Raw genomic sequence first — 115,343 nt, forward strand, 5'->3', positions numbered from 1 at the left:
AGCATCGATTTGAAAATGGTATGGGGTTTCCGCCTTCTTATATAGATTATGTCAAAGCTCTTGGTTATGGGCGCCTATGCGGCTTATGGAACATTCATATTCCTCTTGGCGATCACCCGGATTCATGGCTTCCTCGTTATCATGACTGGCGGGCCTGGTTTGATGATTTACTGGAATCGGAAGAGGTTTTACAAGAAGCGGCGCTGGAGCCAGATGGTTTTTCGGAACTTTTGGAGCATGCGGTTCCCTTCGCTTCCAGTGAAGGGAATGACCTGCTGATTTGGGATATTCAATCGCCTGATGAACGGGGAGAATTCCCAATCTATGCTTTGAATCTACACACATGGGGCAATTTTCGGTATGCAGCCCCGGATTTGTATAGCCTCGTCGAAGCGTTGGTGGATGAAGAGCGCGTGAAGTCGGTATTGGGGACAGAGCGTACACCATTCTCTTATACGTTCGAGCCCTTTTAGCAGCGTAAATAACCACCTTGGTATCAAACTTCAAGGTGGTTATTTGCGCTGGTATTCTTCTGCTAGTGGTCTTCATATTGGGCTAAATATTGCTGTACCAACTCATATCCAGCCACGCCCATTACAGTATATTGATTATATTCTTCCAATTCCAGATTACGTATATATTCATCACCACAGTACAGATGGCCCGCACAATTAAAATATTTTAGCTGCTGTTGTTCCTCGGATAGAGGGCGCTGATCGATAATAGGCCATACTCCCTTCGTCAGATTTTGGGTGGCGGTGAAGATAACTTCAAATCGGCCGCGATAATTTGTAAACGGAAGATATGTCTTTTCACCCTCGTACGCTTGATTCTGGCCTATGGATAGAACCCCGAAGGAGAACGCTTTTTTGAATCTACCATACAGTGCGCAGATCACCTGACATACCGCAAATCGGCCGTCATGCAGGGGGATAACAAAAATATCGCCTTCCCGATGTTTGATTCTTTTGAACACCATCGTCACGCCAGCTCTTCCTGAATGATCTCTGTTTTTAGACCTTTAGCGCTGGTAATCGTAATGCTGATCGAGTCATAGCCGTTCCGCTTCGCATCTTCAAAATCGCATCGTTCGCCGTTGATCAGCTCTAACTGTCCATTCTCATCCACATCGTCTGCAAACTCGTCATCCCAATCCACATTATAAAAAGCGGTCAAGCTTACCTCGAAAGTATCTTCACCATCTTCGTCCAGATAGGGCAGCAGGGGAGTGCGATTGTTCTGCTGTTCCTTGGTATAAACTTCGCATAGTAGAGCATCGTAACCATGGCGGGTTCCGTCAAAAATCACGATCTGTTCACCTGTGACTGCCTCTTCTGCAATAATAAGCTGGGGTGCAAATTCAGTTCCAGTGATCAGCTCGTCCATAAGTTCTCCATAATAAAAAATGTGGAATTTCGTATGTCCTGCCTGTGAACGAAGCGTACCAGTCCACTCCTGCTCGACCCATGCCTCCGGGTTTTTGGGTACAACCCAACCTTCCAAATAAGCCGGTCCCCATTTAGGATTATGTATTTCTGTCATCAGTAGGCCTCCCTTTCTGCTCGTTGAGTCGTTCAATTACCTGATTAAAAAACGTTGTAAAGTCTGTTGCCACCAGATATAAATGTCCACATTCGTCCTGCTCTGCAATATTATAGTTCAGTTTGTCATCATAAGCATGAAGATGTGTGCGGTCCCAGTAGTACACATACGGGGTGTATTCATTACATATTAGAACGTAAAAATTGTCGCCCGCATCTGCACCAACCAACAAAGCGTTCTCGACATGATTGATTTCATTCAAAAATTCATCATTAATCGCTAGAAGGTCATGATTTTTGTTGGATACCTCATATCCGAAAAAACAAGTCAAATCAATGTCTCCGTTATCCACGCGATCGAAGGGCACATTACAATAAAAAGGGGCGGCTACATAAAAGCCGTTATATTGTGAAAGAAAACGTGTATAGCCAGCAGGTAATATACGCTGTATTTGCTCCTCCAATGCCGCGATCTGGGCAGGCGAAAGCCCTGATTCAATTGCGAATGACATCAACAACCAGCCTCCTTGATCCTAGTAAACCATAGATCTCTTTTTTGAAAATGAGAAGACGCAGCGGTGCATCGTTTGTGAGATCATGTCATGGATAGGGTGACGATTTTGTTGTCCTCATCCACATCTACCTTCACATTCACTCCCAGCTTGTCCTTAAACAGCTTACTGATATTGATATAGTCATCCTTTACCGCACTACTTGAATTACCAGAGGTGCGAGTCATCCCAGCGGTGATGATGGAGCGCACATAGGTTTTGTCGAGCCGGGCTTCAGGGTTGTAAGTATAAATAACCTGCTCCTGTTGATTGTAATAATGGGTTAAATCCGTATAGTCGTTGGCGTTCTTATACTGTTTTTCCTCACGTACATACTCAGGATGGTCCATGGTGTAGCGAATTCCCCCGTCCAGAAAAGGATTTTCCTTGGAGGGCTTGAGTTCATATTGTCCATAGGCTAGTTGAAACAGATACTCTATACCTGAGCCCTCTGCCTGATAGTAGAGCTGACGAGGGTCCCCTTTTTTATCTATCGCGGTATAGCTGCTGATTAAAGGCCAGGCATCATACTTTTTACCCTTTACCTCAATGGCAAGCTTGTAATGTACAAGCACCTTTTCATTTTGAAATAATCCAAAGCTACTCATAATAAAATAGGCAGGCACACAAATAATTCCGATAATCAATATGAATATAAATATTCTTACACGCATGAGTAGAGTAATTCTCCTTTGGTTGTCGATTATGTGGACAGCTCTCGTTGGGCAGATGCGCCGAATTCCTCATGTTGCAATAATAGTTTCAGCGCATGTTGTGCGAAAGGGTTGGCTTTATGTGCGCGGAGCAGTGCAAAAGCGGCCCCCTTGACTAAGATATATGTATCACTGCGGATTAAGTCCAAAGCTAAACGTAGCTCTGCTTCTGAACAAGGCATCCATGCCAAAGTTTGTAAAGCTGCGTTTCGTACATCATCATCTTCCTCAGGCTTGGACAGCAGCTCGCGAATTCCTCGCATGATCGTCGGCTGCTGGCTCTGATCTGCATATAGTCCGATGACCTTCAGCGCTTCTATACGAAGCAGATCATCCGCGGACGATTGCTGTACAAGCTGCAAAAGTAATGCGACGGTGTCCCCCACGGGCTGGGGGATTGCTGTTAATTCGCGTAATGATACCAATTGATCTTCATACGATAGTGTAGGGAAAACAGATAAAAATGTCTTTCCGTCATCATCAGTTTGTATGGACATATATCCCCCTCATTTCTTATCCAGATTACTTTTTGGGCATTGTATACTAGCTTTTCTCATGTCTGTAGTTCGATAAGGCTTCTTCCGGTCCGCCACCCTCCAGCAGCACCATAACCGCATAGGAGATCATATCAATCCAATCGTCGAGGGTGTTGATCTGCTCTACGGTCAGCAGGTTGTTTCGCTGCAGCATACTATCAGGATACAATGCCCATGCCCGTGTATATTGACATATCCCCCACAGAGCGGCAATCAGCTCCCGTTCTACGGATGGTTTCTCCAACTCATCTGCCAGAACTTCAATGATAGTCATCAGCTCATGGAAATTGTCCTCGATCAGTTCGCCTTGGAAGGGACGAAGCATCCCTAGAAATCCGTTTTGCATTTTGGGATGATCCAGATCATCGTGAATAAAAGAATGACAACGTAATAGCTCACGAGCCTCCTGTTTATTCATTCAGTTCCTTAATCTCTGCGCGGATACCTCTGCACAGAAAGCTACCTGACAGTCCCGATAAGGCATCGATATCAACGACCATGTCTGCTTCTTCATAGCGGAAATCAAGCTGCAAGATGATGTTTTCTGTTTCTACAGGAGTTAATACATGCTCTTTGGTTTCCAGAAATGTAAAAGTCACTGCATAGCGTGGGACGTCTTTTACTGGAGCTTCAGGGATTACAGGTGCCTCAGTTGAAGGCTCCAGATCCGGTGATTTAGGGACAAGCACGCTAGCGTAGGATAGCTCAATCGTCAGCGTAATCTGGTCTTTCGTCATATTAGCAGCTGTAATTCGGTCATAATGAAAGGGAGGAAAATAGCCGAGCTTTTCGACAATGCTGTCTGCACCTTGAATAGAAACGGTTGGAGAGAAAGCCAGTTCCAGTCCGATGGACCCTGTCAGTTGGTCTTCATATTCTGGATTGATACGTACAAGGGCTTGTTCCGGCTCTACTTTCAAAATCGTGCCTATAAAATACTGTTTGCTATGGATCAGAACAATATCATGCGGAACGAACGGCAACGCTCCCCCGGCTTGATAATGAATGAGATATTCGTTCTCTTTTTTTTCAACCTTTTGAACTTGAATTTGCATAAATTGCAGCCTCCTGGGGTTAATAGTATGACGGATTGTTTAAGTGTGTGGTAAAGGGAACGGAGTCCACGATTGAAAAACATACTTCATATCCGGAGTATCCTTTTCGAGCATAAATGGAAGAATATCCATAATGGCACGTGCTTTACTGCCAGCATAAAAGTTACGCGAGCTGTGTAGCAGCTTGTTTGCCTTTAACCACTGGCTCAGCTTCATCATAACGTCTTCGACGATTGTTTGGTCGATACGTTCATAAACGTCCTGACGGATCGAAACGAGTATGCCGCAATTATTGGATGATTGGGACATGGGGTCATTGGACAAAAGAATGTACACTTCCGGCGTTGTCCCTTTGTTATAGGATGATTTGATACTGGGAGCCTCGATAGCTAGCATCAGCGGAATCAATTCATCATCGGTTACAATATGAAGCAACTCCTGCTTGTCCCAGCGAATCTTACCGTGTTTGGCCTTTTTAGCTCCGGCTTGATAGACTGACACACGGGTATTGCGGATTCCTGATATATTCAGGAGCGTTTCAAAACAATCGAACAGGTTAGTAAAGCACTCTTCGGCAAACAAAGTGTGCTCCTCCGACAAAGAACCGGTCATTATGAAATTATAATGCAGGTTGTTAACCACAAGCATCCATCCTTTATTCATGAATTACCAATTCATATACCATAATATATGACATGAAGATCGAATTCACCTTTTACATTGACTGTGTACTGTTCATTAAAATCGTTTGGAAACCAGTTCAACTTCGCGTATACTAGGAAAGTCATAGATGGAACGGGCCTGAGCCGCATTGCGGCCGTATGTTGGTTACATGAACAGATTCAACGATAACGGATAAGCTCCCTTCCTGAAAAGGGTAGAATGAGAACCGATACAAAAATGGGAATTCTGAACTATGGAACGATAGATGTCATATGGCACATGAACCTATTTTACGTGACACATATTGAATACAGATAAGGGAAGTGAATACCACTTGAAGAACTTTGCAGCATTAGGCGTAGAGCAGCATTGGGTAGAAGCCTTGAAAGAACAGGGGATTTCATCCCCAACTCCTGTACAGCAGGAGTCGATTCCACTGTTGATGGAAGGCCAGGATGTTATCGCCGAGGCACATACGGGAACAGGGAAGACGCTTGCGTTTTTACTGCCGATTCTACAAAAGCTCAATTTGGATAAGCGACACCCGCAGGCGCTCGTGATTGCTCCAACTCGTGAGCTGGCGCTCCAGATTACACAGGAAGCGAACTTATTGGCGGCTACGGAGCCAGGCTTGTCGTTGCTGGCTGTCTACGGAGGACAGGATGTAGAGCGTCAGCTTCGCAAGCTGAAGGGCGGCGCACAGTTGATTATCGGTACAGCCGGACGACTGCTGGACCATCTGAGACGCGGCACACTGGATTTGAGCGGTGTTAAAATGGTGGTGCTGGATGAGGCCGACCAAATGCTGCACATGGGCTTCCTGAACGACGTAGAGACGATTCTTCAGGAAGTTCCGTACCGGAGGCAGACGATGCTGTTCTCTGCTACGATGCCAGCCGGTATTCGCAAGCTGGCTCGTGTATATATGAACGAACCCGTAGATGTCAAAGTGAAATCCGCTTCTTCCGTTCCGGTGAGCCAAATCCGTCAGGTCGTTGTGCAAACAACAGACCGTGGTAAGCAACAGGCATTGGTGGATATGCTGAATACGGATCGTCCGTACTTGGCTGTTATTTTCTGCCGTACGAAGCGCCGGGCTGCCAAACTGAACGAAGAACTGCAAGAGCTGGGCTTTGAGAGCGGTGAGCTTCACGGAGATTTGTCCCAGAACAAGCGGGAGCAAGTGATGAAGGCGTTCCGGGAAGCGAAACTCCAATTGCTCGTAGCGACTGATGTAGCTGCGCGCGGCCTGGATGTAGAAGGCGTCACGCATGTCTTTAACTATGACATGCCGCAGGATGCCGAAAGCTACATCCACCGCATCGGGCGTACCGGCCGTGCCGGAGGCAAAGGCGTGGCGGTGACGCTCGCTACACCAAGAGATGTTCCAGAGCTTCGGAACATCCAGAAAGTTGCTGGTGTCACATTCACCAGCAGTGAGGGCGGCGGACAGCGTAGACCTGCTTCCGATACGGCTGATCGACAGGGTCGAGAACGCCGTTCGGGCAGAAACGACCGCCGTTCCTACGGCGGCAACGACTCCGGCGGTGGACGCCGGGGCAGCGGCCGCGAACAGGCGGGCCGTCGTGATGCCATAGGCGGCGAACGTCGCTCTAGCCGCGACAGTAGCGAGCGCGGCGGATATGACCGCAGCAGCGGCGGTTCTGCACGCGGAGGTCAAGGCCGCTCGGCAGGACAAAGCAGCGAGCGCGGTGGATATGACCGCAGCAGCAGTGGTTCTGCACGCGGAGGCCAAGGCCGCTCGGCAGGGCAAAGCAGCGAGCGCGGCGGATATGACCGCAGCAGCGGCGGTTCTGCACGCGGAGGCCAAGGTCGCTCGGCAGGACAAAGCAGCGAGCGCGGTGGATATGACCGCAGCAGCAGTGGTTCTGCACGCGGAGGCCAAGGTGGCCGCGGTGGACAAGCCAAAGGCGGCCCGCGTGGTGGTCAAGGACAAGGAGGCCGTCGCGGACGGTCCAGATAGATAAAACTGGAGTATTCTCATAGAATACTCCAGTATGGTTATCATAATAGCCCCGGGGAGGCTCATCTTCCGGGGCTATTGTAATCTTCACCCATAACGCTTGAAGGAGCAGCACCATAAGATGACATGAGCAGCGGGGCTACCTTGAAATAAACGATTAGCGTTTAGGATACATTTTTCAAAAGATAAATTTGGAGGGGTTATACATCATGCAGGAACAGGATATGGGCAAGCGCGCCATGGTCTCAGCATGGATCAGCCTGATTAGCAACATCCTATTAACCGGCATTAAAATTATTACAGGACTTATGTTCAACAGCAAGGTGCTGGTGGCCGATGGTGTGCATAATGCAGGGGACGTGATTGCCTCTGCAACGGCACTGGGAGCGATGCGCATATCCAGCCAGCCGCCGGATGAGGATCATCCTTATGGTCACGGCAAAGCAGAAGTGATCGGTGCAAGCGTGGTGGCGGTCATATTGTTTGGAGCGGGCATATTTATCGGCTATCATTCGATTGCAGCACTGTTCGAACCGATGCCACAGGAGCATATACTGGCATTGGTGGCCGCCATTATTTCCTTGCTCTGGAAACAGTGGTTGTATATCTACACGATTCGTATCGGGAGAGCGGCCAATAGTCAGGGTCTTATTGCAACGGCAAAAGATCATCTCGCTGATGTGTACGCCTCTGGGGCTGCTGTACTGGGTATCGGTTTGGGGCTGATTGGGGAGCACTGGAGCATTTCAATCTTATCCTACGGCGACCCTATTGCGGGATTCGTAGTGGCATTGCTAGTTCTGAAATTGGCGTGGGAAATGGGCCGTGAATCCATAGATGTGCTTATGGAAAAAGCGATTGCAACGGAGGAAATTGAAAGCTACGCCGCAGCCGCACTGAGTGTAGCCGAGGTTCAACGTATTGACCGCATCCGTGCCCGTGAGCACGGCCATTATATTATCGTGGATATCCGCGCTTCAGTGGATGCCTCTTTGACGATTCAGCAGGGACACGATATTATCCGACTGATTAAGGGGGCTGTCATGAAGCGGGAACCGCGGGTTTATGAGGTGCTTGTCCATTTGAATCCATGGTATGCGGACGACCACTAGAACAGACGACGCGAATTGACAGATAACTTGCAGGGAGGGTATGCTTTTAAAAGCCGAACGATGATGAATAAAAGCGAGGTTACCCGAAAATATGCGAAAATTTTTAAAATGGTTAGGCATTTCTGTGACTGCGGCGGTTCTTTTAGTGGGCGGATATTATACGTATTCTATATATCATTTTACGAATCAAATTTCGGTTGCTTCCGGGCAAGATTCGAAATTCAAACCGCAGGCACAAACTCAAACCAATGTACAACCTGTAGAGGTATCGCTCCCACCGGAATGGGATGGGACAGAAAGAGTGAATATTCTGCTGCTAGGCGGCGACTCCCGTGGAGAGGATGCAGGGCGTTCTGACTCCGTTATGGTTGCTTCTATTGATCCGGTTACGAAAAAGGCTACACTTATGTCGATTCTTCGTGATACGTACGTCAATATCCCAGGTCATGGGCAAAGTCGATTGAATGCTGCTTTTTCCTACGGTGGACCGGATTTGACCAGACAGACCGTGAGCGATCTGTTGGGCATACCGATTCAATATTATGTGTATACTGATTTTAATGGCTTTATTGCGTTGGTTGATTCTGTGGGTGGTATTGACCTGGATGTCGAAAAAGATATGCACTATACCTCCAAGGCAGATAAACACCAGTTTGATATTGATTTGAAAAAGGGAATGCAGCACATGGACGGTAAAACAGCCTTGCAATATGTACGCTTCCGTCATGATGCGACTTCCGATTTTACGCGTACGGAGCGGCAACGCAAATTTATTACCGAGCTTGGCGGTAAAATTCAGTCAACCTCATCTCTAATTAAACTGCCAAGTATTTTAAATAGCATTTCTCCTTATATTGAAACGAATCTCAGTACTACGGAAATGCTGCAATTGGCTTCATTGGGCTTTAATATTGATGCAACAACAGTAGCGAAGCAGCAAATCCCGCCGAATGAATTGGTGCGCGGGGAAACCATTAAGGGTGCGCAGGTGTTGGGTGTGGACGAAAGAAAGCTCAAGCGCTTCATACAGAATCTTTTTGAACAGGAGAACAAACCTGTGACCACGACGGTGGATGCTGCAACTACAATTAATGATACTCCATAACCCTCGAAAGCAAGCGAAGTTCGTACGATGACGTACAACTTTGTTTGCTTTTGTGTTTATTTGGGTATAACCTTGTATATTTTGTTCCAAAAATATATCGTATCTATGAAGAACGTATACTCAATTGTGTAAAGAGAAGGGGAATGTGGTGTGGAAATAACTCCGGCATGGAAAGACCGATTCAAGAAGTTTTTTCTGAACAACAAGTTTGTGTTATTCCTGCTGGTACTGCTGCTGATCGGCTTGAATATCTTGGTGTTTACCAAAATTTCATACATATTCACACCTGTCATGGTGCTGCTGAAAACGATAATTCTCCCTGTCATTTTATCCGGCGTGTTGTACTATCTGTTCAATCCGTTGGTTGATGTGCTGGAGCGCAATAAGGTGAAACGAATATACTCCATTATTGTACTGTTTTTGCTGATTATAGGGGTTATTGCGATTGTGGTTACATCGGTGGTGCCTGTAATCCGCGATCAAATACAGGGGCTCATCCAAAATTTCCCTGACTATAGCGAACAAGTACAACGACAATTCGAGAAACTGATCGGCAGCGATTTTGTAAACCAGTTCCAGAACACCATTCAAATTAATCCATCTGAGCTGGCCTCCAAAGCATCTGAAAAGTTATCTAGCTTTATTAATAATGCATGGACGGGCGTGGGCAGCTTCTTGGGCGTGGTTACAGAAACGGTACTTGCGATTGCCACGGTTCCATTTATTCTGTTCTACTTGCTAAAAGATGGACACAAGCTGCCACCGTTTATCCTGAAAATGCTCCCGCCTATGTTTCGTAAAGAAACAGACCGCATTATGACCGAAATGAACCATCAGGTCAGTTCCTATATTCGTGGGCAGATTATTGTCAGCTTCTGTATTGGGGTGCTGTTGTATATTGGTTATCTAATCATTGGATTAGACTACTCTCTGACGCTTGCAGTCATTGCATCCTTTACGAGCGTTGTCCCCTACTTAGGTCCCGTTATTGCCATTACACCTGCGTTAATTGTAGCCTTGGTCACCTCACCGATTATGTTGCTCAAGATGGTTATCGTATGGACAGTCGTACAGCTCATTGAGGGTAAATTTATTTCTCCACAAATTATGGGTAAATCTCTTCGAGTACATCCGATCACGATTATCTTCGTTATTCTGACGGCAGGCAATTTGTTTGGTGTGGTGGGAATCGTACTGGCGGTTCCAGGTTACGCTGTCTTGAAAGTAATCGTTACACATCTGTACAGTTTCTTTAAAAAGCGTTCGCATCTCTATGAGGCGGATAAGGAGAACACAAGTCTTTACGAAAAATAAACTTTTTCACTATAAAATTGATATGGGCCCCTCTTGGGTAACTGTGGCTACGCGTGCTATAATTAGTGTCTATCCTTATTCCAAAATAGAAAGGTCAGACTTTTATGATAAAACTCAGCATTCTTGACCAATCTCCGGTATCGGAAGGCATGACGCATGCGCAGGCATTACAAAAGACCGCTGAGCTTGCTATAGAGGCGGAACGCTTGGGTTATCATCGCTTTTGGGTATCAGAGCATCATTCTGCCGCAAATCTAGCAGGCTCCAGTCCGGAGGTACTGATTTCGCATCTGGCTGCCCGTACCTCAACCATTCGAGTGGGGTCAGGTGGTGTGATGCTGCCCCATTACAGCGCTTATAAAGTAGCGGAAAACTTTCGTGTGCTGGAGGGATTGTATCCGGGTCGCATTGATCTGGGTCTGGGACGAGCGCCTGGAGGAATGCCCATTGCTACCAGAGCACTGCAAGAAGGCAAAATGCGAGGCGGTGTAGATCTATACCCTGAGCAGTTGGATGACCTGTTAGCTTATTTACATGACAGCACAGGCCATGATCACCGTTTCGGTTCGCTACAGGCGATGCCGCTCATAGAAACTGTACCGGAAATGTGGTTGCTCGGCTCCAGCGGTGATAGCGCAGGTCTCGCCGCCGAGCGTGGCGTGGGCTTTGCGTTTGCGCAGTTCATTAATGGTGAAGGCGGCACAGGGGCTATGAAGGAATACCGGGAAAGCTTCCAGCCTTCCCAGCATAGTGACCAACCGCGTTCACTTGTTGCTGTATTTGCGATCTGTGCGGATACCGAGGAGGAGGCGAATCGGTTGGCTTCCAGTATGGACTTGTCTCTTGTACTATTAGAGCAGGGAATGCGCTCCGCTGGAACACCTTCCGTCGAAAAGGCACTGGCGTATCCGTATACGCCGTTTGACCGGATGCGTATTCGTGAGAATCGCAAACGTATGGTGGTCGGTTCGCCCGAACAGGTGAAGCGTCAGATTGAGCAATTAAGTAAGGACTATAATGCCCAGGAGATCATGGTTGCGAGCATTATTCACGACTTTGATGCCAAAATGAAATCTATACGTCTCATGGCTGAAGCATTTGGACTGTCTTCTGTACAGTCATAATGCGATTCGCCGGATTTAAAAGATCACAGCTTCGAGGAGCTGTGATCTTTTTTTGAATTTTTTGAGGAAATATTGGATGATATGCACTGTATGATATAGGAAATAAACGAGTTAACACTTGATAATGATTATCAATATCTTTATTATATAAAGATAGAATGAAGTTTTGATGAAAGTCGTGCGTTAAGCCCGTGACTATATATTGGATAAGGGAAAGGGATGATTCCAAATGTTTCGTCTGAAAACGGCAAATCTGGATATTGCTTATGAAGATCGATTGATTGTAGAAGATCTGAACGTGGAAATACCGCAAGGGAAAATCACAGCCTTGGTGGGCGCAAATGGTTCTGGCAAGTCCACCATTCTGAAGACGATGGCTCGCATCATGAATCCTAAGGGCGGCAGTGTTCTGCTTGACGGTAAATCCATTCATAAGCAATCCACCCGGGAAGTAGCTAAACAGCTGGCTATTTTGCCACAAAATCCGACTGCACCGGAAGGATTAACCGTGACGGAACTGGTATCTTACGGACGTTTTCCCTATCAAAAAGGCTTTGGTTCCATGAAAGCGGAAGATCGCAAAATGGTAGAATGGGCCATTCAAGTAACGGGAATGAGCGAGTTCCACGATCGTCCGATTGATCAGCTTTCTGGCGGCCAGCGTCAGCGTGCCTGGATTGCTATGGCGCTTGCGCAGGATACGGATATTTTGTTTCTGGATGAGCCAACGACATTTTTAGATATGGCGCATCAACTGGAAGTGCTGCATTTGCTAGAGTATCTGAATACTTCGGAGGAGCGCACCATTGTTATGGTCGTGCATGATTTGAACCATGCCGCCCGGTATGCTCAGCATATGATTGCGATCAAAAAAGGGAAGGCTGAGGCGGTAGGAACTCCAACTGAGGTTATGTCCCCTGATGTGCTGCGTGAGGTGTTCGGGATTGAAGCAGATATTGTAATAGATCCTCGTACGGGTGTACCGCTCTGCCTTCCGTATGCTTTGGCTGGACAGCCTGCGGTGAGCCAAGCAGTAAAAGAAATGAATGTGGAAGATAAGCAACTCGTGGGTTCTGTTGCTGAGCGACGTGATGCCAGACCACAAGTAGCGGCAAGAGGCTAAAGAGGACATACCATGAAACCACTGGATTACGATCAGCTTGAGCAACTAGCGAAAATAGTGAGAGTCACGCCGGAGGATGCAGTATATTCTGGGCCAGTGGCTGAATGGCTTGAACCAGATAAAATCCGCTCTGTGATGGAGTATTACGGCGATCTTCTGCGTGCTGAAGACGATTTAACCGCAGCCGTTTATTTTGTGAACCAGTTGCGTGGTCTCGTGTTTGCGCAGCATTTTATGGTGTCTCTGTGTGAACGTCGTTTGGATCTGTCCGTTTCCAATCTCAGATTTCATATTTGTTATGAAGGTCAATATCCTTCTATTAGCCTCCAGGTCATCGACCTAACAGAGCTGGACAATACGCGGAACAATGGGGATGACCATTCTTCCGAACAGGCTCAGCAAGTGTTACGTGACTTTTATAGTTTGCAGATGCGGCCTATATTGGAGGCAATAGCTGCAGTGGGGAGCGCATCTATTGGGCAAATGTGGGGACAGTTTCCGTTGACATTGCTGTATTTTAAGGATAGAGTACAGCCATCGTTGACTGATCCTCAGGATGTGGAGCGCTTTGAACAAGATTATATGTATGTGACACGTGAACTGAAGGGAGAGGTATTCGGGCGTAAAAGAAATCCGTTTACGGTTCGTCTCATTGAATTGGACAATCCTTACCGTCCTGGTGAAAATACCTACATGAAACCGTCCTGTTGCCAATATTACAAGACAGGTGGAGGTCAGCGGTATTGTTATGCTTGCCCAAAAATGTCCGCTTCCGAACGCGAAGAACGCAGACTCGAAGTGATGGCATCACGGTAAAGTCACTGTGGATGTTGGCATGTCCGTCACGTTTTGGTTAAAATAGGTTATGTAACCTAAACCAAGCGACACGAAGGAGGATGCTGTATGTCTGTCTATTCACATAATGCCGTAACACCAGCGAATCAGGAGGTTTCTCTGAATACTTACACCGGTAAGGTGCTGGTTATTGCGAATACCGCCAGTAAATGTGGACTTACCCCGCAATATGGGGATTTGCAAAAGCTTTATGACGAATATAAGGATCGGGGATTAGTTGTATTAGGATTTCCTTGCAACCAATTTGGCGGTCAGGAGCCGGGCAGCAGCGAGGAAGCGGCTGAATTTTGCCAACTGAATTACGGGGTTAGTTTCCCGGTATTCGCCAAAGTGGACGTCAACGGACCGGATACAGCGCCTCTGTTTGAATATTTAAAAAAGCAACAGCCTGGAGAACAGGAAGATGGGACAATTCAGTGGAATTTCACGAAATTCATTGTGAATCGTGAAGGTGTACCTGTGGGTCGTTTTGAACCGAAGGAGTCACCAGAAGCGATGAAAGCAGCTATTGAGCAATTGCTATAGTAGCTTCGCTTTAATTCCAATGTATATGTTTAAAAAGGGTCTGATTTCCGGAATGTCTCCGGGAAACGGACCTTTTTTGTTCTCTACATATGCATTTGTCTGAGGTGTGTTGAATCATGTGAAGGTCGATTCCAAGGGCATAATCAGGGGGCTTACAGGGAAAACTGGATGGAGCAAAGAAACATTTCAGCAAACGACTGAACTCGGCTATCCTTTCTTTTTTAAATGTGGACAAATTGTGAATATCTTAAAAAGCTATTGTAATGTGAAAAATATCACACTATAATAAGCGCATGAAGTGAAATAAATCACAAACACTAACGAGCTGTTTACGTGAAACTATTCACAATTATTATACATTTTATGCCCACACACCAAGGAGGAATTTAACATGAAAGTAGCAGTTATCGGATGTACACACGCAGGCACGGCAGCTATCGTCAACACAGCTAAATGTTATCCAGATGCCGAAATTACCGTTTATGAGCGTAATGATAATATTTCATTCTTATCTTGTGGTATTGCTCTGTACGTAGGTGGTGTCGTCAAAGATCCGCACGGACTGTTTTATTCGTCTCCAGATCAACTGGCTGACTTGGGTGTAGAGACCAAGATGCTTCATGAGGTAACGAGTGTGGATACGGCAGGCAAGACGCTGCATGCACGTAATCTCCAAACAGGCGAAGAATTTACAGACACATTTGATAAATTAATTGTGACCACAGGATCATGGCCCATTATTCCGAAGCTGGAAGGCATTGAACTTGATCATATTTTGCTCTGTAAAAACTATAATCATTCGAATGATATCATTGAGAAAGCCCAGCACGTACAGAACATTACAGTCGTCGGAGCTGGATACATTGGTGTTGAACTGGTAGAAGCTTTCCAAATGAACGGTAAAAACGTAACACTGATCGACAGTGCTGATCGTATATTGAATAAGTATTTGGACCATGAGTATACAGACCGGATTGAAAGTTCCCTGAAGGAGCATGGCATTAAGCTGGTACTTGGCGAGACGGTGAGTCGTTTTGAGGGTACGAACGGTAAGGTGAGTAAAGTCGTGACCTCTAAAGGGGAATATGAAACAGAGCTTGTTATTCTCTGCATCGGTTTCCGACCTCAAACGGATCTGCTCAAAGGTCAGGTAGATATGTTGCCTAACGGTGCGATCATTGTGGATAACTATATGCAAAGTAGCTGCCCGGACGTGTTTGCAGCAGGTGACAGTTGTGCAATCCGCTATAATCCGACAGGCAAAACGGCTTATATCCCTTTGGCAACCAACGCAGTTCGTATGGGTACGCTGGTAGCACGTAATCTGGTACAACCAACCATTGCCTACATGGGAACCCAAGGAACTTCGGGTATCAAAATTTACGAAGACAATATCGCAGGAACAGGCATGACGGAAGCGGCGGCAAAGGACGAAGGCATGACTGTAGAAGCTGTAACCATTGAGGACAGCTACCGGCCTGAATTTATGCCAACCTCCGAAAAGGTATTACTGAAAGTGGTATATGAGCAGGAGACACGAAGAATTTTGGGTGCTCAAATTATGTCGAAGGTGGATTTGACGCAATCCATTAACACGCTATCTGTAGCCATTCAAAATCATATGACTATTGACCAGTTGGCCTTTGTCGATTTCTTCTTCCAGCCGCATTATAACAAGCCTTGGAATTTCCTGAACGCAGCAGGTTTACAAGCATTGCCTACAATATCCGAACGGAACCCAGTTACTGTATAATTCGGTTTGTCTGTGACATTGTTCATAAGTTTGTCAACAATCTGAGGCGTACGAATGAATCCTTATAGTACAATATAGAGTAGCATAAGGATCAGGGGGGAAGTAGCTTATGGGTTTGTTTTATATCCTTTTTCTTGTAGTCGTGGCGCTGGTAGGCCTCGGTGGAGTTATTTGGTTCTTGAGAGCAGTTGAAAAGGAAGAATACAATTAAATGTAAAGCGCGTAGTAGCGCAGTAGATGCAATAATACAGAAAGACAGTCCTTTTTCCAAGGGCTGTTTTTTTTATAGTTAATAAAGTGATTTTTTTCACAAACATAATCACTGATTTTAAATAAAATATGAGAGAAGAATATTCGAGTAAAAAGATGTTAAAGGAGCGGGAACATATGGCAAGCTATAAGCCGGGGCAAATTGCCGAAAAGACGGTAGAAACAGGAGTGGCTAAAGCGAACAACCCGTGGACTGTGTCGGTGGTATTGGGATTTTTGGCAGGTGCATTTATTGCACTCGGGTTTTTGCTGGATATACGTGTCATCGCAAGCGCACCTAAGGAATGGGGGAGTATTGCTACCTTTATTGGAGCTTCCGTGTTCCCTGTAGGTCTCGTGTTGGTATTGATCGCTGGCGGAGAATTGCTGACCGGTAATATGATGGCTGTCCCTTTGGCGAGATGGGCAGGACGGATTAAGACCGGCGCTATGTTCCGTAATTTGGCCATTATTACGCTCAGTAATTTTGCAGGTGCGTTATTTGTTGCATTTTTCTTTGGGCATGTGCTGGGTATGACAGAGACGGGCCCTTACTTGGACAAAGTGGTGGATATGGCAGGACATAAGCTGCATGAAAGCTTTTTGCAGTCGTTTATATCGGGTATAGGATGTAACTGGCTCGTAGCACTGGCTGTATGGCTGGCATATAGCACAGACTCAATCGGTGGCAAGATTATGGGGATTTGGTTCCCGACAATGGCCTTTGTCGCTATTGGATTTCAGCACGTTGTTGCCAATATGTTTCTCATTCCGGCGGCTATTTTTGCAGGCCACTTTTCATGGGCAGATTATGTTATGAACTTCATTCCGGTATGGCTGGGGAATTTGGTAGGAGGTAGCCTGTTTGTGGCTGGAGCCTACTGGTTGGCCTATTTGAAAAAGCCTCAAGCCAACGCACATCCAGTGAATGAATCTCCAACTACTTCTTCGGTTGCACATCAAATCCGTTGAGTGATCCTGCTTAATTATGGTACTTTAAACAGCAATGAACAAAGCAAATCCGCCATGACAGGCCCGGGGGAACGAAACCTGTCATGGCGGATTTTTTTGGGAGTGGTCCATGATTTGGCATGGAGGATGAGTGTGCTCTCGTCCATAATGCCTTGATCTCTTTTACCCTCGGTAAGAAATGATGAAACAGGGTGATAAAAAAATAATTATGATTTTTAAAAATCCGTTTTGCTGTATACAGCAGACGGATTTTTTAATATTTTGGAGAGCGGCTGTGTGGGAAAATCCTTCTCTTGCCATAGGTCAAAGCTGTAGATATGATAAGATCAGTGTAATTTTTGGAAACGGTAACGGAAAGGAGCATCAACACTATGGATCATCGCAATAGCGCGCCTCCTGAGGCCACGCTTCAACAAGACTTACAAAGGGGACAGCGGATGACGGAGCAGCAGGCCGGTATTTTTCCGGCTGTATGCCCGTTAGATTGCCCGGATACGTGTGGGCTCCTGCTTCACAAGGAAAATGGAAAGATAGTCAAGGTGACTGGGAACCCGGATCATCCTATTACCAAAGGGGCTATTTGTAACAAAGTTCGCAATATGACGGAGCGGGTATATGATCCTGATCGGGTGCTCTATCCGTTGAAACGTATAGGCCCCAAAGGAGAAGGGAAGTTTGAACGAATTAGCTGGGAGGAAGCGGTCGATACCATTACAGGTCGGTTCAAGGAGCTGATACGTACGGACGGATCGGAATCTATTCTCCCCTACAGCTTTTATGGCAATATGGGCGTATTGAGTGTGGATGGAATGGATCGCCGATTTTTTAATGCGCTGGGTTCAAGCCAACTGGATCAGACGATATGCAGTGTGGCAGGGAATGAAGGCTGGGCGTCCGTTATGGGTTTTAAGGGCGGCACCAGCCCGGAGGATACGGAGGATGCAGACCTCATTATTGTGTGGGGTGGAAATGTCATTAGTACCAACATGCATCAGGTCGTTTTGGCTGAGAAGGCACGTAAAAAAGGTGCTAAGGTGGTCGTTATTGACGTTCATCGCAACCGGACGGCGCAATGGGCGGATTGGTTCATTCCGTTATATCCGGGGACGGATACGGCGCTCGCGCTGGGTGTTATGAATGTGCTGTTCGCTCAGGGACTGACGGACGACGAATTTTTACACCGCTACACGGTAGGCCATGAGGAACTGCGCGAGCATGTTAAGACATATACACCAGAGCGAGTTTCGCGGATTACCGGCGTGCCGGAAGCAGATATTATCCGTTTAGCGGAAATGTACGGAACTGCGCGAGCAGCGTATATCAATATCGGCAATGGGCTTCAGCATCATGATAATGGCGGTATGAATGTACGTGCGGTTACATGCTTGCCTGCGCTCACTGGACAATGGCTGAAGCACGGCGGGGGAGCATCACGCTCTAATGGCGCTTATGGCAAGTTTAACGGCGCCAATCTGGCGCGTCCTGATCTGCGACAGAACCCGGATGCCCGGGTGATCAACATGAACCGGATCGGAGAAGCGCTGCTACAGAAGGAACAGCCAATTAAGGCGTTATTCGTATACTGCAGTAACCCGGTAGTTGTAGCTCCCGATTCGGAACGGGTGACTGAAGGATTTGAACGAGAGGATTTGTTCACAGTCGTACATGACCTGTTTCTTACGGATACGGCCCGTTATGCCGATATTGTGCTGCCTGCAGCGTCTTCCTTTGAAGGTACGGACCTATATAAATCCTACTGGCATCACTATGTCCAGATGCAGGAACCCGTCATTGCTCCACTCGGGGAAAGCAAAAGCAATTATGAGCTGTTTAGCCTGCTCGGACGGGCTATGGGCTTTGACGAAGCTGCCTTTACGGAAAGTGAAGAGGACATGATCGCAGGCGCGCTTGATAATCCAACGAACCCTTATCTCAACGGTGTAACCTTGGAAGCCTTAAAAGAGTCACCTTTTGTAAAGCTCGATATGTCGCCAAAGGCCACTTATTTGGATCGTTTAACCACGCCTTCAGGCAAGATTGAACTATATTCGGAAAAAATGAAACAAGCAGGTCTGCCCGCGATGCCTTCATATGTGCCGCTGATCGAAGGGTATGATGGCGAGCATCGACCGCAAGCGGACGAGCGGTTTCCATTAATGTTTATTTCACCGCCAAACCATAATTTTCTGAATTCTACTTTCGCTAACTTACCCAAGCATCAGCGGCTGGAGTGGGAGCCCTTGCTACAAATTCACCCGGAGGATGCTCAGACCAGAGGCATCGCGGATGGGGAACCGGTTACCGTATGGAATGATCGGGGGACGTATGAGCTGAAAGCCAAAGTCACCGATCTGATGCTGCCCGGTACAGTGATTAGCCAGGGATTATGGTGGGAAGGCAAAGGACGCAGACAGCGTGCCAATGTGTTAACCTCTGATCGGCTGTCGGATATGGGACAGGGGGCTACTTTCTTCTCAACGGTGGTGAATGTGAAGCGCCAATGAGATAATGCCATTTATGGCGTCAGATGCAAAAGGAGAAACAAAAGATATGAAATGGTTGGAGTCTTATCCGAAAGAAGTGAAAGTGTTTCTCGTTGCTAGCCTGATTAACTCCGCTGGAAGTTCCTTGATGTGGCCGTTGGTTAGCATGTATGTGTTTGACGAACTGAACCGTAGTATGGGAGATGCAGGGATTGCGATTTTAGTGCAGTCTCTGGGCGGGATTTTTGGTCAAGTGCTGGGCGGAGCCCTCTATCATCGTATTGGAGCCAAAAAATTGATTGTTGGCTCACTGGCGATGAACGCGCTGGGACTTCTCACGCTTCCATTTACCAGTGGTCATTGGGTAGCGTTTGTCATCATGATGGGCTTTATCGGCTTTTTTAATGTCGTATCTGTGCCTGCGATTCAGGCCTTTGTAGGTTTTCGTTTCGCTGACCGTCGTGGAGAGCTGTTTAATATTATTTATGTCGCTAACAATATTGGGGTTGCAGTGGGTACGGGATTGAGTGGCGTTCTGGCTGACCTTTCCTATCAGCTCAGCTTTGTGATGAACGGGGTGACTTCTGCGGTATTTGCCGGGTTCTTCTGGTCTTATCTAAGTAGGGTGGATCGGGAAGAGGGAGAAGTACAGCTCAGCAAGTCCGTGAAGAAAAGAGAGGAAATACCAGCTCGTTTGCTGTTTCGTGATACCAGATTGTATCTCTTTGTGGGGTTAGGCTCGCTTTTTTTATGGTTCGGCAATTCGATCTGGAATACAGGAGTGTCTCCCCATATTATTGAGCAGGGCTTGCCTAAAACGATGTATGGGTTACTATGGACGCTGAATGGTATCCTTATTTTTGCTGCACAACCCATTATTTTTTGGATAAAACGACTGTACGCTCATCACGCTTCAGCGCAAATGACATGGGCCGGAGGATTTTATTTGGCGGCTTATATTGTCATGCTGGGCACACAGAACTATACTGGAATGATATTCGCTATGGTTCTGGCGACCCTGGGAGAAATGCTGATTGCACCTGCGGTTCCAGCATTCCTGTCTGATCATGGAGGTCGGGGTGCACCCTTTTACATTGGGCTTGTGGGGGGCATTGGCGCAGCCGGACGGGTAATGGGGCCTTATATTATGGGGAAGTTGTATGATGGCGGTGGGTTACCGCCTACACTTTGGCTGGCATCAGGCGTAGCAGTGTTGTCGATCCTGTTTTTCGTCCTGCATAGCTGGATGAACCGTTTCCGGCATCATTCGGATACTTTGGATACTACGACATCCAAGGTAGATGCTCCCAGTTCTTAAGTCCTAATAAAAGTGCAGTAATATGCTGTAATTATGGTACAATAAGTGACGAATGGTTGTAGTTATTGCTTCAGGAAAGCCTTCACAGGAAGGATTGAAAGGAATTGTTTACAAGTCAACCCTTGACAATACGTCATTCGGAGATGAAGGATGCTCCTGATCTGATTGCGCTGGATGAATTGGTATGGAATGAACGCACGGCTCCCGCTTCGCTGTCTTGGAAGTCGCGCGGAGAGTTTCTGCGCAATACGCCTCCAGGCTCTCAACTGGTCGCCATCGAACAGGAAGTACTCTGCGGGTATATTGGATTTCGTTCTCCAACGCTGTTGGCTAGTAATTGTCATGTACTCGAAATAAATATAGCTGTACATCCAGCTTACCATCGTAAAGGTATTGGGACAGCGCTCATGAAATCCATGAAGGACATTGCAGCTGCCGAGGGCATACGCAAGTTGAGTTTGCGTGTACTCTCATGCAACACGGAAGCCCTTATGTTTTATGAAAAAAGTGGTTTCGCGATTGAAGGACGTTTGCATGAGGAGTTTTACATAGCAGGCCAATTCGTGGATGATGTGTTAATGGCCTATTTTTTAAAATAGGCGGGAGGCTACAGACAGTAATATTCGGTTTTATGCCCGGCCTAAACAAACAACGCCGCAGGCCTGATCAGGTCTGCGGCGTTGTTGTACAATACAATATTACCGAAGTTGCTTCCATTCATTTTGGAGCATACCATACACTGCGTGGTTCATGTAGCCGTCGGGCAGCAATTCCGCTTCGCGTACAATGCCTTCGAGCACAAAGCCCAAACGTTCTGGAATACCGCGGCTGCGGCGGTTCGTAGTTGCACAACGGATTTCGACCCGATGCAAGTTCAGCTCCATCAAAGCATACTCAACGAATACGCGGCAGGCGCTGGTCATAAGACCTTGTCCTTCGTACCCGTGTCCAAGCCAGTATCCGATGCTAACAGAGCGGTGAGTCCAATTGATCTCATGGTAGCTGATGATGCCAGCAAGCTCGTTGTCTATCCAAATTCCGGCGGTCAGACTACCGTTCTCTGCGGCTTGTTTCAAGGCGCCCTGCACGAACTGCTCTGTGTGGCTGATTTCCGTGGTAGAGTCTACCCATGGAAGCCATTGACGCAGGCGGTCACGGGACATTTCGATCAGCTCAAACAGAGGCTGCACATGCTCCTTGGTGAGCGGCCGAAGGACTGTGCGTTCGTCCAACGCATATGTAAACATGATTGATCCCCTCTTTCACTCGGAAAATCGCTAAACCAGCCAGTCTAGCATTTAATCCCATGCTACCTTATTCTGCGAGAGTCGTCAAAAGGGAGAGGAAGCTTCAAATTCTATAGGTCCCACCCGGAACCGTTCGTGCTCGTATACATATTTCAGATCCAAATCCCCTACAAATTCGGTTGGGGATACACTGCCAGATACAGTGGCTTGCAGAGGAAGCTGTTCGGCATCATACATGACGACAGAGCTAAAATCGAGATGTTTTGTAAATTGGGCTGGATCATCATAAAATACGGATGCTTTAGGGTCTATCGTGTGTGTAACACCGTCAATCGTAACAGCAATATGGACCTGGCGGTTGTGGTCACGTAGCTCCACTGAGCTGTGTACGCGCTGGGACACAGCATCTGCTGCCGATTCGACCGCATATTCTTCCATCGTGCGTGCGTTAACAATATGCAATTCCTGCAATTCGACACCCGTTCCCGAGGCGCGTGTGATAATCACGACGGCTTCACGAACACCATCCCCGTTCACATCCCTGTAATATAATTGTGGTACGGTGGAGATATCTGCCGAGCCCGACCATCGGAATGTGCGGCGTTGCTGAGCGATTTCCAGTACAGCCGAATGGAATAATCCCTGTGACGGATTAACAGCATATAAGCGGACGGATGAGTCTTCTGGAGCACTGGCTAGCGGACGAGATTGTACGGTTTCGTTCACCGGGCCCGGTGAAGGATGGCCGGAAGTCATGACGGAAGAGGACAAAAGCATAGACAGCAGGATCACAATGAGCAGCTTAAACACGGGTGGGTCTCCTTTTCCGGGCAAAATAAAAGATATATACACTATAACGAATTTATTTGCCGAAAATGTTAACTCTTTTTCATAACTTGTCACTTTTTTTGCTGAAGCGAGCATAAGGATTTTCATTTTATTGAGTTATGCGGTGTGAAAGGGTATATTTAAGGGAACAGGTTTTACACAGATTATACGGAAGAAAGGTTGATTAGCGTGGAGAAGCCGATCACTCCCCCCAATTTTATTAAAAATGTTATTGAAGAGGATTTACGTACGGGTAAGGTAAAGGAGGTTGTTACACGATTTCCGCCTGAACCTAACGGATATTTGCATATTGGACATGCCAAAGCTATCTGGATCAATTTTTCGCTGGGAGATGAATTCGGAGGACGCACAAATCTGCGTTTTGACGACACCAATCCGGCGAAGGAAGACACGGAATATGTGAACTCCATCCAGGAGGACGTGAAGTGGCTCGGTTATGAATGGGAGGAAAAACATTTTGCCTCCAATTATTTCGAAGAAATGTACAAGCGTGCTATCCTGCTGATCCAAAAGGGTAAAGCCTACGTGGATGATCAAAGCGCGGACCAAATCCGCGAAACTCGTGGCACACTGACCGAACCGGGGCAAAATAGCCCTTATCGGGATCGCAGTGTGGAAGACAATCTGAAGCTGTTTGAAGAGATGCGTGCAGGCAAATACCAAAATGGTGAAAAGGTGCTGCGTGCCAAAATTGATATGGCTTCAGGAAACATTAATTTACGTGATCCGGTTATTTACCGCATTTCACACACAGCACATCACAATACAGGCGACACATGGTGCATCTATCCAATGTACTCCTATGCTCATCCGCTGGAAGATGCGATTGAGGGAGTAACGCACTCGCTCTGTTCGCTGGAGTTCGAAGATCAGCGCCCGCTGTACGATTGGGTTGTAGCTGAATGCGAGATGGAAAAGGTACCGCACCAATACGAATTTGGACGGCTGAACCTGGCTCAAACCGTAACCAGCAAACGTAAGCTCAAGCTTCTGGTCGATGAAAAGCACGTAGATGGTTGGGATGATCCGCGTATGCCGACGATTTCCGGTTTACGTCGTCGCGGCTACACGCCGGAGGCCATCCGCAGCTTCGTATATGAGACAGGCATTTCCAAAGCCTACGGAGTCATCGATTTGCAGGTGCTGGAGCATTTTGTACGTGAGGATTTGAAGCTTAAGGCACCTCGCACCATGGCAGTCATAGATCCGTTGAAGGTGGTTATCACAAACTATCCTGAAAGACAAGTTGAGATGCTGGAGGCGGAAAATAATACTGAAAATCCGGAACTCGGTACACGTCAAATTCCGTTTTCCCGTGAAATTTATATTGAGCGTGAGGACTTCATGGAAAATCCACCGAGCAAATACTTCCGTTTGTTCCCTGGTAATGAAGTACGTCTCAAACATGCTTACTTCATTAAATGCAACGATGTGATTAAGGATGCGGACGGAAATGTAACGGAGATTCACTGTACCTATGATGTAGAAACCAAGAGCGGATCAGGCTTTACTGGACGTAAAGTGAAAGGCACGATCCACTGGGTAGAGGCTACTCAGGCTGTACCTGCCGAATTCCGTTTGTATGAGCCTTTGATTAACGCAGAGGACACGGAAGAGATTGAAGAGGATGCATCGGAAAAAACATTCCTTGACCAATTGAATCCGAACTCTTTGGAAATTGCTCATGGCTATGTCGAGCCGAACATGAAAGAAGCTCAATCGCAGGACAAGTTCCAATTTTTCCGTCATGGTTATTTCAGTGTCGATCCGAAGCTGTCCAAGCCGGGTGAGCCTGTATTTAACCGTGTTGTATCGTTGAAAAGCTCTTTCCAATTGCCTAAGCAATAGGTTGTTGGAAAGTGTGGGAGAGATGGTAGCTTCATGCGACCAAGTTGAAAAGGAGTCTGCCGTCGGCAGACTCCTTTATTTTACGCATGCACACTCTTTATCCATGATCATTGACTTGACGATACTCTATTGTCTTTGCTAACAAGCCAGAAGGGAAGAGGGGATAGCTCATTCCTCTAGTGTTGTTAGGGGCTTCTTCTATTCGTTTGTGCCCGCTGGCAGTCCTGGCTGATAACCGTTCTTGTACAGCATATACCACATGATAGCGAATCCCACAGAGCCAAGTAGGGCGAAAAAGACCCCTGCATGGTACATCATTTCTCCGCCAAAGTTCTGGAATAGCCAACCTCCTGCAAAACCTGCTACGATACCGGATATACCACTCCAGGTCAAGGTATATACGGCCTGTCCGGATGATCGGTATGCTGCAGGAGTAAATAGGACGGTCAACTGGGTGCCTACATAGAAGTATCCACCGAAGGTGACGCAATGAAGTGCCTGAATGAACACGATCTGAATCGGGTCTGTGGCCAGAGCCATCAGTTCCCACCGTAAGGCAAACAGCAAACTGACGAGTGCCAAACAGCCGACCATCACGGTCATTCTTTTCTTCAAGAAGCGATCAAACAGCAAAAATACAATAATTTCGAATACCGATGACATAAAAACAGCAAAACCAAGCATCTGTTTGGACCCACCCAGTTCGGTGATATACAGGGACATAAAGGCGCTGTTGATCGAATTCGGGATGGATACAAGGATGCCCAATAAAATAAAGGATATAAAGTATCCGTTCATTAAAACGCTGCCAAAGCCACGCAAATGAATGGTTGCTGTCTCCACAGTGCTTTTCAATGGTGGAATCGACAAGGTGCAGATCAATGCAGCCAGAAGAAGTACCGTAAAGATGGTGGATATGCTGGATATCCCCGTTTGGTCAATAACTATGCCAGCAACTGCCGCTGTCACAGCCCAGCCGAAGGAACCCCATATACGGAATGAACCAAATTTCCGGTCTGTGCCCTCAATATAGCTGAGAATTAGGCTGTTGCTTTGCGCAAATAAAGGGCTTTGGAAAAAATAAAAACCAATCATCGCCACATAAATCATGATATACGTATGGACATGAAATAAAGCCTGTAGTAATAACAAGGTACCTATAATCATAAATAGCAGAATACGTCGGAGGTTACGGCTCCGGTCGCTTGTATAGCCCCAAAAAGGGTTCGCGAATACGGATACAAAAGGTCCGATAGCCATCAGACTCCCGATCTCCAGCTTGTCCATGCCGATATCTTGCAGATACAACGGGAAGAAGCTGGAGAAAATGACCATAGCTCCATATAGAAAAAAATTATACAGTTTTAAGGAATATAGAGGAGTCTCTTGAATTTCTCTCTTTTGCAAGACAAGCCATTCCTTTCTTAGCCCGATAGAGAATTGCGCATCGATGCCGATCTGTGGGAGGTTCTTTATTCCAATGTATCATGTGTTGAAAGGGTTAACAAACCAATAAATTAACAATTATGTAATAATTATTAGAAGATACTAGTTTGATATTTGTTTATGCAAACTTAATGATTATTTTGCTATTTTACTAGTTATTGTTTTTGTTGCTCCAAGGGGCGACATGTAGACGAACTACAGCATTTGAAACTATATATGGTTAGTCCTAGTAAATGCTTGGTTAGTTACAAAATCTTTATTTATAAATAGGTTCTTAAGACCTAAAGTTTATACATAGAATAGCCGATACTTAATCCATAATCAGGAGAATTTAGGATTATTTTTTTCTGAATAAAAATACATTGTCGCAGATATTACATAAAATCAGAATACTATGCTTCATAAGAAATGATATAGGTTTAATCGACTGGCCTGTATAGTTGGTTTTATGAAATATCGGGTGGAAAGGGATGGAAAATGGCATTACAGCATCATAGAGACAATTCCTTGTACCACCGATTTCCTCGGCTTCTTTTGCTTCAGGCAGGAGAAGGAGGTGAGTTGGTAACTTCTGAAACCAACGAGCCCAATGTAATACTGACTCGTGAGGGACAATCATACTATTTACATGATCCTGAGCAGCCTGGGCGGGAAGCAGAATTATTTGTTTTGGGTTTTAACGAGGTTACACCTCAAGCGCACGTGATCTTTTTTGGTGTAGGACTTGGGTATCATATTCGTGAATTTCTACGTAAGTACCCGAATACCAGCTTCTCCATCGTCGAGCCAGACACTGGTTTGATGAATATTTTTTTGCAGCATCTGAATGAAAACGATTGGCTGGCTGATGAGATGATCGAAGAGGTTATGGTAGGAGGAATGACAGGAGAGACAATCGGTACACTGCATAGGTTGATCGACCGTGTATCTGGGATCCTAGTTGTTCCATGGCTCCCGTATCGCTCCTTATTTACTGCGGAACTGAAGAAGTTTAATGAAACATTGTATAAAATGGTCTCTAACAAGAAGGACAAAATGGCTATCAATAACGTGTACGAAAAAAAATGGGCTTTAAACAGCATTCATAATTTTCCTTATATTTTACATAGTTCAGATTTTCTGCACGCAGGCTCAGAGCATATTAGGGGCAAGCCAGTCTTAGTAATATCTGCTGGCCCTTCGCTTAACGACGAAATTGAGCACCTGCGGCATATTCGTGAGAACAATCTTGCTTATCTGTTTACAGTAGGATCGGCAGTGAACACGCTGGTGGAGCATGGCATTTATCCGCACGGCACATTCAGTTATGACCCGAACGAATACAACGTAAATGTAATTCAAAAGGTGATCGACAAGCGAATTGATTCAATTCCACTTATTTTCGGCAGTACGGTCGGTAAACACACACTCGATCATTATCCAGGTCGTCTTATGCATATCATCATTTCTCAGGATGAACTCTCCAAACACGTATTGCGTACACCGGAGGGAAATAAACCAACGATTATTAACGATGCTCCTTCAGTAGCGGTCATTGCACTCCAATGTCTGATCCAGATGAAAGCAGACCCTGTTGTGTTGGTAGGGCAAAATTTAGCTTATCGGGATGAACAATATTATGCTGAGGGGATTACTCATGCCCAAGGTGTTACAGCTAGTGCCGATTTGCCGCGTGTACAGGGTGTTCATGGCCAACAGGTAGTTACACGACATTCTTTTATTAAAATGAAAACAGAAATGGAGTTTTACATTAGCACAGTGAAGGGAACTGAATTTATAAACACAACGCGTGAAGGAGCTGTTATAAAAGGGACATCTTTTCAGAACTTGGAAGAGGTAATCCAGGCGCGATTAAAAGGTGCTATTGATGATGCGTGGCTGCAAACCAACAGCAATTCGGAATACGATCTCTTGTTTCTGGGGTCACGGATTGAAGAGCTTCAGCGGGATGAGGAGGCTTTTCAAGCGATTATGGAACAGATTCATCATGTTTTGCTTGGTATCAAACATAAGCTCAGTCTGAAGCAGGCCAATATGCTGAACGTGTCCTTTGGACAGTTTGATGACTTATTTGCCTCATTATTAGGTAATTGTTTTTTCAAAATATATGTTCTTCCTCGCCATCGTATGCTGTATGAGTTTTTGTACAGTAAAATGGGCGCCATTCAGAGCAGTAGGAATCCTCTAATCAGAGGGGAGCAAATTCTGCTGTACTTCGGGGATTTCATATGGAAATGCCAGCAGGATTATATGGGAATCAAGAATGAGATCCATGAATTTCACCATTCCATTCACCTAGATAAAAAGGAGCACGTATATGAGCAAGAAGAGTAGAAATAAGAATAGAAGTAAGAATCATGTAAATCGAATGATTAAGGTAAGTGTACTGACAACACAGGTGCTCAATCTAGCCAACCCATATATTTCAGCGACGTTTGCATCGGAGAGCGTAAGCGACAATATGACGGAGAATGTGTCGGTGTCGGACGGGTTCATACAAGACGCTTCCTCATCCCCTGTGGCCTTATCAGTCTATATGCAGGCGCAAATGGACGAGCCTCCATACTATACATGGCTTTCACCTCAGGAAAGTGGCGTTTCTTTGTCCGCAAATCTGGCTATGGCATTCAGCGAAGAGGTGCAACTGGGCACAGGTCATCTAGTGGTGCACCAGGAGGATGGAAGTGAAGTGGGAAGAATAAACATAAGCGGAGGAACGGTCACAGGGGGAGGTATCCATTTTAGTGGTCATAATGTGGTGATGAAACTGGATCACCCGCTAACGGATAGTACGGGGTACTATGTAGAGGTCAGCTCGGGTATGTTTGTAGATCGCGCGGGTCAAGGTACCAATGCGATTTGGGACAAGAACATGTGGACCTTCCAGACGGCAGACACCACTGCGCCGAAGTTGGTAAAGAGAAGAACGCCTGAAGGATTGGAACTCAGTGGTGCAGGCCAGTATGCAGGGTTTATATTGGAGTTTAATGAGCCGATGAAGTGGAACCAAGGCTATGTAAGGCTTCACGAAGTATCAGGTGGGGCAGTGGTTCGCGAACTACGAGTATCCGGTGCAGGGAATTTAAACAGTACGCTAGAAGGACATGATAATGTAGTCGAATTTATGCTGTCAGGCGGGTTAGAAGAAGGAAAGTCGTACTATCTGGAAATCACCTCGGGAGCATTGACGGACTGGGCAATGCTCCCGTATGTGGGTACGCGTACTCCAGAGGAGTGGACGTTCCGCGTGCAAGATGAGAGACCTTATTATACCTATATGTCTCCTCACGGAAATATGTGGACGCTCACACCTGAGTTGGGAATGGCATTCAGCGAAGAGGTGCAGCTAGGCACAGGCCATCTGGTGGTGCACCAGAAGGATGGAAGTGAAGCGGGCCGGATTAACGTGAGCGGAGGTACAGTCGTAGGTGGCACGGTACATATCAGTGGTCAGCATGTGCGGATGGAACTGGATCATCCACTGGCGGATAGTACCCAATATTATGTGGAGGTCAGCTCGGGTATGTTTGTAGATCGCGCGGGTCAAGGTACCAATGCGATTTGGGACAAGAACATGTGGACCTTCCAGACGGCAGACACCACTGCGCCGAAGTTGGTAAAGAGAAGAACGCCTGAAGGATTGGAACTCAGTGGTGCAGGCCAGTATGCAGGGTTTATATTGGAGTTCAATGAGCCGATGAAGTGGAACCAAGGCTATGTAAGGCTTCACGAAGTATCAGGTGGGGCAGTGGTTCGCGAACTACGAGTATCGGGTGCAGGGAATTTAAACAGTACGCTAGAAGGACATGATAATGTAGTCGAATTTATGCTGTCAGGCGGGTTAGAAGAAGGAAAGTCGTACTATCTGGAAATCACCTCGGGAGCATTGACGGACTGGGCAATGAATCCGTATGTGGGTACGCATATTCCAGAGGAGTGGACGTTCCGCGTGCAAGATGAGAGACCTTATTATACCTATATGTCTCCTCACGGAAATATGTGGACGCTCACACCTGAGTTGGGAATGGCATTCAGCGAAGAGGTGCAGCTAGGCACAGGCCATCTGGTGGTACACCAGAAGGATGGAAGTGAAGCGGGCCGGATTAACGTGAGCGGAGGTACAGTCGTAGGTGGCACGGTACATATCAGTGGTCAGCATGTGCGGATGGAACTGGATCATCCACTGGCGGATAGTACCCAGTATTATGTGGAGGTCAGCTCGGGTATGTTTGTAGACCGTGCGGGTCAGGGAACAAATGCCATTTGGGGCAAGAATACGTGGAGCTTCCAGACAGCAGACACTACCGCGCCGAAACTGGTGAAAAAGAGATCACCGGAAGGGTTGGAGCTCAGTGGAGTAGGCCCGTATGCCGGTTTTATGCTGGAGTTCAATGAGCCCATGAAGTGGAACCAAGGCTATGTAAGGCTCCACGAAGCCTCAGGTGGGGCAGTGGTTCGCGAACTGCGAGTATCCGGTGCAGGAAATTCGAATTTTACGTTAAAAGGCGAGGGAAATATAGCGTACATCGAGCTATCAGGCGGGTTGGAAGAAGGAAAGTCGTACTATCTGGAAATTACCTCGGGAGCACTGACGGATTTGGCAATGAATCCGTATGTAGGTATGCATACTCCAGAGGAATGGGCGTTCCGCGTACGAGATGAACGCTCACATCGTTCTAAGGATAAAAAAACGTCTGATCAGGGTACTTCGTCAGCTGCTTCCCAAACAGAGACTAAGACGGGTGTCGTATTAACAGACGCTAAGACAGTAGCGGATAAGAGCCGCACTATTCAACTTATTGGTTTGAACGATGGAGACGTCAGCCAAGCCCTGAATGTTACAATCGGTGAGCAGAAAGAGTTGGTCGTGGACGCCTCGGGGTACAATAAAGGAGCAAAAGTGAGTATACCTTCTACCTTTTTAAAGGAATATGAGAAAGAAAATACAAGGGTGCCGATTAGCATTCACACAGCAGTAGCCCAGTTTACTCTTTCTACTGAATTGGTTGGCAAATTGGTCTCATTATATCCTGAAGACAACCTGATCGTCGAAATTTCAGCGTTGTCAGGCGAAAACGGTGCACAAGTGCGACAAGCTATTGCTGACACGGGTTTAGCGAATGTTGTGGTAAACCCGGTTGATTTCAAGCTTATGGCTGGAGATCAAGAGATCACTGAATTTTTCGGGCATTATGTGGAACGGAAATTGATTCTCGATCATGAAGTTGATCCTAAGCATATAGCGGCCGTTTGGTTCGATCCTAAGACAGGTGTGTTGTCGTCTGTTCCCGTGTTGATTCAGAATGTGGATGGGCAATTAGAGGCAATTATTAAGTCAAACCATAACAGCATTTATGCTGTAGTCTCAGCAGACAAAAAGTTTAAGGATCTAGAAAATCATTGGGCGCAGAAAGATGTAGAGATGCTGGCAAACAAGTTGATTGTCCAAGGTGTTCAGCCTGATATTTTTGAACCGAATCGGGCGGTAACAAGAGCTGAATTTGTGGCAATGCTTGTGCGTGGGCTTGGTATGCAGGAAAAGCCGTTAACGGAGCCTTTTGCAGATGTGAAAGCAAATGCCTGGTATGCTGGTAGTGTTGGAGCTGCAGTGGAGGCTGGTCTGATCCGTGGTTACGGGAATCAGTCATTTGGACCAGAAAGATTGATTACTCGCGAGGAGATCGTGGTTATTACCGAAAAGGCTGCACATTACGCTCAAACACTGAATGCTGGTCCTGCTAATGAGAAATATAAAGAGATTTACAGCGACGCACCTACTGTTTCTCCTTGGGCTCAAGATGCTATGGCGCAGGCTACAGAGCAAGGCTTAATTAAGGGTGTCTCTCCCGACTTGCTTGCGCCCAAACAGCAGGCGGCCCGGGCGGAGGCTACTTCCATAATAAAACGATTTTTGCAACATATTAAGTTCACGAATTAAAAGTAATGAACTAGACGAATAGGCACCCTCTTTTTTGGCGATCCAGGTGGATCGCCATTTTTTATACTTTATATAGATGATATTATTAGATTTATCCGTGTTTAATGATAGAATTTGTCTAGCAAAAGGAGGTGCGATGGTGATGGTGGAGGTGACTGGAATTATCGTGGCAGGTGGGCGCTCTAGCAGAATGGGACAGGACAAGGCGCTACTTCAGCTGGGAGGTGTTACGGTACTGGAGAGAATAGCCGCTGTGTTGGGGCAGGTAGCAAAACGGGTTATTGTAGTGACTCGGGATACGCAGCAGTATAGGGAGCTTGATCTGGAAACGACAAAAGACCTGTATCCCGGCTTAGGGCCTTTGAGCGGTATTCATGCGGGACTTTCTGCTTCCAGAACGGAGTGGGGCATTGTCGTTGCCTGCGATATGCCCTTCGTGCAGCCAGAGATATTGTGTGCTTTGCTTACTCACGCAACGAACTGGACAGCGGCGCAAGAGACAAGTAGTGAACAAGGAAAACAACAAGTACAGGGGGATCATGCACCCTTGACAGGAAAAGGCTCATCGCCCCAGCCAGCAGAACCAGCATTACAGGCAGTGATTGCCTCTGTGGATGGACGTATACATCCGCTGCTAGGCACATACCATCAAAGTGTGTTGCCGTCTGCCGAGCAATGTCTGCGTAGTGGACGTCTTCGTCTGATCGACTGGCTAGATTCATTGAACGTTCGTTATGAGACAGCGGGCGATTGGCCAGGTGCGAGCTTAGAGATGTGGCGGCAAGCTGTATTTAATATGAACTACCCGCAAGATTATCAGACTACAGTGGAGCAATTGGAGCATATACAAAAACGTACCGAACGTGCACAGAACCTGGAAAACCCAGAACGATAACTACATCAAGAACGAAAGGAAATAACGGAAGATGAGAGAGAAGAAGTGTAATGGTTTTGAGGGGAGTACATAACATGTTGGAAGCTATTATCCATGCTGTTTTATTAGCGCTGGGTTTGATTTTGCCTTTGGGGGTACAGAATGTATTTGTGTTTAATCAAGGGGCGTCCCAGTCGCGGTTTCGCAATGCACTGCCTGCTGTCATTACAGCGGGTATCTGTGATACAATCCTGATCACGCTTGCGGTTGGGGGCGTATCTCTTATTTTGCAGCAATTTCTATGGCTCACGAACGTACTCTATGCAGCGGGCTGTTTGTTTCTGCTGTATATGGCCTGGACTCTATGGAGGTCGAAGGCAGCTTCCTCAGGAGAAAGTCAGGCGATGCGCCCGAAACGACAGATGATTTTTGCCGCTTCGGTATCGCTATTGAATCCACATGCCATACTCGACACTGTTGGTGTAATTGGAACCAGCTCCCTTCAATATGACGGCGGGGAACGCTGGGCCTTTGGTCTGGCTGCCGTGTCCGTATCTTGGATATGGTTTATCGGTCTGGCAACGGCGGGGCGTCTCGTGGGACGTATGGATTCAGAAGGGAAGTTTGGGACTGTGCTCAACAAAATATCGGCACTGATTATTTTAGGCCTGGCAATGTATATGGCGATAAATTTTATTACCAGTATGTGATCCAAGCCTGGTTAGAGGAAAAACTTCAAAACAGCGAATACCCCGCTCAAAGCAAAGGGAACACCGATCAAAAACAGCATAAAGGCCAGACATCCAGCACCATTTACACCGCCTGCAATTCGGGCGTCCAGAGGGTTGGATGGATTGTATAATACCTTAATCTTGCTGCCAACCCGGTTGAGGCTTAGGTTGGTGCTATAAGGATTCCAGAATTCTACGGCTTCACCTGAAGCTGTATAGAAGCGCACCTTTAATCGGCGGGTGTAGCTAGTATCTACCGGATCATCTCGGTCAAAGGGAACGACATCAATATCTACTTCGATATGCGCATCAACGATCTGCCCCTTGGTACGGACCCAGTGGCGTTTACGATAACGATGACGACGGATCGTTCTGAATCCAAAATAGATGAGTAGCAGTCCAATCAAGCTGAACAATGGCATCAGCAGATCGGAGCTAAAATGAAACCAATACACATTGAAATCAATGGAGATGATAATCTACTCCTTTAAATAAGCGATAATCAATATATCGGACATTTTTTAGGAACAGTTTAATTCTTCCATAGAGATAACGACAGAGCTGTATGGAATATAAAAAGATCCTACTTCACCGGGAAGTGGATCTTTTTAATAGCTGCGAGGATTACTTTTTGCTCGATAGGGACATATCAAAATCAACATCCTTGATAAATTCGATAACCTCACCATTAGGGCTGTGGACTAATGCATTTGTTACAACCAGAGGAGGTTCGCCAAGTGTAAGCTGATTGGGTTCCACAAAGGTTCTTGCTCCGTGGGCAAGGGCTTTTTGATATATTTCATCTACATTGTCCACGTAAAATGCCAAGTGTAATAAAGCCCCGTGAGCAATATCTTGCTCGGATGAAGCTTTTTTTCCTTGGGCAGGAATGACAGCATCATTATCAAAAATTTCGAGACAGGTTCTCTGATCGGGTGAGATCAGCATGGAAGCCTCTTGAATTCGAAAAGACGGAAGACTCCAGTGATGTCCTCTTTTAAATCCCAATACCTTGGTATAAAATGCAATGGTCGCTTGATAGTCACGGGCTTGTATGGCAACATGCGCTAGTCCCTTTACGCTCATTTCAAATCCTCCTTTTGATTCAGGATTTTGCAAAATTCGATTCTAGTCGCTCCGAAGTGCAATATATAGACGAACTAAACCATTTCGATCTATATATCGTTCATTGGAAGTCGCTTATGAGATTTTTGCAAAATCCTCATGTAAGTAAACCTTATTATATGAATATTTATGTGGTGCTTATATATTTAAAGTAAGGTTTTTATACTATATTAATTATTAAATAAAAGTTAATTGGGATGAAAAATATTATTTTTTAAAATTCAGGTCAGGAGGCTCGATATGCAGCATCACATAGACGATATAGATCACAAAATCATGAAATTGCTACAGCATGACGCTCGGATAACTATTTCCCAAATCAGTAAAGAAATCTCGATGTCACAGCCGTCTGTTAAAGAAAGGATAACCAAGCTTGAAGAACGAGGGATTATTTCCGGATATAGTACCGTATTTAATTTACGGGAAATGAATCGAGGGACGACTACATTTATTCTAATAAAGACAGAACATTGCCAAGAGCTGGTTGAATTTTGTAGAGAGGCGAAGGAAGTCACCGATTTATTTCGCATTAGTGGGGAATTTAATTATCTCATTAAGGTACAAACCGCGTCGGTAGAGGAAATTGCAGAGCTTCAGGATTCACTAGTCAAGCTGGGTCCTTCGAAGTCGCATATTTGTATGAAAAATATACTGGAGAACAGGGTTTTGCTGTAAGCCAATCGGAGAACCGAACATTTGGAATATAGAGCATTCGGAATAACTGTATTTGTGAAATAAAGATAAGCGAATGCTTGGATGAAATAAAAAAAAAGTGACGCTGAATTACAACAGCGTCACCGTAATGCCTTGCTCCAGACGCTTCACGTCCTGGAGCTCGATCTTCCCAGCCATGGCGTGCAGAGCTGCCGCTGTGCCGCAGGCCGCTCCCTGCCGTAGCATGGCAGGGAGATCCAGCCCCGTCGCCGCGCCGGTGACCAGCCCGGCGACCATGGCGTCACCGCTGCCGAGCGCGCTGACAATGTCCGCGTCTGGCAGGCTCACGCGGTAGCGCGCATCGCTCGTTACCGCCAGCGCCCCGCGCGCGCCGAGCGAGATGACGGCCAGCTGCGCTCCGGCTTCCAGCAGCTTTGCTGCCGCCGCTTCAGCGGCATCCGGGCGCGCTGCGTCGATTCCCGCGAAGTGGGCGGCCTCGTCCTCGTTAGGCTTCACGAGGTCGGGCTTTCCGCGCAGCCCCAAGCGCAGCGCCTCACCGCTCGCGTCGAGCGCCACCCGCGCGCCGCGCGCCTTCGCCAGCGTGCACAGCTCGGCGTACAGATCGGGCGGGCAGCCGGGTGGCAGGCTGCCGGAGAATACGACCCAAGCCGAATCCTCGGCAAGGGTCTCGATTTTGCGCCGCAGTGCGGCTAATTCAAGCGGCCCAACGGTCGGTCCGCTCTCAATCAGCTCGGTCTGCGTGCGTGCGGACGGGTCGAGCACGGTAATGGCGAGACGGGTCTCCCCATGTGCCGTTTCAATGAAATCGGCGCTTACGCCTTCTGCGCTCAACCCGTCAATGAGCAGCCGTCCGGTGTGTCCGGCAGCAAACCCGGTCGCTCGTACAGGCTCGCCGAGCGTGCGAATGACGCGAGCGGCATTCACGCCCTTGCCGCCCGGTACCGTCAGGGCGCCTTTAATGCGGTGGACGGCATTCAAACCGAAGCCTGCAACCGTGTAGATTTTATCCACAGCCGCGTTAAGCGTTACGGTGGTAATCACAAGGCATCACTCCTTTAAGATCAGCAATTTGCAACATTTGATGCTATTCGCTCATGCTAAGATATCAGCTTTAATCCCAATGCTGCGGCAAGAATCATGGCGATGAATAAAACACGCAGTACGCTTTTTTGTTCACCGTACAAGAACATGCCTGTAATCGTGCTGCCAACCGTTCCGATGCCTGTCCATACCGCATAGGAAGTTCCCATAGGCAAACTTTTCATGGCATAGCTGAGTAGAGAGAAGCTAAGAACAAAGGATAAGACCATAAGCACTAAGGACTTCCAGCCTTTGCCCACTGTAACTCCCTTCATACCGATGACTCCTAACACTTCCGAGCATCCCGCGATAACCAATGCAATCCAAGCCATTATGCACCACTCCCTTCCTGAACATCACGGTCGGTAACTAACTTCAAGCCGACCACACCTGCCAGTAAAAGGGCAATTAACAGCGTTTTGGACCATTGAAACGGTTCCCCAAATAGCAGCATTTCGCCTACGACTGTTCCCCCTGTCCCCAGTCCGGTAAATACAGCATACACCGTGCCTACAGGAAGTCGTTTCGCAGCCTTCATGATCAGATAAAAGCTGGCTACCACAGCCAGCACGGTTACAGCCCAGGCGAGTGCAGAATCCGCATGCTTCAAACCCGATACCCATACGACCTCAATCAGGCCGCCAACAAAAACGTAAATCCAACTGCGATTCATGATGAAAGTTCTCCTCAAAAATAGATTTTATAAGTTCGCCAGCTTCACGCTTCATGAGGTGAGGTTAACGTAATCCCACGCCAAAAAATAGGCCATGCAGCGTTTAGTCTTCGGTGGTAGTTGATGCTTCCACTGTACAGTAGCTCCACCATGATTCCGTCTACCAGTGTCATGAAGGCTAAAGCCACATCCACTGGCTCCATATGCCCAAAGGGTTCCTGATCCCGTGTATTCCGGAGGCGGCGAGTTAATTTTCGCTCCATTTTGTCCAGAAAAGGATTAACAATATCCAGCATCTCGTTATACAACGATACAGGCGGAAAGAAGGAAAAGCGAAGCATAAACTTGGCTGAGTTGTTGCTCTCATATTCCTGTCCCATCCAAAACAAGAAGTCATGCAGTGTATGCTGCAGCGGCTGATCCCTGCGTTCTGAAAAGTATTCAAAAATACGTAAATTCTGCTCTTGAAAAGCATACCTCGCTACCTGTAAAAACAGATCCTCCTTGCCTTGGAAATGCGCGTATATAGACGGTTTTCGGATACCGACCTCAGTGGCAATACTGCTCAAGGAGGCTCCCTCATACCCATTGGTGGCAAATTGAAAAAGAGCGGCCTTTCGAATCTCTTCCATCCCCATTATTTTCACCTACCTAACGTTCGTTAGTTTATTCTTGCACGAAAAAAAATAAGTGTCAACCCAGCATCATTGCGTTTTGTATAAAGCTTTTCTTTGGATTTTTTTTATCAACAATTTAATAAAAAAGTGGGAAGAAATAAGGGGCTCATGTACAATATAATGAAGAATACCTGTCAAATGCAGTCCACTGGAAGTGAGGTTAGTTATGAGGCGAAGCTTACTGGCCGTATTGATCGCGGCTATGGTGTTTATTATTTATTATTTTGGCTTGTTTAATTACATCGGCAAAAATGAAGGAACTGTCATCAGTATTTTTTCCACCCTGACAGTGATCTCCATCAGTCTGATTATTTTTTCGGAGAATCGTAATCCCTCCACCACGATGTCCTGGATTTTGCTGCTGGCATTGCTGCCAGTCGTTGGACTTCCTCTTTATTTTTTGTTTGGGCAAAATGTATTCAAGCGTCGCAAGTATGATAAAAAGGCATTGCGTGACCAACAGGCGTACGACCGCATTGAAAAGGATGCTTTGCGAGTCAAACGGGATCTAACCTGCTTTACAGATGAGCAGCAGCAGTTGATGCGTTTGGCACGCAGACTGGCCCGCTCCCCGATTTATTTTGCGACAGAAACTCAAATTCTGAACAATGGAGATGAAACCTTCTCCACTTTGCTGGAAGAACTGCGCAAGGCGCAGCATCATATCCATATGGAATATTACATTTTCCGGTCGGATGATATCGGTACCAGCATTCAGAAAATTTTGATCGAAAAGGCCAAAGCGGGTATTAAGGTTCGGTTTATGTACGATGCGGTGGGCAGTATTCAGTTATCGAAGTCATTTTTGAAGGAAATGAGAGATGCAGGAGTAGAGGTTGTTGCGTACGGCGGCGCTCGGATCTTGTTCTTCTCCAGCCGGGTAAACTATCGTAATCACCGTAAAATTGTAGTCATCGACGGTAATATCGGATTAATCGGCGGCCTAAATGTGGGAGACGAGTACCTCAGTCGCAACAAAGCCTACGGCTTTTGGCGTGATACGCATATGATTGTGAAGGGCGAAGCTGTGCGGACGTTGCAGCTTATATTTTTACAGGATTGGCTTCACATGACGGGTGAGTCGGTGCTCGATAGCGAATATCTGTCTCCTGATATTGAACCAATTACGGACGGAGGCGTGCAGATTATTGCCAGTGGCCCGGATAATGAGCGGAGAGTGCTCAAAAATCTGTTTTTCTCCATGATTACGTCCGCCCGAAAATCAGTCTGGATTGCCACTCCTTATTTTATCCCGGATGAAGATATCCTGACTGCTTTACGGATGGCTGCTCTGTCCGGGTTGGACGTGCGTATTCTATTTCCCGCAAAACCGGATAAATGGCTACCGTTTCTCGCGTCTCATTCGTACTTCCAGTCGTTGCTGGAGGTTGGAGTTAAGGTATATGAATATGAAAAAGGGTTCCTCCACTCCAAGCTCCTCATCATTGACGGGGAAGTTGCAACCATCGGGACAGCCAATATGGATATGCGTAGCTTTCATTTGAATTTTGAAGTTAACGCTCTGTTAATTCAAACGCACAGTGTGCAGCAGATGGTAACAGACTACGAACGAGATTTGCACTCTGCCAGTCTGATCGTACGCGAAGAATTCATGAAAAAACGTCTGTTCAAACGTTTGATGGAATCGCTCGCGCGGCTGCTTTCACCGCTGCTGTAACATAAACGAATTCGCTACAGTAGTATTCCGTAGTTAAAATGTAGTAAAGCCTAGAATATCCTGTAGACGATATATAATATCTTTCCAAAATGTTGAATGATCCTCGTAAGCTGCTAGATCCAAACTGTATTCAGCCCCCTGATTATTCCATAGCTTATCAAAATAGGCCGCAACCTGTCGGGTCAGCTTGCTGTCCGCCGGAGCGGCCACCCACAATTCATTCTCCAGATTCAAATCATCCAGATTACGAGGGGTCAGATTAGTAGAGCCACCCCAAATGATATGCTCTCCTTGCGCCTTGGCGATATAAATCAGTTTGGTATGGAACTGCTCATGAGTGGTATGATACCAGCGAATTTGAATGTTTCCGCCCGATTTATCGGACAACTCTTGGGCAACCGGACGATTGGGAATGCCGATTTTTTCCTGACCAAACGCGTTTTCATTGGGGTCCAGCAGCAGTTGGATATTTACACCGCGCGCAGAGGCATCCAGCAGACTATTCAATACTTTGCGGTCAGCCAAATAAAACATGCCCATATGAATGCTGTCACCTTTCTTCGTCTGTCCGATGCCATCCAGAACCGAGGTGTACACCTTGCCCTCAGTTAGATATTTGATCCGATAGCTGTCCTTACTCGATGGAACTTTGGGTTCGGCCTGTGGTGTATAGGCAGGAAGCTGCCCACCGCCCGAAAAGTCCAACACCGCTTGCTCCGTTTGTAAAATGTCTCCGATGATAGGCCCCTTCACCTCCAGCGCTACATTGGAGTGATAAGCGCTTGCGTCGTGCACGTTGCCTGTAGAAATGAGCGCTGTCTGTTCGTTGGCAACCAATTTTCGGTGATTGGCCTTGACGTTTAACAGCTTAAGATAGGAGCGAGCCGTAACATCAGGTCCGTCACTGGCCATCAGGTTGGGAATCCAGCCTGTGCCCTGCTGCCCGAACCATTGGAGAAAGGTACGCCACACCGCCGAATAGATGGGTGTGGAGTCCCGCAACGGGTCTACATCGGTCTGCACGACTTGAATCCCTGCTCGCTTCATATTCTCCAACAAAGGATTGGGGGCAGAATTGTAGTTGGTATTGACTTCATCTGTAATGAAAAAGATAGGCATATCTGGATGAGCTTTCTTTTTGGCAATAAGATGATCGGTCATTTGTGCGCTGACTTGGGGGAAGCGTTGACCTTTATGCTTGTAGTCATTGAACAGAAACAGGTCGATGACAATAAATTGTTGGGCTTCGTCAATGATCCCGAGCATACGATTCAAAATTTGTCCTTCATGCTTTGCAGTGCTTCCATCCCCGGTGGGATAGGTTAAATCCGTCCAGAAGTTTACCTCATGGGTTGAATATTCCTGACTTTCATAGGAGACGAACGGAGGCAATGGTTTATGGGTCTGATACAGCATGACGGTAATCAGCCAGAGAATAAGTACCAGAATAGCGATTTTAAAAGCCCGACCCTTTTTCTTGGTTCTTCTTCGATATTCCGGCACAGAATGCAGTGGATCACGTGTAGTCATATGACAATCAACTCCTCAATTGGATGCTGCATTCCATTTTATCGTTCCGGAACATGCAGTTTTATGATGCGATACTGTCAAGTTATTAACGCAAGTGTGCAGGATTGACGCGGATGCTGAATGGAATGAAATGGAGGATGTTTTACTATTCATTGAGGACATATGTCCTTTATAGACAGTCTGCCCTATACTTTAATATATAGAAAAGTCATTTACATGGGGAGAATAACGATTTATGAGAGGAATCTTGTTTGCTTTTCTGGGAGGAGCGTGTATTACGCTACAGGGGGTAGCGAATACACGGATTAGTCAGGATATCGGTACATGGCCGGCGGCCACTGTAACTCAGCTAATAGGCTTTATTTTGGCAGCATTAGTCTGGATGTTTACAAGGGATGGCAATGTAGCTGAAATGAAACAGGTAAAGCCAATGTATCTTTGGGGCGGTGCCTTTGCAGCAATTATTATATTTAGTGAAGTCACGGCAATCCAACATATTGGGGTTACGTTCACGATCTCGGCGTTGTTGATTGCGCAGTTGTGTTTAACCTTCCTGGTAGATATTAAGGGATGGTTCGGTATAGTGAAGCAAAAGATGAAGCTGCCACAATTTATAGGTATTGGTATGATGATCGCGGGTGTGATTATTCTGAAGCTCTAAAATAGAATTTTAATTTGTAAAGAAAGCTTAGTATGTAGAAATTGAAGGTGAGCTTAGGAATGAGAGAAATTCAGGATCAAGAGCAGCTAAAATATTTTTTGCAGCTGCATGAGTTGGAATCCATACTCTACGAGCCACTACATCCTTATTTGTCGTTGCATCGTTTGGAGCAAGGGGAAAGGCTCTGTTCACAGGGGGACTCCATCGAACATCTATATATACTGGTGCAGGGCAAGGTCAAGATTTATACCAGTTCTACAGAAGGGAAAACCCTGATCCTTTGCTTCAAAACACCGATCGAGGTCATTGGAGATGTTGAATATATTCGGAGTAGTCACGTTATCAACACAGTAGAGGCAGTGTCTCCGATCTATGTGATCGGTATTCACCACCAATGGATGAATAAATACGGCAGAGACTATGCTCCTTTGCTGCAATTTCTATTGGATATTGTCACGCGAAAGTTTTGCCTGGACTCCGACTTTTCCAGTTTCAATCTCATGTATCCGGTGGAAGTCAGGCTGGCGAGCTACCTGCTATCGGTTTCTTTTGACGAATCGAATACGGCTTTTCATGAGGAATTACGTGCATCTAGTCTGGTAGATGTGGCGAATTTGATCGGAACCAGCTATAGACATCTCAACCGTGTCATTCGCAAAATGATTGAAGATGGATGGGTTGAACGGACAAAAGGCTACATTGTCATTCGGGACAGAAAAGGTTTGAGTGAACTGGCAGGACATAATATTTATGAATCATTGTAATAGGAGCATTTAGGATAAAGGCAGAAGAATATCAGGGATCATCAAGGGAGAGTTAAAATATGTTATTAGGAATTGTATTGGCGATTATCGCAGGTGCCTTGGTCAGTCTGCAAACGATATTCAATAATAAGGTGAATGAACGGACAGGATCGTGGGCCACAACAACATTGGTGCTGGGTACAGGGTTCTTGGCTTCCTTGCTCGGGAGTCTTATTTTTGAAGGGAAAAATACATTTGCTTTACAGCATATGCAGCCGTGGTACTGGTTCAGTGGCATGATTGGTGTCGGTGTTGTGTTCTGTCTGGTGCAAGGAATGAAGCGACTTGGCCCGACCTATGCGATCTCCATTGTATTGACGGCACAATTAGGGACCGCCCTGTTGTGGGATTCGTTAGGATGGCTGGGATTAGAAAAGATTCCGTTTACCTTTAACAAGTTGATCGGAGTATTGGTCATTATCGGTGGTATTCTCGTATTCAAATTTGGACATGGGCGTACGAAGGAGCAAGCAGAAAGCATTTCATCTGTACCTGATTCGATGAAGGGATAGAGGAGATTGTAAATGGCCTTTATCTTGCTGGGATAGGGATCGTCCTTTCGAGTAGGCATTTTGCAGAAAAGCGGCAGCTCAATTAAGAGCGGCTTTTCTGTAGAGTTTCCGAAATAACTGGTTTATTGCGAATTTTGAACATGACCTATGGGTAAGAAAAAATGTTCACGATCGTGTATATATTTTTCCATCCATGATACAATGAAAGTATCTTAAAATAGCCACTTTAAGGGCTACGATATTTGATATAAGAGACGATACATAGATCGGTTACCGTGTTCGGGAACGGTCTTATTTGTGCTTCTTGAACTTGATACATTAAACAGAGTGACTTTGGATGAGGTGGAACATAGATGAGTAGTACAGAAAATGAAAAAGGAGCACCTGACGGTTTAAATAAATCCGGCTCTTTGTTGCCTGCTGCGAGGACAGGCGAACGGAAGATTGAGCACGTCCGCCTTTGTTTGCAAGAAGATGTGGCCGGACAAGGCATCACCAGCGGGCTGGAGCGATATGTCTTTAAGCACTGCGCTCTGCCGGAGGTGCATTTTGACGAGGTTCGTCTGGATACTACTTTTTTAGGACAGGCTGTACGAACACCACTGCTTATTAGCTCCATGACAGGCGGCAGCGCCGAGACAGGAGCGATTAATGAGCGGTTAGCAGAGACAGCGGAGAGACGCGGCTGGGCATTGGGCGTCGGTTCGGTACGGGCTGCGGTGGAAAGGGAAGAATTAGCTTCAACCTTTGCGGTTCGCCGTCTGGCACCCAGTATCCCGATCCTTGCCAATCTGGGTGCGGTGCAACTGAACTACGGATTTGGCGTGGACGATTGTCGCCGTGCAGTGGAGATTGCTGGAGCAGATATGTTGGTGCTGCATTTGAACGGATTGCAGGAGATTTTTCAACCCGAAGGGAATTTGGATTTTAGTGGCCTGCTTCAGCGCATCGAGGAGTTGTGTCGTCAGCTTTCAGTGCCTGTAGGAGTGAAGGAAGTAGGCTGGGGCATAGATGGCGAGACGGCATCGAGACTGTATGATGCGGGTGCTGCCTTTATTGATGTCGCTGGCGCAGGTGGGACAAGCTGGAGCCAAGTGGAGAAATTTCGTAATCCTGATCCTGTGCGTCGTGCCGCGGCGGAGGCGTTTGCGGATTGGGGCAATTCGACCTCTGATTGTATCGTGGAAGTTAGAGCTGCTCAGCCACATGGTGCTCTGATCGGTAGCGGTGGACTGAGAGACGGTGTCGATGCAGCTAAGGCGCTCGCTCTGGGGGCTGACATGGCAGGCTTCGGGCGTTCTTTGCTCGGTTCGGCGGTTGCCTCCAGCGAAGCGCTGGAAGCACGCCTAGAGCAGGTGGAGCTGGAACTCCGAACGGTCATGTTTGGGATTGGGGTAGATGGAATAGAAGGGCTTAAAGATACGACTCGACTAAGAAAGAAGGTAAACGGATGAGCGGACTTATTACATTGGTTCCGATGAATGCGGAGCAATATGATCGATTTGAACAACGCTCGCTTGCTGACTATGCGGATGAGAAAATCCAAGCAGGTACATGGACGGTAGAAGAAGCACCAGAACGTGCGGCAGAAAGTTTTGCTCGATACCTGCCACAGAGACTAGACACACCTCATGCTCACCTGTATATGTTGATGTTTTCCGATGCCGGGGGGCAGAGTCAGGAGGAAGCTGGCTATATCTGGTTCAATATTACGGATGGCGCGCAAGGAAAAGAAGCTTTTCTACTGGATATTCTTGTCTACGATTCATATCAGGGAAGGGGCCTTGGCACGATGGCGATGGGGGCTCTGGAACAAGAGGCTCGCCGACTGGGAGCTGTTCGCATCGGTTTGCATGTATTTGGGCATAATGAGCGAGCTTTGCATGTATATCGCAAATCGGGCTATCGGGTTACGGATATCCAGATGAGCAAAGAAATCTAAATAGGGATGTAGCAAAATCCTGAATTTCATAACCGTATGCTTGCCGCGTGTATAGGTTCTCATATATAATGTGGGTTGGTAAACTAACGGATGGCATAACGCATATTTTATATAAACGGGAGTTGTTCTGATTATGGCTTTAAAAGCGGGGATTGTGGGTCTGCCGAACGTGGGCAAATCAACACTGTTTAACGCAATAACGCAGGCGGGTGCGGAATCCGCAAACTATCCATTTTGTACGATTGACCCGAATGTGGGTGTCGTTGAAGTACCGGACGAGCGGCTGGATAAGCTGACTGAACTGGTTGTACCGAATAAAACGGTGCCAACGGCATTTGAATTTGTTGATATTGCAGGACTTGTGCGCGGTGCGAGCAAGGGCGAGGGTCTAGGTAACAAGTTTCTGGCTCATATTCGTGAAGTGGATGCGATTGTACATGTGGTACGTTGCTTTGAAGATGAGAACATTACCCATGTGGACGGCAAAATTGACCCGATCAGCGACATTCAGACCATTAATCTGGAACTGATTCTGGCGGATATCGAAAGCGTAGACAAGCGTATTGAACGTTCCCGCAAAAACATGAAGGGTGGCAACAAGCAGTACACCCAAGAGGTTGAAGTGCTGGAGCGGATCAAGGAATCGCTGTATGCTGATAAACCGGCGCGTAGCTTAGAATTGTCGGATGAAGAACGGTTGATTGTACGCGATCTTCATTTGCTTACGATGAAGCCTGTATTGTACGCAGCTAATGTCAGCGAAGATGGCGTAACGGAAGCTGACAGCAATCCATATGTGCAAAAAGTACGCGATTTTGCCATAGATGAAAATGCAGAAGTGGTGCCGATCAGCGCCAAGGTAGAATCTGAAATTGCTGAGCTGGAAGGCGAAGACAAGGCGATGTTCCTTGAGGAGCTGGGATTAGCTGAATCCGGATTGAACCGTCTGATTAAAGCAGCTTATCGCTTGCTGGGCCTGTATACGTATTTCACAGCAGGTGTGCAGGAAGTACGTGCATGGACTATTCACAAAGGAACGAAAGCACCGGGTGCTGCGGGCGTAATTCATACGGATTTTGAACGCGGATTTATTCGTGCCGAGGTTGTATCCTACAACGATTTGGTCGCTGCTGGTTCGATGAACGGGGCTAAGGAACGTGGTCAGCTTCGTCTGGAAGGTAAGGAATATGTGGTGCAGGACGGAGACGTTATGCATTTCCGTTTTAATGTTTAATAAATAATTTCCAGAGCACAATGCTCGATTCGGATATATAAAAGACGATAACTCAATGTATGTGTGTTCTGAAATGTGCTAGATTACGTGGTCGCTGCCTATATTAGGGCGGCGACTTTTTTTATTTTATTGCATGTTGTGTGGATTTTTGCAAAATCCTAAATTAGTCAGTATTTCTTGTAGCTAATTCATGAATTAGTTGGTATAATAAAGAGCTGTAGCCAGTGAAATTGAAGCTGGTTTCATATTAATTTAACTGAAGAGGTGAATCGCTTGTTGGACCGATTGCAATCATTGGCGGACCGCTACGATAAACTGAGCGAACTGCTCTGCGATCCGGATGTAGCGAACGATAGCAAAAAACTTAGAGATTATTCCAAAGAACAGTCTGATTTACAGCCTGCTTATGAAGCATATACCGAATATAAAAATGTCGTTGAAGAGCTGGAAGCTGCAAAAACCATGCAGGGTGAAAAGCTGGACGACGAGATGCGTGAAATGGTCAAAATGGAGATTGATGAACTAAGTGTTCGCAAGCGGGAGCTGGATGAAAAAATCCGTATTTTGCTGCTGCCGAAGGACCCGAATGATGACAAGAACGTTATTATTGAGATTCGTGGTGCAGCGGGTGGTGACGAAGCGGCACTGTTCGCAGCTGACTTGTATCGGATGTATACTCGTTATGCCGATACCCAAGGCTGGCGTGTAGAGCTGATGGACGCGAACATGAATGATCTCGGGGGCTTTAAAGAGGTTATTTTCATGATTAACGGCCGTGGTGCATACAGCAAAATGAAATTCGAAAGCGGCGCACACCGCGTACAGCGGATTCCTACGACGGAATCAGGTGGACGTATTCATACGTCGACATCTACAGTATCCGTTATGCCTGAGGCAGAAGAAGTGGATATTGAAATTTCCGACAAGGATATTCGCGTGGATACGTTCTGTTCCAGCGGTGCAGGCGGGCAGTCCGTTAATACGACCAAGTCGGCTGTGCGTGTAACGCATATGCCAACAGGTATTATGGCAACCTGTCAGGACGGCAAATCCCAGAACTCCAATAAGGAGAAGGCGCTGCAAGTTTTGCGTGCCCGTATTTCGGATATGTTGCGTCAGGAAGAGGAAGCCAAATATGCAGGCGAGCGTAAGAGCAAAGTGGGTACTGGAGACCGCAGTGAGCGTATTCGGACCTACAACTTCCCGCAAAGCCGTGTAACGGATCATCGTATTGGCCTAACTATGCATAAGCTGGACCAGGTGATGAACGGGGAGATCGAAGAAATCGTATCGGCGCTCACGATTGCAGAGCAGGCTGATTTGATGGAACAAGAGGTTTAAGTTTTGGGGAACGAACGCGATTGTGTGTATCGGATGTCGCCGGAACGGAACATGAGTGTCAGAGAAGCCTTAGTTGAGGCTTCTTCTTTTTTAGGAAGCTGTGGCGTTCTGGAGCCGCAGCACAATGCCCGTTTGCTGCTGGAGCATGTACTCGGGCTCGAAGGCACGGCGTTTTACGCCGCTCTGGGTGATTCGTTCCCTTCCTCCGTCAGGGAGGAGTGGGAACAGATTATAGCCCGCAAAGCTGCGGGTGAACCAGCGCAGTATATTATCGGACGGCAGGAATTTTATGGCCGCCCGTTCGCGGTTTCGCCGTCGGTGCTGATTCCGCGCCCCGAGACAGAACTGCTCGTCGAGGCGATACTCCAGCACGGCGATCGTCTGTGGCCAAGCGGCGCTCCGCAGGCGCTCGACATCGGCGCAGGCAGCGGTGCGATTGCCGTGACGCTGGCGGCTGAGCGACCGAACTGGCGCGTGGCGGCAGGGGATATTTCGGCTGCCGCGTTAAAAGTAGCGACTCATAATGCTGCTGCGAACGGCGCAGCCGTAGAATTCCGCGAGGGCGATCTGCTGGCGCCGTTCGCGGGAACGGCGGTGGACATTCTCGTGTCCAACCCGCCGTACATCCCGGCTGCTGACATCGCTGGCTTACAGCCAGAGGTACGCGACCATGAGCCGCGGATGGCGTTGGATGGTGGTCCTGACGGGCTCGGCCCGTATCGGGCAATGCTGGAGCAGCTCGGACTCCTTCAGGCTCCGCCCCGGCTAATCGGGTTTGAGCTGGGGATGGGACAGGCCAGAGACGTGGCTGGCCTGTTGGAACAGGCAGGTCATTGGAAGAATATTATTATCGTTCCTGACCTTGCAGGGATCGAACGACATGTCCTAGGCGTCTCGGAGTAGTGCTGCATTTTCTTTTTGCGAGTCTTTCCTTTAGAATAAGAGGAGTATGACCGAGAAACGGCTCAGGGGGAAATCATGCTTCAGAAATTGAAAAAAATTGACGGTCCGGTTATCTTTATTCTGGTTTTGCTCATGGCGATTAGTATCATAACGGTATACAGCGCAGGTAGGGGCCCTACGAACTTGGCAGAGCACGGCAATGACTACCAGAAGATGATCGGGTATTATATATTGGGTTTTGTGGCGATCTTGGGTTTAGCGATGGTCGATTTTCGGATATTCATTAAAAAAGCCTTGTACGTATATGGAGGCGGAATATTCTTGTTGGGTCTCGGATTTTTTGGCGGGACGGTTAACAACTCTCAGGGCTTTTTGAAAATTGGGGGCTTGAATCTTCAGCCTGCTGAGGTATTCAAGCTGGTCCTTATCATTTTTCTGACTTATATGCTGATCAAAAAGCGCAAGAGCAAGCTGTATTTTATTCAGGATGTTCTTCCAGTCGCTCTGGTGAGCTTTGTCCCGTTTGCCATGGTTATGGCACAAAATGACTTGGGTAATGCGCTCGGTTACATTGTCATCGTCATCGGTATGCTATGGATTGGTAATGTGAAGGCATCCCATGCGTTGATCGGATTTATAGTATTTGCAGTCGCTGTTGGCGGCGGGATTAAAGCTTATATTTCGTTTCACGATGAGATTGACTCCTTTATGAAGGGGATTGGCCGTAGTCACTGGGTTGAGCGTTTGGACCCTTGGTTGGTACCGGAAGAGGCAACCGCGAAGGCGTCTTATCATACCAAAAATGCCAAGCTGGCGATAGCCTCTGGCGGGATGATGGGCAAGGGCTTTTTGCAAGGAACCTCGGTACAGTCCGGGCGTGTTCCTTATACGTACGCGGATTCTATTTTTGTGGTCGTAGCGGAGGAATTTGGGTTTGTAGGCTCTTCAGTGCTGCTATTGCTATATTTTATCTTGATTCACCGAATGATCTTGATTTCGCTGGAATGCCGGGATCGCGCCGGACCGTATATTATTGTCGGGATTGTGTCTATGTTGCTGTATCAGATTTTTGAGAATATTGGTGCGTTTCTGGGCATTATGCCGCTTACGGGGATTACGCTCCCGTTCATAAGTTATGGTGGTACCTCGTTGCTTATTAACATGGCTAGTATCGGCTTGGTTATGAGTATTAAGGTGCACGGTCAAGAGCTGGAGGATGATCTGCCACAGCCTTCCAGAGTAAGCTTGACGAAGGCGAAAAAAGCCTAGTATAGGTGGAATGTGGCTAGATAATGATTGGTATTTGTGTGAGTTGAAACGGTGCAACGAGAGAGTCCAGATTGTGAAATCTGGGCTTTTTCATATTCCTCGGTGAGGGTCAGAAGCTTGGTGTAGCATGGTTTAAGGGTATATTGAAGAAAATCTGTAAAGTGTTCCTGAATCTTTTACAAGAATTATAGGTTTAGACTCTCCCAAACCGGACAGACTGATAGACATGATAGAGTTTGGGTTTGGGGGAGACGAAGATGAGAAATTGGATCAAGCAAGCTGCAATGATACTATTTTGTATTTCGATATTAATGATGTCTTGGGAAGGTCAAAAGACGGATGCTGCTATGACCACTGGAACAAGAGGAACCTTAGCATCAGGAGTAGCTACAACAGGGCTGAATGTGATTCCACATGACTCCATTCGACTGCGTATTTTGGCCAACTCGGATCGTCCGGAGGATCAGCTGGTTAAACGCGAAATACGGGACGCTATTGTACAGCAGATGAATGCCTGGGTGGGTGAGCTGGAAAACCCGCAAAGCTTAGATCAAGCTAGATCATTGATTGGTGCTCATTTACCTGAAATTGACCGTTTGGTAGGTACGGAACTGGCTCGTCGCGGCATTGCATATGATCATCAGGTGGAACTGGCGAGCGTACCTTTCCCAACGAAAATGTACGGTGGTCTGGTCTACCCAGCAGGGAATTATGAAGCGCTTCGGGTTACGCTGGGGCAAGGAAAAGGGCAAAATTGGTGGTGCGTGCTGTTTCCTCCGCTGTGCTTTATTGATGCAGGCAGTGGGGAAGCAGCGGCACAAACGGTATCAGCAAAAACGGATCACGGAGAAAGTCGGACGAATGCCGCTGACAAGGAGCCGGAAGTACGTTTTTTTCTGTGGGATGCACTTGCGGGACTGTGTAGCTGGGTGAGTGGCTTGTTTGCCTAAACGTTGAGGAGTGTAAGTTTCCCCATATGCTATAATGGAACTTACGATAGATATACACATGGCAGAGCCAAATGAACTGATCTTTCAAAGTAGCTTTATGGGGATCAAACGAAATAACTGGCTTGTATGACAATAAGATATGGGATGATCTGAATGAGCGATAAATCGAATCAAATGCAAGACTTGCGTGGAGAATTTGTGCAAAAGGAAAAACCTGAGCAAAAGCTAGGTGAACAGGGAATTCGCGAGCTGAAGCAGGCATTGAAGTCTTCCCATACACAATGGTGGGATGTAAGATGTTTGGTTCCTGTGAGCAACACTGACGGGGATGTTTCTGATGAAATTTGGGATGAACAGACTCGGATCGCGGCGGAAAAGGGCATACGCGAGGCCGCCTTACTCCTCCAAGCTGGAGAGACGGTAGCCTTTCCTACGGAGACCGTGTACGGCCTGGGGGCCGATGCTCGTAGTACAAAAGCGGTGGAGGCGGTATTCACTGCCAAAGGGCGCCCCTCCGATAACCCGCTCATTGTACATATTTCTGATGTTGATCAATTAGAGGGTATGGTAGCAGAAATAAACGATACAGCCCGAGCGCTGATGAATATGTTCTGGCCGGGACCGTTGACTCTCGTATTGCCAGTGGTGCCGCAGGCACTGTCATCGCGTGTGACAGCCGGACTGGACACGGTTGGTGTGCGCATGCCGGATCATCCGATAGCGCTTCGTTTGATCGCTGAAGCGGGTTGTCCGCTGGCTGCGCCAAGCGCCAACCGGTCGGGAAGGCCCAGCCCCACCCTTGCACAGCATGTGCGGGAGGATCTGGAGGGCCGCATCGGCGGCATTTTAGACGGAGGTCCCACGGGGGTGGGGCTGGAGTCCACGGTGGTGCAGGCGGGTGACGACGGAACCGTCACCATTCTGCGTCCCGGCGGCGTGACGGCCGAGCAGCTCGCTGCGGTTGCTCGCGCTGTCGTGCTGGACCCGGCGTTGGCCGCTACGCCTGGGGAAGACGCGGACAGCCCGGCGCCGCGCTCGCCAGGCATGAAGTACACGCACTACGCGCCGCGAGGCCGCTTGAGCGTGGTACAAGGCCCGTCGTCCGTTGAGGTGACGGGCTGGATTCGCGCCGCGCTGGCGGAGGCTTCCGCGCGCGGGGAGCGCACGGCAGTGCTCGCGTTCGACGAGCATGCCGCCGGCTACGCCGGAGAGCGCGTCTACACGCTAGGCAAGCTGGAAGCGCTCCATGAGGCAGCGCAGCGCCTGTATGGCGTGCTGCGCTGCTGCGACGAGGACGGCGTCACCTACATTTTGTCGGAATCCTGTCCGCCGAAAGGATTGGGAGACGCCGTCATGAACCGCCTGCTTAAAGCGGCAGGTCACCGAATCGTCCGCTTGTAGCTTCTGTCGAATCAGAGCCTCTTATATTAAATTTTCCTCCTTCCTCGTCTCGGTATGGGGTACTTTCAGTGTATGCTTGTACTGATTTCCCCCTTGTCCGCATAACGTGTACAAGAACAGACGGATAATGGAGGGATGGAGTATGCTGGCAGCCTCTGCCCATGCCGGGCAGGTTGTAACGATTCTGATCATGGCGGTAGCGCTAGGAATGGATGCGTTATCGCTGGGCGTAGGGATCGGCATGAAGGGGATACGCCTGCGAGACGTGCTGCGCATCAGTACTGTTATTGGCTTTTTTCACATTCTGATGCCATTGCTGGGAATGTTCACAGGCCATTATATGAGTTCTTTATTAGGTCATGTGACGGCCTACTTCGCAGGGGGTCTACTCATCCTTTTGGGCGGGCATATGGTGTATAATTCCTTTAAAGGGGACGGCGTACAGGTGTTGGATCATCGTTCGCCTTTAGGCCTTTTGCTGTTTGCACTTGGGGTGAGCGTTGACTCATTTTCTGTAGGGGTGTCACTGGGTATGTTCCAGAGTGATCTGGTGCTGTCCGTTCTGGCGTTTGGTTTTTGCGGGGGAGCAATGGCGATGTTGGGCTTGTTGCTGGGTCGCAAGGTCAGCCGCAATCTAGGAGATTATGGAGAAGCAGTGGGCGGTGCCATTTTGCTGGCATTCGGCTTTATGTTTATGTTTTGATTTTAGCGTAGACAGTGTAAAATAAATGCAGGATTATAGTAAGGGATTAGAATTATAGTAATCCTCTGTTTATATATTTTTTTAACATACGGGGGGTGAAAACGTTGAAGAATATCTTATTCGTATGCACAGGGAATACCTGTCGCAGTCCAATGGCTGAAGGGATGCTGCGTAAGTTGGCTGCTGAGCATGGGCTAGAACTGGAAGTGCGTTCTGCGGGAGTAGCCGCGATGGAAGGCACGCCGATATCCCGACATGCAGAGGCGGTTCTACGTGATCATGATATATCCGACCAGATCACTTCCACCCCTTTGAGCGACGAGCTTGCCGGGTGGGCGCATCTGATCTTAACCTTGACGCAAGGACATAAACAGCACGTAATTCAGCGCTTTCCCCAAACGGCGGGCAAAGTATTTACGCTTAAGGAATATGTGGAGAACCGGGATGCGGTGTTGAATGATGTACAGGAGTTGGACGGTTTATATGCTTCACAGCAGTTGATGGCTTCACTCGGACAAGAGCTATCGGCGCAGGAGCGTGAACGAATGATTGAATTACACCAACGGATTCCGGGCTTTGATATTTCTGATCCGTTTGGCGGTTCGCGGGAAGATTACGATGTCACAGCTGCGGAAATCCGTACGGCGCTGCATAAGCTGCTGGACAAGCTAAAGGCTTCTTCCGAATAAAATTGGTATTACTCATCTGTTTGTACGGAATCTGTTGATTTTCGGCGGTTAATCCGTTAAGATAAGGTGGAAAAATGAGAATCCGATGTGACTGGCGACAAAAGTGGGATTAACCACGATGGAGCATCGGATATACGGCCGGTCGCCTGGGCAAAAGAGCAATTCCACATAGGTGTGGACTGCTCTTTTTTTCATATACAAGTTATGCCAGATTTTTAGCTGAGGGTTGATTCCATTAAAGGTTCTTCCATTTTTTCTGCTCGAAATCTGAAACATCGGCTATAATATAGTCAGATTGTGATCAGGAGAGAGTGTGTTGAACTTGGGGCATGAGACCGTGCCTAGTCTCTGAGAGGCTGTTCAACCAAAGGAGGTTCCAATGGTGGAACAATTAGATCATGAGATTCCGCTGGAAGCACAGACCACTTCTGTCGTGCGGGAAATCGCAGAAGCAGCCAGTCTCAAGGCTGGTCGCCTGCTGGTTATTGGCGTTAGCACAAGTGAAGTGGCTGGAAGTCGGATTGGTACGGCGGGAGCGCTCGATGTGGCTCAGCAACTGTTGTCTGGAGTAGAGTCCGTTCGCAGGGAGTATGGCTTTGATGTGGCGTTTCAATGCTGTGAGCATTTGAATCGAGCGCTGGTCGTTGAACGGGCTGTGCTGGAGCGATGGGGACTGATGGAGGTTGCAGCTGTTCCTGTTCGTACAGCAGGAGGCTCTATGGCTACCGTCGCCTATCGTTCTATGATCGACGCGTGTTTGGCGGCGAACGTGCAGGCTCATGCCGGGATAGACATCGGCGAAACGCTGATTGGCATGCATCTGCGCCCCATTGCCGTTCCGTTTCGCCCAAGCCTTCGCTGGATTGGCGAAGCACGTGTGACAGCAGCGTTCACCCGTCCTCCACTTATTGGCGGACAACGGGCGGTGTACAGTCTGGAGCAAGAAGTCGGCGGAAACTGCGATTAGCATTTGGCAAGGCGGCATGTTTGTACTAATCTTTTTTGCATTGATGATGAGGTACCCAACAGAGGAGCAGGCGTTTGCTTGTATACCCAACAATTGACTATGGAGAGGGAGTAATCAATCATGATGGAACACCTGCGTAAAAGTGACCCGGCAGTGATGGAAGCAATGGGACTTGAACTGAAACGGCAACGCCACAATATCGAGCTAATCGCATCCGAGAACATTGTCAGTGAAGCAGTAATGGAAGCCATGGGCTCCGTGCTGACGAATAAATATGCTGAAGGTTATCCGAACAAGCGCTACTATGGTGGCTGTGAGCATGTAGATATCGTTGAAGACATCGCACGTGACCGCGCGAAAGAACTGTTCGGCGCCGAGCATGCTAACGTGCAGCCTCACTCTGGAGCACAAGCCAATATGGCGGTGTATCTGGCAGCTCTCAAACCTGGAGATACTGTACTGGGTATGAATCTGGCGCATGGTGGTCATTTAACACACGGAAGTCCGGTAAACGCCTCCGGCTTGTTGTATAACTTTGCTGCCTATGGTGTGCGCGAAGACAACTTCCGCATCGACTACGATGAAGTGCGCAAGGCAGCCTTTAAGCACCGCCCTCGTCTGATTGTAGCTGGCGCGAGTGCATATCCGCGTACTATTGATTTTGAAGCTTTTGCTTCCATTGCCAATGATGTAGGTGCTTTGTTCATGGTGGATATGGCACATATCGCAGGTCTTGTGGCAGCGGGAATTCACCCAAGTCCAGTTCCGCATGCCCAATTTGTAACAACAACGACACACAAAACGCTACGTGGTCCGCGTGGGGGTCTGATTCTGACTCGTAAAGCATGGGCGCAAGCGATTGATAAAGCTATTTTCCCTGGTACTCAAGGGGGGCCACTGATGCATGTGATCGCGTCCAAAGCGGTTGCTTTGGGTGAAGCGCTCCAGCCATCGTTCAAAACCTATGCGCAAAACGTAGTTCGCAACGCACAGGTGCTGGCTGAAACACTGCTGGCTGAGGGGATTAACATTGTATCTGGTGGTACGGATAACCATCTGATGCTGTTGGATACGCGCAATTTGAATATCACAGGTAAAGAAGCGGAGCATGTATTGGATTCCGTGGGCATCACAGTCAATAAAAACGCGATTCCTTTTGACCCGACCAGTCCATTCGTAACAAGCGGAATTCGTATTGGTACACCTGCTGCAACATCTCGTGGTATGGATGAAGAGGCTATGGTCAAAATCGGTAAAATCATTGCCGAAACCCTTAAAAACCCGAAAGATGATACTGTATTGTCCAAAGCAAGCCAAGCGGTTGGCGAGTTGACAGATAAGTTCCCAATTTATCCAGGAACTCAATACTAATTCATCGACATTCATAATCTTTATGTTATAGGCTGTTTTCCTTCCTTAAGCCGGAGGAGAACAGCCTTTTTTTGCTTCCGAACGACTCGAAACTTACATTTTTGGGTAATAAGCGATTACAGTAAGGGTTTATGGCGCGCGTTCCTTCATGATCTACGACAAAGGAGTGATTGCATTGAGTCAAAGAAAATCCGCGCAATTATTGCAGCAAATCGTATTTGTAGGACCGATGGCGTTGTTTTTCGTCTTGATTATGGTCATTCCGTTCCTGCTGGGGTTGTATTATTCCATGACGAACTGGGATGGAGTATCTGAAAATATTCGATGGCTCGGGCTAGGGAATTACGTTCATATTTTTAGGGATGATCCAGATTTCCGTAATGCGTTCTGGTTTACGGTCCGGTTTACCGTATGTGGTGTCATTCTGACGAACCTGATTGGTTTTTTCCTAGCCTATGCACTTACCAAACCGTTGCGTACCCGTAATGCACTGCGAACTGTATTTTTTATGCCCAATATGATTGGCGGCTTGCTGCTCGGCTTTATTTGGCAATTTATATTTGTACGGGGCTTTTCTGCAGTAGGGGAGGCAACAGGGCTTTCCTTTTTTAAACTGCCGTGGCTGGGTGATGGGCCAACTGCTTTTTGGGGAACTGTCATAGTGTTTGTGTGGCAATATGCAGGTTATCTCATGGTTATTTACATATCCTCGTTAAATAATGTCCCGCATGCCCTTATTGAATCGGCCCAAATCGACGGTGCGAGCCGAAGACAGATTTTGCGTCATATCGTAGTGCCACTTATTATGCCAGCGGTGACTGTCTGCTTGTTCCTGGCGATATCCTGGTCCTTTAAAGTATTTGAGTTGAATTTGGCTCTCACGAAGGGGGGACCTTTCAAGTCGACAGAGTCTGTAGCGTTGGACATATATAATGAAGCGTTTACAAATAATCGACTTGGATTAGGGACTGCCAAAGCTATGATTTTCTTTGTGGTCGTTGCGATCATTACCAGCATTCAGGTGCGTCTCACGAAGAAAAAGGAGGTCGAAATGTAATGGGAAAAACGTCAAACTATCGCTTGGGCACATGGGTTGCTGAAATATTGCTTATTGTGATCGGGTTAATCTTTCTGGTTCCGTTCTATTTTTTGCTCGTAAACTCCGTTAAATCCTTTGGCGACATTTTGGCCCATTCCGCTTCGTGGCCGACAACCTTCCGTTTTGAAAACTATGCTAATGCCTGGAATAAAATAAACTTTCCCACAGCACTGGGGAATTCACTGATTGTCACGATCGTCTGTAATGCGCTTTTGCTTCTAATCAGCTCGATGGCCGCTTACCAGATGGTTCGGCATGACACTCTTTTTAATCGGTTCCTATTCGGTTTGCTTGTGGCTGCGATGGTAGTTCCCTTTCAATCGATTATGTTGCCGCTTATGGAAGTGTCCAACGTATTGAGCTTGAACAACAGTATACCAGGACTGATCTTATGTTATCTGGGTTTTGGAGCGCCTTTATCCGTTTTTCTTTTTCATGGCTTTATTAAAACGGTACCTATTGAGATCGAGCAGGCAGCAAGGGTGGACGGTTCATCCCGGTACGGGGTGTTCTTTCGCATCGTTTGTCCACTGCTGCTGCCTATGTTCGTAACTGTACTTATTTTGAATACCTTATGGATCTGGAATGACTACCTATTGCCTTCGCTCATTTTGAATGATCCTGAGCTGCGCACCATTCCGATTGCAACCTATATGTTGTTTGGTCAGTACACCAAGCAATGGGACTTGGCGTTGCCAGCACTGGTGTTGGGGATCACGCCAGTTGTTGTGTTTTTTCTGGTGATGCAAAAATACATCGTTTCTGGCATTGCAGCCGGTGCGGTCAAAGGCTGAAGGGAGGGATAACCGATGAAAAAAACAGCGTTACTTGTCATCTCCTTGATGGTGCTGCTCGCATGTACACTTGCAGGTTGTGGAAATACGAAGGCTAAACAGAGTGAGACGAAAACAATACACATTTATCAATTCAAAGTAGAGATTTCGGAACCGCTAAATAAGCTGAAGGCAGAATATGAAAAAACGCACCCAGGCATCAAGCTGGATATCCAATCTGTCGGTGGTGGTACGGACTATGGTGCTTCGTTGAAGGCTAAATTTGCATCAGGCGATCAGCCGGACATTTTTACAAATGAGGGCTACCAGGATCGCGATACGTGGTTGGAGTACTTGGAGGATTTGTCGGATCAGCCATGGGTGAAGGATCTGGACGATTTCGCTCGTAAGCCGATGACGGTTAACGGTAAGATTTATGGACAGCCTATGAACCTAGAAGGATTTGGTTTTGTTTATAACAAGGATTTGTTCAAAAAAGCGGGCATAATCAAACTACCTCAGACGATAGATGAACTGGAGGAAGCAGCTAAGCGACTGAAAGCGGCAGGGATTATACCTTTTGCTAACGGGTATGCGGAATGGTGGGTTCTGGGGAACCATTTTATCAATATCCCGTTTGCCAGACAGCCGAACCCGGAAAGTTATGTTACGGATTTAAACAAAGGAACGGCTCGCATCCCCGGTAACCCCGTGTTCCATCAGTGGGTGAAGTTGCTTGACCTAACTATAAAATATGGGAACCGCAATCCGCTCACGACGGATTACAATACACAAGTGACACTGTTTTCGACAGGTAAGGCTGCTATGATGCATCAGGGGAACTGGACGCAACCACAAATGGATGGAATTAACCCTAACTTGAATTTGGGTATTCTGCCTGCGCCTATAGACAATGATCCCTCCACAGGAGGTAGACTTGCTGTGGGAGTAGCCTCGAACTGGGTGGTCAACAAAAATTCGCCTGTGAAGCAGGAGGCAAAAGAATTCCTCAATTGGTTGGTCACATCAGAAACAGGCAAGCATTATATCACCAAGGAATTTAAGTTTGTTCCCGCCTTCAAAAGTATCACGTCCAGTGACGAGACGACAGGCGATCTAGGTGCAGAGATATCTCGGCACGTGAGGGAAGGAAAGATATGGAGCTGGAACTTCCAACGCTTCCCGAAGGGACTGAATCAGGATTTAAGCAGTAGTATGCAAGCCTATATCGCAGGGGTGATCACGAAGGATGAAATGCTTCAGCAATTTCAGGAAGCATGGGACAATTTGAAGTATAGATAAAAGAATGATGCAAGAGGATGCAAAGGCTATAGCTCGGGCAGGAAGCTTAAAGTCCACTGGCTTTGACGGTCAAGTGCCGTCAGGGCCTTTTTGATGTGTTTTTTTATGTGACAAAAGTCACACCTGAAACGGTCCTATTAAGTATTTTACATGTCATATCTTTCCCTTGACAAAAGGTTGTGGTGGCAGGTGTTAAATCAATCAAGGGAATGTTATAATAAACAGGATTTACAGGCACGCATTGCATCTGTGCTTATTTGGTTTGTACAAATAGGTTACATAGATCCTTTCGACTCAGGATAGTTCGATATGCTGGCGCGAAAGAACGTGACGATAATACCGGAGGGAATATATTATGGCGAAACTGGTGGTTTGCGATCACCCTTTGATCCAACACAAACTTACATTTATCCGCGATGTGCGGACCAACACCAAGGATTTCCGCGAGCTGGTGGATGAAGTAGCAACATTGATGGCTTATGAAATTACACGGGATATCCCGCTGGAAAGCATTACGGTGCAGACACCGGTTGCTGAGACAGAAGGTAAAGTGATTTCGGGTCGTATGCTGGGTCTTATTCCGATTCTGCGTGCAGGCTTGGGTATGCTGGATGGCGTAGTAAAGCTGCTGCCGGCAGCAAAGGTAGGCCATGTGGGACTGTTCCGCGATCCTGAGACGCTGCAACCCGTAGAATACTATACGAAGCTGCCTACAGATGTAACTGAACGCGAATTGATCGTGATTGATCCGATGCTTGCAACGGGTGGCTCGGCAATTGCGGCGATTGATGTGTTGAAAAAGAGAGGCTGCACTCAAATTAAAATGATGAATCTGATTGCTGCTCCTGAAGGAGTCAAAGCTGTGCAGGATGCGCATCCTGATGTAGATATCTATGTCGCTGCTCTGGACGAGCGTCTGGATGATCACGGATACATCATTCCGGGTCTTGGTGACGCGGGAGACCGCTTGTACGGAACCAAGTAGACTGCCTTTGGCGGTTCGGCAAAATCTATGGACGTTATGACAGGTCGTTTTTCTGAATAATGGAAGATCTGTGAAGCGGACATTTATTATGAAAAGGGGTTCAACAGAGAATGTCCAAAATCAAAGTGATGACAATTTTTGGTGTGCGTCCGGAAGCGATTAAGATGGCTCCTCTTATTTTGGAGCTTCAGCGTCACCCAGAGCATATCGAGTCCGTGGTATGCGTTACGGCTCAACATCGCCAGATGCTTGATCAGGTTCTAGAAGTTTTCAATATTCACCCTGACTATGATCTGGACGTAATGAAGGATCGCCAGACCCTGAATGAAATCTCCATACGGGTACTTCAAGGTCTGGAGCCTGTATTGCGTGAGGCCAAGCCCGATATCGTGTTGGTTCACGGCGATACGCTGACCACTTTCCTCGCCAGCTATGCAGCCTTTATGCAGCAGATTGAAGTAGGGCATGTGGAAGCGGGTTTGCGGACGTGGAACAAGCTTTCTCCATATCCTGAAGAAATGAACCGTCAGCTCACAGGCGTGCTGTCTGATCTGCATTTCTCGCCTACTTCTTTATCGGCTGGAAATTTACGGAAGGAAAACAAGCCTGAATCGCGAATATATGTTACAGGCAATACAGTAACTGACGTATTTCAATATACGGTTCGCCAGGATTACGAGCACCCCGTACTGGAATGGGCTCAGGGCAAACGCTTGATTCTCATGACAGCACATCGCCGGGAATCCCAAGGGGAACCACATCGTCAGATTTTTAATGCGGTTAAGCGAATTGCGGATGAGTTTGAGGATATCGCTATTGTTTATCCGGTTCATCCGAGTCCGGCTGTGAAGGAACCTGCATTTGAGATTTTAGGTAACCATCCGCGTATTAAGCTGATTGATCCGCTGGATGTCGTAGATCTGCACAATTTTTATCCGCATACACATCTGATCCTTACGGATTCCGGTGGGCTTCAGGAAGAAGCACCTTCGTTCGGAGTGCCTGTTCTAGTGCTACGTGATACGACTGAAAGACCGGAAGGAATTGAAGCGGGCACCTTGGAACTGGTGGGTACGAGCGAAGAGAACGTGTACAATCGGACCAAGGCACTTTTGACAGATTCCGCGTTGTACGATTCTATGAGTCAGGCAGCGAATCCTTACGGCGATGGACAAGCATCAGTAAGAATTGTCAATGCGATTTTGCACCATTATGGTGTTCAATCCGAACGTCCTGAAGAATTTCACACAATGTTCACAAAAGGTGTTCGTCCGATATAATTATTCTTTACAAGGCAAGCATACAGTTAAACTGTACGGTTACCAAGGGATACAGCAATTTAAGATGCTTTGTCGTTTGATTTTATACTTTAGGGCGCTAAAATATCTCAATTGACAAAGCATCTTATATTTAAGTAAAATGGACTGGAATTGCAGGGGTGACATGGAAAAGTGGTCAAACCTTCCAAGCAAAACAACAACCGAAATAACACCGGAAATGCCTTCAAGGCTATAGGACTGGTGAGCGCGATCGGCATTGATTTGGCGATATGCACACTGGGTGGTTTCTATGCCGGAAAATGGATTGATGCCAAACTTGGTGGCTCCGGAATTTGGATTGGCGTAAGCGTTCTCGCAGGCTTGGTTGTAGGCGCGTTAAGTATTGCCCTTGTGATCGGAAAGGTACTGAGGGATAACCATGAATGAGATGACCCGTATGCAAAAAATGTTATGGATCGTAGCGCTTGGTATTATGGCTCTGTGTTTCCTGGTCTCCGCCTTCATGCCCCAACACCGTGACATTGCTCACGGAATCATTCTGGGAACGGGAGTAAGCTGTCTAAATGTGCTGTATATGGCCTACAAAATTCGACAGGTTGCGAGTGCGGCCGCCGGTGAAAGAAAGAAGAGAGTGTTTGGTATTGGCTTTGGCGTTCGATTAGGGACCTCAATTTTGGCAGTAGTGCTGGCGATAGAATTTCCGGCCTATTTCCATGAGATCGCTGTAATGGCAAGCCTGGTGACTGGGCAATTTCTTCTGTTAATTATAGGCATCATATTCGCGCTTCAGGAAAAATGATAGCTCAACTGAGAAAGGGGTGAGAAAACATGTTGCATGAATCACCGATTATCCAATTGGGCGGGTTTAACATTGACTTGTCCGTCATTATTATGCTGATTGTGACCTGCGCGATTGTATTTGGACTGGCATTTGCTGCAACGCGCAATTTGTCTGTGGACAATCCAAGCAAACTGCAAAATTTTATGGAATGGGTCGTAGAATTCGTTCAAGGACTGATTACCAGCACGATGGATTTGAAAAAAGGGAAGCCATTCCTCTCCTTGGGGATGACGCTGATTATGTTCATCTTCGTGGGGAATATGCTGGGCTTACCGTTCGGGATTGTGACCGAATTCGATAATGCGCAAAGTGCCCAAGTATTTGGACATGAAATCATTCCAGTCAAAGAAGCATTAGAACAAGCACAGGCGTCTCACCCGGGCGAAGCTGCCCATGTAGGCATCAGCTGGTGGAAATCACCTACCGCAGATGCAGGGGTATCGATTGGACTGGCATTGATGATCTTTGTCTTGGTTCATTTCCTGGGGATCTTCCGTAATACCAAAGCTTACTTCAAGCATTACGTTCAGCCATTTCCATTCTTTTTGCCAATTAACTTGATTGAGCAGTTCTCAAAACTGTTGACACATGGTATGCGTCTATTCGGTAATATTTTTGCCGGCGAGGTTTTGATCAGTGTTCTGCTGAAATTGACAGCACTTGGTGTAGGAGGCTGGATTGCTTCCGTATTGGGACTCGTTGTTTGGCAAGGATTTAGTATCTTTGTCGGCAGTATTCAAGCGTTCGTCTTCACGATTCTGACGTTTGTATACATTTCGCAGTCCATTGACACGCATGAAGAAGAGCATTAGACAAGCTCGTTTTCCGGTTTTTAGTTAAGTTCAGGAGTACGCTTCGCTCTTAACTGCAAATACATGTACAATATAAATACACATCACTAAGGAGGATTTTTAAAATGGGAGTTTGGGCATATATCGCAGCTGCAATCGCAGTAGGTTTGGGCGCTTTGGGCGCAGGTATCGGTAACGGTCTGATCGTAAGTAAAACAGTTGAAGGTATCGCTCGTCAGCCTGAAGCAAAAGCAACGTTGCAAACGGTAATGTTTATCGGTGTAGGTCTGGTCGAAGCCCTGCCAATCATCGGGGTCGTTCTGGCATTCATTTTCTACGCAGGTGCTTAATTGAATGGAAGCAAGGTTTGGCGGGGAAGGCACAGCCATCCGCGCCTTCTTTGTTCGTTTGAACATGAAAGATCCAGAACCGACGTTCACCGGAAAGGAGTGACTTCAATTGAGTTTAAATTGGACAAGTATCGTTTTCACAATCATTGCATTTTTGATCTTGTACTGGTTACTGACGCGTTATGCATTCGGCCCTCTCTTTTCCGTTATGGAAAAGCGGCGTCAGCTTGTATTACAGCAAATGAATGAAGCGGCACAGACGCGTGAACAGGCTGCTGCTTATGTTGAGGAGCAAAAGCAGGCTCTCCAGCAGGCACGTAAGGAAGCGTACGACATTATTGAGCAGTCAAAACAAACAGGTAACAAACAAGCGGAGCAAATTATTGTTCAGGCTAAAGACGAAGCTGTCCGCCTGAAAGACGAAGCTGTTCGTGAAATCACAAGCGAGCGTAATAAGGCGGTTGCCGAACTGCGCAGCGAAGTGGGTAAAGCTTCGGTACAAATTGCTTCCAAACTGATTCAAAAGGAAATCAAGGAAGACCAAGTCCAGGGAGAGCTTGTCGACCAATACCTTAAAGAGGTAGGAGGCAAAGCATGAGCCGGGATACGGTAGTAGCCAAACGGTATGCGAAAGCTTTGTTTGAAGTGGCAGAGCAGGAACAGACCATTATGGAAACCGAGCAGGAGCTACGTGCTTTTGTAGAGGCTGTATCGGGGGATGCTGAAATCCGTAAATTCATTAATTCTCCTAACATTACGGAAGCGGTCAAGCTTCAAGTTCTGGCTAACAGTTTTGAAGGCAAGCTTTCTGCCTCGCTAATTAACACGATCAAGCTGTTGATTCAGCGTAGTAGAGCAGATTTGTTCGAATCTCTCCTTGCCGGATACCTCGATATTCAGGAATACAAGCTGGGAATTGCTCATGCAAAGGTGTATTCGACTTATGCTTTAAGTGATCAGGAAAAAACAGCGGTAGCCGAGGAATTCGGAGCCCGTGAACATAAAACAATCCGTGTGGAAAATATAGTGGACCCGAGTCTACTGGGCGGATTGAAAGTGGTTATCGGCGATACACTGTACGACGGCAGTCTGGCCGGCAAGCTGGATCGTCTCGAGAAATCCTTTAACAGACGAGTATAGAAGATAGGGGTGAACACACTTGAGTATCAAACCTGAGGAAATCAGTTCATTGATTAAAAGTCAGATTGAACAATATAAAAATGATATCGAGGTCGTTGAAGTCGGCACTGTTGTTGAAGTCGGCGACGGTATTGCCCGCGTCTACGGACTGGAAAAAGTTATGGCCGGTGAATTGGTTGAATTCGACACTGGCGTATTGGGCTTGGCGCTCAACGTGGAAGAAAGCAATGTCGGTGTTGTTATTTTGGGTCAATTCTCCGACATTCGTGAAGGCGGTCAAGTAAAACGTACAGGTCAAATCATGCAGGTCCCTGTAGGGGAAGCATTGATCGGACGTGTAGTTAACCCACTGGGACAACCAGTAGACGGTAAAGGACCGATTGCTACAACAGAATTCCGTCCGGTTGAAAGTCAGGCTCCAGGCGTTATGGCCCGTAAATCGGTACATGAGCCTATGCAGACGGGGATTAAAGCTATTGATGCGATGGTTCCGATTGGTCGTGGTCAACGTGAGTTGATCATCGGTGACCGTCAAACAGGTAAAACATCTATTGCAATCGATGCAATTTTGAACCAAAAAGGTAACGGCATGAAATGTATTTATGTCGCTATTGGTCAAAAACAATCCACGGTAGCTCAAGTTGTTGAAACATTGCGTCGTCACGGTGCTCTGGAATACACGATTGTCGTTACGGCATCTGCTTCCGAACCATCACCATTGCTGTACATTGCTCCTTACTCTGGCTGCGCCATGGGTGAGTATTTCATGTACAAAGGCGAGCATGTCCTTGTAGTTTATGATGACTTGACTAAACAAGCGTCAGCTTACCGGGAACTGTCCCTGTTGCTGCGTCGTCCACCGGGTCGTGAAGCATATCCGGGTGACGTTTTCTATCTTCACTCTCGTTTGCTGGAACGTGCAGCGAAGCTAAATGATGAGTTGGGCGGCGGATCACTTACCGCATTGCCGTTCATCGAGACACAGGCTTCCGACGTTTCTGCATATATTCCAACCAACGTTATTTCCATCACGGATGGACAGATCTTCTTGGAAGCTGACTTGTTCTATGCAGGGCAACGTCCGGCGATCAACGTAGGTATTTCTGTATCCCGTGTAGGTGGTTCAGCTCAGATTAAAGCGATGAAAAAGGTAGCAGGTTCCCTGCGTCTGGATCTTGCTCAATATCGTGAGCTTCAAGCGTTCTCCCAATTCGGGTCCGACTTGGATAAATCCACAAAAGCCCGTCTGGATCGCGGCGCACGCATGATGGAAATTTTGAAACAAGGTGTTAACCAACCGCTTGCTGTAGAGCAACAAGTAGTGAGCTTGTACACTGCTGTAAAAGGCTTCCTTGATGATATCCCTGTAGCGGATGTAAAACGTTTTGAAAAAGACTTCCTGTCTTTCATGGTGTCTGACCATCAGGACGTGCTTCAATCTATCCGCGACACGAAAGACTTGGTTGCTGATAACGAAGCGGCTTTGAAGGCGGCTATCGAGAAATTCAAAAAATCATTCGCCACGTCGGTTTAATACATTGGAATTTGTCTGTTTATGATGAAAGATGTCCTAAGGAAGCGTGCCCTCCGGGTTTTGGCTTCCTTGGCATGTTTTACCCTCAATAACAGGCCCTTTAACATATGTCCGGCTGGATTTGAATCTTACGAAGTGCTTGGACTTGGCCCAAGCTAAGGGATTGCTTACGAAGTTAGCTTTGGCTTTGCTGGAGCTTAAAGGTGGTGAAATCATGGCAAAAGGTATGCGCGAGATTAAACGTCAGATTAAAAGTGTGCAGAGTACGAAGCAGATCACGAAAGCGATGGAAATGGTCGCTGCATCCAAGCTGAGAAAAGCTCAGGAGAAAGCGGAGTCGGCTCGTCCTTACTCGGAAAAGCTTAAGGAAGTTGTGAGTAGCATTGCTTCTGGAGCGAATAACATCAAGCATCCAATGCTGGAAACGCGTCCGGTTAAAAAGACTGCTTATCTCATCATTACATCTGATCGTGGTCTGGCTGGTGGTTATAACGCCAATATTTTACGACAGGTTACGCAGACGATTTCTGAACGTCACCGTTCACAGGATGAATTTGTGATTTTCATCATTGGACGAAAAGGACGGGATTATTTCAGACGTCGTGAATTTCCTATCGCTGAATCGGTAACAGATCTGTCGGATACACCTGCTTTTGCAGATATCAAAACAATTGCAAGCAAGGCTGTACAAGGCTTTGAACTTAAAGAATTTGATGAGCTTTATCTATGCTATAACCGCTTTGTCAACGCATTGACTCAAATTCCAACAGTTGACCGTCTGTTACCAATGGCAACACTGGATTCAGCTACAGCTTCATCCTCAATTAACTATGAGTATGAGCCTTCACCAGAAGGAGTGCTGGAAGTATTGCTGCCGCGTTACGCGGAAACGCTCATTTACGGCGCTTTGCTGGATGGTAAAGCTAGTGAACTGGGAGCGAAGATGACGGCGATGGGATCTGCTACGAAGAATGCTTCCAAGTTAATTGGTGAGCTTTCCTTGACCTATAACCGTGCTCGTCAAGCGGCTATTACCCAGGAAATTACGGAAATCGTTGCAGGGGCAAGCGCTCAGTCTTAATCAGGCTTGTTGCGACTGTTTTATAGCAGGGTCTACACTATTATGATAAATTGCGGGCGCAAAACAAATCAGAGTGGTTCGGATTTGCGGCTGTGCAAGCTTGTAGGAGGGAAACCAAAAGATGAACAAAGGACGCGTAGTGAGCATCATGGGTCCGGTTGTCGACGTTGAGTTCGAACGTGGACAGCTTCCGGAAATCCTGAATGCCATTCATATTGGGACTGTGCTGGAGAGCGGAGTCAAAATTGATCTGACGCTCGAAGCTTCAAAACATCTAGGTGACAACCGTGTGCGTTGTATTGCCATGTCTTCCACAGATGGCTTGGTTCGTGGAGCTGAAGCCATAGATCTGGGAGCACCTATTTCAGTACCTGTCGGCGAAGCTACTCTTGGACGCGTATTTAACGTGCTTGGAACGCCAATTGATAATGGTGCTGATATGAGTGAAACGGCTAGAAATCCGATTCACCGTCAAGCTCCTTCTTTCGATGAGCTGACAACTCAAGCAGAGATGCTCGAAACCGGTATTAAAGTTATCGACTTGCTGGCTCCTTATGCTAAGGGTGGTAAAGTCGGATTGTTTGGTGGTGCTGGTGTAGGTAAAACCGTAACCATTCAAGAATTGATTAACAATATCGCTCAGGAGCATGGTGGTATTTCTGTATTTGCGGGTGTAGGTGAACGCACACGTGAAGGAAATGACTTGTACCATGAAATGAGAGATTCCGGCGTTATCAACAAAACAGCGATGGTGTTCGGACAAATGAACGAGCCTCCGGGTGCACGTTTGCGTGTAGCTCTCACAGGTCTGACGATGGCGGAATATTTCCGTGACCAAGAAGGCCGTGACGTGTTGCTCTTTATTGATAACATTTTCCGCTTTACCCAAGCAGGTTCTGAAGTTTCAGCCCTGTTGGGACGTATGCCTTCAGCAGTAGGTTACCAGCCTACGCTGGCTACTGAGATGGGTCAATTGCAAGAACGGATTACTTCTACTAAAAAAGGTTCTGTTACTTCCATTCAGGCGATCTATGTGCCTGCGGATGACTACACTGACCCGGCTCCTGCTACGACGTTTGCCCATTTGGATGCTACAACGAATCTGGAACGTAAAATTTCCGAAATGGGTATTTACCCGGCGGTTGATCCACTCGCATCAAGCTCCCGTATTTTGGCTCCAGACGTTGTGGGTGAAGAACATTACAATGTAGCACAAGGGGTAAAACAAATTTTGGCTCGCTACAATGAGCTTCAGGATATCATTGCCATCCTGGGTATGGACGAGCTGAGTGAAGAAGATAAAATGTTGGTGGCACGTGCACGTAAAATCCAGCGTTTCCTTTCTCAACCTTTCCACGTTGCCGAAGCATTTAACGGCTTCCCGGGTAAATATGTGCCGGTTAAAGAAACTGTACGAAGCTTCAAAGAAATTTTGGAAGGCAAGTATGACCATCTTCCAGAAGCGGCTTTCCTTTTTGTAGGAGCCATCGAAGAAGCAGTTGAAAAAGCTAAAACGTTGTAAACAACAGGCAAAGAATAGCCGAGCCTTACGAAGTGAGCTGTCTACGGACAGCTTCCAGGAGGGATTCAAGTGAGCACGTATTTACTAGAGATTGTGACGCCGGAGCGCCTGGTCTATACAGAACAGGTAAACAGCATCAGTGTTCGCGGCTCGGAAGGCGATCTTGGGATTTTACCTGGACACCTTCCCTTGGTCACTCCCTTGAAGATTGCACCGATACGCATTAAAATCGGTGGTCAAACCGAAGTGATCGCGGTCAATGGGGGCTTTCTTGAAGTCCGCAAGGATAAAGTGGTCATTTTGGCTGAGAGTGCGGAACGTTCCGAAGAAATTGATGTGGAACGTGCCCGTGCGGCAAGGGAGCGGGCAGAACTGCGGCTCCAGAGCAAGCAGGAACAGATAGATCATCATCGAGCGGAAGTAGCTCTGCAACGGGCGCTTAACCGTTTAAATGCTACAAGCATCAGAACCAATAAGAATTAATATTGGATTTTAAGTGGAATTTTAAAAGGGTTCGGCATAGTATACGGATGGAACGACAAGGAGACCACTTCATAATTTCTGCCAAAGAATGTCCGGTAGAAGGTGAGGGAGAACCTTGCTTCCTTCGATCACTGTGATCGGGCCCTTTTTTAGCTGTTATTACCAAATGTACAGTCCTATTTCTTGCCCGGCTGCTAGGTATTTAGTACCTTTTAAATTCGCGAAACAGAAGTGATTAATCACATTTTGTCGAAATAAATGTCCTAAAAACAGAAATAGCACTGGCATATTAGGCGTTCGCCGAGTATTATAAAGAAGTCTGTGACGCAGATGGGAGGAATTATGGTTGAACGGGAAACAGCAATTGGCTGAACAGCTAAGTCAATCGGCGAGTATGACCGCGCTGATCTCCATGATCGTGTCGCTCATCTGTATAGCGTTAGCTTGGTGGGCTTTACAGAGTTTTAAGCTGGATTTGTTAATCCGGCAACCCAAAGGACCGCAAGGCAGATTGCTACACTTGTTTCTTGCTATAATTTTGGGACAGTTGGTTTCCGGGTTCCTGTTGAGCTACATCTCTTGGAGCCAGATGCTCTAGAATTTGTTTTAACATGAAGTGGGCGGGTTATATGACCTTATGACTGTGTCTCTGCGGGAATTGTCGAATAACATCGCGTCATATTGTTAACAATGGTAAACAAAAGAACCATACATGTATAGCTGGCTGAATCAGTTAGAGTACAATGGTCGTCAAGTACAAAAAACGCTTGTATACTTGTTTTAATCAGTGGTATGATGGCAGTTAGGGTATTAGTAAAACCTTGTTTTTTTATGTAATGAAAAAGCAAGGCATGAAAATAGCGGAATATGTTCTTTTTTTCAGAATGGAAAAGAGAAATGACGCGCGGAGGGAACCATAGATGAGCAAATTTATCGTCCGCGGTGGCAACAGATTGACCGGGAGTGTCAAAGTCAGCGGAGCCAAAAACTCAGTTCTGCCGATCATCGCCGCTTCTCTGCTAGGAGAAGAAGGAGAAAGTGTTATTATTGATGCACCTCCTCTAGACGATGTGATGACCATTAACAAAGTGCTGGAGTCCTTAGGAGCAGGCGTTACATACCAAGATGAGGTCATTCGTGTTGACGCGCGGAAGATAATTTCCTGTGAAGCCCCTTACGAGTGGGTTAGGAAAATGCGCGCATCATTCTTGGTTATGGGGCCGCTGCTTACACGTTTGGGACGTACAAGAATCTCGCTTCCAGGCGGATGCGCAATCGGAACGCGACCAATTGATCAGCATTTGAAGGGTTTTGAGGCATTGGGCGCGGAGATTAGCCTGGGCCAAGGTTTTATTGAAGCTAAAAGTAACGGGCGTCTGCGTGGAGCTAAAGTTTATTTGGATGTAGCCAGCGTAGGAGCAACCGAGAATATTATGATGGCCGCTACTCTTGCTGAGGGCGTAACTACCATCGAGAATGCTGCTAAGGAACCTGAGATTGTTGATCTCGCAAATTTCCTGAATGGAATGGGTGCCAAAGTACGCGGTGCGGGCACGGGCGTTATTCGTATTGAAGGCGTTGAGAAGCTGCATGGTGTAAAACATACGGTCATTCCCGACCGGGTAGAAGCAGGTACTTATATGGTTGCTGCTGCGATCACAGGCGGGAACGTATATGTAGAAGGCGCAATATCCGATCATTTGGGACCGGTTATTTCCAAGATGGAAGAAATGGGTGTAACCATTCAACCTGATGAGAACGGAATTCGTGTCATTGCAGATAAGCCGTTAAAGGCCGTTGATGTTAAGACGTTGCCTTATCCTGGTTTTCCTACCGATATGCAGTCTCAGATGATGGCACTTCAACTTGCCGCTGAAGGAACGAGCATTATTACGGAAACCGTGTTTGAAAATCGTTTCATGCATGTGGATGAATTTCATCTCATGAATGCCGAAATTAAGGTCGAAGGTCGTTCCGCCATTGTAACTGGTAATGCTAAGCTGACAGGTGCGAAAGTAACCTCTACAGATTTGCGTGCAGGTGCTGCGTTAATTCTGACCGGACTCATTGCGGAAGGTACAACGGAGGTATCCGGCGTACATCACATCGATCGCGGTTACGTTCATTTGGCTGAGAAGCTGACTGGATTGGGAGCGGACATTTACAGAGTGACCGTGGAAGAGTCCAAACTGGATCATTCACCCAGTACAGAGCGCGTAATGCCGGAAGAGACGTCGGGGAATTTGTTTAAGAAGATCCAGCCTTCCCTCGCCTAAGCTTTAACGTATGTAGCTTCATGTTGCATAAGTATATTCTTGAACAATAAGGAACCAAGTCCGAAAGGGCTTGGTTTTTTTGTTGTTTGCAGTCAGTCTTTTTCATTCTTTCAGTTCTCTTAAAACGGTTCTATCAAAGTGGACGACTTCATATGATTGAAAATATCTGCTGGAGTATATCTGTACTTCCAGCCGGACACTTAGCCCTTTGATGGAGGTTTCAGCCTATGAAAGATTCACAGGTTCGCATCCGTATACCCATTCATCATCCTAAGGAACATCGCCAGGCTTCACTTGCGGAGGAAGGCTCTGGCTCTATAGCTACTTCGTTACAGAAGATTAAGCTTATGCAACAGCAACCGGACACAAGAGGTACATTGTCGGGTGGCGTCAAGCCCAATCGGCGTATAACAGCCATGCCTTCCGCTGTGAACTCCGTTGATACGGCTCTGACTATTGCTGGAGCAGCGGTCCATGACACACGCGCTGCAAGTCCGCTGCAGGTGCCGCTGCCGCACCTGCGTCCTTCCGCCGGGCGCGCCCCGCGCTGGGGCAATCGCCGCCCATGGCTGCCATTCGCCGCCATGGCAGGGGTGCTGGTGCTTGCCATGGCAGTGCCCGCGCTGATGGCGTGGCCTCGCCAGACGGCGCAGCCGGTGCCGCCGAGCAGTCGCACGGCAGCACCGGCTGCGCCTAGCGTAACGGCAAAGGGCGAGACACCCGTCACGCGCCTGCCGGGTGTCCCGCCGATACCGGCGGTGCCCGCTGCTCCAACGCGCAGCGTGCCGGTGGCGGCAGAGCCGGACGTGCGTGTGTACGTCACGTCTACTGGTCGCACGGAGACGTTACCGCTGGAGCAATACATTGTCGGCGTAGTAGCCGCCGAAATGCCGCCCAGCTTCGAGGGCGAGGCACTGAAAGCGCAGGCCATTGCCGCGCGTACCTTCATTGCACGGCGTTTGCTAGCTGATGACACCAGCGGTGCCCCGGCGGGAGCAGATGTGACGGATACTGTTAAACATCAGGCTTATATCTCTAAAGCTAAACTTACTAGAGAATGGGGGCATTCTGGTAAATCCGCAGAACTGGCTAAAATTCAGCAGGCTGTACGAGACACCAAGGATACGATCATGGTATATGAGGGGAAGCCCATTACGGCCTCTTTTTTTTCTACTAGCAATGGCTATACAGAAAATTCAGAGGATGTATGGGCGAAGGCAGTGCCCTATTTACGAAGTGTGTCAAGTCCATGGGACAAGCAGTTGGCCCCGCGTTATACAGAAACCGTCACACTGAGTCGTCAGAGTGTGTTCGATAGATTGGGGTTGAGTCGTACTGCGATAGCTGCTTCTACTGGAGGAGGGAGAATGCCAGAGATTCGTATACTCTCTAAGACAGAAGGACATCGCATCAAGAAGATTGAGGTTGGTGGTTCAATCTTTACAGGGCCGGAAATCCGTAACAAACTGGGGCTGCGTTCGGCTGAGTTTACGTGGAAGGCTGAAGGGGATCGGATTGCTATAACAACCTATGGTTATGGTCATGGTGTTGGTATGAGTCAGTGGGGAGCCAATGGAATGGCCAAGGAAGGTCATACTGCCACTCAAATTCTCCTTCACTATTATACTGGCATTTCTTTTGCGCAAGCCTCTCGTATTCTAAGTTAGTAAATATTTCGAAACTTTGAAGTATAAAAGAGTTGCACCCGGTAACACTGGTTACTGAGGTGATGAGCAAATGAATGAACAAAATAAAAACCAGAACCAAAATCATGAAGAAACACCCAAAACCTTTCAGGGTGGAAGAGCTTCACGGCCGTCTTCGTGGAAAAAGCTGTTGTCCAAAAGGTGGGCATACCCGGCAGCCTACATTGCCGCAGCAGCCATTATACTAACCTTAGTGTGGGTCTATCAGGATGCCAGCCAGAAGACTTTCAAACCTGACCCAGCTAGTCCATCGGTACAAAGCACAAGTGCAGTGAATGCCGATGTTAACGGACAACAGCCAGAAAGTGTGGAAGTAGTTGCCCAGTCGGAAAATATCGCATGGCCAGTAGCAGATGCTGGCGCAGTACAGGTTGTAAAGCCGTTCTTTGATGAGAACGCGACCGCTGATGAGCAGGCGGCAGCTATGGTAGAGTACGATAAAACATTTACCGCTAACACTGGAATTGATCTTTCCCGGGCCGACGATCAGGCGTTTGAAGTGAGAGCCGCCCTGAGTGGCAAAGTATCTCGTGTGGAACAACATCCGCTGGTAGGTAATGTCGTAGAAATCACGCATGATAATAATCTCAAAACGGTGTACCAAAGCTTGAGTGATCTGAAAGTAAAAGAAGGCGATCAAGTGAAACAAAACGATGTGATTGCTTCAGCGGGTCGTAACGAGCTTGAAAAGGATTTGAAAACACATCTGCATTTTGAAGTGTATCAGGATGACAAGCCGGTGAATCCAGCAGGTCTGCTTCCTAAAAAATAAATTTGGTCATGGCTTTGCATGCAAAGCGGGGAATCCATATTCCCTGCTTTTTTCTTGTGTAGTTTTTGTGCATAAGGTAAACATAAGCTGCTTTTGCCAAATAAATAGGCCTTCCGAAGCATGTCTTCCCGCCAAACCGCGAATATATAGGCACGCTCCTCATATAATGTACCAAACTATCCACAGTAGGGAGGCGGGAGCGTGCACGATTACATCAAGGAACGGACCATCAAAATCGGTCGCTGTATCGTGGAAACAAGGAATACGGTCCGTACGATTGCCAAGGAATTTGGTGTCTCCAAGAGCACGGTGCATAAAGATCTGACCGAACGGCTGCCTGAAATCAACCCGGATCTTGCCGATCAGGTGAAGCACATTCTCGAATACCATAAATCCATCCGCCATCTGCGGGGAGGAGAAGCGACGAAAATTAAGTACAAAAAAACGAGTGGCAAACGAAGGGAGATTCTCGTTTCTGGCAAGTCCTAAAAATATATAGTGAATTGGCTGGCAAAGCCATTGAATCAACCCCCTGAAGTATGATATGTTAAAAGATGGTACAAGACGAAAAATGACATGTAACCGTAGGTTTATACATATATTTGCCGCTTCTTGTCGAATCTTAGCTTTTTAAAATATCACTTTGGGGGCCTTTTTAATATGTTCAGTAATGATATCGGTATCGACCTCGGTACGGCCAACGTGCTTATCCACGTCAAAGGGAAGGGGGTTGTTCTTGACGAACCTTCCGTTGTCGCGATAGAAAGCGATTCAAAAAGAGTTCTGGCTGTCGGAGAGGAAGCGCGCCGTATGGTGGGACGTACTCCTGGTAATATCATAGCCATCCGTCCATTACGTGATGGTGTCATCGCCGATTTTGAAGTAACAGAAGCGATGTTAAAATATTTTATCAATCGGGTAGGGGGAAAAAGCTGGTACAGCCACCCTCGTATTCTAATTTGTGCGCCGACGAACATTACCTCAGTGGAGCAAAAAGCGATTCGTGAAGCGGCGGAGCGTAGCGGGGCCAAGGAAGTATTTTTGGAGGAAGAGCCAAAAGCGGCTGCCATCGGAGCAGGAATGGATATTTTTGAGCCTAGCGGCAACATGGTAGTGGATATTGGTGGCGGAACGACTGATGTTGCAGTCCTCTCTATGGGGGATGTCGTAACAGCTTCTTCCATTAAAATGGCAGGGGACAAATTTGATACAGCCATCATGAAATATGTAAAAACGAAGTACAAGCTTCTGATCGGGGAACGTACGGCTGAGGATATCAAGATTGCTATCGGAACCGTGCATCCGAGCGGACGTCGTGCAGAGATGGACATCCGTGGACGGGATATGGTATCCGGATTGCCTAAAACGTTAAGTATTTCTGCGGATGAAGTGCAGGATGCGCTTAGAGATCCTGTGTCGGCGATTGTTGCTGCGGCCAAGTTTGTATTGGAGCAGACCCCACCGGAACTGTCAGCTGATATTATTGACCGTGGTGTTATTTTGACTGGTGGCGGTGCCTTGCTTAGCGGATTGGACGAGCTGCTTGCTGAAGAACTGCGTGTTCCGGTACTGGTTGCCGAAGATCCGATGCATTGTGTTGTTAAAGGTACAGGAATTATGCTGGATAATTTGGATCATGTGGTTAAGAAAAAGTTCTAATCTGCCGATAGTGACTATAAGAGACTCGTGTGCGGTTAGACAGGTTGCCTAGCATTTTGGCTTTCGTGCCTCCGCGCGAGCATATGATTTTAGCAGAGTATAGGATTGGGGTGCACGATACATGTTGAGAGGTTTATATACTGCGGCCGCCGGATTGATGACACAACAACGACGCCATGACACCGTGACGCAAAATATTGCTAATATGAATACGACGGGATACAAACAGGAGAACAGTGTTCAGCGTTCTTTCCCCGAAATGCTTATTTCCATGACGGGTGGTAACCCTGATAACCCGGACCGTACGGTCGGCAAGCTCAATACTGGCGTTTTTGCTGAGGAAAGCCTCTCCCCTTACATTCAGGGAGCATTAAAGGACAGTGGACAAGCGACGGATTTTGCGATACAGTCCAATATTAATGTGAACGACCCAGCTACTGGTCAACCTATGGCTTTTGATCAGGCAGGGAAATTCATCAATGCTAACGGTGAAGTCACCTACCGTCCAGAAGCGTTTTTTACGGTGCGGGATAGTAATGGTAATGTTCGTTATACACGTGATGGACATTTTCAAGTAAATGGAGCGGGAGCATTGCTTTCATCGACCGGCTCAGCGGTGCTGGATACGAATGGAAACCCAATTCAATTGACGGGGGCTGTCTCAGAGCTTAAAGTAAATGAGCGGGGCGAATTGGTAGATAGCCGGTCCAACCAGACATTGGGGACGACGCTCGGTATTAGTGTCATTGATCGTCCATACCAGCTCGTTCGTGAGGGCAATGGGAATTTTCGCCTGAATGATACTGACGGTGCTACAGCTAGAATGATGACTGCTAACGATGCTGTATCCGTTCGTCAAGGTTATCTGGAGGTATCTAATGTAGATGCTTCACAGTCGATGGTGGATATGATGGCTGCGTTAAGAGCGTATGAGGCAAATCAGAAGGTAATTCAATTTTATGATAAAAGCTTGGACAAGGCCGTTAATGAAGTAGGCCGTGTATAACAGGGGGTAAGTGATGAACAACTCCATGATTGGCGCAATGGTATCTATGGCCAGTGTGCAGCAGCGTTTGGATTTAATTGCCGATAATATTGCTAATATCAATACAGTGGGTTATAAGAGTAAACAGGGTTCCTTTGAAGATGTATTGGCTAATGTGCAGCAACAGCCTTCAACGTATCTCCAAAATGGACGGGCCATGCCGCTCGGCTATAATTTGGGCTACGGAGTTAAAACGGCCGCAATCATGAAAAATATGGAGCAAGGTCCACTCAAGGAGACGGGACTTCCTACGGATCTTGCGATTCAAGGTAATGCCATGTTTGAAGTTCAGGGAAATGGGCAAAAAGCTTGGACCCGTGACGGTAGCTTTCATTTTGTTCCTGATCCGAATGATAGTGCGACGATGATGTTGACCACTGCTGAAGGTTATTCCGTGCTGGATAACAATGATGTTCCTGTGACTGCTCCAGCGGGTTCCAAGGTGGCTATTAACTCGGATGGCGAATTGCTGATTCGTGCTAATGGAACTGGAGCTCCGACAGTTGGTCAGAGAATCAAGCTAATGGATGTACAGCGTCCAGAAGGACTGGAACAGCGGGATGATAACCTGTTCGTGTTGTTGAATGGTGTAACAGAGGCAAATGTATTCGGAGCAGCAGGTGTGGCAGGTGCTGTTCCAGCGGACGTATCTGTGCGTTCCGGTTATCTTGAGGAATCTAATGTGGATTTAGCGGGCGAAATGACGGATATGATGCAAGTTCAGCGGATGTATCAAATGGCGGCACGGGCATTAACTTCTAGTGATACGATGATGAACTTGGCCAACAATCTGAGGGCTTAAGGATTTGGTGATGAAAGAAGAACAATCTGATTCCCGTCCGGTGCCTGAAAAGACGAAGTCCCGCTGGCGTACTGCTCGTTATTTCATAGTTCCGTTGCTGTTCTTGTTATCGCTGTTAGGCGGCTTAATTGCAGGATATGTAATTGTAGGTAAGCAAGGGTTGTCAGGCGTATTCGAATGGAAAACCTGGCAGCATGTCATTGATCTTATATTTGCGCCTTAGTTTACTTTAAAAGAGTGGGGTGGCGGGAAAAGACCGCTCCGCGTGCAGATTGTTCCTCCGATTGCTGTTATCCCCAGATTCCTTTTGGTTTTAAAACATTGGAGGTTTGAAACCGGGGATAAAGGCAAACGCTGCGCTTCTTCAGAACAATTCTGCCCGCTCCGCTGGCTACCCGCTATCAGGGCCACTTTTATTAAAATAAACTGCCCGCAATTTGTGTGGGGAGTATATAACAAAACCCTGTGCCAGTGGCGCAGGGTTTTGTTATGCCTAAATCGTGCTTCAATGCAGCACGTCTTTTGGAACGCCAATGTAGGCTATCATAGAGGCCTTCGGTTGTTTCACTGCCCCTCACGGCAAGCGAGTATTATTGAAGCGAGGCTTTCCTTTTGAGCTAAAGGTAACTCGGCGGAGGGGTTTATTTGAATCTGGAGAAGCGATAGCGTTCGCCTTTGCCCCTAAGTTTTAACCTTGCAGGTTTTATAAAATGAAAAAATTTAGGGGCAACAGCGATCGGAAGATCAAATAAATCGTGCAGCCCCTCCCCCTTTGCTCAAAGGAAACTTCGCTTCACTCCATAATAGGAGCACCCAATATGGTACTTCCGCGTAATTTTCTTTTTGCATCTGATAACTGTATAATGATGGGGAAGTTTATAACACTGCGGGGTAAAACCAAGCACGGGCAAAAGGGCTTCTTCGCGCCTCAGGTTGCATAACCGGCGGAAAAAGCCCCTTATCTCAACCTCCACTTCTGCAGTAGGTGAAGGATATCTAACATTGTTACCGCTAAGAGCTGTTTTTATGCAGCGCAGGCGGGGTAATATTATGCTTGCAGTAACTCATGACTGATACAGAGTCAAAACTGCAAGCGAGAGGAGTTATTAAGGTAAATGGACAAATTGCAATTGGATGTTAATCAAATTCAAGAGATTATCCCACATCGAGCGCCATTTTTATTGGTGGATCGTATTATTGAGCTGGAGGAAGGGAAAAGAGCAGTAGGCATTAAAAATGTAACGATGAATGAGCCTCATTTCATTGGACATTTTCCGGGGTATCCCGTTATGCCTGGTGTGTTGATCACCGAAGCACTGGCTCAAGTAGGGGCTGTCGCATTACTGCACCTAGAGAGCAATCGTGGCAAAATCGGGTTCTTGGCAGGGTTGGATGGTTTCCGTTTCCGTGGACAGGTGGTTCCTGGGGATACGCTGACGCTTGAAGTGGAAATCACTCGTTCCAAAGGCGCATTTGGCAAAGGGAAAGCTACGGCTAAAGTAGGCGATACGGTAGTAGCTGAGGGCGAAATTATGTTTGCTTTATCTGACCCTCCCCAATAAATAAAGCTCTGCCGACATAAGCACGACGTCTGAACTGAGTGCATGTGTACATAGAAATCCTGTTTTGACAACCCAAAAATGGAGAGGGGAAATTCCGTATGACGCAGTTGAGTAAAAAAGCATTAGAAGGCATTGAGAGCTGGCTGCAAGACCCTTATATTGATGAAGAGACCAAACAGGAGTTGCGCGCATTGGAAGGCAACGAGCAGGAACTGGAGGATCGCTTTTACAAAGAGCTGGAATTTGGTACAGGCGGTCTGCGTGGAGTGATTGGGGCAGGAAGTAACCGGATGAACCGTTACGTCATTGGACGTGCGACTCAAGGGCTGGCTCGCTATATTTTAGAACAGCATGCTGGTAAAGAAGGCAAACCTTCGGTTGTCATTGCACATGATTCGCGTCATTTTTCACCGGAGTTTGCTCTGGATGCAGCTTTGGTGCTGGCAGGCAATGGTATCGTGGCTAAGTTGTTCCCTTCCTTGCGTCCAACGCCACAGCTTTCGTTTAGTGTACGTCATTTGGGAGCCAGTGGAGGGATTGTTGTGACAGCGAGTCACAATCCTCCTGAGTATAATGGATACAAGGTTTACAACGATGAAGGGGGTCAGCTTGTTCCTGATCAGGCTGAACAGGTAATTGGTTATATCCGTGAGGTTCCTTCTTTTGCCGATATTCGCAGTCTGACACGTGAAGAAGCAGAGGCACAGGGATTGTTGGTTTGGCTTGGAGAAGAGGAAGATGAAGCGTTTGTAGATACGGTAGCCAGTGTGAGTGTGAACCGTGAGCTGATTGCAGCCGGACCAGGCAAAAACTTCAAAGTTGTGTTTACACCTCTCCATGGTACTGGAAATGTACCGGTTCGTCGTGTACTGGAGAAAATCGGTTTTGAACAGGTGCATATTGTACCTGAGCAAGAGCTGCCAGATGCTGAATTTTCGACTGTTAAGTCGCCAAACCCGGAAGAACGTGATGCGTTTAAACTGGCAATCGCGCTGGGTGAGAAAATTGGTGCGGATCTGTTGATCGGAACAGACCCTGATGCTGACCGTATGGGTGCAGTTGTGAAAAACCGTGATGGCGAATATGTGGTATTGTCCGGTAATCAGTCTGGCGCGATCATGGTTTACTACTTGTTGAATCAGCTGAAAGAAACAGGCAAGCTTCCGAATAACGGAGCGGTTATCAAAACCATCGTAACCAGCGAAATGGGTGCAGTCATTGCCGAACATTTTGGAGCAACTGTGTTTAACACGCTAACTGGCTTCAAGTATATTGGCGAGAAAATGAACCAGTTTGACGAAACTGGCGAGTACACCTACCTGTTTGGCTATGAAGAGAGCTATGGTTATTTGGCAGGGAATTATGCTCGCGATAAGGATGCTGTCTTGGCGGCTATGCTGATCGCTGAAGCTGCTGCTTATTACAGCACACAAGGTAAGACGCTCTATGATGTTTTACAAGAGCTGTACGAGCAGTTTGGCTACTTCCTTGAGAAGCTGGAGTCTCGTACCCTTAAGGGTAAGGATGGAGTGGCACAAATTCAGGGAAAAATGACCGATTGGCGTAGCAATGCTCCTCAAGAGATTGCAGGCGTGAAGGTAGACAAGGTACTGGACTACTCACAAGGTCTGGACGGACTTCCACAGGAAAATGTACTCAAATTTTTACTGGAGGACGGTTCGTGGTTTTGCCTGCGCCCTTCGGGAACGGAGCCAAAAATCAAAATATACTTTGCGGTACGCGGTTCATCGCTGTCAGACGCGGAGCAAAGAATCAGCCACCTGGTCGATGCTGTTATGGCTCGCGTAGACGCTTGAGAAAAATCCCTTTATAATAGAATAGGTTAAGGTAATTGGATAAGATATAGTAATCGGTGACCTCTCACGGCAAAGGGCAGTACGCCGTGGAGGTCATTTCTGTATTGCAGAATAACCTGGAAGAGGCTTTGGGAAAATAGGCTTATTCCGGCAACGGAGGATTTTGCAAAATTCAATGAGTGACCTACCAAAAGGTTGAGTACGGCAAGGTGGGCAGCATTGAATTTTGCAAAATCCCGAATATTAAGGAGGTTCTTTGGTGTATCAGAAATGGCAGTATTGGAATACGGCTTCTCGAAAATGGTTATGGATTTTGGTGGCTGTCGGCTTGCTGGCTTCCATTCCGGTCATCGCCGATCGTGTGAAGACAGAATCCTCGAGTAAAAAAGTAGAGATTGTATTCGATTATCGGGATTTGACGGAGGCAGCCTCGTATCAGGCTCACCCGCAGGACTATCTGAATGAGCAACTGGACCGCTTACAGCAAGCGGGTGTAAACAGCATGGCGATGTATGAAAGTACGTTGGATGATTTCCGTAAAGCGGGTCGCGTCGTAACCTATACGACTCAGAACGTTGCCGATATGGAAAAACGGCTTTCACCTGCAAATGAGAATTTTACGTATATTGTTTTCGCTGATAAAGAAAATGCCGAGGCATTAAAGCCGTTAATTTTACGTACTTTTACAAGCCTGGACATCAATGTAAAACCTTGGACTTATCAGGGGCAGGAAGGCTTAGTTGTGGAAACATCCCCAGAGGATGCGTATCTCAAGCCCATGCAGCCTGATCCGATTGCGATGAAGCAGCTTCGAAGCAAAGGATTTTTTATTGTTCCACGGATGAGCGACAGTCTTCCTTACAACCAGGAGTTGACGGAAGAGATGCTTGCTTCCTTTCAGCAGAATGGTGTAAAACGCATATTGTTTGAAGGTGATTCAGTCAAAGGCTTCACCGATAACGAGAAAGAGCATAGCTTAGCGGCATTTGCTAAATTGCTGAACAAATACGATATTGGCCTAGCTGCTATCGAAAACTTAAAAAAACCGCAAGCAGGCTTCAATAAGCTCGCTTACGATATCCACTATAACGTTGTGCGTTTATACTCATTGAGCGATAAAGATTCAACGCTCGATGTGGAAACGTTGGCCGATCGATTTGCACTGGCCACCAAGGACCGTAATATTCGCATGTTGTATCTGAATACCGCGCCTAGCCGTAGTATTGCTGAAGCCAAGGTGAAGGATTCGGTAGATAACCTGATCCATAGCCTGGACAAGCCGGGTAACGCTGTACAACGGATGGAGAAAAAGGGGTTTGAACTCGGACAGGCTGAACCATTCCAAGTAGTCGATTCGTCCATTCAGCGCTATCTGAAAATGATTGTCGTACTGGGTGCACTGGCATTCTTCTCCATTATGGTGTCCTATTTCGTCCCAGCATTGACTTTGCTGGCATTTGCACTCGGTTTGGTAGGTTCAGCAGGACTTTATGTTTTGAACTCCAGCTTGATGGAGCAAGGTCTAGCCCTACTCGCGGCGATTAGCGGACCTACGGTTGCAATGATCATCGCCGTGCGTACGATTAGAATTAAACGTGAACAGGGGGCTGAACTTTCTGTAGGTCAGCGTTTGATTCAAACGCTTATACTGTACGTACAGACAGCGATTTTGTCGCTGGCTGCAGTGCCTTTTGTTATTGCTCTGTTGAATAGTATTGCTTACAGCCTTGTGCTGAACCAATTTAGAGGTGTAAGCCTGCTTCACATTCTGCCGATCTTCTTAGCAGCGATATATATTTTCTTTTATCGTGGTGTTTCTATACGAGAGGAAATTTCCAAGTTGCTACGTACGCCGATTACTGTATTGTGGGTTATCGCACTGGCTATTATCGCAGCCGCAGGTTATTACTATTTGACTCGTACCGGAAATGCGGGTACGGTGTCGAACACGGAGCTGGTTTTCCGGAACTTCCTTGAAAATGCGTTTGGTGTACGTCCGCGCAATAAGGAATTTTTGATGGCTCACCCACTGTTTATTGCAGGGGCGTTCCTGGCTTTGAAATATCGCAAAGCAATCTATTTGCTGATTATAGCTGCTATTGGTCAAGCCTCTATGGTGGATACCTTTGCTCACATTCACTCTCCAGCGGCACTGTCGCTTAGTCGCGGGCTGTTAGGATTGGGCTTCGGTCTGGTGCTGGGAATCATCGCAATTGTCGTGTGGCAAGTGCTGGAAGGGTGTTGGAAGAAATGGTCACCACAGCTCAAACGATAATCATCTCAGGTTATTACGGCTTTCACAATAGTGGAGATGAGGCGGTGCTCAAGTCGATTTTGACAGCTTTAGAGGAGGAAAGTCGTCAGGCGGGGATTACAATCAAGCCTGTTGTTCTGTCTTCTGACCCCGCCTGGACACAGAAAATGTACGGAGTAGAAGCTGTACCGCGGATGAGTCTGGGGGAAGTTCGTAGAGCGATTAAAAACAGCGATGGGCTAATAAGTGGCGGCGGGAGTTTGCTCCAGGATGCAACAAGCCCTAAAAGTATTCCGTATTATCTGGCGATTCTGAAACTGGCCCAATGGGCTGGAAGGCCGACGTTTGTATATGCTCAGGGCATTGGTCCGGTACAACGGAAGATATTTTATCCTATGATCCGTTCTGTGTTTCAGCGCTGTGAATATGTTTCTGTAAGAGATGAGCAGTCTGCCGCACTGCTGGGCACTATGAAACTGAAGCACCCGGTTGTCGAAGTTGTTCCTGATCCGGTAATGGGGCTTCCATTGCCCCCGGGTTCCGAGCTGCATAAAGCAGCATTTGAGACTGATAAGGATAAACTTCCGATCGTTGGCGTATCTGTACGTTACTGGGATAAGGAACGTCGCGATTTAACGGCTATTGCGGACGGCTTAAAAAAATTAGCTGCTGAGCGCCGTGTACACTTACGCTTTTTACCTTTCCATCTGCCTGATGACGAGCAGGCTTCAAGGATGGTAATGGATTTGTTGGGGGATATTAGGGGGACGGGGAGCCTTGTCAGCATGTGTGATCAAGTCACCGATCCTCAACAGATGCTTTTGGAAGTCAGCCGTTGCAGTTTGATGATCGGGATGCGATTACACAGCTTGATCTATGCAGCATCCCACCAGGTGCCTCCGTTGGGGATATCCTACGATCCTAAAATTGACCATTTCCTCAGCCGTGTCGGTAGCCAGCCTGTAGGCACTACAGAGGCACTGGATGGACAAAAACTGGCTAATGAGTCTATGCGGTTGCTAGATCAGCGAAGTCAATGGATCGAGAGCCAGGGAGCGGACATTGCTTTGTTAAAAAGTGAGGCTCGCTTACCGGCACAGCATATCGTTAATTACTTGTGTCGCAAAGGATGATGGATACAGTGACAGTTGATAAGGTTACGAATGTGCCTACCGTCCCGATTTTCGGTGTTCCGGTATCAAGGCTTAATATGAAAGATACATTAAATGTATTAATTCAAGCAGTGGAGTCTCGCCAGCCCCATCAAGTGATCACTGCCAATCCGATTATGGTAATGGCTGCATTGGAAGATCCAGTGTACATGAACGTGATGAAACAGGCAGAGTTGATTGTTCCGGATGGGACTGGCGTGGTCTGGGCTGCAAACTATGTAGGACATCCTGTACCTGAGCGGGTAGCGGGCTTTGACTTGTTACATGAATTACTTGCAGCAGGAGAAAACTATCATTGGAAGGTTTATTTACTGGGATCAACATCTGAGGTGATTCAAGCGACCGCAAAGCGGGTACATGAGCTTTATCCCGCAATTACGGTTTGTGGCAAGCGTGATGGTTTTTTTGGACCTAAAGAGGATGAAGCCGTGATTGCAGCCATTCGTGAAGCAAATCCTGATTTGTTGTTTGTAGCACGTGGAGCGGACACGCAGGAACCCTGGATTGGTAAATATAAGGAACAGCTGGGTGTACCGGTGATGATGGGGGTTGGCGGTAGCTTCGATGTTATATCAGGCAGAACTAAACGCGCACCTAAATTGTTTCAAAAGCTACGGGCTGAATGGTTATATAGACTCCTCAAAGAGCCAAGCCGTTACAAAAGAATGCTTGCGCTGCCGAAATTCGCCGCGAAAGTGATGCGCGAAAAAGAAAACGTCACAAAAGTGTGATAAATAGCTTGAATCTGCCTTCAAAACCCGCTAATTTGCCAGAATATGAAGCTTGGTATTTATTTTTGATCAGAGTATAATTCAATGCGGTTACATCTGAAAAGGGATTGCTTTAAAATTGGGGGTCGAATGATCAAATGTTATTGATCTATATTATTGGGTTCATCATGGCACTGGGACTTGCGCTGTTACTGACACCGCTCGTCAAGAAATTCGCTGTGAAGGTTGGAGCCGTCGATGTACCGAATGCCCGAAAAGTACATACCCGAATTATGCCGCGTCTTGGCGGACTGGGGATTTTCTTGGCATTTCTGTTGTCCTTATTGGCGGTGTTACCTTTTGTGCCTGACGGAATGCTGTCCTCTCGGGATATTAACTTTATCGCAGCCTTTCTGATTGGCGGTACGCTGATTACACTGATTGGTGCTCTCGATGATCGTTTTGATCTCAATGCAAAATTGAAATTTTTGGCTCAAATTGCCGTTGCGTGTATGGTCGTGTTTGCTTTTGATATTCGTGTAGATTTTGTAAATGTACCTTTTCAGGATGCATACTCATCTTTGGAAAGCTGGATTTCCATTCCGCTTACGATTTTCTGGATCGTAGGTGTAACGAATGCTATCAATTTGATTGACGGTCTGGATGGACTGGCTGCAGGTGTCTCAGGAATTGCGATTGGAACTATTTTTGTGATGTCGGTACTGATGGGCAATTACATGGTAGCTATGCTTTGTCTTGTGCTGCTGGGCAGTATTATCGGATTCTTATTTTTTAACTTTCATCCTGCAAAGATATTCATGGGTGATACAGGGTCATTATTTTTAGGTTTCTGTCTGGCCATGCTATCCATGCTTGGTTTCAAGCAAATTGCTATCGTATCTTTTATTACGCCATTGATTATTATCGGTGTACCTTTGTCAGATACATTCTTCGCTATCATTCGTCGCAAGTTGCAGAAAAAACCGATTTTTTCTCCGGATAAAGGTCATTTGCATCACTGCTTACGCGAACTAGGTTTCAGTCACAGACAGACAGTGTTGATTATCTACGGTATTGCTGCATTTTTCGGTGTATTGGCCGTGATTCAATCGTCTGCTGCGCTTAATGAAGCGAACTGGGTCACCTTTGTCGTGATTTGTATTATGATGTTCTTCCTACAGATCGGTGCAGAGGTTATTGGTCTTGTTGGCAAAACCAAACGCCCAGTTATTAATACACTGATTCGGTTGCTGGCTAAGCCAGATTCCCAAACACGTTCGAAATTATAATTTCAATTTAAAAGTAAGCCTTCAAGCTTGGCGGTATACCGCGGGTTTGAAGGCCTTTTTGATGTTTGCTGTAAAAAAAACCCCTCCTTTTTTGAGAATTTACTAATTTTTTGTATGTTTACTACCGATAAAAAAAGTATTGAATGATTACGTACCCCAAGGTGCGACAGAATCAAAGGAGGACAATGATTTGAAACGATTGCTATCCATGTTGCTGACGGTTGGTCTCATCATTGGCTTGGTGCCGGCGGCCCTGGTAGGTACGGCTCATGCTGCGACGGGAACTTATTTTATTTTTCCGAGTGAAAAATATGATGTGGATTCGGCTAGAATGGTAAACACTGACCGAGTTACAGTTAACGGTACGATTAACGGAGTGAACGGAAGTACTATATCTTATAGTGTATTCCAACTCTCTAAAAATGGAACAAACCTTAACGTGGTTAATAAAAACGAGAGTCAAAAAGGCGGAATTACGGTCAGTGGCTCTACGCTTAAAGTTACAGACATTAAACTGTTTCCTGGTTTGAACCGGATTACATTTCAAAGCAGCCAAAATTCGGCTGATATGAAGGACTCCATTTACATTGAGTATCAGGATGGGCCTAAGCTTTATGATCTATCTGCTACGCTGAATGGTGCAACCGAGCAGTTGCTAGAGAATCAGACAGCGGTGCTGACAGACGCACGCAATAGCGGTACGGATGATGTAAAAGTAGTCATTCAAGGTACGGCTCCTAATGCTGACAGTGTAACGCTCACGTCTGCAAAAAGCAGTAATACGTATAATGTATCCTCTTACACTGGCTATAAACTAACAGGTAGTGTTGTACTGAGTCCGGGTAAAAATATAGTGACTATTAAAGTGAATAACGGAACTCAGGCTCTTACAGTTACACGTGAAATTACGATTTATACGGGTAAACCGGAATTCTCTGATTTGACCTTGAACAAGGATGGGAATGTTTCTGCCGATCTGACCACTTCCCCTGACTTTACTGTATCGTCTACAAGTGGTGTGGTTTTAAAAGGTAACGTTTTGGTACCAGCTGGTGCGACCGATCCAGGAGTGGCCACAATCAATGCACGTTTTACCGATGTGAGTAACAATGGTAGTGCTGTGGGTAGTGCGACTGGGGTTGATGCCACAATTGATACTGCAAATATAGTTACATCAAATGGCTATAAAGTATATCCATTTCAGGTGACTGTACCTTCGGAAGCTGTACTTGATCATTTGACCAGGGCATCCCTGGGCATAACTTATACGGATAGCAGTACACCTCCAGCTCCATCGGCTGTCCAATTTACATTGCGCAGTAGCACTCAGCCGTATATTGATGATGTTAGCTATCTTCCTGATTTTAATACTCAATTGTTGAACAGAATTAATGGAAGCGGGTCTGATCAGGCAGCTGCTCTAGATGAAGCTATGAAATTAACAGGTAGCTCTATGAAGAACAAGACTACAGATGCTGCATCTGTACCTGTAGGTATGGAGTTCATCGTTGTTAATGGCGCACCTTCTTCAATTAATGAGCTTTCCGGAGTATCGGTTCATACCGTAGGGTCTCCTCAAGATGTAATTCGTACAATCAATGGTAAGTCAACGCAAGTGAAGAAAGTTGTTGCTTATGTAGATTCTTTGCCTAAAGAAGGACAAAATGTACTGAATTTTTATCTGAATGGTGACTCGACCAAGTTAATTAAAGCAACGGTGAATCTGTTGCAGGGTCCGTTCATGAAATACGATACGATTTATGATGGGCAACAAATTCCGTTGAATACATCCAGCTCAAACTTGAATACCTATAAATTGACTCAACTGGGCTACTTTAAAGGTAAATTGCTTGATGTGAGCAACGCAGCAGATATTCATTACACTGGAAGTAACCGAAATGTATTCCTGTATGTTAATAATGTATTGGTTGATCTGGATGGTTCAGGAGCGGACTTCAAGCTTGCTGCTTCCTCAGAGACAGCCGCAGCCAATGCCTTGGCGAACGGGAATAATGAAATCAAGTTTGTATACAAGCCAGGTATTGAGTATAGCAATACGGTAAAAGTAAACTTTACACAGACGAATATTCCAGTAATTCCTGTTCCGAATACACAAGGAATCATCCCTTTTACACCAGTTAGTGGCTTGAGCAATACGCCGAAATATAACGAAGTTGCTCCGAAATCAAAAGATGCTAATTTCACCAAAGTAGATGACACTAACTACAATACATCTTTGAAAAATATCAATGTATTTGGTACTTTCAGTATTGCTGATTTGGGTAAAGCAGATCAGGTAAATGGTTCGTTAAGTGATATTGCTAATAAAGATCAATATATTTTGGAGATTAAGGGATCGGATGACAGCGAAGTCAACTGGACGCTGAGTAACGAGTTTTTCTCAGCAGAAGATGCTAAGACAACATACAATTCCGGTTCTACCACAGATAAATTTACAAATAAAGATTTAAAAGACCTGCTTGTGTACTACCATCCGGACAAAAAGTATTTCAGCTTTGTGTTGAAAAACCAAACTATTTCGCAAGATGGAACACCAGTAGCTTATAACATTACCTTGTACAATAGCGGCAAGAGCGGACCATTTGCTACTTTCCGATTGCAAGTATCAGGTCAATCCACATCTTTTGATATTTTGCGTCCGCTCCCTGAAAAGAGAATCGTGAATCAAAACTTTGTGCAAGTTGTTGTAAACGCAGGTAATGCAGATAGTGTTACGGTAGGTAAAGAAACAGCAGTTCAAGAGGGATTCGACTCTGATTATGATGGTACCATTGATTATCCATCTACTTACAAAGCCATCGTTACAGGTCTAAAAGCCAACAAAGATAATAAAATTGACGTAGTGGTTACTGTAGGCAAGGAAAAACTGAAACAGACCATTACTGTTAAATATGTGCCTACTAATATTCCTGGTGAGCAGTACATGGAAGCGATGAAAACATCGCACAAAGTGTTCGATGGCAATCTTACACTTGCTTTTGCAAAGGGAACGAGTCTGATTCGTCGGGATTACGATCAACCGCAACAGTTCAAAAACCAGGTTTTCTCTGGTCACACTTTGTATTTTGCAATAGCAAATAGCGAAGATGGTGTGGTCGATCGTCATGAATTTGAAACCGAAAAAGCATTGTCGGATATGCAGAGCTTGATTGCAGATGGAAGTAGATACTTCAACAGAGAATTCCCAAATCGTTTTACCAAGTCAAGTCCAGTATTCTGGATTGACCCAGGTACAGCAGATGACATTAAAACAGATGATTACGATCCGGTAACTTACGGTGCCGATCCTTATCAATTGGCTAACAAGTCGCAAAATGACAGTAGCAAGATTAAAAACTTCTACTGGCGTGATCCTTCTAATGAATTAGTACCATCCAAGCGTGCAACATTAACTTTGACGTATGATAACAGTATCGCTCAGGATGCAGGGAAACAAATGACGGTGTTCTATTTTGATTCTGACCTTAAAGATTGGCAGAACATTGGTGGTGTGGTGGATCCGAAGAAACATACCATTAAGGTACCGTTTGATCGTTTCGGTTACTATGTAGTTGCTAAAGTTGGAGAAACGTATAGTGATGTCATTAAGCATAAATACGCCAGAGATTACATCGAAGCCATCTTGGCTAAAGGTGTTATGAATCCAATGGATCCAATTAATAGCTTTGGACCAGACAGCTACATTAAAAGAGGCGAATTTACGTCTATGATCGTCAAAGGTCTGCAAATTCCACTTAATTTCAGCGGAGCGAAGCATTTTGACGACGTGTCTATTCCAAATACGATATCAGCAGATGCGCTCTATGATTATCGTTATATTGAAACAGCTGCACGCGCCGGTATTGTCAAAGGTTCGCAACCAAGAATCTTTATGCCGGAAGATGTAATCACACGCCAAGATGCAGCAGTCATTATTGCCAAGGCATTGAATTTGAAGCTGGAAACAGATCATGACAAGATCATGAAGAACCTGTCTAAGACCTTTAAAGATGCGGAAAAAATTGATTACTATGCGCAAGCATCTATATTGGCTATCGCCAAGAAGGGCTTTATAACAGGGTCACCTGTGGATGCAAGTGATCTGAAAAAAGGATATATGTTTAATCCTACTTCCTTGACCTTGCGCGGAGATGCAGCGATTATTGTAGCTAAAGTTATGGCTGATAAAAAGTTGCTTCCTAAAATCTAATCAACAAAACACCTGAAATTATTAAACATCCCTCCATGCGAAATGGTAATTCCCTTTCATATACATGAGAGGGATGTTTTTTATAAATCAGCTATTTGACTGGGATTAAGGGCCTATGCCATAATATCAATGAGGTAAAAACTTTGGATTGCCTTACAACGTTTTTGGTTTCGGGTTTTGCTTAAACGTCTGTAATTAACTGCTTTTTTTTTAGCTTTTATCTCAAAATGTGTTTATTATTTTTTTATATGTTTTTTTTGCACATTTATCTGAAACTTTACGCCTATTTCATCGTAGTAGAGGATGTGTGTGCTTAAATATTACATAGAGAAGTGAGTGGGGAGTGATGAGATGTCTCAGTTTTCAATACGCCGTCCTGTAACAGTATTTATGTTAATTATTGCTTTGTTAATCGGGGGCGGTATTTTTGCGTTAAGACTTCCTGTAGAGCAAATGCCGGATATGAAGCTGCCATTCGCTGCAGTGGTGACCAGTATTCCAAATGCAACGCCTACAGAAGTTGAGGAATTGGTTACTAAACCTATTGAGAAAAGTCTGGCTTCTATTGAGAACGTGGATAAAATCATGTCCGAGTCTTCAGAAGGAACATCTATGGTCATGATTCAATTTAACTGGGGAGTAGATATCAATCAAGCAACCCTCGACATGCGAGATAAAGTTGATGGGGTTAAAGGGTCTCTTCCCAAGGCGGCTAATTCGCCGCGTGTCCTTAAGGTGGATCTCAACGCAACGCCGGTTATTACGCTCTCTCTTACAGGAGACCAGGATATTAACAAGTTGAAGCCTATTGCTGAAGATATTATTGAGCCGCGGCTTGAAAGAATTGCGGGAGTAGCTGCAGCCAACATGTCAGGTGGGCAAGCTCGGCTTGTGAAGATTACCGTAGATCAAGCCAAACTTCAAAGCTATGGCATTACGCTAGATCAAATCAGCCAAGCGCTATCGTCTAATAACGTAGCGGGTTCTGCTGGTTCGGTGTACCGAGGCAATACAGAAATCCAACTTCGGGTTCAAGGTGAATACAAAGCTGTTTCAGAAATGGGTGAAACTCCAATTCCAGTAGGGAAGGGAAGCATTAAGCTAAAGGACATCGCGAAAGTTGAAGATTCCTTGGATGATGTTACAACCATTTCTACCTATAACGGAAAGCCAAGTATCAATATTTCTGTTACTAAAGCTACAGGGGGGAATACCCTTTCAATCGCCGATTCTGTAAAGGATAGTTTAGATTCGATACGGAAGGAATTGCCTCCGGGAACTCAATTGGAGATGGTAACAGATGCATCCAAACCCATTAGCGACTCCGTACACTCATTAGTAGAGCATGCTATATTGGGACTTATTATCGCAGCTATTGTCTTGCTGTTATTTTTGAATAGTATACGTTCTACCATTATTGCTACTATCGTTATTCCAATTTCCTTCGTAGCTACGTTTATGATGATGTATTTCACCGGACAAACCATTAATATTATTTCACTGAGCGGTTTGCTTCTGGGGTTAGGATCCTTTGTCGATTTTGCGGTTGTTATTATTGAGAATATTTTTAGACAGCGACATGAAGGGAAAAGCATGCTACAAGGGGCTATTGATGGCTCCAAGCAGGTGGGTAATGCCGTTATGGCATCTGCACTTGCGCAGATCGTAGTATTTTTACCAGTTGTTTTTGTTGACGGAATTGCGGGAGTTCTATTTAAACCGTTGGCGTTAACAGTTATTTTCTCTCACATTGCAGCCTTGCTTGTATCCCTTATGATTGTGCCGATGCTGGGCTCACGTTGGCTACCTACCGTGCCAGATGAATCCATCTATTCTTCAGGTACTTATAAGGGTGTTAACCCTATTGTGTGGTTTAATATTGGCTTCGAGAAATTTAAGAGTGGGTATCGCCGTATACTGAAGTGGGGAATTAACCATAGAAAATCTGTGTTAATTATTACTTTATTAATGTTTGTGGCAGCTGGGGCTCTAGTTCCTTTCGTTAAGGCTGAATTTATCCCAGCATCCGATACTGGGGAATTCACAATTAACGTGAAACTTCCTAATGGAACGGTTTTGGAAGAAACGGAAAAGGTTGTTCAAGATATAGAAAAAGAAATTTTGAAAGTTCCGGATCTAGATAAAATGACAGTGACTGTTGGTTCTGGTGGCAATTCTGGTTATTCAGGGGCGGCTCCAACCAACTCAGCAGATCTAAGTGTAACACTGAAGGATGGACATCAGGCAACAGATGTTATAGTTGATGGCCTTCGTAAAAAATTTGATAGCATTCCGGATGCAGAGATTACAATGGCGTCTACAACAGGCCTTTCAAGCGGAGCGGCTGTTAATATTAACTTAAAAGGTGACGATATTGACGTCCTGAGAGAACTCTCGGACAATCTCGTTGCGGACGTAAAAAACATACCGGGTACGGTCAATGTGAAAAGTACCTTGAGTGCTGTTCGCGAAGAATATGAGATTACCGTTAATCGGGAACTTGCAAGTCGATATGGCTTATCAGCGACCCAAATCTTATCTGCAGTGAATACTTCTTTTAATGGATCAGTCGCCACAAGCTATCGTACAGGTGAAGATCAGATTGATGTGAAGATATCGTTGCCAGAGCAAAACCGCCATGATTTGTCAAATCTAAAAGCCTTACGGATCACCACTTCGCAAGGTATTGATGTACCTTTGTCTTCCGTAGTAAGTATTGATAAACGGACTGTACCCGATACTGTTACTCGTGAAGACCAAACGCGTCAAGTACAGATTACAGCTGATATTGATGGAACAGGGGATATTCTTACTATTAATCAAAAAATAGATGCTCTTTTGAAGAGTACTCACTTCCCAGAGGGCTACAGTGCAGATACGGGTGGTGGACAAAATGAACAAATGCTGGAGTCTTTTACGAACTTGGCGATAGCTATTTTGTTATCTGTCGTACTCATCTACATGGTTATGGCAGGACAGTTCGAATCGTTGCTCACACCGTTTGTTATTATGTTTTCCGTTCCACCTACGGTAATTGGTGTGCTTATCGGTTTAGCTGTAACCGGGGCGAGTCTCAGCGTTTCAGCTTTGACAGGTTACATCATGCTCGTCGGTTTGGTCGTCAACAATGCCATTGTTATGATTGACTTTATAATTCAGCTCCGAAAAGACGGCCAAGATCGGGATGAAGCTATTATTCATGGAGCGTCTGAGCGGTTGCGTCCGATTTTGATGACCACGCTGGCTACTGTACTAGCTTTGCTCCCGATGGCATTTGCTACAGGCAGTGGTAACGAGACACAAGCACCGATGGCTGTTGTTGTTGTATTCGGGTTATCCTTCGCAGCTGTTATTACATTGATTCTTATTCCGGTAGTCTACGTCATCATGGATAATATGATACAAAAACGTAAGAATCGGAAATTAAAAAGACAAGCGAAGAGAGAATTAAAAAAAGAAGCGAAACTACAAAAAAGTGTTCATATATAAGGTGAGGTGGAGAAACATAATGAATAAAAAAAGTGCTCTGATTGCTACAACTTTGCTTTTATCAGTTGCATTAGCAGGTTGCGGTGGGGGAGAGGCCCCTGCCGCAACGACTACGGCGCAGCAAGCCATTCCAGTTCAAATAGCAAAAGTGGCTAAAGGTAGTATTAACGATTCAACAGGTATTATTGGAAGCTTTGCTCCCAAAGAGACGGCTCAGGTGTCTCCGAAAATTAGTGGTAAGATTCAAAGTATTAATCTTACAGTGGGGCAAAAAGTAAGCAAAGGCGACACATTGTTTACTATAGACCAAAAGGACCTGCAGGACGCGATTAAGCAATCCCAGGAATCGTACCAGGTTGCCTTGGCTAATTTAAAGCAGGCTGAGTCTGGTGCAGCACAGTCGGTGCAGCAGGCAGAATCCAGCGTGGATCAAGCCAAAAGTGCGCTTGTCCAGCAAGACAACACCATCACCCAAGCTCAGACCAGTCTGGTTGATGCTCAGAGTTCCGTGCGTGATGCTCAAAATACGCTCAATCGCAACCAACAGTTGTTTAGTGCGGGCGCTCTATCTCAATCCGAGTTAGAGCAGTCTCAAATAGCGCATAGAAGAGCTTTGACTGCGGTGGAGAATGCACAGATAACACTTCACAATGCGCAAACGTCCAAGGAAAGTGCACAAACAACATATAGCAATGCTCAAAAATCATTACGTCTTGCACAACAGAAAACTGGCATTGACGTAGCTCGTGCTTCTGTCAATCAAGCTAAGTCCAGTTTAGACACAGCACGTAGTCAACTGGTGGATTCTGTAGTCAAAGCTCCGATTTCCGGCACGATATCGGTTGTAACAGGAACCCAGGGGCAAATGGTTAGTGCACAATCCGCGGTTGCTACAATAGCGAATACCAATCCTATTATTGCTAAAGTTAACGTTTCTGAATCTGAGCTTCTTAAGTTGCAGGTGGGTTCATCTGTGACTGTAGGTGTGGACTCCTTAGATAAGCGAATTGAGGCCAGAGTATCGGCCGTCAATCCGGTAATGGATAATGATCTCAAGGCATATCCTGTCGAGATTTCGGTTCCTAATGGTTCAGGTGAATTAAAATCAGGGATGGTTGTAACTGTATACATGAAATCAGAAGCTCCTAAAAACATTTTGGTATCGCAGGATGCCATTACGGAGCAGGCAGGGAAAAAGTATGCTTATGTAGTGGAAGGAACAGTGGCTAAGCGGGTAGAGGTGCAGACAGGTCAGGAAAGTGCCAAACAGATTGAGGTAACCAAGGGGCTTGCTGAAGGACAAAATGTTGTCGTTAAGGGCGTTAGTCTGCTTACGGATGGCGCGAAGATTAATGTAGTGAAGTAATTTGTCACGGTTATATTTACCGTAAATCACTGTTACTCCGTCATTCCTACTACTTTAAAGTGTATTAGAGTATTAGATTTCAAGGGAATCTATATACTTTATGTGCTTTATATATTCTATGGATAATTCTTAACGAATATACTCCATTAAAGACCGACTTAAATGTACGAAAATGACCCTTGTACATTTAAGGTTGATAAGGTAAAAGTTGTAGGATGACGGAGGAACAGGTTTAATAGTATAATTATGACTGTGGGGAGCGGAATACATAATCAAAAAAAATAAAATTTTTTTTGAAACAGACGCAACTTTTTGAACCCATGCTACGTCTAATTGGGTGAGTATGAAACAAAGGGGTACAAAAGCGTAAAGACAAAATTCGCTAAAAAAAATCTTTACTGCATTGTTATCACATTGTATAATACTGGAGTACGTCATAAATGGACGCTTTCTTTCAACTAGATTCCAAGCTTCTGTGATATTGTCACAGATATCATTTTATAAGGGTTCTCATAAAGCTCGGAAAGGAGGTGTAACGACTGATGAGTGACAAGATCCGACAAAAAGACAAAAATAATATTTCTGGTTATATTCAAGGAGGAGAAAAAAAGGTTATGACAAAGTTTAACAAAAAAATGATCAACGTGCTGGCAACAGCAACATTGGTTGCTGGTGTAGCAGCTCCAATCGCAGCATTGACTGCACCAACTGCAATCCATGCAGCTTCTAGCTATTCTGCTGTTAATACTCCTAGCATTGGTTCAAGCCAAACTACTAACACTACTCTGGGTAGAGTAAAAGTTAACGTAAGCCAAGCTTCTGTTGGCAAAAATGAATCTTTCACAGTTACATTGCCTAAAGGTTTTGAATTCGCTACTGCTCCTGGTGTTGTCCCTACTGCTATTGACTCTACTTATGGTTTGGGTGTTTACATTGATCCAGGCGATAACGATGATGATGCTGCAGCTCGTGCAGAAACTGGATACGTTAAGGGTGAAGGTTTGACTGTAGAGAAGCTCACTAATAACTCTGCAAGAGTGACTTTCAACTTTACTAACTCTAAAGATAGCGTTGATCTTTACCTGAACTTTGGTAAAATTAATGTTAACGGACCTAGCAATGGACCTGTAAAAGCTACTTTTGATGCAGCTTCTGCAAGTGGTTTCACTAGCGGTGAAGCAACAATTGCAAACGTAGTTTCTTCCGGTCAAGTATCTTTGTCTGCTGCTGATACAGTTTCCAGTGAAGAGAACTTTACTGCAACTTTGAAAGTTAAAGAAGAAACAGCTGGTTCTTTGGGTAATAGCAACATTAAGTTGAAATTGCCTAGTGGTTTCAAATGGGATTCCGCTCCTAAGAGCCCAGCCACTATTTTGTTTACTTCCAAGACAGACAAAGCAATTCAACCATCAGATGTAAACTACTCTACTGATGGCGATACGCTTACTTTGTCTCTGAAAAAAGTAAGTGATGCTCAAACATCTTTCCAATTGCCTGTAGGATTCTATGTTGATGATGAAAACAGTGCAAAAGAAGGCGATGTTACAGTTAGTATCTCTGGTAATGCAACAACTGATGTTAGCTCCCTCGTAGTTGGTAGCTATGGTCAAATCGGTGGTGGCGTTTCCGTTGCTACTCCATCAACAATTCTTGCTGGTCATGATGAGCAAAAAATTGGTGATGTTACAATTAAAGAAACTGTTGCTGGTTCTTTCGTAAAAGGACGTACTGTAACTTTGCGTCTGCCTGAAGGTGCTCGTTGGCAGTCAACTTTTGAAAGCAATAACCCAGGAAGCAACTTCTCTGGTTCTATGGAGAACACTAACGGTTTGGGTGGAGCAGAGGTTTCCTACACTGACTCTGACAAACGTACTTTGAAATTGACTTTCAACAATGCTAACAGCACAACTGATGCTGGTACTTTGAAACTGAAAAACGTTGAAGTTGCTACGCAACCAGGTTTCTCTGGCGATCTGAACGTTGATGTTGCTGGTAGCCAAGGTCTGAGCGGTACTGTTAAGGTTGCAACTGTGAAACAAGCTGTCACTCTGGCTGCTGCTTCCAAACCAACCCTGACAATCGGTCTGGGCGACCAACAAGTTGGCGATATCACAATCACTGAAGCTGCTAAAGAAGCTTTCGTTAAGAAAGACGGTAGCCGTGAAGTAATCTTGGAATTGCCAACAGGCGTACGTTTTGCTTCTACTCCAGAAGTAAAAGTTACAGCTGGTGACGTTAAAGTGAAGAGCGTATCTACTGATACTTACGGCGAAAGCAACAAAGGCCGTCTGAGCTTCTACATCGACAGCGAAAGTGCTACTCCAAGTACAATCACAATTTCAGCTCCTAAGCTGACTGTTGACCGTACTGTAGCTCAAGGCGATATCGTTGCTAAGCTGAAAGGTAGCGCAGTTTCTTACACTGCATACAAAGGCGCAACTGACAACACACAAAACTGGAAAGACAACAACACTGCAGCTGCTGAAGTAGCAATCGCAACTGTTGGAACTCCAGCTCCAGGTGCTACTAAAACTAAAGCTGTCTTCACACTGGGAAGCACTTCCTACACTGTGAACGGCGAAAGTAAAACTTCTGATGTAGCTGCTTATGCTGAAAACGGACGCACTTACTTGCCAGTACGTTATGCAGCTGAAGCTTTGGGTGTATCCCCACAAAACATCCTGTTTGACAAAGCAACTTCCACAGTTACCCTGATTAAAGGTGACCGCGTTGCTCAAATCAAACTGAACACAAACCTGTTGACTATTAACGGTTCTGTGGTTCGTATGGACGTTAAAGCTGTAACTAACAAAAACCGTACTGTACTGCCTATCTTCTGGGTGAGCAGAGCGTTGGATGCATCCATCAACTATGATGCAACTGCTAAAACAGTAACTGTTGAAAACAACAACTAATTTAAGAGCAACTCTTTTGAGTTAACTGAATTAGATGAGAAGAGGGTTCCTTTTGGAGCCCTTTTCTTTTATTAGTCTTATTGACAAAGGAGAGAAATTATGAAACGTTTTGGAGTGGCGGCACTTTCTACATTAGTTCTTTCTTCTGCATTTGCCAATTTTGCAGGAGCTCAACCAGGTGACATAAAGGTTATTATTAACGGTGTAACTCAGCAATATACCCAGTCCCCGGTTGTAAGTCAAAATACAACCTTGGTACCTCTGCGTGGTGTTTTTGAAAGCTTGGGTGCGAAAGTCGATTGGGACAGCAAAGCTAAAAAAGTAACAGCATCTAAAAATGACGATACGTTAACTTTAAATGTTGGTTCTAAACTTGCTTATAAAAATAGTAATCCTGTACAGCTCGATGCAGCAACTCAAATTCAAAAGGGTCAAGTACTCGTTCCTTTACGTTTTGTGAGCCAATCATTAGGCGCCAAAGTAAATTGGGATCAAAGTACACATACAATTACTATTTCAAACCAAGCAGATGGAAGTACAACTGGCGAAGTCAATAGCTTGTCCAGTAAGCCTTTCACAGCTCCTGTAACAAAGGTTACGTATGATACCTACTATAATGATTCGTTGGCCTATGATGATGCCGTTAAACTGGCTATAGCTGATAGTACTACAGTTAAAACAGCAGCAACGAATATCGATCAAGCAGGCAAAATCATGAAAGAAGCAGGCAAGAATATTGACTTTGTTCCAGCAGAAGCAGGTGATGAGGCTTCTGATAAAGCTTTCAAAGGCTATGCTCAAACGAATCTTAATTATGAGGCTGCTAAAAAAAACCTGGATATGACCAAAGAAGGTATTGAATATAATGTGAAAAGTCTTTACAATACGCTTCTTCAAAAGCAAAATGCCGTTAAGCTGGCTGCATTGAACATTGAAGATGCGGAGCGCAAGCTAAAAGTTGCACAAATTAAAAGAGACAATCAAATGTCGAGTGATTATGAAGTTACACAAGCAACCAATCAGGTGACTCAAAATCAAGCTGCTTTAGAAAAAGCAAAAAAAGATCTGGATAGTGCTTATGTGTCGTTGAACCAAGTGATTGGTTACAAACCGGAGCAACGTTATGAATTGAAGGATAAACCTGTATATTCTGAGTTCAAAGATAATGTTGAAACTAAAGTAAGCCAAGTACTTACCAGCAGCACGGCCATTTGGCTGAGTGAGCAAAAAGTGGATTTAGCTGAATTGAGCTTGAAGCTCTACAATTTTAGTACGCCAGGAAACACGCCTTACGAAGCTGAACAACTTAATGTTGAAAAAGCTCAGTATGCTACAGAAGGCACAAAGAGACAACTCGAAGAAGCAGTAAGAACAATTTATAATAACATCAAAGCATTAGAAAGCCAGTATTCACAGATTCAAGCTGGTTTGGTGAGTGCCAGAAGTGCGGCTGACATGGCTAAGAAGCAATTTGATGTTGGTTTGGCTACAGAGCTTCAGGTTTATGAAGCTAATTTGAAAGTGACTACTGCTGAGCAACAAGCCGAAGATATAGTTACAAATATTGATACATTGAAGTTGGCATTTGATAAGCCTTGGGCTATGCAGGGTTCTTCTGGAGCTAGCGCACAATAATTAAAACTTAACTATACTTGCTATAACCTGCTGTAGGAGGACTTCATGAAATCACGCTATAAAGTATCATTGGCTGCTGTTTTACTTGGAGGAGGAATTGTTGCTGGTTCCTTAATGAACAATTCAGTTAATGGTGCCTCCAGTTCTGGACAACCTGGTACAGCTGATGATCCAGTCGTAACTAAAAGCTATGTCGACCAAAAAATTGCTCAGGCAATTAAAGGTGAAGTACCAGCAAGTAACACAAGTAGTAAAACGACTAGTTCGAATGCTCCAGCAACAAACGCTACTTCTAACACAACGGCGTCAGGAGCCTCTAGTGCAGGAAAAGCTTCCACACCAGAGCAGACAGAGGCTTTAAAGGTTGTTGATGTAAAGCCTGGTCAAAAACTGATTGCCAAAGCAGGCTCGGAATTCATTTTACGTAATGGTTATGCTGTTGTGTATAGTATGGATGCCAGTGGTGCTATTGATATTACTTCTGGAACGGAAATTGTCCATAACCAGGCTGTCGAAAAAAATCATTTAGTATCCTTTCCTAGAGAAGGAAGAGGTATTCAAGTAAAAGAAGGTCAGAAGTTTGGTCTGGTCGTTATGGTACGAGGCGGTTATACTGTTCAGTAAACTGTTTTGTATATAATCTGCTTTCGATGGCTCTTTTTCTTAAATACTGTTTGGGATAGCAAATTGTTCTTGGCTAAGTTGAACCTAATCGCTGCACACTAACCCCATGAAAGACAATACGTTTAGTGGAGGGTGTATACGATGGCATCAAGAGGTCAAAGACGATTAATTCCTGAAAGCCGTGCCAGGTTAGATGATTTGAAGTATGAGATCGCTGCTGAGTTTGGGCTGCCTGTTTATAATCCCCAATATACACATATACAACCTAAGGCTGACAGTGAGTTTGCTTCAGAATTGGGACAGTTTGCAGGAGTCGAAAATGTAGCATGGCGCGATTTAACTTCAAGACAGAACGGTTCAGTTGGTGGTGAAATTACTAAGCGATTGATACAATCTGCTGAACTTAGCTTATCTGAATATGGTACATTGTAAATTGCAATAATTTTTTACAGTTTTTGATTATATAGTAGCGTATAAACTGGGGTTATTTACATGTGAATCGAAAATGGTTTGCATGTAAACTTACCTCAATTTCGAAAGTTGTAATTGGGTTGTATGAATTGACACCTTGTTTTAAATAGGATATCATGGCATTTGAGGCTTGTACGCAACCTTTTCCTACCGGAAAAGGTTCATTTTTTATTAATCAGGTGTAACAAGATATCTCCCGCCATTTGTTGGCTTGAAGGTATCTGAATAATACCATTGCCATGTCAGGATTTTTTTATAAATCCTCATGTATTTTAATTGTGGGAGGTTGAAATTCATGTCTGTAAAAGGCCGTCATTTGTTCACGTCCGAGTCTGTAACAGAAGGCCATCCGGATAAAATCTGTGATCAGATATCCGATGCTGTATTGGACGCCTTTCTGGCTAATGACCCTAATGCACGGGTAGCATGTGAAGTATCGGTAGCTACTGGTCTTGTTCTCGTCATTGGTGAAATCAGCTCCAAATCGGAATACGTGGATATTCCATCCATTGTACGTAATACGATTAAGGAAATTGGCTATACACGTGCGAAATACGGTTTCGACTATAATACTTGCGCTGTATTGACTTCTTTGAATGAACAGTCGCCGGACATTGCTCAGGGGGTTAATGCTGCCTTGGAAAGCCGTGATCCTGCTGAAGTAGATAAAGAAACGGATAACATTGGGGCTGGGGATCAAGGATTGATGTTTGGTTTTGCTACGAACGAGACACCTGAGTTGATGCCTTTGCCTATCGCTATGTCTCACCGTATTGCACGACGCTTGTCTGAAGTACGTAAGGATGGAACGCTGAATTACCTTCGTCCAGACGGTAAAACCCAAGTAACGGTAGAGTATGAAAATGGTAAACCTGTTCGTATTGATGCTATTGTGGTTTCTACGCAGCATGCAGAGGATACTACTTTGGAGCAAATTCAAGCAGACATCAAAGAAAAGGTTATTTTGCCAGTTGTCCCTGCCGAATTATTGGATGAGCAAACCAAGTATTACATTAATCCGACAGGACGCTTTGTTATCGGTGGCCCTCAAGGAGATGCAGGTCTGACAGGCCGTAAAATTATTGTGGATACGTATGGTGGTTATGCACGTCACGGCGGGGGAGCATTCTCCGGTAAAGATCCGACTAAAGTGGACCGTTCCGCTGCTTACGCTGCTCGTTATGTAGCGAAAAACCTCGTAGCAGCTGGATTGGCAGACAAAGTGGAAATTCAGCTTGCTTATGCCATCGGTGTAGCTACGCCTGTTTCGATTAACGTCGATACATACGGTACGGGTAAAGTAAGTGATGAGAAGCTGGTTGAATTGATCCGAAATAACTTTGATCTGCGCCCAACAGGCATTATCCGCATGTTGGATCTGCGTCGTCCAATTTATAAGCAAACTGCTGCCTACGGTCACTTTGGCCGTACAGATTTGGATGTACCATGGGAGAGCGTAGATAAAGCTGAAATTCTAAAAGAACAAGCGGGTTTGTAATTCCTCGTATGTTATCAAAATAAAAGCAATAACCCAAAAAGACTGTTTCATGCTTTGCATGAACAGTCTTTTTTTGATGTGTTTCGCTGTTAAGTATGAATTTGTTCCGATGTACCGAATGCTGAGTGACTACTCGGATATCGGTGCATGGTCCAATAAATTTTTAAGTAAACGACAAACCTTTTGCAGTTCCTTGTACTGCTCCAAATACGCAAAAAGGGCTTTCAGGAGGCCTTTTTGAGGGTTCGATTTCAGAGCCTCTTCCTTTAAATGAGCGTAGATTTGCTGACACTCCTGTTTCTCCTCTGAACTCCACGAAGACAGCAGTATACTGTCTTCCAAGGAGTGGAGAAGGCTGTTAATTTGACGACCTTGGTCAAAGGGATTACTTAGAGCACTTTCAGGTAACCAGCCTTGCTTGCTCCAGAACAAATGTGGAGCTGAATCAGCATTGTTCAGGCTGGTTGCCAAGGAACTGGATAAGAAGATGATAAACTGTGTTAGATGTTCAATCGTTTCATCATTCATCCGATCGGCAAAGAAGCGAATATATTCAAACACAATGCTTTTAAGTACAAAGGTCATATCCCATGCATGATCTTCAATGCTCGGTCCAAAAATATCAATCAGGCAGTCGCGAACCCATTTGTACAATTTATATTCATGATTTTCGAACGCGTAATTGAGTTGTTCATTCTGAAAAATAAGCATAGAAGGCTCAGGAAGATCCATCATAAGATACACTTTATTTTCAACGAGATTTTTCAAGTAAAGTACAATAAAACCGTGCAGTTTATCATGCTTAGAAAGATCAGGTTTACTGTAGAGAGCCCGGATGTCTTGTTCAATGTTATTTTCCAGAATGATACACATTTCTAGAGGGAGTTCTTCTTTTCCTTGAAAATATTTATAGAAGGATGCCTTCGCCATCCCACTTTCTTTGGCGATTTCTTCAACAGATGTTGAATAATAGCCTTTTCTGGAGAACAGCCGAATGGCCGCCTGTAAAATATCATTTTTTTTACTTTCCATACATACTTCCCCCTAGGGACCGACCAACTCAACAGCATGCGAATTCACTTCATACCTCACAAAGGTTGGTCACGTGTGATAACTGTGTGCTGCTGTTTTTTGAGTTGACGGCGCATCTTGTACTTGGCCATGATCATATACAAGGACGGTACGACAAACAAGGTTAACAAGGTCGAGAATAACAAACCGAAAATGACGGTAAACGCCAGTGGCTTAAAGAGCAGGCTTCCCAATAGTGCTAACGGAATCATACCTACAATAGCTGCCAAAGATGTCAATAAAATCGGTCTGAAGCGGGCAGTGGCCGCCTGTATTACGGCTTCCTTTAATTCCATTCCTTCATGTCGTGCATCCTCGATAAATTCAATTAACACAATCCCATTCCGCACAACAATGCCTGCGAGAGCAATAATTCCCATGATGCTCATAAAACCGATAGGCATACCGGTCAAGAAAATACCAATAATCCCGCCGGCTGCTGCCAGATACACGGTCGTCATAATAATAATAGGAATGGAGAGAGAATAAAATTGCATGGTAATCAAGAGTAAAATGAGCAAGACTACAACGATCGCCAGCTGTCCTAAGTCCTTGAATATGGTCGATTGGTCAGAGGTTTCCCCACCAACCTCCCATTTGTAGCCTTCTGGGAACTTCATTTGCGCCAGCTTACTTTCAACATCAACCATCGCTTCGCTTGCAGTTCGTCCGTTCAAGTCGGCTTCCACCGTAATCGTCCGCTCCATATTGTAATGCTTGATTTGCTGAATAGCAAATGACGGCTTAATCTGGACGAGCTGGTTTAATGGTATTTGCTTACCAGCTGCATTAACTACACTTAATTGTTGGAAAAGCTTACTTGGCTCCTCGTCACTGTGATTCAAATACATTTTAATATCTACCAGACTATTTCCAGCATCAAATTGGCTGACTTGGGCTCCTTCTTTTAATAGAAGCAGCGTGCGAGTCAAGTCTGTGTAACTTACCAGGTATTGATCCATCGCCTGTTTGTTGACCTCAAGCTCCAGTGCATATCGTTCAATTCCTATATCATCCACGATGCCTGTTGTGCCCTCTACTGTCGCGATCTGCTCCTTTGCTTTTTGGGCAAGGGTTTGCAGTTCATTCAGATCCTGACCTGAGATACGAATAGAAACGGGCTTACCCACTGGAATCCCGAGACGAGGAACATACATCGTAACTGTAACTCCAGGGTAGGATTTCTTAACATGTTGTTCCCATGCATCCACTGTCGTATTGAGATCGAATACGTTTTCTTTGCCGACGACAGCAATCTGCCCCACCGTTTCGTTATAACTAATATTTCCACCCGAACTATTAATGTCACTAAACAGTTGTGGGGCAGTCCCTCCAGCGCTGTAGACGACCTTGGAAGTTTCAGGTTGCTTTTTCACCCAGCCTGCAAGGTCTTTAACGACCTGGTCGGTTTCCGCAATTGAAGTGCCTACAGGCATTTTTACATTTAGTGCAACATGAGGATCTTCCGACTCAGGGAATAGTTCAACTGAAGTAAAGGGAACTAATCCATAGGCGGCTGTTCCAAGCATGAGTCCGACCATGGCTGTCAGCAAGGGACGCTGAATGACCTTAGGCATCAGTTTTTGTGAATAGAGCTTGTTTAAAGAATGAATCTGCTGGCCGAGCAAGCCTGCTGGTTTAGATTTACCCTGAGGGTGACGAGCCTGTCTGCGCTTCTCATACCATTCTCGAAAAATAGGAATGATGGTAAGCGACATGATCATAGAGGCAAGCATGGTCAGGGAGACAATAGCGGGAATGGGTCTAATAAAGGCCCCTACATTTCCAGGCAGAAACAACAATGGCGCGAAAGCTGAGATGGTGGCCAGAGTTGCAACCAAAATAGAAAGCATGACCTCTTTGGTACCTTTTACAGCTGCGACTGAGGGTGATTCTCCTAATTCCGTAAGTCTACGCTCAATATTATCATTTACAACTACGGCATCATCCACGAGTATGCCGAGTACAATGATCAGACCGACAACGGAAATCTGATTTAGAGTGATGCCGAACATAGGCAAAAAGATAATGGCAATCGAAACCGAAATAGGAATGGCCAGTGCAACAAATGCAGAGGTGAGCATATTCAGCCCCAACATACAAACGAGAATAACGGCCGCAATCGCAAGAATCGTTTCACGCTTTAAGTCGTCAAAGATATGGGTTACCTGATCCTTTTGTGCAAAAAGAGTTTGAAAGTGAACACCTGCGGGGAGTGTTTTCTCCAGCTCTTTGAGCTTGGTATTGACCCTTTCACTCATAGAAGGGATGTCTGTGCCTGTTTCTGCTCCAATACTTAGCGTAATGGCCGGTTTACCCTCTACATAGGCAAAGTATTCTGCATTAGGATGTGCCAGCTCCGTTGTGCCGACATCTCTTAAATAAACAGGATTACCTTCTTTGGTGCGTGTCAAAAGAACCTGATTCAATTCATCAGCTTTTTCGGTCTCGCGAACAATAAGTTGATAGGTACGTCCGTTGTATTCAATATTACCGGTAGGAACCCGATCAATTTGAGACTGGATCGCTTGAGCTACTTGTCCCCATGACAGCTGGTATTGCTGAAGCTTCTGGTTGTCAATATGGACACGTACTTCTTGATCAGGGAGACCATTGAATTTGACGCTAGATACGCCAGAAATGGTATTAAGCTGATCTTTCCAAATTGTTGTTAAATCATTTAGTTTATACAGTGGTGCGGAAGAGTCAGCTGTTAGGGCATAGGAGCCGATAAAAGAGCTGGTTAGCTTGTCATTTACAACAGGCACTTCAGCGCCTTGAGGAAGATCAGCTTGTGCATCCTGCACCTTTTTACGCATATTATCCCAAACCGTTTGAGGATCAACTCCGTTTTTGGATTCGATTAAAATAGAGGAGAATCCGTTACCAGAAGTCGAACTAATCGTTTTAACACCTTCTACTTCCTTAATGCGTTTCTCTAGCTCTTTGGTTACGGTTTGTTCTACTTTTTGTGGTGAAGCACCAGGGTAGACTGTTGTTAACATAGCATTCTGTATGGTGACATCCGGCATTTCCTGCTGTGGTAACTGGAAAAAGCCGAAGATTCCGACCAAAATCAGCATGACAAAAAACAGCAATGTAATTTTTCGTTTTTTTACAATGTACTCAATCATGGTCGTCCGCCTTCCTCCGACTGAATCGCATTTCCATCAAACAGGCTTTCTGCCCCTTTAACGACAATACGTTCACCTTCATGGAGTCCCGATACGATTTGTAACTGATTTTCTACAACCTGATTACCAAGCTCCACAGGAATTTTTACAGCTTTTCCTTGAACATCTTTGAAAATAAAAGGTTTGCTGCCCGTATTAATGACCGCTTCGGCAGGTACGAGAATCCCATTCTTGTCTGTCACCTGTTGAGCAGCTTTAATGACCTGGCCGGGTAACCAGTCTCGCTGTGGATTGTTTATAACAATTTCTACGTTAACCCTTCCTGTATCGGTGCTGGTTGAAGGATAGACGTTAGACACCGTACCTTGACGAGTTTCTTCATAGAGCGCCACTTCTACTTGTTGACCCTTTTTCCAATCCTTAATTTCACTGTCTGGTACAGGAAGCAGTACTTTGAGACGGTCGATGGAGCCTATGCGATAGACGGCTTGCCCTGACGCGACCAAATCACCTGTATTCACGATTTTGTCTAAGATTACACCGTTCACAGGAGAGATTAGACGTGTGCGTGAAAGTGCAAGTTCTGCCTGCCCCTTGGCAACAAGGGCTTTTTCGTAGTTGGCATGGGCTTGTTTTTGGGAAGCTGCAGCCTGTTCACTGGCCGCAAGGGCTTTGCTTTTACCTGCAAGCGCATCTTGAAAGGAAGCTTGGGCGGATTGATGATCTTCGGCTGTGGCTCCTTCCAGCAAAAGGGACAGGGATTCCTTGGCTTGTTCCAGGTCTTTCAGGGCTGCGGTAGCATTCAGGCGAGCATTTTCATTATCTGATGCGGTAGCAGCGCCTGCCTCAAACAGCTTCTGTGTACGCTCGCTATCCGTCTTGGCCTTGTTATAAGCGCTTTGTGCCTTATCTACAGTAGCTTGCGCTTGCTGTTTTTCCTGAGCGCGTGCGCCTTTATTGACCTTGTTAACATTCGCGCGAGCTCCTGTAATGCCGGCATCGGCGGATTGAATCGCGGAGGTAGCAGCCTGTAAATTAGCCTGTGCGTTATCAATACCAGCCTGTGCCTCCAAGATGGAGGCTGTCGCCTGTGCCACCTGAAGCTTGTAGTCAGCGTCATCCAGACTAGCAATAACGGCGCCCTTCTGTACAGCAGTACCGACAGTGAGATATGCACTGGCTACAGTGCCTCCATTTTGGAAAGCCAGTGTGTTCTCCTCATAAGCCTGAAGAGTGCCTGACAAGTTATAGGCAGTATGAAGTGGCGTGGACTTGACGATTGCGGTGCGCACAACGGTTGGTTGTGCAGATGAACCTAGAGCGGCATCTTTTTTTTCTGTAGAACATCCGGTCATTGCGATGCTCAGAGATAAAGTGAATATGATGATGACTCGTTGTTTATTCATGATTATCAATCCTTCCGAGTAGGGTCATAATTAGAGTTTTGAACCAATCAGTATTATTTGAACTTATTAGTTCAAATGTATTATAGTGCGCCAATATTGCATTCGTCAATTCACCGTTTTAGATTTTACGAATTAGTTGACGGGATTTTCGTAACTTTTGCCTATATAATAAGTCTATTAACATAAGAGGATTTTTTTGTTTATTGATAGAGTACACGTGCGGAACAAAACCGTTTGAATACATTGAAGATGGGAGCTATTATCCAAATGTTTTTAAGTAATAAGAAACAGAGTGAAGTGAAAGTGAATGGCAGAGGAATCGCTAAAAGATGGGCCGTGTTAACACTGGCAGGGGTATTATGGGTCGGTCCAGTTGCTGGAACTGGGGCTCTAATCCCCTTGAATGGTTGGATGTCTGCTCCAATTGCAAGTGCAGCCTCTGGTTCAACTGTCAAATTGGGCGAAGAGATCATTACTTCGGGTGCAACATTATTGAAATATCGTTTTAAAGGTTCCAAAGGAACAGCGCTAGCTGATATCATTCGAGTGGACTTGCAAAATCCGTACGTTAAGCTGGATGTCATGACGGGGAAGAATGGACAGTTTACGACCCGTCAGAGCACAGGTGGCATGGCAAAAGAGACCGGGGCGGTTGCTGGTGTAAACGGGGATTATTTTAATACCTCCAGCGAGGGAGCGCCGATCGGTGGACAAGTATCCAAGGGTGTGTTGATGTCTACTCCGTCTGATTTGACGGGTATGTATGCCTTTGCTGTAACCAAGGATGGTTCTCCGATGGTGGAGCAGTTTACTTTTGAAGGTACAGTGAAAGCTGGAGATGGGTCGTCCTTCTCTTTGGCGGGGATGAACAAGGCTTCGTATTCCCCTGAGACGAGTGGGGGCAACTATAGTCACTCTAATGCTATGTATATATATACATCTGCTTGGAAAGCAATTGAGCGCCCCAAAAACAGTTCGACAACGCCCACCGAGATATTGGTACAAAATGGTGTAGTTACACAAGTCTCCGACAATGCTACGTTGAATATGACCGTTCCGCAGGATGGCTATATTTTACGTACTCATGGTAAAGCTGCTGATTATGCCAAAGCGCATCTGACCGTGGGACAAACCGTAGAAACGAGCTATCATCTTCGTGTTAAATCGACAGGGAGTGAAGTAGATCCTTCTAACCTTCAAATGATGATTGGTGGACATACCATATTAGTAAATGACGGTCAGAAAACCTCTTTTTCTCGAAGCACAACAAGCATAGGCGGGACGCGTGCGCGTACAGCTCTGGGATATTCTCGTGACAAGCGTTACGCTTATGTCATAGCTGTTGAGAAGAATGGGAACAGCGTTGGTGTATCCCTGAGCGAGCTGCAAACGCTGATGAAGGATATTGGCGTCTGGAAGGGGATGAACCTTGACGGGGGCGGCTCTACCACCATGGTGACCCGTGATTTGGGAGATACGACAGCGGGGCTTACGTTCAATACAGAATATGGTACAGAGCAACGTAGTATTGTAAATGGAGTAGGGGTATATACCAATGCTCCTAAAGGAACGCTCAAAGGCTTCACCATCAAGGGCAATAAAACGCTGCTGATTGGACAGACCGGAAGCTATTCCTTCAAAGGGTATGACAACTACTACAATCCATTTGATACCTCGAAAGTACAAGTGACGTGGAAATCCAGCAATCCGGCTGTTGTATCAGTGAGCGGCGGCGTTGTAAAGGGAGCCAAACCAGGAACGGCTACTTTAACGGCATCCAGTGGCTCAGCCAGCGCTACAACCAAGGTCACGGTGCTTGGAGCAGATGAAATTTCATCACTTACCGCAGGCACTGGAACTGGCTCGCTTACCGCTGGAGCTAAAATCGCTGTACCGGTAACGGCAAAGACAAAAGATGGACAGAGTGTCAGCATTACGTCAGATGCGCTCAAATGGGAGTTCATCGGCTTTAAGGGAAGTGTCAAGGACAATCAGCTTACAGTAAATACGGTGGATGCAGGTGTGAAAACGGGCTATGCCATCGGTCGCTATGATGGTTTCAGCGCTGTCGTCTTCCTGTCTGCTGGCGGAGCAAGTACAAACAACTGGGAGAACTTCGAAAATGTTTCGTATCCGGTTGATTTTACTTCGAATGTGGAAGGTGTTACCGGCACAGCGGCTGTTGTACAAGGAGATGGCGACCATGCCAATTCCAAAGTGCTAGAGCTGAACTACGATATGACGAACGGCAGCGGTAAAATGTATGCTTACGCTCAATTGAACGGCACATCTGGGAAAACGCTTGAACAGGCGGCTACTTCCATCTCGATTGATGTCAGAGGGGATAAGAGTCTGAACTGGCTGCGTGCAGAGCTAGAGGATGCTCAAGGCAAAACAGCATATATTGATCTCGCTAAAGTGATCGACTGGAACGGCTGGAAAACCATTAATGCAGATATGAGCGGTTTGAATATTTCGTATCCTGCGAAGCTGAAGCGTCTTTATGTGGTCAATGTGGCAGAGGGTCAGGACGAGCGCGCTAAAACAGGCAAGGTTGCTTTTGATAATATTTCTTTTAATACACCGGGAACGGTCGGTACAGAAGGACTCAAAAAAGGAACAGCTCAAATGACGATCGGGCAAAAATCAATGACGGTGAACGGAACGCCGACCACGATTGATGCCGCTCCGATGACTCGCGATGGTTCAACGTATGTTCCGATCAAGTATGTACTGGACGCATTTGGTGGACAAGCCAAATGGAATGCGGGCGATCAGCGGATCACCATTATGCGCGGCGGTGTACTGATGGATTTGACCGTAGGGAAAAAAGAAGTTGTTCTGAACGGGAAGCGTCAAAGCACTGATGTTGCACCCGTTGTGCTAGGAAGTAGGACTTTAGTCCCATTAAGACTCGTGTCTGAGCAGTTAGGAATGACTGTAAAATGGGAACAGGAAACGAAGACCATCACCCTTCAGTCATGATATGGTATGATATATACTTGAAATGCTAGGATTGGAGTAGAACATTTGTGGACTTTCAAGCCGATATCATAGACCGAGTCATTAAAAATGCCATCCAGGTGATGGAGAACAGCAAATATCAGATGTTCGAAATATTGGACACGGCCCGGACCGAGCTGGTCACGTTAAATCAGGAGCTCCAGAGCGTCTTGAAGGAAACGGCAGAAACGATCGAAAAGGTGGACCAGCTGGAAATGAACTATCGGCGGTCCCGCATTCGTTTGACTGAGGTCAGCCGTGACTTCGTGCGCTATTCGGAAGAGGATATCAAGCAGGCTTATGAGAAGGCAACACAGCTTCAACTCGATGTGATGATTTTCCGTGAGAAGGAAATGTATCTCAAAGCCAGAAGAGATGATCTTCAAAAGCGGGCCAAAAGTGTCGAGGCTTCTGTCGAGCGCGCCGAAACCATCGGTTCGCAGATGGGGGTCGTGCTAGAATATTTGTCGGGCGAATTGGGACAAGTGACGCGGATCATCGAATCGGCCAAAAATCGGCAGTTTATTGGTCTGAAAATTATTTTAGCTCAGGAAGAGGAGCGCAAGCGCATATCCCGTGAAATTCACGATGGACCTGCGCAGCTCCTTGCGCATCTAGTGCTTAGGACGGAAATTGTGGAAAGAATGATCGCCAAGCAGGAATTTAAGATGGTTCAGGACGAAATAGTAGACTTGAAGAAACAGGTTCGCTCCAGTCTTGAGGAAATGCGAAAGGTCATTTTCAATTTGCGTCCTATGGCCCTGGATGACCTGGGACTTATTCCGACGCTCCGGAAATATGTGCAGGATTTTGAAGAAAAAACAAAGATTAGATCGCTTTTTGAAACAAGGGGCAAGGAACACCGTCTCTCTTCCGCGATGGAAGCAGCCATTTACCGTCTGATCCAGGAAGCTTTGACCAACGCTGCCAAGCATGCTTATCCTACCTATGTGCTTGTTGAGATTACCTATCAGGCGCAGCTTGTAAAAATCGTGGTGCAGGATAATGGTTTGGGCTTCAAGCCAGAGCTTTTTCAGCAAAAAAGCAAAGATCATGGGCATTTTGGTCTGATTGGTATGCGGGAAAGGGTTGAACTGCTCGAGGGGAGAATGGAGATCGAATCAGCTGAGAATCAAGGCACCAAGATAGTGATTCATATCCCAACCAACGTGGAAAAGGGAAAGGAGTAACAACATGGAAAATCAGGAAATTAGTAATGCACCCATTAAAGTTCTCTTAGCGGACGATCATCAGTTGTTCCGTGAAGGACTTAAACGTATTTTGAATATGGAGGACGACATTGAGGTCATCGGAGAATGTGGCGACGGCATTCAAGTGTTGGAATTCTGTAACGTAGAGAAACCGGATATTGTTCTGATGGACATTAATATGCCAATTGAAAATGGTGTAGAGGCAACTGAAAAACTGCGTGAGATGTTCCCGGATGTCAAAGTTATCATTTTATCCATTCATGATGATGAAAGCTATGTATTCGAGACGTTGCGCAAGGGAGCCAATGGTTATTTGTTAAAAGATATGGAGGCCGAGTCTCTCATTAATGCAATTCGTTCGGTTCATGAAGGATATGCGTTTATCCATCCGAAGGTAACGGGTAAACTCATTCAGCAGCTTCGCCGGATGACCTACTTGAACGAAACAGGGGCTATGGCTGAAGGTCATACGAAGGAAGCCGGCGTGAAGTTTGTCGCAGGTGAAAATAATCCATTGACCCGCCGTGAAGCTGAAGTGCTGCGTCTGATGGCTGAAGGTAAGAGCAACAAGATGATCGGTGAATATTTATTCATTAGTGAGAAAACGGTCAAAAACCATGTCAGCAGCATTCTGCAGAAAATGGAGGTTGATGACCGTACACAAGCAGTTATTAACTCAATCAAATATGGATGGGTTACGCTGTAAAGTGTAGTTTTTCTATGCATTAGACGATGCAGCTGCTAATAGATATGAATGCTGTACCGCCTTTCTTTTGGAGCGATATGTCCGCTCATACGGAAACCCAGTACATAACCGTGACACCTCTTCCTGTTATACGGCATATATTGTCGCTATAGGAGGAGGTGGAACCCTCGTGACGGCTCACTTGGTTTGGATATTGCTTATATATGGTGTGGGAGCCGCAGTCGTTCATCTTATGTATATACGACAGGCGGTTCAGGCTTATCACAATGGTGAAGATTCACGCGCAATATCTCCGGGTCATCGTGCGACTCGCTATATTGTGATTACGTCCAATGACGGAGATCGTGTGGAATGGGTGATGCGTTCGCTGAACATACTTGCCTGGCTACACCGGAGGCCGCTACATGTGACAGTACTGGATGATGAATCTATGGACGATACGCTACCGATTCTGACACGGTTAGTGCGCTATAGTCATATGGATGTTTCAGTCATTTCAAGTCGTTTTTCACCGGGGAATCCGGTCTTACCGAAGTCAGGCGGTGAAAAGCAGGTTGTTATTGATCTTAGAACGGTCAAGTCGTTGGCGGACGCCCCACTTGTTCCTTAGCGACAGGGGATTGTGGACATCGTGGTCAAAATCGGATATAAATGTTTATAAACAGTTGCATAGGCAAGACGACAGGGATTTCGTTGAGATCTACTTGATGTGAAGCACACTTCAGGCTATTAGCCATAGGAGTGTGCTTTTTTGCTGTTCTCTGGGGTGACAAGAACCGCAAAAATTATGAATGGGAGGAGAAGGGGAAGGTGAAAATTGCAGTATATGCAGTGAGTTATAAAGGGAATTGGACTCTCCGATTATCTGTGGATATTCGAGTAGATATGACATGGTGGATGAATCAAGATGAGGGGCAAGAGAATGTTGTCGAAAGATGGGTGTTATTAGGAGATGAGCTTCCCTTGTCCTGGGGAACAAAGCTGTGCGAAACATTTAAGGAATTAGCAGATATGGAGCGATGGGGAAAACGGCAGTGGTGGGCTTATATTCTCGCTCAGCTAAAAAGTGAGCTGGCTCCTGAGCCTTTCGATGGAGAACGGATTTTATCTAGAGGAGTAGAAAATATATGCATTTGGGATGGTGGACAAGGGTGGACTTCTCGCACAGAAAGTAGGAATGAGGGACGAGAAACAAACGGAGGTTTACGTTCTATTCAAAAAAGGAGCCTCGTCACGGGAATTGATGGATTGGAAAGGGAGTGTTTAACACGACAAGCGAATGAGCTGGTTAATTTGCTGTCAGGCCGCCAGTTACTCGTCCCGGAAGCCGAAGCGCTACTGGCAGAGGCAGCGCCAGGTTTGGAGCGTACTTGGCGATCCGCTGCACAGCTTGCATATCTGCAAGGCCGACTCAGCTTCTCTGCCGGCCTCGCTCCAGCACCACGCACGCGCTGGTCTGCCGCGCGTACGCATGGACTCCGCTGCAACCGTTGTGGCAGCGGGATAGTGCACCGCACGAGCTGTGCATCGTGCGGACGTAAGGCGTGCGCTTACTGCGAGACATGCCTCGCGCTGGGGCGCAGCCGTGAATGCTCGCTGCTGCTGCGCGGTGCAGCGAAACCCGCCCTGCCACACACAGCAGGCACAGCCCCGGCGAGGGAACTCGACCGCTGGGGGCTGAGCCCTGCACAGCGTGCCGCCGCGGAAGCGGCGTTGCGCTTTTTGGCCGCACCGCACGGCGAAGTGCGGGGACGTTTTCGCCCGGAAGGCGGTGGGCTCCGGGCGTTGTTCCGGCGCGACATGGTTGCGTGCCGGGGATCAGATGCTGCCTCTTCGCAGGGCAGCAACCTTGCCCACAGCAGGCAGTCTTCGCAGAAACCTGGCGAAGATGCAAGGTATAGCGCTGATCGGCAAGGGCACGGTACTACGGTAGAACGTTTTCTGCTCTGGGCTGTAACAGGCGCAGGCAAGACGGAAATGATGTTTCCGCTCTTGCAATATGTGTTGGACCATGGAGGAACGGCACTTGTGGCAACACCACGCCGTGATGTAGTACTGGAGTTAGCCCCTCGTTTGGCCATTGCTTTTCCCGATGTGAGTATGGTGACGCTCTATGGGGGAAGCGCAGAACGCTGGCAAAGGGGACAGCTTACACTGGCAACGACACATCAGCTATTGCGTTATCGTCAAGCCTTTGATTTGGTTGTGATTGACGAGATTGACGCGTTCCCTTATCACAATGATCCTATGCTTGCTTTTGCTGCAC

99 protein-coding genes, 1 pseudogene and 1 riboswitch (2 of these 101 only partly in view) are annotated in these 115,343 nt (G+C 46.2%); of the genes and pseudogenes, 79 read left to right on the top strand and 21 right to left on the bottom strand.

Annotation, left to right across the window (positions count from 1 at the left end; translation table 11 throughout):
* Window positions 1–473: the 3' portion of a hypothetical protein gene (locus ACQW03_RS13320; RefSeq protein ID WP_071643411.1), read on the top strand. It extends 67 nt beyond the left edge of the window; 473 of the gene's 540 nt are visible here — the last part of the coding sequence; its start codon lies off the left edge, out of view; its stop codon occupies window positions 471–473.
* 62 nt (window positions 474–535) lie between these two features.
* Here the strand turns inward: ACQW03_RS13320 and ACQW03_RS13325 are convergent, their stop codons facing one another.
* From ACQW03_RS13325 to ACQW03_RS13360, 8 genes are all read right to left on the bottom strand, one after another.
* Window positions 536–979: an immunity 26/phosphotriesterase HocA family protein gene (locus ACQW03_RS13325; protein ID WP_071644420.1), complete on the bottom strand. Its 444-nt coding sequence runs from the start codon at window positions 977–979 to the stop codon at window positions 536–538.
* Window positions 980–981: 2 nt separating this feature from the next.
* The gene (locus tag ACQW03_RS13330; RefSeq protein WP_441950115.1) at window positions 982–1,542 is read right to left on the bottom strand and encodes a hypothetical protein; all 561 of its coding nucleotides are present in this window, start codon (window positions 1,540–1,542) and stop codon (window positions 982–984) included.
* On the bottom strand, window positions 1,526–2,053 hold the full coding sequence (locus tag ACQW03_RS13335) for an SMI1/KNR4 family protein (protein WP_441950117.1): 528 nt from the start codon (window positions 2,051–2,053) through the stop codon (window positions 1,526–1,528). The genes ACQW03_RS13330 and ACQW03_RS13335 overlap by 17 nt, the downstream gene beginning before the upstream one ends.
* Before the next feature lie 83 nt (window positions 2,054–2,136).
* Entirely contained in the window at window positions 2,137–2,766 is a 630-nt protein-coding gene (locus ACQW03_RS13340) for a hypothetical protein (RefSeq protein ID WP_071643409.1), read from the bottom strand.
* Window positions 2,767–2,795: 29 nt separating this feature from the next.
* Window positions 2,796–3,302, bottom strand: a complete 507-nt coding sequence (locus ACQW03_RS13345; protein WP_071643407.1) for a HEAT repeat domain-containing protein — start codon at window positions 3,300–3,302, stop codon at window positions 2,796–2,798.
* Between the two features lie 46 nt (window positions 3,303–3,348).
* Complete coding sequence (locus ACQW03_RS13350; protein WP_071643406.1) at window positions 3,349–3,759, bottom strand: hypothetical protein; 411 nt, start codon at window positions 3,757–3,759, stop codon at window positions 3,349–3,351.
* Window positions 3,752–4,261, bottom strand: a complete 510-nt coding sequence (locus tag ACQW03_RS13355) for an immunity 50 family protein (RefSeq protein ID WP_420538169.1) — start codon at window positions 4,259–4,261, stop codon at window positions 3,752–3,754. The genes ACQW03_RS13350 and ACQW03_RS13355 overlap by 8 nt, the downstream gene beginning before the upstream one ends.
* Window positions 4,262–4,435: 174 nt before the next feature.
* Entirely contained in the window at window positions 4,436–5,044 is a 609-nt protein-coding gene (locus ACQW03_RS13360; protein WP_441952394.1) for a hypothetical protein, read from the bottom strand.
* 349 nt (window positions 5,045–5,393) lie between these two features.
* On the opposite strand from ACQW03_RS13360, the gene ACQW03_RS13365 reads away from it, so the two are divergent.
* From ACQW03_RS13365 to ACQW03_RS13425, 13 genes are all read left to right on the top strand, one after another.
* Window positions 5,394–7,043, top strand: coding sequence for a DEAD/DEAH box helicase (locus ACQW03_RS13365; RefSeq protein WP_220030356.1), 1,650 nt, complete (start codon window positions 5,394–5,396; stop codon window positions 7,041–7,043).
* A gap of 209 nt (window positions 7,044–7,252) precedes the next feature.
* Window positions 7,253–8,155 (top strand): cation diffusion facilitator family transporter, encoded by a 903-nt coding sequence (locus tag ACQW03_RS13370; RefSeq protein ID WP_013312377.1) that lies wholly within the window; start codon window positions 7,253–7,255, stop codon window positions 8,153–8,155.
* A 91-nt stretch (window positions 8,156–8,246) separates the two neighbouring features.
* Window positions 8,247–9,260: an LCP family protein gene (locus ACQW03_RS13375; protein WP_071643399.1), complete on the top strand. Its 1,014-nt coding sequence runs from the start codon at window positions 8,247–8,249 to the stop codon at window positions 9,258–9,260.
* Window positions 9,261–9,410: 150 nt separating this feature from the next.
* Window positions 9,411–10,574, top strand: a complete 1,164-nt coding sequence (locus ACQW03_RS13380; protein WP_441950121.1) for an AI-2E family transporter — start codon at window positions 9,411–9,413, stop codon at window positions 10,572–10,574.
* Between the two features lie 104 nt (window positions 10,575–10,678).
* On the top strand, window positions 10,679–11,698 hold the full coding sequence (locus tag ACQW03_RS13385) for an LLM class flavin-dependent oxidoreductase (protein ID WP_104497736.1): 1,020 nt from the start codon (window positions 10,679–10,681) through the stop codon (window positions 11,696–11,698).
* 229 nt (window positions 11,699–11,927) lie between these two features.
* The gene (locus ACQW03_RS13390) at window positions 11,928–12,821 is read left to right on the top strand and encodes an ABC transporter ATP-binding protein (protein WP_441950124.1); all 894 of its coding nucleotides are present in this window, start codon (window positions 11,928–11,930) and stop codon (window positions 12,819–12,821) included.
* 12 nt (window positions 12,822–12,833) lie between these two features.
* On the top strand, window positions 12,834–13,637 hold the full coding sequence (locus tag ACQW03_RS13395) for a hypothetical protein (protein WP_441950126.1): 804 nt from the start codon (window positions 12,834–12,836) through the stop codon (window positions 13,635–13,637).
* An 87-nt stretch (window positions 13,638–13,724) separates the two neighbouring features.
* A complete protein-coding gene (locus ACQW03_RS13400) occupies window positions 13,725–14,201 on the top strand; it encodes a glutathione peroxidase (protein ID WP_071558123.1) in 477 nt (158 codons plus the stop codon).
* Window positions 14,202–14,592: 391 nt separating this feature from the next.
* Window positions 14,593–15,954 carry an FAD-dependent oxidoreductase gene (locus tag ACQW03_RS13405; RefSeq protein WP_071558124.1) on the top strand — a complete coding sequence of 454 codons (1,362 nt, stop codon included), beginning with the start codon at window positions 14,593–14,595 and terminating at the stop codon, window positions 15,952–15,954.
* Window positions 15,955–16,341: 387 nt separating this feature from the next.
* Window positions 16,342–17,175 (top strand): formate/nitrite transporter family protein, encoded by an 834-nt coding sequence (locus ACQW03_RS13410; protein ID WP_104411481.1) that lies wholly within the window; start codon window positions 16,342–16,344, stop codon window positions 17,173–17,175.
* Window positions 17,176–17,546: 371 nt separating this feature from the next.
* Window positions 17,547–19,679 carry a molybdopterin-containing oxidoreductase family protein gene (locus tag ACQW03_RS13415; protein WP_441950129.1) on the top strand — a complete coding sequence of 711 codons (2,133 nt, stop codon included), beginning with the start codon at window positions 17,547–17,549 and terminating at the stop codon, window positions 19,677–19,679.
* Between the two features lie 46 nt (window positions 19,680–19,725).
* Complete coding sequence (locus ACQW03_RS13420; protein WP_076292706.1) at window positions 19,726–20,976, top strand: MFS transporter; 1,251 nt, start codon at window positions 19,726–19,728, stop codon at window positions 20,974–20,976.
* A 104-nt stretch (window positions 20,977–21,080) separates the two neighbouring features.
* Window positions 21,081–21,575 carry a GNAT family N-acetyltransferase gene (locus tag ACQW03_RS13425; protein ID WP_071558126.1) on the top strand — a complete coding sequence of 165 codons (495 nt, stop codon included), beginning with the start codon at window positions 21,081–21,083 and terminating at the stop codon, window positions 21,573–21,575.
* Between the two features lie 99 nt (window positions 21,576–21,674).
* On the opposite strand, the gene ACQW03_RS13430 is transcribed toward ACQW03_RS13425, so the two are convergent.
* Both ACQW03_RS13430 and ACQW03_RS13435 read right to left on the bottom strand, forming a co-directional pair.
* Window positions 21,675–22,223, bottom strand: a complete 549-nt coding sequence (locus ACQW03_RS13430) for a GNAT family N-acetyltransferase (protein WP_025722193.1) — start codon at window positions 22,221–22,223, stop codon at window positions 21,675–21,677.
* A gap of 84 nt (window positions 22,224–22,307) precedes the next feature.
* Entirely contained in the window at window positions 22,308–23,033 is a 726-nt protein-coding gene (locus ACQW03_RS13435) for a copper amine oxidase (RefSeq protein ID WP_441950132.1), read from the bottom strand.
* A 207-nt stretch (window positions 23,034–23,240) separates the two neighbouring features.
* Here ACQW03_RS13435 and ACQW03_RS13440 point away from each other — a divergent pair, with 207 nt between their 5' ends.
* Window positions 23,241–24,920 carry a glutamine--tRNA ligase/YqeY domain fusion protein gene (locus ACQW03_RS13440; protein WP_220030349.1) on the top strand — a complete coding sequence of 560 codons (1,680 nt, stop codon included), beginning with the start codon at window positions 23,241–23,243 and terminating at the stop codon, window positions 24,918–24,920.
* 187 nt (window positions 24,921–25,107) lie between these two features.
* Here the strand turns inward: ACQW03_RS13440 and ACQW03_RS13445 are convergent.
* Window positions 25,108–26,327: pseudogene (locus tag ACQW03_RS13445) on the bottom strand (MFS transporter); the annotation flags it as partial.
* A gap of 600 nt (window positions 26,328–26,927) precedes the next feature.
* On the opposite strand from ACQW03_RS13445, the gene ACQW03_RS13450 reads away from it, so the two are divergent.
* The 4 genes from ACQW03_RS13450 to ACQW03_RS13465 all read left to right on the top strand — a co-directional run bounded on the left by ACQW03_RS13450 (window position 26,928) and on the right by ACQW03_RS13465 (window position 33,888).
* A complete protein-coding gene (locus ACQW03_RS13450; protein WP_441950134.1) occupies window positions 26,928–28,700 on the top strand; it encodes a motility associated factor glycosyltransferase family protein in 1,773 nt (590 codons plus the stop codon).
* Window positions 28,684–32,304, top strand: coding sequence for an Ig-like domain-containing protein (locus ACQW03_RS13455; protein WP_441950136.1), 3,621 nt, complete (start codon window positions 28,684–28,686; stop codon window positions 32,302–32,304). Before ACQW03_RS13450 ends, ACQW03_RS13455 begins: the two co-directional genes overlap by 17 nt.
* Before the next feature lie 142 nt (window positions 32,305–32,446).
* Window positions 32,447–33,199 (top strand): molybdenum cofactor guanylyltransferase, encoded by a 753-nt coding sequence (gene mobA / locus ACQW03_RS13460; protein WP_441952396.1) that lies wholly within the window; start codon window positions 32,447–32,449, stop codon window positions 33,197–33,199.
* A gap of 74 nt (window positions 33,200–33,273) precedes the next feature.
* Window positions 33,274–33,888 (top strand): LysE/ArgO family amino acid transporter, encoded by a 615-nt coding sequence (locus ACQW03_RS13465; RefSeq protein ID WP_023990738.1) that lies wholly within the window; start codon window positions 33,274–33,276, stop codon window positions 33,886–33,888.
* 11 nt (window positions 33,889–33,899) lie between these two features.
* On the opposite strand, the gene ACQW03_RS13470 is transcribed toward ACQW03_RS13465, so the two are convergent.
* Both ACQW03_RS13470 and ACQW03_RS13475 read right to left on the bottom strand, forming a co-directional pair.
* A complete protein-coding gene (locus ACQW03_RS13470) occupies window positions 33,900–34,364 on the bottom strand; it encodes a DUF3592 domain-containing protein (RefSeq protein ID WP_071643385.1) in 465 nt (154 codons plus the stop codon).
* Window positions 34,365–34,533: 169 nt separating this feature from the next.
* Complete coding sequence (locus ACQW03_RS13475; RefSeq protein WP_071643383.1) at window positions 34,534–34,995, bottom strand: VOC family protein; 462 nt, start codon at window positions 34,993–34,995, stop codon at window positions 34,534–34,536.
* Between the two features lie 279 nt (window positions 34,996–35,274).
* Between ACQW03_RS13475 and ACQW03_RS13480 the strand changes: the two genes are divergently transcribed.
* The gene (locus tag ACQW03_RS13480) at window positions 35,275–35,709 is read left to right on the top strand and encodes an Lrp/AsnC family transcriptional regulator (RefSeq protein WP_053326278.1); all 435 of its coding nucleotides are present in this window, start codon (window positions 35,275–35,277) and stop codon (window positions 35,707–35,709) included.
* A gap of 108 nt (window positions 35,710–35,817) precedes the next feature.
* On the opposite strand, the gene ACQW03_RS13485 is transcribed toward ACQW03_RS13480, so the two are convergent.
* From ACQW03_RS13485 to ACQW03_RS13500, 4 genes are read right to left on the bottom strand one after another with little or no spacing between them, the layout of a single operon-like run.
* Window positions 35,818–36,750 carry a 1-phosphofructokinase family hexose kinase gene (locus ACQW03_RS13485; protein WP_071643381.1) on the bottom strand — a complete coding sequence of 311 codons (933 nt, stop codon included), beginning with the start codon at window positions 36,748–36,750 and terminating at the stop codon, window positions 35,818–35,820.
* Window positions 36,751–36,806: 56 nt separating this feature from the next.
* On the bottom strand, window positions 36,807–37,121 hold the full coding sequence (locus tag ACQW03_RS13490; RefSeq protein ID WP_013312355.1) for a DMT family transporter: 315 nt from the start codon (window positions 37,119–37,121) through the stop codon (window positions 36,807–36,809).
* Window positions 37,121–37,462, bottom strand: coding sequence for a DMT family transporter (locus ACQW03_RS13495; RefSeq protein ID WP_023990733.1), 342 nt, complete (start codon window positions 37,460–37,462; stop codon window positions 37,121–37,123). Before ACQW03_RS13495 ends, ACQW03_RS13490 begins: the two co-directional genes overlap by 1 nt.
* A gap of 44 nt (window positions 37,463–37,506) precedes the next feature.
* Window positions 37,507–38,100, bottom strand: a complete 594-nt coding sequence (locus ACQW03_RS13500; protein WP_441950141.1) for a TetR/AcrR family transcriptional regulator — start codon at window positions 38,098–38,100, stop codon at window positions 37,507–37,509.
* A gap of 205 nt (window positions 38,101–38,305) precedes the next feature.
* On the opposite strand from ACQW03_RS13500, the gene cls reads away from it, so the two are divergent.
* Window positions 38,306–39,817 carry a cardiolipin synthase gene (gene cls, locus ACQW03_RS13505; protein ID WP_220030343.1) on the top strand — a complete coding sequence of 504 codons (1,512 nt, stop codon included), beginning with the start codon at window positions 38,306–38,308 and terminating at the stop codon, window positions 39,815–39,817.
* Window positions 39,818–39,850: 33 nt separating this feature from the next.
* Here the strand turns inward: cls and ACQW03_RS13510 are convergent, their stop codons facing one another.
* Window positions 39,851–41,347, bottom strand: coding sequence for a phospholipase D family protein (locus ACQW03_RS13510; RefSeq protein WP_441950143.1), 1,497 nt, complete (start codon window positions 41,345–41,347; stop codon window positions 39,851–39,853).
* A 235-nt stretch (window positions 41,348–41,582) separates the two neighbouring features.
* Here ACQW03_RS13510 and ACQW03_RS13515 point away from each other — a divergent pair, with 235 nt between their 5' ends.
* The 53 genes from ACQW03_RS13515 to metK all read left to right on the top strand — a co-directional run bounded on the left by ACQW03_RS13515 (window position 41,583) and on the right by metK (window position 102,546).
* The gene (locus ACQW03_RS13515; protein WP_023990729.1) at window positions 41,583–42,008 is read left to right on the top strand and encodes a DMT family transporter; all 426 of its coding nucleotides are present in this window, start codon (window positions 41,583–41,585) and stop codon (window positions 42,006–42,008) included.
* Between the two features lie 59 nt (window positions 42,009–42,067).
* A complete protein-coding gene (locus ACQW03_RS13520; RefSeq protein WP_053326275.1) occupies window positions 42,068–42,772 on the top strand; it encodes a Crp/Fnr family transcriptional regulator in 705 nt (234 codons plus the stop codon).
* A 59-nt stretch (window positions 42,773–42,831) separates the two neighbouring features.
* On the top strand, window positions 42,832–43,323 hold the full coding sequence (locus ACQW03_RS13525; protein ID WP_023990727.1) for a DMT family transporter: 492 nt from the start codon (window positions 42,832–42,834) through the stop codon (window positions 43,321–43,323).
* 353 nt (window positions 43,324–43,676) lie between these two features.
* Window positions 43,677–44,777 carry a type 2 isopentenyl-diphosphate Delta-isomerase gene (fni, locus tag ACQW03_RS13530; RefSeq protein ID WP_441950147.1) on the top strand — a complete coding sequence of 367 codons (1,101 nt, stop codon included), beginning with the start codon at window positions 43,677–43,679 and terminating at the stop codon, window positions 44,775–44,777.
* Window positions 44,774–45,265, top strand: a complete 492-nt coding sequence (locus ACQW03_RS13535; RefSeq protein ID WP_071643370.1) for a GNAT family N-acetyltransferase — start codon at window positions 44,774–44,776, stop codon at window positions 45,263–45,265. The genes fni and ACQW03_RS13535 overlap by 4 nt, the downstream gene beginning before the upstream one ends.
* A 133-nt stretch (window positions 45,266–45,398) precedes the next feature.
* Window positions 45,399–46,499, top strand: coding sequence for a redox-regulated ATPase YchF (gene ychF, locus ACQW03_RS13540; protein ID WP_023990724.1), 1,101 nt, complete (start codon window positions 45,399–45,401; stop codon window positions 46,497–46,499).
* 273 nt (window positions 46,500–46,772) lie between these two features.
* A complete protein-coding gene (gene prfA, locus ACQW03_RS13545) occupies window positions 46,773–47,840 on the top strand; it encodes a peptide chain release factor 1 (protein WP_023990723.1) in 1,068 nt (355 codons plus the stop codon).
* A gap of 3 nt (window positions 47,841–47,843) precedes the next feature.
* Window positions 47,844–48,743, top strand: coding sequence for a peptide chain release factor N(5)-glutamine methyltransferase (gene prmC / locus ACQW03_RS13550; protein ID WP_441950150.1), 900 nt, complete (start codon window positions 47,844–47,846; stop codon window positions 48,741–48,743).
* A gap of 75 nt (window positions 48,744–48,818) precedes the next feature.
* Window positions 48,819–50,012: an FtsW/RodA/SpoVE family cell cycle protein gene (locus ACQW03_RS13555; protein WP_071643366.1), complete on the top strand. Its 1,194-nt coding sequence runs from the start codon at window positions 48,819–48,821 to the stop codon at window positions 50,010–50,012.
* Window positions 50,013–50,269: 257 nt separating this feature from the next.
* Window positions 50,270–50,962, top strand: a complete 693-nt coding sequence (gene spoIIR / locus ACQW03_RS13560; RefSeq protein WP_039271565.1) for a stage II sporulation protein R — start codon at window positions 50,270–50,272, stop codon at window positions 50,960–50,962.
* A 153-nt stretch (window positions 50,963–51,115) separates the two neighbouring features.
* On the top strand, window positions 51,116–52,363 hold the full coding sequence (locus ACQW03_RS13565) for an L-threonylcarbamoyladenylate synthase (protein ID WP_441950153.1): 1,248 nt from the start codon (window positions 51,116–51,118) through the stop codon (window positions 52,361–52,363).
* A gap of 142 nt (window positions 52,364–52,505) precedes the next feature.
* Window positions 52,506–53,066, top strand: a complete 561-nt coding sequence (locus tag ACQW03_RS13570) for a manganese efflux pump MntP (protein ID WP_023990719.1) — start codon at window positions 52,506–52,508, stop codon at window positions 53,064–53,066.
* Between the two features lie 104 nt (window positions 53,067–53,170).
* The gene (locus tag ACQW03_RS13575; protein WP_076294023.1) at window positions 53,171–53,755 is read left to right on the top strand and encodes a low molecular weight protein arginine phosphatase; all 585 of its coding nucleotides are present in this window, start codon (window positions 53,171–53,173) and stop codon (window positions 53,753–53,755) included.
* A 77-nt stretch (window positions 53,756–53,832) separates the two neighbouring features.
* A riboswitch (ZMP/ZTP riboswitch) is annotated at window positions 53,833–53,914 on the top strand.
* A 220-nt stretch (window positions 53,915–54,134) separates the two neighbouring features.
* Window positions 54,135–54,722 (top strand): TIGR01440 family protein, encoded by a 588-nt coding sequence (locus tag ACQW03_RS13580; protein WP_076294024.1) that lies wholly within the window; start codon window positions 54,135–54,137, stop codon window positions 54,720–54,722.
* Window positions 54,723–54,842: 120 nt separating this feature from the next.
* On the top strand, window positions 54,843–56,093 hold the full coding sequence (gene glyA / locus ACQW03_RS13585; RefSeq protein ID WP_013312336.1) for a serine hydroxymethyltransferase: 1,251 nt from the start codon (window positions 54,843–54,845) through the stop codon (window positions 56,091–56,093).
* A 148-nt stretch (window positions 56,094–56,241) separates the two neighbouring features.
* Window positions 56,242–57,150, top strand: coding sequence for a carbohydrate ABC transporter permease (locus ACQW03_RS13590; protein WP_372238714.1), 909 nt, complete (start codon window positions 56,242–56,244; stop codon window positions 57,148–57,150).
* Window positions 57,150–57,986 (top strand): carbohydrate ABC transporter permease, encoded by an 837-nt coding sequence (locus ACQW03_RS13595; protein WP_220030336.1) that lies wholly within the window; start codon window positions 57,150–57,152, stop codon window positions 57,984–57,986. The genes ACQW03_RS13590 and ACQW03_RS13595 overlap by 1 nt, the downstream gene beginning before the upstream one ends.
* A 15-nt stretch (window positions 57,987–58,001) precedes the next feature.
* A complete protein-coding gene (locus tag ACQW03_RS13600; protein WP_441950157.1) occupies window positions 58,002–59,267 on the top strand; it encodes an ABC transporter substrate-binding protein in 1,266 nt (421 codons plus the stop codon).
* Window positions 59,268–59,622: 355 nt separating this feature from the next.
* Complete coding sequence (gene upp / locus ACQW03_RS13605) at window positions 59,623–60,252, top strand: uracil phosphoribosyltransferase (RefSeq protein WP_013312332.1); 630 nt, start codon at window positions 59,623–59,625, stop codon at window positions 60,250–60,252.
* A gap of 110 nt (window positions 60,253–60,362) precedes the next feature.
* Entirely contained in the window at window positions 60,363–61,532 is a 1,170-nt protein-coding gene (wecB, locus tag ACQW03_RS13610; protein ID WP_013312331.1) for a non-hydrolyzing UDP-N-acetylglucosamine 2-epimerase, read from the top strand.
* Between the two features lie 171 nt (window positions 61,533–61,703).
* Window positions 61,704–61,958, top strand: a complete 255-nt coding sequence (locus ACQW03_RS13615) for an AtpZ/AtpI family protein (RefSeq protein WP_013312330.1) — start codon at window positions 61,704–61,706, stop codon at window positions 61,956–61,958.
* Window positions 61,951–62,331 carry an ATP synthase subunit I gene (locus ACQW03_RS13620; protein WP_013312329.1) on the top strand — a complete coding sequence of 127 codons (381 nt, stop codon included), beginning with the start codon at window positions 61,951–61,953 and terminating at the stop codon, window positions 62,329–62,331. The genes ACQW03_RS13615 and ACQW03_RS13620 overlap by 8 nt, the downstream gene beginning before the upstream one ends.
* Window positions 62,332–62,360: 29 nt before the next feature.
* Window positions 62,361–63,185 carry a F0F1 ATP synthase subunit A gene (gene atpB, locus ACQW03_RS13625; protein ID WP_028542178.1) on the top strand — a complete coding sequence of 275 codons (825 nt, stop codon included), beginning with the start codon at window positions 62,361–62,363 and terminating at the stop codon, window positions 63,183–63,185.
* Between the two features lie 104 nt (window positions 63,186–63,289).
* Window positions 63,290–63,514, top strand: coding sequence for a F0F1 ATP synthase subunit C (gene atpE / locus ACQW03_RS13630; protein ID WP_007432750.1), 225 nt, complete (start codon window positions 63,290–63,292; stop codon window positions 63,512–63,514).
* Between the two features lie 109 nt (window positions 63,515–63,623).
* Window positions 63,624–64,112, top strand: coding sequence for a F0F1 ATP synthase subunit B (gene atpF / locus ACQW03_RS13635; protein ID WP_023990709.1), 489 nt, complete (start codon window positions 63,624–63,626; stop codon window positions 64,110–64,112).
* The gene (locus ACQW03_RS13640) at window positions 64,109–64,654 is read left to right on the top strand and encodes a F0F1 ATP synthase subunit delta (RefSeq protein WP_013312326.1); all 546 of its coding nucleotides are present in this window, start codon (window positions 64,109–64,111) and stop codon (window positions 64,652–64,654) included. The genes atpF and ACQW03_RS13640 overlap by 4 nt, the downstream gene beginning before the upstream one ends.
* Before the next feature lie 19 nt (window positions 64,655–64,673).
* A complete protein-coding gene (gene atpA, locus ACQW03_RS13645; protein ID WP_013312325.1) occupies window positions 64,674–66,188 on the top strand; it encodes a F0F1 ATP synthase subunit alpha in 1,515 nt (504 codons plus the stop codon).
* Between the two features lie 214 nt (window positions 66,189–66,402).
* Window positions 66,403–67,269 (top strand): ATP synthase F1 subunit gamma, encoded by an 867-nt coding sequence (gene atpG, locus ACQW03_RS13650; protein WP_071644416.1) that lies wholly within the window; start codon window positions 66,403–66,405, stop codon window positions 67,267–67,269.
* A 121-nt stretch (window positions 67,270–67,390) separates the two neighbouring features.
* Complete coding sequence (gene atpD, locus ACQW03_RS13655) at window positions 67,391–68,791, top strand: F0F1 ATP synthase subunit beta (protein ID WP_013312323.1); 1,401 nt, start codon at window positions 67,391–67,393, stop codon at window positions 68,789–68,791.
* Window positions 68,792–68,860: 69 nt separating this feature from the next.
* Window positions 68,861–69,274: a F0F1 ATP synthase subunit epsilon gene (locus ACQW03_RS13660; protein ID WP_013312322.1), complete on the top strand. Its 414-nt coding sequence runs from the start codon at window positions 68,861–68,863 to the stop codon at window positions 69,272–69,274.
* 346 nt (window positions 69,275–69,620) lie between these two features.
* Entirely contained in the window at window positions 69,621–69,872 is a 252-nt protein-coding gene (locus tag ACQW03_RS13665) for a DUF1146 family protein (RefSeq protein ID WP_013312321.1), read from the top strand.
* A gap of 322 nt (window positions 69,873–70,194) precedes the next feature.
* Window positions 70,195–71,550, top strand: a complete 1,356-nt coding sequence (gene murA, locus ACQW03_RS13670; protein WP_013312320.1) for a UDP-N-acetylglucosamine 1-carboxyvinyltransferase — start codon at window positions 70,195–70,197, stop codon at window positions 71,548–71,550.
* Window positions 71,551–71,777: 227 nt separating this feature from the next.
* Window positions 71,778–73,217, top strand: a complete 1,440-nt coding sequence (spoIID, locus tag ACQW03_RS13675; RefSeq protein WP_441950163.1) for a stage II sporulation protein D — start codon at window positions 71,778–71,780, stop codon at window positions 73,215–73,217.
* A 70-nt stretch (window positions 73,218–73,287) separates the two neighbouring features.
* On the top strand, window positions 73,288–74,028 hold the full coding sequence (locus ACQW03_RS13680; protein WP_071643345.1) for a M23 family metallopeptidase: 741 nt from the start codon (window positions 73,288–73,290) through the stop codon (window positions 74,026–74,028).
* Window positions 74,029–74,229: 201 nt separating this feature from the next.
* Window positions 74,230–74,517, top strand: coding sequence for a sporulation transcriptional regulator SpoIIID (spoIIID, locus tag ACQW03_RS13685; protein WP_007432737.1), 288 nt, complete (start codon window positions 74,230–74,232; stop codon window positions 74,515–74,517).
* A 171-nt stretch (window positions 74,518–74,688) separates the two neighbouring features.
* Window positions 74,689–75,687 (top strand): rod shape-determining protein, encoded by a 999-nt coding sequence (locus ACQW03_RS13690; protein WP_013312317.1) that lies wholly within the window; start codon window positions 74,689–74,691, stop codon window positions 75,685–75,687.
* 121 nt (window positions 75,688–75,808) lie between these two features.
* Complete coding sequence (locus tag ACQW03_RS13695; RefSeq protein WP_441950166.1) at window positions 75,809–76,693, top strand: flagellar hook-basal body protein; 885 nt, start codon at window positions 75,809–75,811, stop codon at window positions 76,691–76,693.
* A 13-nt stretch (window positions 76,694–76,706) separates the two neighbouring features.
* Entirely contained in the window at window positions 76,707–77,534 is an 828-nt protein-coding gene (locus tag ACQW03_RS13700) for a flagellar hook-basal body protein (protein WP_025724236.1), read from the top strand.
* 10 nt (window positions 77,535–77,544) lie between these two features.
* Window positions 77,545–77,757, top strand: coding sequence for a DNA-directed RNA polymerase subunit beta (locus ACQW03_RS13705; protein ID WP_025724237.1), 213 nt, complete (start codon window positions 77,545–77,547; stop codon window positions 77,755–77,757).
* Between the two features lie 892 nt (window positions 77,758–78,649).
* On the top strand, window positions 78,650–79,096 hold the full coding sequence (gene fabZ, locus ACQW03_RS13710; RefSeq protein ID WP_013312312.1) for a 3-hydroxyacyl-ACP dehydratase FabZ: 447 nt from the start codon (window positions 78,650–78,652) through the stop codon (window positions 79,094–79,096).
* A 98-nt stretch (window positions 79,097–79,194) separates the two neighbouring features.
* Window positions 79,195–80,913, top strand: coding sequence for a phospho-sugar mutase (locus ACQW03_RS13715; RefSeq protein WP_076294030.1), 1,719 nt, complete (start codon window positions 79,195–79,197; stop codon window positions 80,911–80,913).
* Window positions 80,914–81,172: 259 nt separating this feature from the next.
* A complete protein-coding gene (locus tag ACQW03_RS13720) occupies window positions 81,173–83,188 on the top strand; it encodes a DUF5693 family protein (RefSeq protein ID WP_220030332.1) in 2,016 nt (671 codons plus the stop codon).
* Window positions 83,164–84,300: a polysaccharide pyruvyl transferase CsaB gene (gene csaB / locus ACQW03_RS13725; RefSeq protein WP_220030331.1), complete on the top strand. Its 1,137-nt coding sequence runs from the start codon at window positions 83,164–83,166 to the stop codon at window positions 84,298–84,300. The genes ACQW03_RS13720 and csaB overlap by 25 nt, the downstream gene beginning before the upstream one ends.
* Window positions 84,301–84,308: 8 nt before the next feature.
* Window positions 84,309–85,070 carry a WecB/TagA/CpsF family glycosyltransferase gene (locus tag ACQW03_RS13730; protein WP_081047531.1) on the top strand — a complete coding sequence of 254 codons (762 nt, stop codon included), beginning with the start codon at window positions 84,309–84,311 and terminating at the stop codon, window positions 85,068–85,070.
* Between the two features lie 137 nt (window positions 85,071–85,207).
* Complete coding sequence (locus tag ACQW03_RS13735; RefSeq protein ID WP_013312307.1) at window positions 85,208–86,338, top strand: glycosyltransferase family 4 protein; 1,131 nt, start codon at window positions 85,208–85,210, stop codon at window positions 86,336–86,338.
* 190 nt (window positions 86,339–86,528) lie between these two features.
* Window positions 86,529–90,548 (top strand): S-layer homology domain-containing protein, encoded by a 4,020-nt coding sequence (locus ACQW03_RS13740; protein WP_441950173.1) that lies wholly within the window; start codon window positions 86,529–86,531, stop codon window positions 90,546–90,548.
* A gap of 351 nt (window positions 90,549–90,899) precedes the next feature.
* A complete protein-coding gene (locus tag ACQW03_RS13745) occupies window positions 90,900–94,037 on the top strand; it encodes an efflux RND transporter permease subunit (RefSeq protein ID WP_071643335.1) in 3,138 nt (1,045 codons plus the stop codon).
* Between the two features lie 19 nt (window positions 94,038–94,056).
* Window positions 94,057–95,403 (top strand): efflux RND transporter periplasmic adaptor subunit, encoded by a 1,347-nt coding sequence (locus ACQW03_RS13750; protein WP_071643333.1) that lies wholly within the window; start codon window positions 94,057–94,059, stop codon window positions 95,401–95,403.
* Window positions 95,404–95,945: 542 nt separating this feature from the next.
* A complete protein-coding gene (locus tag ACQW03_RS13755; protein WP_441950176.1) occupies window positions 95,946–98,318 on the top strand; it encodes a copper amine oxidase N-terminal domain-containing protein in 2,373 nt (790 codons plus the stop codon).
* A 99-nt stretch (window positions 98,319–98,417) separates the two neighbouring features.
* Window positions 98,418–99,953: a stalk domain-containing protein gene (locus ACQW03_RS13760; protein ID WP_441950178.1), complete on the top strand. Its 1,536-nt coding sequence runs from the start codon at window positions 98,418–98,420 to the stop codon at window positions 99,951–99,953.
* A 45-nt stretch (window positions 99,954–99,998) separates the two neighbouring features.
* Window positions 99,999–100,577: a hypothetical protein gene (locus ACQW03_RS13765; protein WP_441950180.1), complete on the top strand. Its 579-nt coding sequence runs from the start codon at window positions 99,999–100,001 to the stop codon at window positions 100,575–100,577.
* 141 nt (window positions 100,578–100,718) lie between these two features.
* Window positions 100,719–101,009, top strand: coding sequence for a small, acid-soluble spore protein, alpha/beta type (locus ACQW03_RS13770; protein ID WP_441950182.1), 291 nt, complete (start codon window positions 100,719–100,721; stop codon window positions 101,007–101,009).
* Between the two features lie 334 nt (window positions 101,010–101,343).
* Window positions 101,344–102,546 carry a methionine adenosyltransferase gene (gene metK / locus ACQW03_RS13775; RefSeq protein WP_220030326.1) on the top strand — a complete coding sequence of 401 codons (1,203 nt, stop codon included), beginning with the start codon at window positions 101,344–101,346 and terminating at the stop codon, window positions 102,544–102,546.
* 129 nt (window positions 102,547–102,675) lie between these two features.
* Here metK and ACQW03_RS13780 read toward each other — a convergent pair whose 3' ends face one another.
* From ACQW03_RS13780 to ACQW03_RS13790, 3 genes are read right to left on the bottom strand one after another with little or no spacing between them, the layout of a single operon-like run.
* Window positions 102,676–103,578: a TetR/AcrR family transcriptional regulator gene (locus ACQW03_RS13780; protein ID WP_071643323.1), complete on the bottom strand. Its 903-nt coding sequence runs from the start codon at window positions 103,576–103,578 to the stop codon at window positions 102,676–102,678.
* Between the two features lie 56 nt (window positions 103,579–103,634).
* Entirely contained in the window at window positions 103,635–106,751 is a 3,117-nt protein-coding gene (locus ACQW03_RS13785; protein WP_441950185.1) for an efflux RND transporter permease subunit, read from the bottom strand.
* Window positions 106,748–108,157 carry an efflux RND transporter periplasmic adaptor subunit gene (locus ACQW03_RS13790; protein ID WP_441950187.1) on the bottom strand — a complete coding sequence of 470 codons (1,410 nt, stop codon included), beginning with the start codon at window positions 108,155–108,157 and terminating at the stop codon, window positions 106,748–106,750. Before ACQW03_RS13790 ends, ACQW03_RS13785 begins: the two co-directional genes overlap by 4 nt.
* Window positions 108,158–108,424: 267 nt before the next feature.
* Between ACQW03_RS13790 and ACQW03_RS13795 the strand changes: the two genes are divergently transcribed.
* The 5 genes from ACQW03_RS13795 to ACQW03_RS13815 form a co-directional block, all read left to right on the top strand.
* On the top strand, window positions 108,425–111,142 hold the full coding sequence (locus ACQW03_RS13795; RefSeq protein WP_441950189.1) for a stalk domain-containing protein: 2,718 nt from the start codon (window positions 108,425–108,427) through the stop codon (window positions 111,140–111,142).
* Between the two features lie 47 nt (window positions 111,143–111,189).
* Window positions 111,190–112,350, top strand: a complete 1,161-nt coding sequence (locus tag ACQW03_RS13800; RefSeq protein WP_013312293.1) for a sensor histidine kinase — start codon at window positions 111,190–111,192, stop codon at window positions 112,348–112,350.
* 4 nt (window positions 112,351–112,354) lie between these two features.
* The gene (locus tag ACQW03_RS13805; RefSeq protein ID WP_007432713.1) at window positions 112,355–113,077 is read left to right on the top strand and encodes a response regulator; all 723 of its coding nucleotides are present in this window, start codon (window positions 112,355–112,357) and stop codon (window positions 113,075–113,077) included.
* A gap of 169 nt (window positions 113,078–113,246) precedes the next feature.
* Window positions 113,247–113,687, top strand: coding sequence for a hypothetical protein (locus ACQW03_RS13810; protein ID WP_025719114.1), 441 nt, complete (start codon window positions 113,247–113,249; stop codon window positions 113,685–113,687).
* A gap of 200 nt (window positions 113,688–113,887) precedes the next feature.
* Window positions 113,888–115,343, top strand: the 5' portion of a protein-coding gene (locus tag ACQW03_RS13815; RefSeq protein WP_441950192.1) for a helicase-related protein. Its footprint extends 659 nt past the window's final position; the window shows 1,456 of its 2,115 coding nt (coding positions 1–1,456); the start codon lies at window positions 113,888–113,890; its stop codon lies off the right edge, out of view.

It is taken from the genome of Paenibacillus sp. DRB1-1, assembly GCF_052119485.1.
GTDB classification, from domain to species: Bacteria; Bacillota; Bacilli; order Paenibacillales; family Paenibacillaceae; genus Paenibacillus; species Paenibacillus polymyxa_B.

Bases quoted from the DNA above. Each gene is read 5' to 3' on its own strand.
- ACQW03_RS13350 (WP_071643406.1), bottom strand. From the start codon at position 3,759: ATGAATAAACAGGAGGCTCGTGAGCTATTACGTTGTCATTCTTTTATT.
- ACQW03_RS13595 (WP_220030336.1), top strand. From the start codon at position 57,150: ATGGGAAAAACGTCAAACTATCGCTTGGGCACATGGGTTGCTGAAATA.
- atpD (WP_013312323.1), top strand. From the start codon at position 67,391: ATGAACAAAGGACGCGTAGTGAGCATCATGGGTCCGGTTGTCGACGTT.
- ACQW03_RS13680 (WP_071643345.1), top strand. From the start codon at position 73,288: ATGAATGAACAAAATAAAAACCAGAACCAAAATCATGAAGAAACACCC.
- ACQW03_RS13790 (WP_441950187.1), bottom strand. From the start codon at position 108,157: ATGAATAAACAACGAGTCATCATCATATTCACTTTATCTCTGAGCATC.
- ACQW03_RS13580 (WP_076294024.1), top strand. From the start codon at position 54,135: ATGGTGGAACAATTAGATCATGAGATTCCGCTGGAAGCACAGACCACT.
- cls (WP_220030343.1), top strand. From the start codon at position 38,306: ATGAGGCGAAGCTTACTGGCCGTATTGATCGCGGCTATGGTGTTTATT.
- ACQW03_RS13370 (WP_013312377.1), top strand. From the start codon at position 7,253: ATGCAGGAACAGGATATGGGCAAGCGCGCCATGGTCTCAGCATGGATC.
- murA (WP_013312320.1), top strand. From the start codon at position 70,195: ATGAGCAAATTTATCGTCCGCGGTGGCAACAGATTGACCGGGAGTGTC.
- ACQW03_RS13600 (WP_441950157.1), top strand. From the start codon at position 58,002: ATGAAAAAAACAGCGTTACTTGTCATCTCCTTGATGGTGCTGCTCGCA.
- ACQW03_RS13715 (WP_076294030.1), top strand. From the start codon at position 79,195: ATGACGCAGTTGAGTAAAAAAGCATTAGAAGGCATTGAGAGCTGGCTG.
- ACQW03_RS13590 (WP_372238714.1), top strand. From the start codon at position 56,242: ATGATCTACGACAAAGGAGTGATTGCATTGAGTCAAAGAAAATCCGCG.
- ACQW03_RS13325 (WP_071644420.1), bottom strand. From the start codon at position 979: ATGGTGTTCAAAAGAATCAAACATCGGGAAGGCGATATTTTTGTTATC.
- atpG (WP_071644416.1), top strand. From the start codon at position 66,403: ATGGCAAAAGGTATGCGCGAGATTAAACGTCAGATTAAAAGTGTGCAG.
- ACQW03_RS13345 (WP_071643407.1), bottom strand. From the start codon at position 3,302: ATGTCCATACAAACTGATGATGACGGAAAGACATTTTTATCTGTTTTC.
- ACQW03_RS13785 (WP_441950185.1), bottom strand. From the start codon at position 106,751: ATGATTGAGTACATTGTAAAAAAACGAAAAATTACATTGCTGTTTTTT.
- ACQW03_RS13690 (WP_013312317.1), top strand. From the start codon at position 74,689: ATGTTCAGTAATGATATCGGTATCGACCTCGGTACGGCCAACGTGCTT.
- ACQW03_RS13760 (WP_441950178.1), top strand. From the start codon at position 98,418: ATGAAACGTTTTGGAGTGGCGGCACTTTCTACATTAGTTCTTTCTTCT.
- ACQW03_RS13340 (WP_071643409.1), bottom strand. From the start codon at position 2,766: ATGCGTGTAAGAATATTTATATTCATATTGATTATCGGAATTATTTGT.
- ACQW03_RS13805 (WP_007432713.1), top strand. From the start codon at position 112,355: ATGGAAAATCAGGAAATTAGTAATGCACCCATTAAAGTTCTCTTAGCG.
- ACQW03_RS13400 (WP_071558123.1), top strand. From the start codon at position 13,725: ATGTCTGTCTATTCACATAATGCCGTAACACCAGCGAATCAGGAGGTT.
- ACQW03_RS13420 (WP_076292706.1), top strand. From the start codon at position 19,726: ATGAAATGGTTGGAGTCTTATCCGAAAGAAGTGAAAGTGTTTCTCGTT.
- ACQW03_RS13475 (WP_071643383.1), bottom strand. From the start codon at position 34,995: ATGAGCGTAAAGGGACTAGCGCATGTTGCCATACAAGCCCGTGACTAT.
- ACQW03_RS13765 (WP_441950180.1), top strand. From the start codon at position 99,999: ATGAAATCACGCTATAAAGTATCATTGGCTGCTGTTTTACTTGGAGGA.
- ACQW03_RS13330 (WP_441950115.1), bottom strand. From the start codon at position 1,542: ATGACAGAAATACATAATCCTAAATGGGGACCGGCTTATTTGGAAGGT.
- csaB (WP_220030331.1), top strand. From the start codon at position 83,164: ATGGTCACCACAGCTCAAACGATAATCATCTCAGGTTATTACGGCTTT.
- mobA (WP_441952396.1), top strand. From the start codon at position 32,447: ATGGTGGAGGTGACTGGAATTATCGTGGCAGGTGGGCGCTCTAGCAGA.
- ACQW03_RS13455 (WP_441950136.1), top strand. From the start codon at position 28,684: ATGAGCAAGAAGAGTAGAAATAAGAATAGAAGTAAGAATCATGTAAAT.
- ACQW03_RS13520 (WP_053326275.1), top strand. From the start codon at position 42,068: ATGAGAGAAATTCAGGATCAAGAGCAGCTAAAATATTTTTTGCAGCTG.
- ACQW03_RS13465 (WP_023990738.1), top strand. From the start codon at position 33,274: ATGTTGGAAGCTATTATCCATGCTGTTTTATTAGCGCTGGGTTTGATT.
- ACQW03_RS13780 (WP_071643323.1), bottom strand. From the start codon at position 103,578: ATGGAAAGTAAAAAAAATGATATTTTACAGGCGGCCATTCGGCTGTTC.
- spoIIR (WP_039271565.1), top strand. From the start codon at position 50,270: ATGAGAAATTGGATCAAGCAAGCTGCAATGATACTATTTTGTATTTCG.
- ACQW03_RS13735 (WP_013312307.1), top strand. From the start codon at position 85,208: ATGTTATTGATCTATATTATTGGGTTCATCATGGCACTGGGACTTGCG.
- ACQW03_RS13500 (WP_441950141.1), bottom strand. From the start codon at position 38,100: ATGGGGATGGAAGAGATTCGAAAGGCCGCTCTTTTTCAATTTGCCACC.
- ACQW03_RS13415 (WP_441950129.1), top strand. From the start codon at position 17,547: ATGGATCATCGCAATAGCGCGCCTCCTGAGGCCACGCTTCAACAAGAC.
- ACQW03_RS13525 (WP_023990727.1), top strand. From the start codon at position 42,832: ATGTTATTAGGAATTGTATTGGCGATTATCGCAGGTGCCTTGGTCAGT.
- ACQW03_RS13695 (WP_441950166.1), top strand. From the start codon at position 75,809: ATGTTGAGAGGTTTATATACTGCGGCCGCCGGATTGATGACACAACAA.
- ACQW03_RS13495 (WP_023990733.1), bottom strand. From the start codon at position 37,462: ATGAATCGCAGTTGGATTTACGTTTTTGTTGGCGGCCTGATTGAGGTC.
- ACQW03_RS13405 (WP_071558124.1), top strand. From the start codon at position 14,593: ATGAAAGTAGCAGTTATCGGATGTACACACGCAGGCACGGCAGCTATC.
- ACQW03_RS13755 (WP_441950176.1), top strand. From the start codon at position 95,946: ATGAGTGACAAGATCCGACAAAAAGACAAAAATAATATTTCTGGTTAT.
- ACQW03_RS13510 (WP_441950143.1), bottom strand. From the start codon at position 41,347: ATGACTACACGTGATCCACTGCATTCTGTGCCGGAATATCGAAGAAGA.
- atpE (WP_007432750.1), top strand. From the start codon at position 63,290: ATGGGAGTTTGGGCATATATCGCAGCTGCAATCGCAGTAGGTTTGGGC.
- ACQW03_RS13745 (WP_071643335.1), top strand. From the start codon at position 90,900: ATGTCTCAGTTTTCAATACGCCGTCCTGTAACAGTATTTATGTTAATT.
- ACQW03_RS13390 (WP_441950124.1), top strand. From the start codon at position 11,928: ATGTTTCGTCTGAAAACGGCAAATCTGGATATTGCTTATGAAGATCGA.
- ACQW03_RS13535 (WP_071643370.1), top strand. From the start codon at position 44,774: ATGAGCGGACTTATTACATTGGTTCCGATGAATGCGGAGCAATATGAT.
- ACQW03_RS13335 (WP_441950117.1), bottom strand. From the start codon at position 2,053: ATGTCATTCGCAATTGAATCAGGGCTTTCGCCTGCCCAGATCGCGGCA.
- ACQW03_RS13385 (WP_104497736.1), top strand. From the start codon at position 10,679: ATGATAAAACTCAGCATTCTTGACCAATCTCCGGTATCGGAAGGCATG.
- ACQW03_RS13480 (WP_053326278.1), top strand. From the start codon at position 35,275: ATGCAGCATCACATAGACGATATAGATCACAAAATCATGAAATTGCTA.
- ACQW03_RS13770 (WP_441950182.1), top strand. From the start codon at position 100,719: ATGGCATCAAGAGGTCAAAGACGATTAATTCCTGAAAGCCGTGCCAGG.
- spoIID (WP_441950163.1), top strand. From the start codon at position 71,778: ATGAAAGATTCACAGGTTCGCATCCGTATACCCATTCATCATCCTAAG.
- fni (WP_441950147.1), top strand. From the start codon at position 43,677: ATGAGTAGTACAGAAAATGAAAAAGGAGCACCTGACGGTTTAAATAAA.
- ACQW03_RS13375 (WP_071643399.1), top strand. From the start codon at position 8,247: ATGCGAAAATTTTTAAAATGGTTAGGCATTTCTGTGACTGCGGCGGTT.
- ACQW03_RS13555 (WP_071643366.1), top strand. From the start codon at position 48,819: ATGCTTCAGAAATTGAAAAAAATTGACGGTCCGGTTATCTTTATTCTG.
- fabZ (WP_013312312.1), top strand. From the start codon at position 78,650: ATGGACAAATTGCAATTGGATGTTAATCAAATTCAAGAGATTATCCCA.
- ACQW03_RS13795 (WP_441950189.1), top strand. From the start codon at position 108,425: ATGTTTTTAAGTAATAAGAAACAGAGTGAAGTGAAAGTGAATGGCAGA.
- ACQW03_RS13490 (WP_013312355.1), bottom strand. From the start codon at position 37,121: ATGGCTTGGATTGCATTGGTTATCGCGGGATGCTCGGAAGTGTTAGGA.
- atpB (WP_028542178.1), top strand. From the start codon at position 62,361: ATGTTGCATGAATCACCGATTATCCAATTGGGCGGGTTTAACATTGAC.
- ACQW03_RS13410 (WP_104411481.1), top strand. From the start codon at position 16,342: ATGGCAAGCTATAAGCCGGGGCAAATTGCCGAAAAGACGGTAGAAACA.
- ACQW03_RS13705 (WP_025724237.1), top strand. From the start codon at position 77,545: ATGAAAGAAGAACAATCTGATTCCCGTCCGGTGCCTGAAAAGACGAAG.
- ACQW03_RS13750 (WP_071643333.1), top strand. From the start codon at position 94,057: ATGAATAAAAAAAGTGCTCTGATTGCTACAACTTTGCTTTTATCAGTT.
- ACQW03_RS13640 (WP_013312326.1), top strand. From the start codon at position 64,109: ATGAGCCGGGATACGGTAGTAGCCAAACGGTATGCGAAAGCTTTGTTT.
- ACQW03_RS13360 (WP_441952394.1), bottom strand. From the start codon at position 5,044: ATGCTTGTGGTTAACAACCTGCATTATAATTTCATAATGACCGGTTCT.
- ACQW03_RS13565 (WP_441950153.1), top strand. From the start codon at position 51,116: ATGAGCGATAAATCGAATCAAATGCAAGACTTGCGTGGAGAATTTGTG.
- ACQW03_RS13620 (WP_013312329.1), top strand. From the start codon at position 61,951: ATGAATGAGATGACCCGTATGCAAAAAATGTTATGGATCGTAGCGCTT.
- ACQW03_RS13515 (WP_023990729.1), top strand. From the start codon at position 41,583: ATGAGAGGAATCTTGTTTGCTTTTCTGGGAGGAGCGTGTATTACGCTA.
- glyA (WP_013312336.1), top strand. From the start codon at position 54,843: ATGATGGAACACCTGCGTAAAAGTGACCCGGCAGTGATGGAAGCAATG.
- ychF (WP_023990724.1), top strand. From the start codon at position 45,399: ATGGCTTTAAAAGCGGGGATTGTGGGTCTGCCGAACGTGGGCAAATCA.
- ACQW03_RS13570 (WP_023990719.1), top strand. From the start codon at position 52,506: ATGCTGGCAGCCTCTGCCCATGCCGGGCAGGTTGTAACGATTCTGATC.
- ACQW03_RS13700 (WP_025724236.1), top strand. From the start codon at position 76,707: ATGAACAACTCCATGATTGGCGCAATGGTATCTATGGCCAGTGTGCAG.
- ACQW03_RS13430 (WP_025722193.1), bottom strand. From the start codon at position 22,223: ATGTTTACATATGCGTTGGACGAACGCACAGTCCTTCGGCCGCTCACC.
- ACQW03_RS13395 (WP_441950126.1), top strand. From the start codon at position 12,834: ATGAAACCACTGGATTACGATCAGCTTGAGCAACTAGCGAAAATAGTG.
- wecB (WP_013312331.1), top strand. From the start codon at position 60,363: ATGTCCAAAATCAAAGTGATGACAATTTTTGGTGTGCGTCCGGAAGCG.
- upp (WP_013312332.1), top strand. From the start codon at position 59,623: ATGGCGAAACTGGTGGTTTGCGATCACCCTTTGATCCAACACAAACTT.
- metK (WP_220030326.1), top strand. From the start codon at position 101,344: ATGTCTGTAAAAGGCCGTCATTTGTTCACGTCCGAGTCTGTAACAGAA.